This window comes from Rhodohalobacter sp. SW132 (genome assembly GCF_003390325.1).
In the GTDB taxonomy this organism is placed as follows: Bacteria; Bacteroidota; Rhodothermia; order Balneolales; family Balneolaceae; genus SW132.
In genome coordinates this window covers 115,344-230,686 of record NZ_QUOK01000005.1, presented here as the reverse complement: position 1 = coordinate 230,686, position 115,343 = coordinate 115,344, and the positions used below count along the sequence as shown (strand labels likewise).

General features: G+C 45.4%; 83 protein-coding genes and 1 pseudogene (2 of these 84 cut by a window edge). 39 read left to right on the top strand and 45 right to left on the bottom strand.

Translation table 11 applies throughout. From position 1 onward, the window contains the following. On the top strand, positions 1–348 hold the 3' end of the coding sequence (gene thrC / locus DYD21_RS11595; protein ID WP_116036812.1) for a threonine synthase. The gene continues 963 nt to the left of window position 1, outside the view; the window shows 348 of its 1,311 coding nt (coding positions 964–1,311); its start codon lies off the left edge, out of view; it ends in the stop codon at positions 346–348. A gap of 19 nt (positions 349–367) precedes the next feature. On the opposite strand, the gene arsS is transcribed toward thrC, so the two are convergent. Both arsS and DYD21_RS11585 read right to left on the bottom strand, forming a co-directional pair. Beyond that, the gene (gene arsS / locus DYD21_RS11590; RefSeq protein WP_116036810.1) at positions 368–1,411 is read right to left on the bottom strand and encodes an arsenosugar biosynthesis radical SAM (seleno)protein ArsS; all 1,044 of its coding nucleotides are present in this window, start codon (positions 1,409–1,411) and stop codon (positions 368–370) included. 179 nt (positions 1,412–1,590) lie between these two features. Then, positions 1,591–1,926 (bottom strand): arsenosugar biosynthesis-associated peroxidase-like protein, encoded by a 336-nt coding sequence (locus DYD21_RS11585; RefSeq protein ID WP_116036807.1) that lies wholly within the window; start codon positions 1,924–1,926, stop codon positions 1,591–1,593. Positions 1,927–2,219: 293 nt separating this feature from the next. Between DYD21_RS11585 and DYD21_RS11580 the strand changes: the two genes are divergently transcribed. Further along, positions 2,220–3,782, top strand: coding sequence for an AbgT family transporter (locus tag DYD21_RS11580; RefSeq protein ID WP_116037134.1), 1,563 nt, complete (start codon positions 2,220–2,222; stop codon positions 3,780–3,782). Between the two features lie 242 nt (positions 3,783–4,024). Next, the gene (locus DYD21_RS11575; protein ID WP_116036804.1) at positions 4,025–5,161 is read left to right on the top strand and encodes a Gfo/Idh/MocA family protein; all 1,137 of its coding nucleotides are present in this window, start codon (positions 4,025–4,027) and stop codon (positions 5,159–5,161) included. On the opposite strand, the gene DYD21_RS20900 is transcribed toward DYD21_RS11575, so the two are convergent. The 10 genes from DYD21_RS20900 to ilvB form a co-directional block, all read right to left on the bottom strand. Continuing rightward, entirely contained in the window at positions 5,131–5,346 is a 216-nt protein-coding gene (locus tag DYD21_RS20900) for a hypothetical protein (RefSeq protein WP_147303568.1), read from the bottom strand. The two genes, DYD21_RS11575 and DYD21_RS20900, sit on opposite strands and share 31 nt — an antisense overlap. 507 nt (positions 5,347–5,853) lie before the next feature. Further along, the gene (locus tag DYD21_RS11570; RefSeq protein ID WP_158551599.1) at positions 5,854–8,484 is read right to left on the bottom strand and encodes a T9SS type A sorting domain-containing protein; all 2,631 of its coding nucleotides are present in this window, start codon (positions 8,482–8,484) and stop codon (positions 5,854–5,856) included. Positions 8,485–9,209: 725 nt separating this feature from the next. Next, positions 9,210–10,307, bottom strand: coding sequence for a 3-isopropylmalate dehydrogenase (gene leuB, locus DYD21_RS11565; protein WP_116036799.1), 1,098 nt, complete (start codon positions 10,305–10,307; stop codon positions 9,210–9,212). A gap of 362 nt (positions 10,308–10,669) precedes the next feature. After that, positions 10,670–11,251 carry a 3-isopropylmalate dehydratase gene (locus DYD21_RS11560; RefSeq protein ID WP_116036797.1) on the bottom strand — a complete coding sequence of 194 codons (582 nt, stop codon included), beginning with the start codon at positions 11,249–11,251 and terminating at the stop codon, positions 10,670–10,672. A gap of 255 nt (positions 11,252–11,506) precedes the next feature. After that, positions 11,507–12,820 (bottom strand): 3-isopropylmalate dehydratase large subunit, encoded by a 1,314-nt coding sequence (locus DYD21_RS11555; protein ID WP_116036794.1) that lies wholly within the window; start codon positions 12,818–12,820, stop codon positions 11,507–11,509. Positions 12,821–13,026: 206 nt separating this feature from the next. Next, positions 13,027–14,220: a 2-isopropylmalate synthase gene (locus DYD21_RS11550; RefSeq protein ID WP_116036792.1), complete on the bottom strand. Its 1,194-nt coding sequence runs from the start codon at positions 14,218–14,220 to the stop codon at positions 13,027–13,029. Between the two features lie 106 nt (positions 14,221–14,326). Then, positions 14,327–15,940 (bottom strand): citramalate synthase, encoded by a 1,614-nt coding sequence (cimA, locus tag DYD21_RS11545; protein WP_116036790.1) that lies wholly within the window; start codon positions 15,938–15,940, stop codon positions 14,327–14,329. 199 nt (positions 15,941–16,139) lie between these two features. After that, the gene (ilvC, locus tag DYD21_RS11540; protein WP_116036787.1) at positions 16,140–17,177 is read right to left on the bottom strand and encodes a ketol-acid reductoisomerase; all 1,038 of its coding nucleotides are present in this window, start codon (positions 17,175–17,177) and stop codon (positions 16,140–16,142) included. A 252-nt stretch (positions 17,178–17,429) separates the two neighbouring features. Beyond that, entirely contained in the window at positions 17,430–17,951 is a 522-nt protein-coding gene (gene ilvN / locus DYD21_RS11530) for an acetolactate synthase small subunit (RefSeq protein ID WP_116036782.1), read from the bottom strand. Further along, positions 17,948–19,723, bottom strand: coding sequence for a biosynthetic-type acetolactate synthase large subunit (gene ilvB / locus DYD21_RS11525; protein WP_116037132.1), 1,776 nt, complete (start codon positions 19,721–19,723; stop codon positions 17,948–17,950). Before ilvB ends, ilvN begins: the two co-directional genes overlap by 4 nt. Before the next feature lie 452 nt (positions 19,724–20,175). Here ilvB and ilvD point away from each other — a divergent pair, with 452 nt between their 5' ends. Then, a complete protein-coding gene (gene ilvD, locus DYD21_RS11520) occupies positions 20,176–21,855 on the top strand; it encodes a dihydroxy-acid dehydratase (protein ID WP_116036780.1) in 1,680 nt (559 codons plus the stop codon). Positions 21,856–22,329: 474 nt separating this feature from the next. Here ilvD and DYD21_RS11515 read toward each other — a convergent pair whose 3' ends face one another. The 14 genes and pseudogenes from DYD21_RS11515 to DYD21_RS11460 form a co-directional block, all read right to left on the bottom strand. Continuing rightward, on the bottom strand, positions 22,330–26,985 hold the full coding sequence (locus DYD21_RS11515) for a cache domain-containing protein (protein ID WP_116036777.1): 4,656 nt from the start codon (positions 26,983–26,985) through the stop codon (positions 22,330–22,332). A gap of 53 nt (positions 26,986–27,038) precedes the next feature. Next, positions 27,039–28,115, bottom strand: a complete 1,077-nt coding sequence (locus DYD21_RS11510; RefSeq protein ID WP_116036774.1) for a DUF2235 domain-containing protein — start codon at positions 28,113–28,115, stop codon at positions 27,039–27,041. Between the two features lie 491 nt (positions 28,116–28,606). Then, a pseudogene (locus DYD21_RS21320) lies at positions 28,607–29,491 on the bottom strand (glycoside hydrolase family 5 protein). Further along, positions 29,485–29,700 carry a hypothetical protein gene (locus tag DYD21_RS21205; protein WP_199535518.1) on the bottom strand — a complete coding sequence of 72 codons (216 nt, stop codon included), beginning with the start codon at positions 29,698–29,700 and terminating at the stop codon, positions 29,485–29,487. The pseudogene DYD21_RS21320 and the gene DYD21_RS21205 overlap by 7 nt, the downstream one beginning before the upstream one ends. A 145-nt stretch (positions 29,701–29,845) precedes the next feature. Then, entirely contained in the window at positions 29,846–30,280 is a 435-nt protein-coding gene (locus DYD21_RS11500) for a hypothetical protein (RefSeq protein WP_116036771.1), read from the bottom strand. A gap of 832 nt (positions 30,281–31,112) precedes the next feature. Further along, complete coding sequence (locus DYD21_RS21065) at positions 31,113–31,283, bottom strand: hypothetical protein (RefSeq protein WP_158551596.1); 171 nt, start codon at positions 31,281–31,283, stop codon at positions 31,113–31,115. A 645-nt stretch (positions 31,284–31,928) separates the two neighbouring features. Further along, positions 31,929–32,522 carry a DUF3267 domain-containing protein gene (locus tag DYD21_RS11495; protein ID WP_147303567.1) on the bottom strand — a complete coding sequence of 198 codons (594 nt, stop codon included), beginning with the start codon at positions 32,520–32,522 and terminating at the stop codon, positions 31,929–31,931. Positions 32,523–32,565: 43 nt separating this feature from the next. After that, positions 32,566–32,802 carry a Blp family class II bacteriocin gene (locus DYD21_RS11490; protein ID WP_116036766.1) on the bottom strand — a complete coding sequence of 79 codons (237 nt, stop codon included), beginning with the start codon at positions 32,800–32,802 and terminating at the stop codon, positions 32,566–32,568. Between the two features lie 7 nt (positions 32,803–32,809). Next, complete coding sequence (locus DYD21_RS11485) at positions 32,810–32,998, bottom strand: hypothetical protein (protein WP_147303566.1); 189 nt, start codon at positions 32,996–32,998, stop codon at positions 32,810–32,812. 141 nt (positions 32,999–33,139) lie between these two features. Further along, a complete protein-coding gene (locus DYD21_RS11480) occupies positions 33,140–33,385 on the bottom strand; it encodes a hypothetical protein (RefSeq protein ID WP_147303565.1) in 246 nt (81 codons plus the stop codon). Between the two features lie 17 nt (positions 33,386–33,402). Beyond that, positions 33,403–35,595, bottom strand: coding sequence for a peptidase domain-containing ABC transporter (locus tag DYD21_RS11475; protein ID WP_116036758.1), 2,193 nt, complete (start codon positions 35,593–35,595; stop codon positions 33,403–33,405). Beyond that, positions 35,592–36,800 carry an HlyD family secretion protein gene (locus DYD21_RS11470; protein ID WP_116036756.1) on the bottom strand — a complete coding sequence of 403 codons (1,209 nt, stop codon included), beginning with the start codon at positions 36,798–36,800 and terminating at the stop codon, positions 35,592–35,594. The genes DYD21_RS11475 and DYD21_RS11470 overlap by 4 nt, the downstream gene beginning before the upstream one ends. Positions 36,801–37,014: 214 nt before the next feature. Continuing rightward, complete coding sequence (locus DYD21_RS11465) at positions 37,015–37,764, bottom strand: alpha/beta hydrolase (RefSeq protein WP_199535517.1); 750 nt, start codon at positions 37,762–37,764, stop codon at positions 37,015–37,017. A gap of 229 nt (positions 37,765–37,993) precedes the next feature. Further along, positions 37,994–40,072, bottom strand: a complete 2,079-nt coding sequence (locus DYD21_RS11460) for a thioredoxin domain-containing protein (RefSeq protein ID WP_116036753.1) — start codon at positions 40,070–40,072, stop codon at positions 37,994–37,996. 399 nt (positions 40,073–40,471) lie between these two features. On the opposite strand from DYD21_RS11460, the gene DYD21_RS11455 reads away from it, so the two are divergent. Further along, positions 40,472–40,765 carry a hypothetical protein gene (locus DYD21_RS11455; protein ID WP_116036750.1) on the top strand — a complete coding sequence of 98 codons (294 nt, stop codon included), beginning with the start codon at positions 40,472–40,474 and terminating at the stop codon, positions 40,763–40,765. Between the two features lie 300 nt (positions 40,766–41,065). Here the strand turns inward: DYD21_RS11455 and DYD21_RS11450 are convergent, their stop codons facing one another. The 6 genes from DYD21_RS11450 to DYD21_RS11425 all read right to left on the bottom strand — a co-directional run bounded on the left by DYD21_RS11450 (position 41,066) and on the right by DYD21_RS11425 (position 52,966). Next, on the bottom strand, positions 41,066–42,379 hold the full coding sequence (locus DYD21_RS11450) for a M20/M25/M40 family metallo-hydrolase (protein ID WP_116036747.1): 1,314 nt from the start codon (positions 42,377–42,379) through the stop codon (positions 41,066–41,068). A gap of 63 nt (positions 42,380–42,442) precedes the next feature. Further along, positions 42,443–45,100 carry a M14 family metallopeptidase gene (locus DYD21_RS11445; RefSeq protein WP_116036745.1) on the bottom strand — a complete coding sequence of 886 codons (2,658 nt, stop codon included), beginning with the start codon at positions 45,098–45,100 and terminating at the stop codon, positions 42,443–42,445. 70 nt (positions 45,101–45,170) lie between these two features. Continuing rightward, entirely contained in the window at positions 45,171–46,472 is a 1,302-nt protein-coding gene (locus tag DYD21_RS11440; protein ID WP_158551593.1) for a RagB/SusD family nutrient uptake outer membrane protein, read from the bottom strand. Positions 46,473–46,507: 35 nt separating this feature from the next. Beyond that, positions 46,508–49,330, bottom strand: coding sequence for a TonB-dependent receptor domain-containing protein (locus DYD21_RS11435; RefSeq protein ID WP_158551590.1), 2,823 nt, complete (start codon positions 49,328–49,330; stop codon positions 46,508–46,510). Positions 49,331–50,058: 728 nt separating this feature from the next. Next, entirely contained in the window at positions 50,059–50,496 is a 438-nt protein-coding gene (locus tag DYD21_RS11430; RefSeq protein WP_116037127.1) for a methylglyoxal synthase, read from the bottom strand. Positions 50,497–51,115: 619 nt separating this feature from the next. Next, complete coding sequence (locus tag DYD21_RS11425; protein WP_116036736.1) at positions 51,116–52,966, bottom strand: adenylate/guanylate cyclase domain-containing protein; 1,851 nt, start codon at positions 52,964–52,966, stop codon at positions 51,116–51,118. Positions 52,967–53,081: 115 nt separating this feature from the next. Between DYD21_RS11425 and ndk the strand changes: the two genes are divergently transcribed. Together ndk and DYD21_RS11415 are read left to right on the top strand one after the other, a co-directional pair. Then, on the top strand, positions 53,082–53,513 hold the full coding sequence (gene ndk / locus DYD21_RS11420) for a nucleoside-diphosphate kinase (protein WP_116036734.1): 432 nt from the start codon (positions 53,082–53,084) through the stop codon (positions 53,511–53,513). 106 nt (positions 53,514–53,619) lie between these two features. Beyond that, positions 53,620–54,873 carry an exo-beta-N-acetylmuramidase NamZ domain-containing protein gene (locus DYD21_RS11415; RefSeq protein WP_116036732.1) on the top strand — a complete coding sequence of 418 codons (1,254 nt, stop codon included), beginning with the start codon at positions 53,620–53,622 and terminating at the stop codon, positions 54,871–54,873. A 359-nt stretch (positions 54,874–55,232) separates the two neighbouring features. On the opposite strand, the gene rlmB is transcribed toward DYD21_RS11415, so the two are convergent. Beyond that, complete coding sequence (rlmB, locus tag DYD21_RS11410) at positions 55,233–55,976, bottom strand: 23S rRNA (guanosine(2251)-2'-O)-methyltransferase RlmB (protein WP_116036729.1); 744 nt, start codon at positions 55,974–55,976, stop codon at positions 55,233–55,235. 109 nt (positions 55,977–56,085) lie between these two features. On the opposite strand from rlmB, the gene DYD21_RS11405 reads away from it, so the two are divergent. The 23 genes from DYD21_RS11405 (at position 56,086) to DYD21_RS11295 (ending at position 82,168) form a co-directional block, all read left to right on the top strand. Continuing rightward, positions 56,086–56,433, top strand: coding sequence for a hypothetical protein (locus DYD21_RS11405; RefSeq protein ID WP_116036727.1), 348 nt, complete (start codon positions 56,086–56,088; stop codon positions 56,431–56,433). A gap of 212 nt (positions 56,434–56,645) precedes the next feature. Further along, entirely contained in the window at positions 56,646–57,485 is an 840-nt protein-coding gene (locus DYD21_RS11400) for a glycerophosphodiester phosphodiesterase family protein (RefSeq protein WP_116036725.1), read from the top strand. A 118-nt stretch (positions 57,486–57,603) separates the two neighbouring features. Further along, the gene (locus DYD21_RS11395; protein WP_116036722.1) at positions 57,604–59,247 is read left to right on the top strand and encodes a CTP synthase; all 1,644 of its coding nucleotides are present in this window, start codon (positions 57,604–57,606) and stop codon (positions 59,245–59,247) included. Beyond that, on the top strand, positions 59,244–59,723 hold the full coding sequence (locus tag DYD21_RS11390; RefSeq protein WP_158551587.1) for an NUDIX domain-containing protein: 480 nt from the start codon (positions 59,244–59,246) through the stop codon (positions 59,721–59,723). Before DYD21_RS11395 ends, DYD21_RS11390 begins: the two co-directional genes overlap by 4 nt. A 504-nt stretch (positions 59,724–60,227) precedes the next feature. Beyond that, positions 60,228–61,904: an amidohydrolase gene (locus DYD21_RS11385; protein WP_116036717.1), complete on the top strand. Its 1,677-nt coding sequence runs from the start codon at positions 60,228–60,230 to the stop codon at positions 61,902–61,904. Next, complete coding sequence (locus DYD21_RS11380; RefSeq protein WP_116036715.1) at positions 61,901–63,592, top strand: NAD+ synthase; 1,692 nt, start codon at positions 61,901–61,903, stop codon at positions 63,590–63,592. Before DYD21_RS11385 ends, DYD21_RS11380 begins: the two co-directional genes overlap by 4 nt. A gap of 93 nt (positions 63,593–63,685) precedes the next feature. Beyond that, positions 63,686–65,686 (top strand): LysM peptidoglycan-binding domain-containing protein, encoded by a 2,001-nt coding sequence (locus DYD21_RS11375; protein WP_116036712.1) that lies wholly within the window; start codon positions 63,686–63,688, stop codon positions 65,684–65,686. A 6-nt stretch (positions 65,687–65,692) separates the two neighbouring features. Next, positions 65,693–67,336, top strand: coding sequence for a S41 family peptidase (locus tag DYD21_RS11370; protein ID WP_116036710.1), 1,644 nt, complete (start codon positions 65,693–65,695; stop codon positions 67,334–67,336). A 7-nt stretch (positions 67,337–67,343) separates the two neighbouring features. After that, complete coding sequence (locus DYD21_RS11365) at positions 67,344–68,180, top strand: PHP domain-containing protein (protein WP_116036707.1); 837 nt, start codon at positions 67,344–67,346, stop codon at positions 68,178–68,180. A 6-nt stretch (positions 68,181–68,186) separates the two neighbouring features. Beyond that, positions 68,187–68,642 (top strand): 6,7-dimethyl-8-ribityllumazine synthase, encoded by a 456-nt coding sequence (gene ribH / locus DYD21_RS11360; RefSeq protein WP_116036705.1) that lies wholly within the window; start codon positions 68,187–68,189, stop codon positions 68,640–68,642. Positions 68,643–68,710: 68 nt separating this feature from the next. After that, entirely contained in the window at positions 68,711–69,541 is an 831-nt protein-coding gene (locus DYD21_RS11355) for an isoprenyl transferase (protein ID WP_116036703.1), read from the top strand. Between the two features lie 21 nt (positions 69,542–69,562). Beyond that, entirely contained in the window at positions 69,563–72,088 is a 2,526-nt protein-coding gene (bamA, locus tag DYD21_RS11350; protein WP_233505527.1) for an outer membrane protein assembly factor BamA, read from the top strand. A gap of 3 nt (positions 72,089–72,091) precedes the next feature. Continuing rightward, positions 72,092–72,631, top strand: a complete 540-nt coding sequence (locus tag DYD21_RS11345; protein ID WP_116036701.1) for an OmpH family outer membrane protein — start codon at positions 72,092–72,094, stop codon at positions 72,629–72,631. 47 nt (positions 72,632–72,678) lie between these two features. Beyond that, positions 72,679–73,200: an OmpH family outer membrane protein gene (locus DYD21_RS11340; protein ID WP_116036698.1), complete on the top strand. Its 522-nt coding sequence runs from the start codon at positions 72,679–72,681 to the stop codon at positions 73,198–73,200. 18 nt (positions 73,201–73,218) lie between these two features. Beyond that, positions 73,219–73,767 (top strand): OmpH family outer membrane protein, encoded by a 549-nt coding sequence (locus tag DYD21_RS11335; protein ID WP_116036696.1) that lies wholly within the window; start codon positions 73,219–73,221, stop codon positions 73,765–73,767. Positions 73,768–74,031: 264 nt separating this feature from the next. Beyond that, complete coding sequence (locus DYD21_RS11330) at positions 74,032–74,511, top strand: hypothetical protein (RefSeq protein WP_158551584.1); 480 nt, start codon at positions 74,032–74,034, stop codon at positions 74,509–74,511. 411 nt (positions 74,512–74,922) lie between these two features. After that, a complete protein-coding gene (locus tag DYD21_RS11325) occupies positions 74,923–76,131 on the top strand; it encodes a 6-bladed beta-propeller (protein ID WP_116036691.1) in 1,209 nt (402 codons plus the stop codon). A 226-nt stretch (positions 76,132–76,357) separates the two neighbouring features. Then, positions 76,358–76,885 (top strand): 6-bladed beta-propeller, encoded by a 528-nt coding sequence (locus tag DYD21_RS11320; RefSeq protein ID WP_116036689.1) that lies wholly within the window; start codon positions 76,358–76,360, stop codon positions 76,883–76,885. A 14-nt stretch (positions 76,886–76,899) separates the two neighbouring features. Then, a complete protein-coding gene (locus DYD21_RS11315; protein ID WP_147303564.1) occupies positions 76,900–77,439 on the top strand; it encodes a hypothetical protein in 540 nt (179 codons plus the stop codon). 343 nt (positions 77,440–77,782) lie between these two features. After that, positions 77,783–78,886, top strand: coding sequence for a DUF4837 family protein (locus DYD21_RS11310; protein WP_116036682.1), 1,104 nt, complete (start codon positions 77,783–77,785; stop codon positions 78,884–78,886). A gap of 360 nt (positions 78,887–79,246) precedes the next feature. Then, positions 79,247–79,618 carry a BlaI/MecI/CopY family transcriptional regulator gene (locus tag DYD21_RS11305; protein WP_116036680.1) on the top strand — a complete coding sequence of 124 codons (372 nt, stop codon included), beginning with the start codon at positions 79,247–79,249 and terminating at the stop codon, positions 79,616–79,618. Then, positions 79,615–81,009, top strand: a complete 1,395-nt coding sequence (locus DYD21_RS11300) for a M56 family metallopeptidase (protein ID WP_116036677.1) — start codon at positions 79,615–79,617, stop codon at positions 81,007–81,009. The genes DYD21_RS11305 and DYD21_RS11300 overlap by 4 nt, the downstream gene beginning before the upstream one ends. A 67-nt stretch (positions 81,010–81,076) precedes the next feature. After that, on the top strand, positions 81,077–82,168 hold the full coding sequence (locus tag DYD21_RS11295; protein WP_116036675.1) for a 6-bladed beta-propeller: 1,092 nt from the start codon (positions 81,077–81,079) through the stop codon (positions 82,166–82,168). A gap of 1 nt (position 82,169) precedes the next feature. On the opposite strand, the gene DYD21_RS11290 is transcribed toward DYD21_RS11295, so the two are convergent. After that, the gene (locus tag DYD21_RS11290) at positions 82,170–83,282 is read right to left on the bottom strand and encodes a VWA domain-containing protein (RefSeq protein WP_116036672.1); all 1,113 of its coding nucleotides are present in this window, start codon (positions 83,280–83,282) and stop codon (positions 82,170–82,172) included. Between the two features lie 543 nt (positions 83,283–83,825). Between DYD21_RS11290 and DYD21_RS11280 the strand changes: the two genes are divergently transcribed. Both DYD21_RS11280 and DYD21_RS11275 read left to right on the top strand, forming a co-directional pair. Beyond that, positions 83,826–84,386 carry a ribonuclease HII gene (locus tag DYD21_RS11280; protein WP_116037122.1) on the top strand — a complete coding sequence of 187 codons (561 nt, stop codon included), beginning with the start codon at positions 83,826–83,828 and terminating at the stop codon, positions 84,384–84,386. Positions 84,387–84,658: 272 nt separating this feature from the next. Further along, on the top strand, positions 84,659–85,090 hold the full coding sequence (locus DYD21_RS11275; protein ID WP_116036666.1) for a VOC family protein: 432 nt from the start codon (positions 84,659–84,661) through the stop codon (positions 85,088–85,090). 169 nt (positions 85,091–85,259) lie between these two features. Here DYD21_RS11275 and DYD21_RS11270 read toward each other — a convergent pair whose 3' ends face one another. The 4 genes from DYD21_RS11270 to DYD21_RS11255 are packed head-to-tail and all read right to left on the bottom strand — an operon-like array spanning position 85,260 to position 89,515. Continuing rightward, positions 85,260–86,699 (bottom strand): OstA-like protein, encoded by a 1,440-nt coding sequence (locus tag DYD21_RS11270; protein ID WP_158551581.1) that lies wholly within the window; start codon positions 86,697–86,699, stop codon positions 85,260–85,262. Continuing rightward, positions 86,689–87,243: an LPS export ABC transporter periplasmic protein LptC gene (gene lptC, locus DYD21_RS11265; RefSeq protein WP_158551579.1), complete on the bottom strand. Its 555-nt coding sequence runs from the start codon at positions 87,241–87,243 to the stop codon at positions 86,689–86,691. The genes DYD21_RS11270 and lptC overlap by 11 nt, the downstream gene beginning before the upstream one ends. After that, the gene (upp, locus tag DYD21_RS11260) at positions 87,230–87,865 is read right to left on the bottom strand and encodes a uracil phosphoribosyltransferase (protein WP_116036658.1); all 636 of its coding nucleotides are present in this window, start codon (positions 87,863–87,865) and stop codon (positions 87,230–87,232) included. The genes lptC and upp overlap by 14 nt, the downstream gene beginning before the upstream one ends. Before the next feature lie 21 nt (positions 87,866–87,886). Next, on the bottom strand, positions 87,887–89,515 hold the full coding sequence (locus DYD21_RS11255; RefSeq protein ID WP_116036655.1) for a sodium:alanine symporter family protein: 1,629 nt from the start codon (positions 89,513–89,515) through the stop codon (positions 87,887–87,889). 140 nt (positions 89,516–89,655) lie between these two features. On the opposite strand from DYD21_RS11255, the gene DYD21_RS11250 reads away from it, so the two are divergent. The 3 genes from DYD21_RS11250 to DYD21_RS11240 all read left to right on the top strand — a co-directional run bounded on the left by DYD21_RS11250 (position 89,656) and on the right by DYD21_RS11240 (position 93,721). Continuing rightward, positions 89,656–89,994 carry an HU family DNA-binding protein gene (locus DYD21_RS11250; RefSeq protein WP_280842367.1) on the top strand — a complete coding sequence of 113 codons (339 nt, stop codon included), beginning with the start codon at positions 89,656–89,658 and terminating at the stop codon, positions 89,992–89,994. A 158-nt stretch (positions 89,995–90,152) separates the two neighbouring features. After that, complete coding sequence (locus DYD21_RS11245; protein WP_116036650.1) at positions 90,153–92,195, top strand: DUF5110 domain-containing protein; 2,043 nt, start codon at positions 90,153–90,155, stop codon at positions 92,193–92,195. A gap of 149 nt (positions 92,196–92,344) precedes the next feature. Beyond that, on the top strand, positions 92,345–93,721 hold the full coding sequence (locus DYD21_RS11240; RefSeq protein ID WP_116036648.1) for an FAD-binding oxidoreductase: 1,377 nt from the start codon (positions 92,345–92,347) through the stop codon (positions 93,719–93,721). Between the two features lie 140 nt (positions 93,722–93,861). Here the strand turns inward: DYD21_RS11240 and DYD21_RS11235 are convergent, their stop codons facing one another. Then, positions 93,862–97,443 (bottom strand): tetratricopeptide repeat protein, encoded by a 3,582-nt coding sequence (locus DYD21_RS11235; RefSeq protein ID WP_116036645.1) that lies wholly within the window; start codon positions 97,441–97,443, stop codon positions 93,862–93,864. A 114-nt stretch (positions 97,444–97,557) separates the two neighbouring features. Between DYD21_RS11235 and DYD21_RS11230 the strand changes: the two genes are divergently transcribed. From DYD21_RS11230 to DYD21_RS11215, 4 genes are all read left to right on the top strand, one after another. Beyond that, entirely contained in the window at positions 97,558–98,649 is a 1,092-nt protein-coding gene (locus DYD21_RS11230; protein WP_147303563.1) for a hypothetical protein, read from the top strand. A 269-nt stretch (positions 98,650–98,918) separates the two neighbouring features. Beyond that, positions 98,919–99,839 (top strand): hypothetical protein, encoded by a 921-nt coding sequence (locus DYD21_RS11225; protein WP_116036639.1) that lies wholly within the window; start codon positions 98,919–98,921, stop codon positions 99,837–99,839. 16 nt (positions 99,840–99,855) lie between these two features. Continuing rightward, positions 99,856–101,325: a multicopper oxidase family protein gene (locus DYD21_RS11220; RefSeq protein ID WP_158551576.1), complete on the top strand. Its 1,470-nt coding sequence runs from the start codon at positions 99,856–99,858 to the stop codon at positions 101,323–101,325. Positions 101,326–101,447: 122 nt separating this feature from the next. Continuing rightward, a complete protein-coding gene (locus tag DYD21_RS11215) occupies positions 101,448–101,966 on the top strand; it encodes an ester cyclase (RefSeq protein WP_116036633.1) in 519 nt (172 codons plus the stop codon). 294 nt (positions 101,967–102,260) lie between these two features. On the opposite strand, the gene DYD21_RS11210 is transcribed toward DYD21_RS11215, so the two are convergent. The 6 genes in view from DYD21_RS11210 to DYD21_RS11185 are tightly spaced (at most 21 nt apart) and all read right to left on the bottom strand, a layout consistent with a single transcriptional unit that may run on beyond the window. After that, positions 102,261–105,617, bottom strand: a complete 3,357-nt coding sequence (locus DYD21_RS11210) for a PD40 domain-containing protein (protein WP_116036630.1) — start codon at positions 105,615–105,617, stop codon at positions 102,261–102,263. A gap of 16 nt (positions 105,618–105,633) precedes the next feature. After that, positions 105,634–107,778 (bottom strand): ribonuclease R, encoded by a 2,145-nt coding sequence (gene rnr, locus DYD21_RS11205; protein ID WP_116036628.1) that lies wholly within the window; start codon positions 107,776–107,778, stop codon positions 105,634–105,636. A gap of 21 nt (positions 107,779–107,799) precedes the next feature. Continuing rightward, complete coding sequence (locus DYD21_RS11200) at positions 107,800–112,482, bottom strand: hypothetical protein (RefSeq protein WP_116036625.1); 4,683 nt, start codon at positions 112,480–112,482, stop codon at positions 107,800–107,802. Between the two features lie 12 nt (positions 112,483–112,494). After that, the gene (gene aroB / locus DYD21_RS11195) at positions 112,495–113,595 is read right to left on the bottom strand and encodes a 3-dehydroquinate synthase (protein ID WP_116036623.1); all 1,101 of its coding nucleotides are present in this window, start codon (positions 113,593–113,595) and stop codon (positions 112,495–112,497) included. After that, positions 113,573–114,136 carry a shikimate kinase gene (locus DYD21_RS11190; protein ID WP_116036620.1) on the bottom strand — a complete coding sequence of 188 codons (564 nt, stop codon included), beginning with the start codon at positions 114,134–114,136 and terminating at the stop codon, positions 113,573–113,575. The genes aroB and DYD21_RS11190 overlap by 23 nt, the downstream gene beginning before the upstream one ends. Further along, positions 114,133–115,343 carry the 3' portion of an NFACT RNA binding domain-containing protein gene (locus DYD21_RS11185; RefSeq protein ID WP_158551573.1) on the bottom strand. Its footprint extends 238 nt past the window's final position, so only the last 1,211 of its 1,449 coding nucleotides appear in the window; the start codon falls outside the window, past its right edge; it ends in the stop codon at positions 114,133–114,135. The genes DYD21_RS11190 and DYD21_RS11185 overlap by 4 nt, the downstream gene beginning before the upstream one ends.

Genomic DNA, 115,343 nt, shown 5'->3' with positions numbered 1-115,343 from the left:
GACGAACGGATCAGAAAACACATTTTTGGAACTGCGTACTCGGATGAACAGACCCGTAAAAAGATCGGGGACCTGTATCAGGAATTTGGATATATCGCTGATCCCCATACAGCGGTCGGAGTGCTTGCGCTGGATCAGTACCGGGAACAGTCCGGTGATGACTCACCTGCCATTGTGCTTTCCACGGCACATCCGTCAAAATTTGCGGATGTGGTTGAAGAGGTAATCGGGCGCGAAGTGGAAATTCCGGAACGCCTGAAAAAAGCGAAAGAAAAAGAAGAGAAATCGATTCCGATGGATGCCGGTTACGATTCACTGAAAGAGTTTCTCACCGAACAGTACGGATAAGCCTGCAACGGGCGAAGTCTTACGCCGTTGCCCCGCCGCAGCTGCTGCCCATCCCTGCCGTGCAGCCGTAACAATGCTGGTTTACGATAATTTCGCGGTTGTTAAGGTTCTCCTCATCCCAGTTTTTAATATGATCGGGCGCGCCGTGGTTGGTTTTCAGCTCCAGCATCTGGTTAAAATCGCAGTCATAAAGCGATCCGTCCCACCCGATTGAAATGGTATTGCGGCACATTACGCCCAGTGCTGCGCCCGGATTGAAAGAGGTGATCAGTTTTTCCATGTACTCTTCGAGATTACCGCTTTCAACGAGAAAATTGAGATAGCGGCTGATCGGCAGGTTTGTAATCGTATAAAGATCATTAAATACAATACCGTATTCATCCCCGAGTCTCTTTTTGTAATCTTTTTCAAGAGAAGCCTGGTCAGGCGGAAGAAAGGCGCCAACGGGATTATAAACAAGATTCAGAGAAAGATTCTCATCACGCCCATATCCAAGATCATTCAGCAGCTTCAGTACCTTCATCGACTTGTCATAGGTGCCCTCACCCCGCTGGTTATCCGTTCGGCGTTTGCTGTAGAAAGGAAGCGAGCAGGTGATCTCCACGCTTCTGTCGGCCATAAACTGCGGCAGGTCTTCAAACTTTCGGGTATCGAGGATCGTCAGGTTTGAACGTACGATGATGTGTTTGCCAAGTTTCGAAACCTCATCCACAAACCAGCGGAAATGCGGATTCATCTCAGGAGCGCCGCCGGTCAGATCTACGGTTTCGATATCTGATTCTTTCAATGCATCGAGACAAAGCCGGAGCGTTTCGCGGGTCATAATCTCTTTACGGTCCGGACCGGCATCCACGTGGCAGTGTTTACAGGTCATATTACACATGTACCCAAGATTGATCTGGAAAATTTCAATCCCGGTAGGTTTGAGAGGGAAGAGATCAATCTCCTTCAGCTTCTCTTCAAACTTTTCAAACTCCTTCACTTTTTCTGTGTGGCTGTTGATGACCTCAATCTGGCGATCCGGATGAGACAATGCGTGCTGCTGTGCGATGAGTGACTTCATTCTATAACTGAAAGGTGAAAAGTGAAAAGTGAAAAATTTATCAAAAGCTTAATTTATGGGTGAGATCTTAGTAAAGATTTATAGACATGAGAGCTGATTACTTTTTTGGAAAATCTCAGACCTTTCATCACTAACCTATCTCCAATCTAAATTCTCACATCTCATATCTATAATCTCTTCTACATACTCAGCTTATCCACTTTATTCATCATCTGAACACCGTGAACCAGCGATGCTCCGCCGCGGATGGCGGTTGCAACGTGTACTGCTTCCATCATCTGCTCTTCAGAAAATCCTTTTTCGAGGCTCTCCTCGGTGTAGGCGTCAATGCAGTACGGGCACTGAACGGCGTGGGCTACAGCAAGCGCAATCAGCGATTTTTCCTTGGCAGAGAGAGCGCTGTCAGAAAAAACAGCTCCGTAATAGTCGAAAAATTTATCAGCAAGATCTTTCTGAAACTCGCCGACATCGCCAAATTTTTTGAGGTCTTCAGGGTTGTAGTAGGTTTTATCCATCGATAGATTCGTTTGATTAGTGTAAAAATTAAAAAATCGGCACCGGCTAATTTGATCAGCAGGCAGGTGGTGTTGTTAACATAAATACAATGATACGAACAATGATTCCTAACAAAAGGATAAAATTAATGAAAACCATCTGATGGTTATCAGGCTGCACAAAAATTAAATTATCCAAAAATGTTGCATCGAAATGTGAATCTCTTATTTTCCCTCAATCAGAAAATAATGCTCTAACTTTATTATCCTTAAACGTGGCTGAAGAAAATAACGAACCTGCTGAAGATAATGAGATCCCCGAATCGGAAGGTCGCGGAACCCTGTTTGACAAATTTTTAAATGTAATCGAAACGGCAGGAAATAAACTCCCCGATCCGGCTATGCTTTTCTTTTGGCTGATGATCATTGTATGGGTCACGTCCGCCATACTCGCCCAGTTTGCCTTTACTGAGATCGATCCGAGAACAGGGGAAGAACTTGTGGTCCAAAATCAGCTCACCGGTGACAGCCTGGCTGATTTCCTGGCAAATATGATTCAGACCTTCGTACTCTTTGCACCGCTCGGGATTGTTCTGGTGGCGATGCTCGGTGTTGGAGTTGCCGAACACTCCGGCTGGATTGATGCCGGCCTGAAAAAACTACTCAATTTTACGCCGGCTTCTTTTTTAACCCCCATGCTGATCTTCATTGCCATCATTAGTCACACAGCCGCTGATGCCGGATACGTGCTGGTGATTCCGCTGGGAGGTGTGATTTTTTACGCAGCCGGGAGGCATCCCCTTGCCGGTATTGCTGCAGCCTTTGCAGGGGTGAGCGGGGGGTTTTCAGCCAACTTTATCCCGTCGGCTATTGATCCGCTGCTTTCCAGTATTACACTTGAAGCCGCTCGAATTGTTGACCCGGCAATGACCATCAACCCAATCAATAACTGGTACTTCACTTCAGCGTCCTGTATCCTGATTGTATTGGTTGGCTGGTACATCACCGATAAAATTGTGGAGCCCCGTCTTGAAGGAATTGAAGTGGATGGAGATGAGGATGAAATGCCTCAAATGGAAACCGTAACTCCGCAGGAAAGTAAAGCTTTTTGGTGGGGATTTACCGCAATGATTCTCGGTATTGTAGGTTTGATCATCTGGGCCTGGCCAGAAAGTTCAGGGCTTCGTGATCCTGACTGGCAAAATCCTGAAGTGAGCTCACTTTTCTCTCCGAATGCAGCCCTCATGCAGGCGATTGTACCGCTGATTTTTGTTTTGCTGCTGATTCCGGGAGTGGTGTACGGATATGTATCGGGCAAATACGATAGCTCGAAAGATATGATCAATAACATGACGAAGTCGATGGAGAGTATGGGCTATTACATTGTGATGGCGTTCTTCTGTGCACTCTTTATTGATGCGTTCAACCAGTCGAACGTAGGGTTGCTGATTGCCGTAAAAGGCGCAAATTTTCTGGAAGCACTTGCGCTGCCGGGACAGGTTACAATCGTGGGAATCATCTTCCTAAGCGCATTCGTGAACCTGTTGGTTGGCTCAGCTTCAGCAAAATGGCTGTTAATCGCACCCATTTTCGTACCGATGCTGATGCAGCTCGGGATCAGTCCCGATCTCACTCAGGCGGCATATCGTGTGGGTGATTCCGTATCAAACATCATCACACCGCTACTTCCGTACTTCCCGCTGGTAGTGGTATTTTGTCAGCGTTACGTGAAAAACACCGGGATCGGAACTCTGATCTCAATGATGATTCCCTATTCCATCATTTTTGCCATCACATGGACCATCTTTCTGCTCGTTTACTGGTGGATCGGAATCCCGCTCAGTTTTGAAGCACCGTATGTTTATCCGGCACCGTAGTAGATAGATTGGAGATACGAGATATGAGATGTGAGAGCCTGAACTGCAATGCGGGCTCTCCCATTTTTTTGAAGCCTGAATCGCCGTGGCGAATGTAAACAAACGTATTTCGGGATCGTCTGCATGAGGGTTGGTAAATTCAGATTTTTGGTAAGCGAAATAAGCTGGATACCCGCCCTCAGTTTTTGTTTTTAGATGATCAACAGATTTCTGTAAATCTCAAATAGACAGGAGATACTGCCATGACTCAAAAACCCGATATCCATATCACACGCAGGAAAGCGCTGCGTCACCTCGCAACCGGAGCTGCAGCCGTAGCGATCTCACCGCTGGCAATAAGCTCGTTAACATCTGCCGGCAGACATCGATCAAACATCAATTCCGTTACGCTGGCACTGGTAGGCGGAGCTCATATTCATGCACCCAATTTTGCCAACCGGATGGCGGAATCACCCATTGTGACCACCAAATATGTGTGGGATCCCAGCCGGGAAGTAGCCGAGGAGCGTCGCGACGTGACGGGCGGTGAAATTGCGGATGACCCATCAGTGATATTTCAGGACCCTGAGGTGGATGGCGTGGTGATCTGCTCACAAACCAATCTTCACGCAGAACTGGTGCCACAGGCTGCCGAAGCGGGAAAGCATTTGTTTGTGGAAAAACCTGTGGGTCTGAATGGCGATGAAGCAAAAGCGATTGCGGATGAGGTTAACCGGGCGGGGGTGATTTTCCAGACCGGCTATTTTATGCGGAGCAGCGGGGTGAATCAAAAAATAAAATCCCTCTTGCAGGATAGCGCGCTGGGTGATATCACCAGGTTACGGCTCAGTAATGTCCACAGCGGCGCGATCGGGGGATGGTTTGATACGGACTGGTACTGGATGACCGACACCGAACAGGCCGGTGTAGGCGCGTTTGGCGACTTGGGGTCTCACGTGATGGATCTGCTCCTCTGGTTTATGGAAAATGACTCGCCAAAAGCGTGTACCGGTTATGTGAACGAGGTTCTGGAGCGATATCCTACCAGTGATGAATATGGAGAGGGAATGGTAACGTTTGAATCGGGCGCGGTTGCCACCATTGCCGGCGGATGGGTGGATCACGCCAATCCAAATCAAATAGAGATCTCCGGTACGGAAGGTCATCTGCGGGTAACGAATGGCGAACTCTTTTTACGAATTCCGGATAGAGACATCGATGCATCTGAACCCCGGACCGATCTCCCGGAGGACCACAAACACCCGCTGGAGCTCTTTTTTGATGTAGTGGCCGGCGAGGAAAATCTGCCATTAATCACCGCAGACGAAGCCGCTGAAGTCAACCGCGTGATCACCGAAATCTACAACGCTCACGTACAGGGCGGCTGGGTGCAGTTGTAATATCCTTCACCGGTTGAGGCGATGAGTTTCCGGGCATTCAATTGGTTTTGGTTTGAACTGTTGGAGGGGCATGCTTGCGCAAGCTGTTGAGTTTCGCACTGCGTTCGAAGTTGAATTGTGGAAAGGGTATCTTTGTCGGACGATTGTTTCTTTCGTCCGATGAGTTGAAGTGATTGGTATTCCATTCAGAATTTGACCGGTTAGGCAAAACACGCAGTATAGAAAAAGGCGATTGTGAAAGTGTCCTTTAGATCATACAAGCCACAGAAAAATCCCGGAGGGATTAAACACGAATAGCCCACCCGATGGGTCGGGTTCTTCGACTGTGTGAAACTCGGGGAGAGAATTTGGGGACATAGATATGTCAACCCCGGAGTGGGTTGAACAAGATGGATAAATTCCGATACTGGAGAATTCAACCTGCTGTCGGGGTTGAGGTTTAGGCTGTGCGTTCAATTCCCCCAGCTACGCTGAGGGCTATTCACTTTGTACTCCTTCATTTTGGTGTTGTGCAATAAAAATTGATGAATGTGCCCGGTAGTTCATGCAGGCCCCGGCCGGTATGTCACGTGTTTTGAAAAGGGGATAGGGGTCACATGAACTCGTCGGACGAGGGTTTTTAGTACCAGATAAAAAAAGCCACGCGTTCAAACGTGGCTTTCTCTTGCTCAATTAGGAATAGATTTCTGAGATTATTTAATTAAAGTCATCTTTCTGCTTTGAGTGAAAGATTGTCCGCTGCCCAGGGTCGCTTCGAGACGATACAGGTATACTCCGGAAGAGAGCCGGGAAGCGTCAAAGTTGACCGAGTGTGATCCACTGCTCATGCGATTATCCACAATTGTAGCAACTTCGCGGCCCGCCATGTCATATACCCGAAGCTGAACATCTGCGGCATCCTCCAAAGCAAAATGGATGGTAGTCGCCGGGTTAAACGGATTGGGATAGTTTTGATCAAGCTGGAATTGTTTCGGCTCTTCAGCGATTGGTTCATCAATGGAGACATCCACGATTTGGAGATCCCAGTTACTGATCGTGTGTGCCGATTTGTTACCGGCCTGTGTGAACATGCCCGTCGTCCAAAGTTTATCATCCAGATGACTAATTTTTAAAACGGTACCTGGTGAATGGCCGAAAACTGTTATTCCATCTCCCAGCGGGTTCCACCCTTCATCTTGTGAAAAGGATGCGATGGAATTTACACCTTTCTGCCCGTTTATACTTTCAAAACTACCTGCGACATAGAGAGTTTCGTCAGCGTTTACAAGGCTTGTGATAGTCGTATTATCCGAGAGGTCTGCATTTTGAAAGTCAGACCAGGTTTCATTAACCGGATCCCACGCAGCAATACCGGATAGATTCGCCGATGCGCCCTGGTTTGTAAATTCTCCGGCAGCGATGAGTTCATCTTTATAGCGCGTGAGGTAGAAAATATTACCATCAAGCCCGTTTCCTAAGGGGCTCCATTCCTGATCGGTCTCAGACCAGGCGGCAACACCTGTGGCATCAATCGGGTTATCATCCGACCCAACAGATTGAAAACTTCCACCGATAAAGACCGTATCTCCCTCTTTATAAATGGCTCGAACTAAATCGTTGTTGGCTGTCCCGTTTCCCACATCAAACCAGTCACTCCCGTTCCAGTAGGCGACACTATTTACCTGCATGCCTGTAGCTTCCGTAAATTCACCAACTGCATAGATATTGCCGTCGAATTCAGCCAAATCCCAGATATACGGGGTACTAATTATATCGCTTGTGATCCCTGATCCGAGGCGAGACCACTCCTGACCGTTCCATCGGGCGATGCCGTTGGCGGGTTGAGGAAGGGAACCAGCGTGTTCAAACTGTCCGCCGACATACAGGTTTCCGTCATGAACCAGGAGGGATGAACCTGCAGGGCTATAGCCGCCTTCCTCAACGGTAAGTCCGCCATCGAGATCGTGCCATGTTTCACCATCCCAGCGGGCAATGCCTGAAACCTCAATTCCACCGATTTCATCAATAAATCCGGTGACATATAAATCACCCTGGTACCAGGCAACGTCAAAAATCATGGATCCATTATCAATACTTGCCAGAGACAAAGTAACATCCTGGCTTCCTACCCGCTGCCACTCTGACCCGTTGAACATTGAAAAGTTGGGAGAAGAGATACCGTTTGCACTTTCGAATACTCCGCCAGCATATAACGTGCCGTCTGAGTTGTGCACAACCGATGTAACTGCACCATCTATTCCATTACCGATCGGTTGCCACTGACCATCGTTTAAAGTTGCAACACCGCGAATTTCGTTGATTCCGATATTTTGAAACTCACCGCCAATGACCAGTTCACCATTGTGCATGCTCATACGTATTGCGGGTTCATCCGGCGAACTTTGTCCGGGGCTTTTCCAGTTTCGATCCTGTAGATCTTCAGACAAGTCGTATACGCCAATATACCGTAGTGTTGTACCGTCACCCCGTTCATCAAACCGTCCGGCTGCATAGATAAGATCATCGTCAATCAATATGTCGGTAACGAAATTGTTAAAACCATCCCCCAACGGCTCCCAGTCTGATCCATCCCACATAGCGATGCGGTTCAGGCCATTGTTACTAAAATCTCCGCCGGCAATGATGTTGCTGCCGTCCGTAGTAAGAGTTTGTACCACGGAATTCAATTCCATTCCAGACAGACTGCTCCAGCTTTCTGAATTTTCACTCCAGCGTGAGATATAGGGTGAAGCTACCTGGTCGCCATTTGAATGTTCAAAATCACCACCAACGTAGAGAGTATTGTTTACAGCCAATAATGCCCATACGTTACCATCTGTTCCCCCGTCGAGCGGAGACCAGGATTCGCCATCCCATTTCGCAATGTGGTTTAGCTCAGTTACCTCACCGTCTACGGTTACGGATGAAAAGGCTCCGCCAATAAAAAGGTTACCATCAATAAATGCAATATCGAAGACCGGTCCGTCAAACTCACCGGGAAAAGTGCTATAAGATTCGCCATCCCATTTTACCAGTCCAGTTGCTGAAACTACTTGAGTTCCATCGGATGCGGCTTCAATATCACCGGCAATGTATAAGTCACCCTGATATTCTTTTACCTTAAATACTATTTCCTGAATGTAGGCTTCGCCGAATTCCCCCGACCAGCGCTCATTTTCTTCTGCGAATTGAGAATCGAAAGAGGTGGTTGAAGGGGATGTGTTTTTCTTTAAAACCCGGTTCAGATCCTCACCGGACTTTTGTTGTAGTTGATTGACCTGGTTCATCAGGCCGCTATCTGTGGAGTGGTTTTGCTCTCCATTGTTGTGTTGCGAAAATGCCATTACAGCTGTAGATAACAGAACTGAAAACGACAATATGAAAACATACGCACATTTGTTTATCGTATCGAACATCATATGATTTTTGTTTTTGATTCAGTTTAAGGCCTGCACTAACCATTAGAAAATTTTAATACAGGAGTTTTGTATAGTATGCGTACCTGAGTATTCGCAGCTATCAAAAAAATCTAAAAAATAGGGGATAGGGTCACATGAACTCGTCCGACGAAGGGCAGATCCTCATCGGATGATTGTTTTTTTCATCCGATGAATTTCCGAGCAAGAATTGGTTTGGAGTTGAACTGTTGAGGGGCATGCTGCGCATGCTGTTGAGTTTCGCACTGCGTGTGAAGTTGAATTGGTGAGTCGAAGTGATTGGTAATTTCTTCAGGTCCACAGAAAAATCCCGGAGGGGTCAAGCACGAATAGCCCACCCGATGGGTCGGGTTCTTCAACTGTGTGAAGCTCTGGGACAGAAATTGCGGGCGCAGATGGGTCAACCCCGGAGTGGGTTGAACAAGAAGGATAAATTCCGATGCTGGAGAATTCAACCCGCTGTCGGGGTTGAGGTTTAGGCTGTGCGTTCAATTCCCCCCAGCAACACTGAGAGCTATTCACGTTGTACTCCTTCGGAGTGGTGTTGTGCAATAAAATTGATACACATGAACTCGTCCGAAGAAAAGAGCCGCAAAGCGATCCCTTCGGGGCTATCGTCGGACGAGGTTTTTTTATCGGATAATCGCTTTTTTCTTTAACTCACCTAATACGTTTGCTCCCATTTCATCTGTGCCGATCAGCGTCTCTTCTTCTGATCCGGTGTAGATATCTCCCGATCGGAAACCGGCTGCCAATACGCGGTCTATCGCGTCTTCAATTTCAGATGCGGCCTCCGTGAGGTCCAGGGAGTAGCGGCAGAGCATCGCGGCTGAGGCGATTGCGGCCAGTGGGTTGGCTTTGTTTTCTCCGGCAATATCGGGTGCGGAGCCGTGAACCGGTTCGTAGAGTCCGTTTTTGTCGCCGATACTCGCCGATGGCAGCATCCCGATTGAGCCGGTCAGCATTGAGGCTTCATCGCTTAAAATATCGCCGAAAAGATTTCCGGTCAGGATTACGTCAAACTGACCGGGATTACGGACCAACTGCATGGCACAGTTGTCTACCAGCATATGGCTGAGTTCAATCTCTTTATAATCCGGCGCCATTTCCGATACCGTTTTTCTCCAGAGGCGGGAGGTGTCCAGGATATTTGATTTATCCACAGAACAGACACGTCCGTTTCGTTTTGCAGCGGCTTCAAACGCATGTTTTGCCACTCTCTGAATTTCTGATTTGGAGTAGACCATCGAGTCGGTGGCAACCACATCACCATCAACTTCTTTGGTGTGACGCGGCCGGCCGAAATAGATGCCTCCGGTGAGCTCACGGACGATCAGAATATCGGTTCCTTCCAGTATTTCCGGCTTCAGGGAAGATGATCCCATCAGCGCGGGATAGATCTTAATCGGACGCAGATTGGTGTAGGTGCCGAGTGTTTTGCGAAGTTTAAGCAGTGCTGCTTCCGGACGGTGCTGTTTGGGGAGATCATCGTACTGAGGGCCTCCCACCGCACCCAGAAGTACAGCATCTGCCTCGAGACACGCATCGAGTGTTTCATCCGTAACAGGCTCGCCAAACTCATCGTAACTGCATCCGCCAAAAAGGAAGCTTTCTGTTTCAATCTCAATACCGTGAGCTTCACATGCTCTCTTCAAAACCTCCACTGCTACCGATGTAACTTCTGTTCCAATTCCATCACCGGGGAGTACTGCTATTTTTTTTGTGGTCATTTTATGAGTTAAGTAACTATTTGAAATTTTGGAATATATAATCCCCTCTTCAGAGGGGACAGGCGCAAGCTCAATCCGCCATTGGCGGATATTGAGCCAAGCGAGGGGTGTGTTTGCCGTTTGAAGTTCCTATTCTCGACCGACACATCCCTGATCAATCGCTAGACGCTCTTGATCTGTCCCCTCTCGAGCCACACTTGGTCCCGATTATTTCGGGGAGGGGATTTAAGGGTTGTTCAATCGGAGTTCAGAGACTGAAATGAGGGATTCGTCTATTTCATAACTTATTTAACACCCCTCTCAGTCTCCCCTTTTTAGGGGAGAGTTTTGTCGCCACTGAAAAAACTCCAAACTAACTTCTGTCAGCTGTTCACTGATTCCACCATCCCCGTCTCCCGGGCGTAGGCAAAAATTCCGCCGGCACTGACGATATCAGCCACGCTGCCAAGCGGCCGGATTTTATACTCTTCATTCTGAGTCAGGTTTTTAACCACTTGCTTCTCCTGGTCGATCTCCAGCTCGTCGTGTGTATGAACTTTCTGGCTGAGATCTTCGAGGCTTTCGTAAGGAATCACAAAGCCGCCGTCCACTGAGTTGCGGTAAAAGATCCGTGCATAAGTGGGCGCGATGATCGCTTTTACCCCCGCAATTTCAAGGCATGCCGGTGCGTGTTCGCGGGATGATCCGCACCCGAAATTCGGGCCGCCGACGATAATGTTGAATTCACTTTCAGTAGCATCCTCTTTGGTTAGAGGAATGTTCCCCTGCGGTAACCCGGACTCATCATCAGGAACTCCTGAAAGCGCATATTTGCCGTAGAGCTTTCGCTCCTCAGGATCTTCCAGGCTATACACAAGATGTGCCGCCGGGATGATTTGATCAGTATCAATATTCTTACCGAGAACAAAAGCTTTACCTTTGATGGTGGTTGTTTTTTGTGGCATTGGGTTTAATGTGTGGTTTTAAAAATTGTTAAAGAGTATCCCTCTTCTGCCGCAGGCATCCCTTTGGGGGAAGGGGGATGATAAAACACGTCCAGTGTTTTATCCGGGGGATGTTCAATAGGGATATGAATAAATTTCAAATTTCAATCTTTGTCAAAGCTCCGTGAACACCCCTCACGAAATCATCTGAACGATGATTTCCATCTCCCCTCAAGGGGAGACTTTTTCTCACATCTATCATCTCACATCTCACATCTATATAACCGTCTCCTGGATAAATACCCTCGGATCGGTAATTGTCCCCGTAACTGCAGATGCAGCAACGGTGTAAGGCGAAGCCAAATAAACCGATGCGGCTTTTGATCCCATTCGCCCGGGATAATTCCGGTTGGTTGTGGAGATACAGATTTCATCTTCGTTCAGTCGTCCAAATGTGTCCGACGGTCCGCCAAGACACGCTGCACACGACGCACGGCCGATTTTGCATCCGGCATTTTTGAAGATATCTATCAGCGTTTCGCCCATAATGGTTTCCGTTTCAAGCCCTTTGGCGATCTCGGTAGTAGCCGGAACGATGTAGGTGTCGATTTTGAGTGTCTTACCTTTGATGATTTCCGCCGCGGCCCGGAAATCTGAAAGCTTCCCGCCGGTGCATGACCCGATGTAGGCGCGTGTCAATTCGGTGCCTTCGAGTTCTTCAGCGGTGGCTTTGTTGTCCGGGCTGTGCGGTTTGGCAACCATCGGCACAATATCATTCAGGTTATAAAAATGTTCACTGTGATATTCGGCATCGGGATCACTTTTAAACTCCTCAAACGGATGATCGGTACGCGCTTTCACATATTCCCGGGTGATTTTATCCGTCTCTACAACACCATTTTTTCCACCGGCTTCAATCGCCATATTGGTCAGTGTCATGCGGTCTTCCATCGTAAACGCTTTGATGCCGCTTCCGGCAAATTCCATGGTTCGGTAGGTAGCGCCATCCACCCCGATATCCCCGATAATTTTCAGGATGATATCTTTTGCCATCAGGTAGGGAGGAAGTTTGCTGCCTTCAAATACAAACCGCATCGTTTCTGGGACTTTTACCCATAATTTTCCTGTGCCCATGATAAACGCAGCGTCGGTATTCCCGATTCCGGTGGCAAACTGGCCAAACGCACCTGCAGTACAGGTATGGGAATCAGTACCGAAGAGTACTTCGCCCGGACGTGTAAATCCTTCCTCAGGGAGAGCTACGTGACAAACTCCTTTATAGCGATCAGTTCCCACATCATAATAGTGGGGAAGATCCTGGTCGGCAGCAAATGCGCGCAGAATATCGACGTTTCGGTTGGCATATTTATCTTTTGTGAAAATGTAGTGATCGGGGATAATCACAAGCTTCTCTTTATCCCAGACCCTGGCATTTTCGCCAAATTCCCGCTGAAAGATCTGGATCGCCGGCGGGCCGCATACATCGTGCGTCATCAGCACATCCACATCCACCCAGACACTCTCGCCGGGTGATACTTTACTGTTTCCGCTCTTTTTTGCCAGGATCTTTTCAGTTAATGTCATTCCCATGGTTTGGTATTGGTTTTGTAGTGGTTTGATGATATTAATTTAAAATGTGTTTGAATACTCCCCCTTAAAAAAGGGGGATTTAGGGGGATGTTAATTACTGCAAGGAGTTATCTTTGAGGATTCGGTTTACATCAAAGCTTCGTAAACACCCCTCTGTGTCTCCCCTTATTAGGGGAGAGTAACTACTCACTCCGCGAAAAAAAACATCACCCACCAGAAGCCATTTTTTGTGGTTCCGGATTTGGCTGATTTCTCATCATCGACATGATGGATGTCAGATCGTGATCTTTCACAATCTTCTTCTCATCGGCGAGACGAGTTACGCTTTTGTACGCTGAGTTCAATTCGTCTTTGCTGAGTTTATAACCCATATCTTCGAGTTTTTTCCCGAGTGCAAATCGTCCGGAGTGTTTTCCGATAACGATTTTATTACAGGTGAGACCCACTGATTCGGGTGTCATAATTTCGTAGCAAAGCGGATTTTTCAATACGCCATGCTGATGGATACCCGCTTCATGCGCAAACGCGTTATCGCCCACGATCGCTTTGTTTGGCTGAACACCTTTGCCGGTGATTTCAGCAAGAAGCTGACTGGCCGGATAGATCTCGCGGGTGTTCACACCGGTAGTAAAGTCCATGTTGTTTTTTCGCGTTTCAATCGCCATCACAATCTCCTCGAGTGATGCATTTCCGGCCCGTTCACCAATCCCGTTAATGGTGCATTCCACCTGCTCTGCCCCGTTTTGCACGGCAAAAAGTGAATTTGCAACGGCAAGTCCCAGGTCGTTATGGCAGTGCACGCTGAGTACGGCATCGCTGATGTTGGGCACGTTTTCACGGATTCCCTTGATCAGCTCGCCAAATTCCCAGGGGAGGGCGTAGCCAACGGTATCCGGCACGTTGATGGTGGTGGCTCCGGCACTAATTGCGGCCTCGAACACCCGGTATAAAAATTCAGGATCGCTGCGGGAAGCGTCTTCCGCAGAAAATTCCACATCATCACAATAGGAGCGGGCCTTTTCAACTGCGTGAATGGTCGATTCTACCACCTCATCCCGCGACTTGCACAACTTATATTTCATGTGAATATCAGAAGTGGCGATAAAGGTGTGAATTCTCGGTTTGGCCGCTTTCTCCACAGCTTTAGCAGCTGTTTCAATATCCAAATCGGTGGTTCGGCAGAGGCCTGCCACGCTGCTTTCGGTGATTATCTCCGCGATTTTTTTCACGGTTTGAAAATCCCCTTCCGAAGCGATCGGGAAACCGGCCTCGATAATATCTACGCCAAGCTTCTCGAGCTGACGGGCAAGCCGGAGTTTTTCACTCTCGTTCATGCTGTATCCGGGCGACTGTTCGCCGTCGCGAAGGGTGGTGTCGAAAATTTTAATTTGATTACTCATGGTATAAAAAGTTTTGTTCTGATTGATTTTTTGCCTTGGTCGGTGGTGGTTTTTTTATTCAGCCGAACCGGCTAGCAAATCAACCAGAAAAATTATGGAGTGCGGTTTAATGGACCTGTACTTCATCGCGAACCTCCTTCTCCTTTGAATTTTGATTTTTATGATGCATCAAATAGTAGTTCATGCTGTCGGCGAGTGCCTGCCAGCTTGCGTCCACAATATTTTTGGATACTCCGACGGTGCCCCACGATTCCCGGTTCTTCCCGGAATCGATCAATACCCTGACACGGGCACCGGTGCCGTCTTTTTCGTTTAATACCCTCACTTTGTAATCTTTCAGCACGATTTCGGCAATATCCGGGTAAAATTTGCAAAGAGCTTTCCTCAATGCTTTATCGAGCGCGTGAACAGGGCCGTTCCCCTCGGCGGCACTGTGTTCAAGCTGTCCGTTAACATTTACCCGGATAGTTGCCTCAGATCGTGAATTTCCTGAAGAGTCCCGGTCCATAATTACCCTGAATCCTTCAAGGTCAAAGAGGTCGGTAAACGGTTCGCTCATCTTCTTCACCAGAAGTTCGAACGACGCTTCTGCTGCCTCAAACTGAAATCCTTCATTCTCCAGCTCTTTCAGCCGTTCGACAATTTGCGGCACATTATTGGTCTCCCGGTCGATCTCGATCCCGAGTTCATCCGATTTGTAGAGCACATTGCTTTTTCCTGAAAGATCAGATACCAGAACGCGGCGTTTATTACCGACTGCTTCCGGTTTGATGTGTTCATAGGTCGCCTCATTTTTCATGATGGCACTCACATGAACGCCCCCTTTATGGGCAAAAGCACTTCGTCCGGTGTAGGGCATTTTATAATCAGGAGCCACATTGGCCACCTCACTGACAAAACCCGAGATGGAAGAAAGTTTTTCCAGGCTGCTCTCCGGTACACAGCTATAGTTCTGTTTGATCTGAAGGTTGGGAATCACCGAGCAGAGATTGGCATTACCGCACCGTTCTCCGTATCCGTTGATGGTTCCCTGCACATGTTCACACCCGGCAGCTACGGCTGCAAGACTGTTTGCAACGGCAAGTTCACTGTCGTTATGTGCGTGTATACCAAGTTTACCCTTCACCTGTTTTCGTACAGCAGAGATAATCTCCGATACCTCGTGAGTCATGGTTCCGCCATTTGTATCACACAAAACCAGAACATCCGCACCGGCAGCTTCAGCTTCTTTCAGGGTTTTTACGGCATACTCCGGATCGTCTTTGTACCCGTCGAAAAAATGTTCCGCATCGTACACTACCTCTTTTCCGTTTTTCTTCAGGTAGGCAACGGAATCTTTAATGATGGCAAGGTTATCTTCGGCTGAAATCTTCAATGCCTGTGTTACATGAAGAAGCCACGATTTACCAAAAATGGAAACCACATCCGTCTCAGCCTCCAGTAAAAACTGAATATTTTTATCCTCTTCCGGTTTCGATCCTGCCCGGCAGGTGCTCCCAAAGGCTACAATTTTAGCGTTATTAAACGTTTTATTTTTAACAAGCTGAAAAAACTCGAGATCTTTAGGGTTTGAACCCGGCCATCCGCCCTCAATAAAACTCACGCCGAACTGATCAAGCCGTTCTGCGATGCGGACCTTATCAGCAGCAGAAAGGCACACCTTCTCTCCCTGAGTGCCGTCCCGCAACGTTGTATCGAATATCTGGATGGTTTTGGACATGAGTAATGGTTGTTGTGGTATTCAAATTTGGTTTTATAAATCCCCTCTTAAGAGGGGAAAAGTGAGTGTTAAAGGCGAAGCCTGTTAACACGATCGAGGGGTGTGTTTCCCTTTGAAGTTTTAAAACCTTAACAGGACACATCCCTGATCAATCGCTGGACGCTCTTGATCTGTCCCCTCTCAAGAGGGGATGATCTTATCACTCAGCGGGCTCCGCTTCTTTTTTCGATTTCGATTTTTTTCCGTCATCAATCCAGTTCATCATTGAGCGCAGCTCTTTTCCTACTTTTTCGATTTGATGGGCGCCAAGGCCTGATCGCATCTCAGTCAGTTTTGGAAGACCATCGCTGTTCTCCTTCATCCACTCTTTGGCGAATTCGCCTTTCTGGACTTCTTCAAGAATTTTCTTCATTCGTTTTTTGGTATCAGCATCAATCACACGGTCACCGCGGCTCAATCCGCCGTATTCTGCCGTATCACTTACTGAGTAGTACATCCGTTCAATTCCACCCTCATACATCAGGTCCACAATCAGTTTCAGCTCATGGAGGCATTCGAAATAGGCAATTTCCGGCTGATATCCTGCTTCAACAAGCGTTTCAAATCCGGCCTTTACCAGTTCTGATGCGCCGCCGCACAATACGGCCTGCTCACCAAAGAGATCGGTTTCGGTCTCTTCCTTAAATGTGGTCTCCAGTACACCAGCACGCGTTCCGCCGATCGCTTTGGCATAAGCAAGAGCTGTCTCTTTGGTTTTGCCGCTGTGATCCTGGTAAATAGCATAAAGGCACGGCACACCCGATTCCTGTGTAAACACGCGCCGTACAAGATGGCCCGGGCCTTTTGGAGCGACCATAAACACATCAACATTTTTTGGTGGTACAATCCCGTCGAAGTGGATGTTAAATCCGTGAGCAAAAGCCAGCGCGTTGCCCTCTTCAAGGTTCGGCTCGATATCCGATTTAAAAACATCCGCCTGGAACTGATCAGGAATCAATACCATAATGATATCCCCTTTTTTAGCTGCATCGGCTGTTTCAGTAACTTCCAATCCTGCATCCTTTGCTTCCTGCCAGGATGAGCTGCTTTTGCGCAGCCCAACAACAACATCCACTCCGCTATCTTTAAGATTTAGTGCATGAGCATGACCCTGGCTGCCATAACCGATTACGGCTACAGTCTTACCATTCAATTCATCGAGGTTAGCATCGGTGTTGTAAAAAACTTTAGCTTTCATTGAGTTTGTTTGGTTGAGTTGGTTTGTTATTAAATTTTGTTGCTAAAAAGTCCCCCTTGGAAGGGGGATGAGCAGACGCGTCCAGCGGATGCTCTGGGGGATGTTCTTTGAGGGGATACCTTTGTGTTAAGTTTATAATTTGTATCAAAGTCCTGTGAACACCCCTCCCTCCGCAAGCGGAGGATTCCCCTCCCCGGGGAAAAACGCCCGGGACGCAAGCGCAGGGGAGAGTTTTAAAATCAATCATCCTCATCACGCACTCCCTTTAAATTCTCGTTTGGTTGCAACGGTGCCGGTTCGGGCTACCGAGGAGATACCGTGCGGACGAAGCACTTCAATCAGAGCATCGATCTTATCGCGGATCCCGGTTACTTCAAGGGAGATCCGGGTTGGGCTCAGGTCAATCACCTTGGCTTTAAAAGCCTGGGCAACCAGCATGATCTCCGTGCGGTTTTCGGAGGTGCTCGCCACTTTGATAAGCGCAAGTTCCCGTTCAATAAATTTCTTATTTGTGAGGTTGGTCACTTTCAGCACATCTACCACATTGTGGAGAAGTTTGGTGATCTGCTCCACAACCTCTTCACTTCCCGTGGTTGTAAGCGTAATTCGAGCCATGCCGGGATCGGCTTCCGAAGCAAATGTGATGCTGTCGATCTCAAATCCCTTTCCGCTGAAAATTCCGATGATCCTCGAAAACGTGTTCAAATTGTGCTTTACTAAAACAGAAAGCGTGTTTTTTGTACCTGATGCAGATATGATTGAATTCGTGCTCATCGCTGGGCTTCCTCGTCTGATTCAACCATTTCATTGAGAGCAGCACCGGATGGAACCATCGGGTAGCAATTTTCTGTCTCTACCACGCGGAAATCCATCAATACAGGTCCGTCATCAATTTTCATCGCTTTTTCGAGTACGTCGCGCATTTCGGCGGGGGTGGTTGCACGCATCCCGACAGCACCGTAGGCTTCAGCCATTTTCAAAAAGTCGGGATTGTTGTGGCCGAACACGGAGTAGCTGGTTCGGTTTTTGTAGAAGAGCTGCTGCCACTGGCGAACCATGCCGAGGCAGTTGTTATTCATCAGGGCGATCTTAACAGGGATTTTGTACTCCACAGCGGTCATTAATTCATAAGATGACATCTGGAACCCGCCGTCGCCCGTGATACAGACTACGTCACGATCCGGACAAGCAATGGTGGCGCCGATGGCCGCCGGAAATCCGTATCCCATCGTTCCGAGTCCGCCAGAAGAGATCCAGGAGCGGGGATGGTTATATTTATAATGTTGTGCCGCCCACATCTGGTGCTGTCCCACATCGGTCACCACAATGGCGTTACCGTTTGTGATTTCCGAGATCATTTGAACCATATGCTGCGGGTAGATCTTATCCTCGGCTTTTGGCACCTTAAGCGGATGATCTTTTTGCCAGGTGTGAATCTGATCCCACCATTCATCAATTTGAGGAGCTTTTATCATCTTGTCGAGCACCGGAAGAACATGTTTTACATCACCCACTATCGGAACTTCAGTAGGCACATTTTTTCCAATACTGGACGGATCGATATCAATATGAATCTTTCTTGAATTTTGTGAAAAACCATCCAATCGGCCCGTTACGCGGTCATCAAACCGGGCGCCTACACAGAGAAGAACATCGCAGTCGGTCATCGCCATGTTGGCGTACCAGGTTCCGTGCATGCCCAGCATTCCGAGAGATTGCGGCTTGGTTTCCGGGAAACCGCCAAGTCCCATAAGTGTGGTGGTGACCGGAATGTTGTGCCGTTCTGCCATCTCTGTGAGTTCTTCCCATGCCTCACCGAGAATGACGCCTCCTCCTGCATAAATCAAAGGCTTTTTCGCTTCACTGAGCATTTTTGCGGCCTTTGCTATCTGGGAGTGATGTCCATGTGTGTTCGGCTTATAACTTGGTATCTGAACCTGCTTGGTGCCTGTAAACGTACCCTGAGTGTTGAGCATATCCTTCGGGAGATCCACAAGAACCGGACCGGGCCTGCCGCTGGTGGCAATATGAAACGCTTCACGCAAACTGTGTTCCAGCTCATTTACGTCCCGCACCAGGTAGCTGTGCTTGGTGATGGGGCGGGTAATCCCTACAATATCCGCCTCCTGAAACGCATCATTCCCAATCACGCCGGTTGGAACCTGTCCGGTAAGAACCACAAGCGGAATGGAGTCCATCGCTGCAGTTGCAATTCCGGTTACGGTATTCGTACCGCCGGGGCCCGATGTAGCCAGTACCACACCCGGTTTGCCCGTTGCGCGGGAATAGCCGTCAGCGGCGTGCGTTCCCGCCTGTTCGTGACGAATCAGGTAGTGATTAATATCGTGGCAGTCAAAAAGCTGATCATAAATCGGGAGCACCGCGCCTCCGGGGTAGCCGAAGATGGTGTCTACACCGAGATCGGTGAGCGTTTTGATGAGGATTTCAGCACCGTTAAACGTTGCGCCGTCCGGTTTGCCGGAAGGCACGGATTCGAGAAACGAGGCTTTGGTTGAATCTTGTGAGTTTTGTTTGGCAGGTTTCATTGGCATAGGGATATACGTTTCCTGCCGGAGGTCAAAATTTAAGATGTGTTGAGGAATCTAAATTCTAATCTCCGGCTGTAAGTTTAGCTCAGAATTAGAATTAGAATATTAATAATTAGAATAGATAGAATAGACAGACCCAAAATTAGGTTGTTATCTAATGAATCAATGGATACAACAGGTAAGGCGTTAAGGCTACCCAAAAAAACTTCTCCAGCTCCGCCTGTGCGGATGTTTTGAAGCGTTGTATGTGTGTTTGTGGTAGACAAAGTGTATCAATGATTAAATTCTACTAACAGTATATGCGTATAGGATTTTGGTGTCAAGAAAAATATTCATTTATTATTGCGACAGTTCATATTAATGTATAGGCAGCATTTAAAAGCGCTTTCATTAAAAATTCATAAAAGTCATAAGGCTAATAAAAACAATACTAAAGAAGGAAGAATTGCATGTCGGTAAAATTAAACAAATTTAGTGCCCGGTTAACCGAATCGAAGTCTCAGGTCGGCTCCAAAGCGATGTTATACGCCACCGGTTTGAGCGAGGATGACCTGAAAAAGCCCCAGGTCGGGGTGGCATCCACAGGCTGGGACGGTAATCCCTGCAATATGCATTTGAACGATTTGGCAGCCGTGGCAAAAAAGAGTGTATGGGAAAATGAACTTGTTGGTTTCATGTTTCACTCTATCGGTGTGAGCGACGGAATTTCGATGGGAACGCAGGGGATGAAGTTTTCCCTCCCTTCCCGGGATATCATCGCAGACTCCATCGAAACGGTGATGAATGCCCAGTGGTATGATGCCAACATCTCCGTGGTGGGTTGTGATAAAAATATGCCGGGTGCGATTATGGCGATGGGCCGCGTGAACCGTCCTTCCATAATGATCTACGGCGGAACGATCCGTCCGGGCAATCTCAATGGCGAAAAGCTCGATATTGTCTCGGCATTTGAATCGTACGGAAAATATCTGTCGGAAGAGTTTACCGAAGAGCAGATGAACAAAGTTCTGAAACACGCCTGTCCCGGCGCGGGAGCTTGCGGCGGAATGTACACCGCCAATACGATGGCATCAGCTATTGAAACACTGGGGATGAGTCTGCCTTTCAGTTCCTCCATTCCGGCAACTCACAAAGAGAAGATTAAAGAGTGTGAACGGGCCGGCGCGGCGATCCGGCTGCTGCTTGAAGAGGATATCAAACCGAGAGATATCATCACGCGGACTTCCCTGGAGAATGCGGTAACGATGATTATCGCGCTTGGCGGTTCTACAAACGCCGTGATGCACATGCTGGCCATGGCACACGCGGCCGATGTGCCATTTTCAATTGATGACTTCCAGGAAGTGAGTAATCGCACCCCGTTTATTGCCGATCTGAAACCGAGCGGTAAATATGTGATGGAGGATCTCTATAACGCGGGAGGCGTTCCTGCAGTGCAAAAACTTCTGCTGAAAGAAGGCTTGCTCGATGGTAGCTGCATGACCGTTACCGGCAAGACGCTGGAAGAGAATGTTGCCGAATTGCCCGGACTGCTGGAGGAGCAGAAAGTAATTCACCCGGTATCGGAGCCGATCAAGAAAACCGGGCACCTGCAGATTCTTTACGGAAACCTGGCAGAAAAAGGATCCGTGGCAAAAATTACCGGGAAAGAGGGGACGAAATTTTCCGGTACGGCCAAAGTGTATAACTCGGAAGAGGAGAGCCTGGTTGGAATTCAGAACGGCGAAGTTGAGGAAGGGGATGTGGTGATTATCCGCTATGAGGGTCCGAAAGGCGGACCGGGGATGCGCGAAATGCTATCCATCACCGCGGCAATTATGGGAGCGGGGCTTGGCAACGAAGTGGCGCTGATTACCGATGGACGGTTCTCGGGCGGAACGCACGGATTTGTAATCGGCCACGTAACCCCTGAAGCGCAGACGGGCGGACTGATCGGCCTCGTTGAAAACGGCGATACCATCACCATCGATGCGGACGACCAGACTATTAACGTAGACCTGACCGACGAAGTGATCGAAAAACGCCGCAAAAACTGGCAAGCCCCAACACCCGCCTTCACAACTGGCGTGCTGCGGAAATATGCAAAAACCGTTTCAACCGCGAGCGAGGGTTGTGTGACGGATTTGTAGCAGGAAGGGAAAAGTGAAAGGTGAGAAGGGGAAAAAGTTCTGTAAAATATAGATTATACCATATTTCCTTTCACAAAACAGAAGGCAATGTGTAGCAACATTTATAGCCAGATTATTCCAGCAATTCGTCCCCGAACACTTGGAACAAAGGGAACAGTATTTTCTTGAGTTAGCACGTGAGTGATCATTATAAGATTTCTATGGTCTTAATAACAGGAGAACGCAATTCCATTTTATTGAATGAACAGGTTAACATTTCGGCAATGTCGGCCAGGGGAGGTAGGAACTTGGATTATAATAAGCGCCGAGTGGGGAATTGGACTATATAGATACCATTAGAACAACAACGCCTTCAACATCGGGTACAGGTAGTCAACGAAGACGCTTAGCAGCACGAGGAAAAAGACGACAACCAAGATCGGTTTGAACTTTTTTGATGTTCAACAAATGAAAACGAGCATGTCTTCATTTCTGTTATTTTTCCAGGTTTTTAAGTTCCGTTTTGCCGGTGACGCTGCCAATCTTTGAGAGGAGATTAATTATGGCTCCGACGCCTACACCGATGGTGCCAAGGAAGGCGATAGTATTACCCATAAATTCCCGCTGTGACCAAAACAGGAATAATGCTATAATGAGCAGTGCAATCACAAGCGGGGCGCGAATCATCTCCCATTTGCTGGGAATACCGGCCCGTTCCCAGCTGTGTAGCTGATCTTCAGAAACAGTATTCTTTACAAAATCGGAAAAGCTAGAATTATCCAGTCTTAATTCAGGACTTTTTCTTATCAGTCCACGGGCAAACAGACGTGAGATCGCTTGATGAGATTTAGGGTTGATTACCGCACCTCTTGAAAGCTGTGCGGCTACTAGTCGTTCTCCATCGGAAAGAATAGCCCAGCGGGCTCTATAGTATGCTTCGCCCCCTTCTCTCACAAGGTCGATGATCTCTTGTTTGGTTAGAGAATGCCAGTCGGGCCTGTACGTCAATTGCTCGCCGATTTCCTGCAGCCGCTGATGATGTCCGCACTCTTGAATCAGCATTTGTCTGACTCTATGGATCGTTTTTTTATCATGGATAACTTCCCGCCTGGCTTCCATTTCCCATTTGGCTAAAAGCTTGATCGAATCCTTTTTAAAATACTTTGTGGATAATAAGCCTGGTTTTGCAGGATTTTGTTTAGTCAGCTTCTCGGAACTCGTTTTTTTCTTTGCTATCGCTTGCTTAATAGTCTCAGTTTCTTGACGTATTATTTCCTGCCGGTTTTTAAATTGGTCGGCCATACCTTGTTGTTCCCGGGTTAAGGTAATCGCCGGGTTGGCCAGAGTTTGAAGCTCTTCACTTAACCACTTGCTTCTGGATGCCAGCTTAGCCAGTAATTTATTCAATTTCGCCGTTTTTTCTTCAGAAGAATCCTCCTTAAGAGTTTTATTCAAATCAATAATTAACTTATCCATGTCATCCGCAATTTTTTGAATGATACGAAGCCGCAGCTGAGTTTTAAACGGCTCTTCAGATACTAAATCCGAGAGTAAAATCTTAGAAAAGCGGCCAAGTACCCGATCCCATCGATGTTTCAGCGTCTCTTTTTTCTCCTCTGCCATGTTAGCCGTCAGAAGGCATTCATCCGGGTTCCGACTGGTTATCAATAGTACGGGTAGGGAGTGATTATCCGTCATATTTTTCTCAAGAAGTTCAAGCAGGAAGAGGTTTCGCTCATTTTCGTCTATCCTGTGATCAAAATAATCAAGGCACAAAACCTTTGTTTCATCAGGGAGCGGTTTGTTCAGGAGTTTCCTGATATCGCCTGGCTTGTCAACATCCCTATTCAAATCGATGAAGTGAATCTCAGGGCTGCGTTTACGAAGCGGTTCCCGGGAAATTGACCGTGTGCCAACAAGGATTGTTGATCTCCATGTTTCGCCGGGTTTGGGTATCACATTTTCAAGCGTAAGCGGCTTTGAATGTTCGAGGTGGACAAAAAATACCCAGCGGCTGACGCGATAAACAATCAGGCATAACAATCCTAATACAGTTAACAGGATGGCGATTCGCAAAGGATTCAACCAGCTCCTGGCAATTGGGAGCTCAGAGGTGAGGAGCTCCGGGGTTACGCCCGATAGCTGCAGCAAATGGTCGTGATGATCAGAGGCCCAGCTCCGATCGGCCTGCTGAGAAGAAAGCTGACGCATCCTGATGGAGGCATCGGTCAGGAATGGGATATGATTTCCAAGTAAACCGTGCATGTGATCATGAAGATCTGTTTCAGGATCATTATCGTGATTTGGTATGGTCAATAGCGGCTGTAAATTAGTTCTAAATATGAGGTTCTCGTAAGCCAAATCGTAATTGTGGACAGAAAAAGCCGGAAAATGGGCCATTAGCTCCCACCAGTTATCTATTTCCCAGGTGGACTTCATCAGTGCTCCTACCCGGTCATACCTGTTTTGAAGTGATTCCGATAGTTCAAGCTGATGATATTTTACAAGGTGCTCGCTATGATCATGAAAGGTGAACCGGTAGGTTAGGTAACCGGGTAGTAGCCCCAGAACCAAAAGGCCCGATACCATGGCAGCCGTGTAGACCCCACGCGGCGACAAATTCGACCATCGCTTGATGGGTTCCTGAAGCTTTTTCCGACTCAGCCAAAGGTAGATAATCATCAGTGAAATGGCGATCGCCAGGATTTCATTTAGTGTCGTTTCCAAACCATTCTGGAATGTAAGCCAACCTATCAGCAGAATAGAAGATGCAAACAGCGCCCATCCCAGAATGCTTTTATAGTCGTTGGAATCAGACGAGGTGCCTTGTGATAAAATCATTAGCCCAAGGCCAAGGTAGAGAACCGGGATCACCAGTATGGCAGGGTGGATGTGGAGGTGCTCCTCAGTGAGGGCCTGGATCATGAAAAGAAGTATAAATGGGAGGGAGTATATAGTAAAGATTGTGTACTTTTCCAGATGATCCAGATCGGGCCACAGCCAGTCCATACGTGATGACGGCAGCCGTTCCCGGATAAAGATCAGGAACAGGATCAAAAGTACCCATAATCCAAAAAGAGCACCTCCTTCAAACCAGGCCTCAAACCGGACGGTATCAATCAGGGACAGGTCTTTAAATAAAATCAGGTAAAGTGGGCGTCCGTTCAGTGGCCGTATAACAATCAGCTTGTTTTGTCCCTCGTAGTGCAGCTCAAGTTCACTACAAGAACGTGCAGCAAGAACAGATCTCAGAAGGTCTTCGTTACTGGTTTCCTCGGCAAAGTTCTCGTCCAGAATGCGTTCCGGACGGATATGAAACTGCGTTAGGGCATTAGCATCAACAATGGCAAATCCAACTCCTGTTGGAAGAACCGGTTTAGAGAGAGAGGCAAGTTCTGTGGTAATGGCTGCAATACCGCTATTTACTTCATTTGTACTGTCCGCGTATTCCCAGGGAATCGAGATTGCCGCAAGATTTTCACCGGTTGTCCAGGAGCGGATTGATTCAACATAATATGGATGATTACCGGTTTTCATGCCCGTCGTTTTCTCACAGGGGGTCGAATTCGGATTCGTATGAAATCTTTGATCCCAGCCGCGACCTTGATGTATGGCACGGAAGTATTCCCGCTGTGCTACCGAAATACGAGGCGTGTTGTTGGCACGGGGTGTCCATTTAGCAATTTGTTGACCGGCGGAATCGGCCCAGAACACCATGTGGTAAAAAGGATAGGTGCCGGATGAGTCGAAGCGCATATTATTTTTCATGCTAATAGAATCGAACTCAGTGCTGTATAAGCGAATAGTATCGAACTCAGTCCTGTATAAGCGAACAGAATCGAACTCAGTGCTGTCCAAGCGAAGAGAATCAAACTCATTGCTGTCCATGCGAATAGAATCAAACTTAGTGCTGTATAAGCGAACGAAATCGAACTCAGTGCTGTCCAGGCGAATAGAATCGAACTCAGTGCTGTCCAGACGAATAGAATCTATAAGAATGATAGTAGAGTCGCTGAGTTGTTCATTCAAACTTTTGGTTTTCTTTTCGAGCTCTTCTATTGCTGCCTGCAGCTCCTGGTCGATGTTTAGAGCCAACTGGTTAGCCGTTTTTTCCAACTGGGTATGTACATTCTTTTTAAATGGCGAAAAGTGAACCACATCGGCCAGCCACAATCCGGCCAGGCCAGAACCGAAAATCAGCGCAATAACCAGGTAAAAAAGATTTCCCACTCTGAGACGTTCTTTTGGTCCCATGGTGAAAATTCTTACGAACGGGACAATCAGAAATCCAGCTATGAGAAGGAAACCAAGGAACATTGCCATATTTGGATCCAGGGCCAAGCTTTGCTGACGGTATTCCGATTGAGGAACTAATCCGCCAAGTATCCATTTTGTATATTCGGAGTCTAAAACAGTGGAATCCTGCATTTCGCTAAGATGAACGCGAATTGGCAGCAGGTAAAAACGGTACTCCTGACCTGCAATGGATGTCTGTAGAATATCGCTTTTCCCGATTCCGCCTGTTCCCAGGCCTTGTTTGAATTGCAGCGTATCCAGGGCGGCAAGTTCATGGATACGAACACCCGTGCGTTCCGTTTCCCAAATGAAAATGGCCCCTTTCTCGTTGGCCAGAAAAATAGTCTCCATATATTCAGATGACAATGTTGGCCGGAGTGATTCAAAACTGTATGCAGCACGAAGGGTATGAACGGTATCTACAGTATCTGAATTGACCTCAATTTTATGTTGTTTACTGAGTGTATGCCAAAGCTCTAAGGAGTTTGCCGTAAGATCAGTTTTGAAAGCTGTTCTGCCGGCGGTAAGCTGGTCGAATTTTTCCTTTTGCGAAGCCATCGTTGTATCAATACTCAGATGTGGGATCAGGTCCGCACTGGCTAGTAGATCTTTTATAAACTTATTTTTTTTGGATGTGTCTTCTGTAAGGCTTGTAAGATTTTTCATCAAACGGCCAATATTATTTACACGCCCTTCCACTCCCTGCCCGATGCGGGACAATTCACGCAAATTTCGGTTATCCAAACTCTCCGCATTGGAAATCGTGCGGAGGTAAATAGTTCCACCAATCAGCAGTACCAGGATAATCATCACGCTGGCGGTTTTAGTGATTCTGCTGCTGATGGATCGCTTCATAACGCGTTTAGTTTTGGTGGAAAGTGGACTTCACCAGTCATTAATCAGGCAGTTTATGCTCTTTCATCTGATGTACGATTCAGGTATTTAGCCAGTTCGGGCGGACAATCTTCGGAGTCTTTATCCCATCGGTCAAGTGCACTTTTGTGAACCTTCTGAGTGGGATCCGGAACTTGTTCAATTATTCCCTCTTCCCGAATGATCTTTTCAGATATCCCGATCACCCGGTTATGGGGCTTCAAAACCCGGTAAATTCCTTTTCTTGATTCGATGATTTCTCCCTTGCAGTTAGGGTTAAGAGGGTGGCGATTTTCGACAGAGTGATCAAACACCAGGCCTGCCTCTTGTGCCTTTTGGACCATCCATTCAAGGGAGAAGTCGGTCAGCGAATAATCGGTATAACCGCCGCCAACATTACTATGTACTCCCGGAAACCACATCTGCTCCACAGATTGCCCCTCTTTAGGTTTAAATTGCCACAATGTGGGTTTAAAAGGAGATCTTTGTTCGTTTATCGCAAGAGCATGAAAGGCATTTTTCACAGAACCACTGAGTTCTGTGTCATGAAACTGGTGTTTGCGTTTGGTGAGATTCCGAAGACCCGACAGCGGGATGCCGAGGGAGCCAACCGTATCCCATACGCCGATAAAATGGATTGGTGTTTCCTGATCACCGTTTACAGAATATTTATGCCGGAACATTGTGGGAATTTCGGCATTCGGGCTATCATCGGACCTGTACATGTATGTGGCGTTCATGTATCGCTCAACTTCTTCCCGCTTCAGAATACCGCACTTACGGATCATTCCCGCGATACTGCGTGCTGTAAATGCTCCGCGGCTGAATCCAAAAAGAAATAGCTGGTCATCCGGCTCGTAATTGGCTACAAGAAATCGATAGATATCGAAAATGTTGTCATCTACTCCTCTGCCGAAGGCGCCTCCTGTGAACCGGTCGAGAGAGTTACCCGTGCCAACTCCCTGGCTGTAGTACACTATCTGTTGAATATCGTCTTTCCGTTTTGCAATCCTGTAGGCAATACGGACGACATTGGTTGGGCATGGAATTCCGTTTGACGATTGATCGGCACTATTCCAGGTCCCGTCGCAACATAATATTATTCGTTTCATCGTATTCTCTCCCTCTTTATTGTGGGTTGCAGGTTCTCTGTAATTTTAAGAGGACTTTATTACAAAAGAATACCTTACGAGTCGACTTGAGTATAACTGGTCAAAATCTCTGTTTTGCAAAGCCTTCTTACAGCCCTCACTGAGATTATAATATATATTTTACTAAAATACATTATAACAGGAATCTATTCTTTTATGACGGAATGTGTTTTTTAATATTTTCAGATTTAACTTGTTTATAACCTTTGCAATTACCCTGTACCTAATGATATACATTGCATGGTGATAAAATAGGTTCATAGCTGGATAATGTTTTGGGCCAAATAGGGGGAGAGATCCGTAGTGTCCGTTTAATTGTCAAAGATTCCCAATTGGTTATGGGATTGGGTGTTTAATTCCGTGAGTGAACCAACGGATAACAGCTCGATATGCATAACACGGCTCACTACTATAACGATGAGATCTTGTCGGCAGGCAGGCGGATTTATTTGTCAATATTTCTGAATTGAATCCAGCTCCGGGCTCCCGGGTATCAGTGCCCTGAGCAGGTAGTCTCGCCATTGTTGGGCATTACGGTCATACACGCCAAAACCTGCCCCGAATTCCCAGTAGGCCCAGCTGAAATCCCTGAGTTCTGCCGCTTCACGGATATAGGCGGTCCATAGTTCTTTCGAATCATCATCGGCTGTTAAATACGCACCAAACTCACCCAAATGGACAGGCCGTTCATGCTCGTTTGCCCATTCCAAAACATTGTCAAAATCTTCGTCAACTTCACTTTTCTCTTCATGGGTTCCGGACCATTCAGTACCAATCCATTCATGGGCTTCCGGGCCTGTCTATTCCGCATCCTGGTGTGTAAACTGGAAAGGATTATAATAATGAACGGTAGTAATCATCTGACGGTCATCTTCAGGCATTTCCAGGTATTGCAATCCATCAAAGCCACCCCAGTTGGCGGTTCCCGCTACTATAACCCGGTGTGTGTTGGTGTGCCGGATGACTTCGATGACCTCATAGAGGTACATATTCCAAAGGTCGGGGGTCAGATTTTCGTGAGGCTCATTCAGTACTTCAAACACAACTTCTTCGGGATACTCCTTATAGTGTGAGGCTATCTGCTTCCAAAGTCCTGATAACCTGTTTCGATGAGCACGGGGGGTTTCCATCAACTCATTATAATGATGAATATTAATCATCACAGCCAGACCGCGATCAAGTGACCAGCCGATGACCTCATCCACACGTTCAAATTTTTTTTTATTAATTTTATACGGCTCGCTTGGTGCAGCATAAGCATTCCACCGGATGGGTATGCGGACAGATTCAAAACCGGCATCTTTAATACATTGAATAAACTCCTCCTCAATCACCATTCCCCTTCTTCAGGAGCCTCCAGTGCGTTGCCCAAATTGATTCCTTTTCCCAACACTTTGTTCATTTCAAAAGCGTCCATAAAATGTTTCTGGTCCGGGACGTCTTCTACTTTAGTTTCTGTCTCAGAATCAACAGAATTTGAAGAACAGGTAATGGCAGCGGCCATTATTATACAGCTGGTCAACAGCAAAAGTTTGGAAAATTTCATAACGGAATATTCTAAAAAAAATGGTTAATGCCGTTTATTTCAATATTATACAGTTTTTGATTAATTGAAATTTAGATTTTACTGGTAAATATTTAGGTAGAGACTTTTCCCCGAAGAGAAAAAAAGAAATTTGACAGGCTAAACATCATCTGACGTGGGAAATCTCGGTCAGATATTGTGTGTAGAGTGAAGTTGCCTGTTTAAGTTCAATCTGTTCCATATCGAGCATGATTTCCAGTCCCTCCAGTTTTGCATCGCAGCCGCGGACCTGTGAGATTTTGGATGTCAGATCGGTGGATTTCAGCAATCCATTGCTGATAACTGCTGACATGGAAAGAAGGGTAGCGAGCAGACAGATAACCTGCCAAACCGGGACTCCGAAAGAAAAAAGTCCGCTGGCAGTATCAATAAAACCACTTCCGCCAAAACCGGGTCCGGCCGTTAAAGCCGCAGCCAGAGTTCCGGCCACGATTGAGATCATGATGTAGCGGGATTGCTTTGGCTCATTCTGATTAAGATAATCAGCAACCTCGCGGCGTTTTGTTTTAATCCTTTTTAAAAGTGTATCTGTATCCTTCATGGTTACCCCCTCTCCTTAATTTTCTTAAAATATGCATCACGTTGAATAGCGATACGCTATTCAACCTATTCGAAATGTGTTTCAGCGTATATCTGAAAAATGGTAACAATAAATAATGAAGTGGTCAACAATTGCATTATTAAGTGTTTACGAGTGATGAGTAGAAATCGATAAAGCTCTAACTGTTAAGTGATTGTGCTACGAATTCCACTCACCATTATTTTTTCACTTTCGGGATGATTGTTGCACAGGAAACAGGTAAGGGGCTAACCGGATGGAGTAACTATTCCATGGTTAAAAAAAAGGATGTGAAAAACTGGAACTAAGAGAGGCTCAATTGTAGTAAATCCACTCAACCCGGGCAGAACTATCGGGTGGAACAATCAGATTCTAAGCTATTGCTTTTTCGGATCACGAAGAAAGAGGGGGTAAGCTGTTTATTTTGTGATTTATTAGGAGGCATTCTCAGTATTAATTGCCTCAGTTACTAGGAACTCAAGTTAAAATAAACTGCTTGATCACAGGCCAATTCCTGGTCACGAGGGTAAATATGAAAATTGTAATCGTGAGTATGACTAAATCCCTGAGATCTGTTTTTTTGGCATTTTTCATGATAATTCTATTTAAGAACTTTGTTATGAAGTAAATTACTTTAAAACTTAAACGCCATTTTTATAATATTTATCGTATAGAAAAAATACGATTAAAAGCACGAAGTAAATAGCAGTGCTTTCAATAATTTTATATGTAAAATCATCCCTTGTAATTAAATAATAAATAGAATATATAATGTATATAGTAGTAACAATAAAGTATTTTGATTTTATTATTTTCATACATTGAGATAATCGATTGTATGTTTTAATGTGCAATCGCTTATAAAATAATGAACGGATATATTACAGGTCTTCACAGCTCCCTCCACACCCAGCTGATCGCCAATAAATGCCAGTTCGGCCGAAGATGTGTTGGGTGTAGAGCTAAGCTCAAATATAAAATTCACAGCACCAAGAGTTTATCATTTATGTTCACCTGATGAGTGAAGATAAGAATTACGATAACTGCATGATAATTAATAGGCTTACAATCCTTACATTAAAATAACTCACGAATCTAATCACAAGTAAAGCGGTAATACCATAAAGTATGCCGTCGATAAAATAGTTATAGTAAAAAAAAGATTAGCTGTATATCTCTTGTACTTATTTAGTGAGTTCTCAGGGTCATTTTTGTCAACTGATTTTTGTAAAATAACTCCAATAGCTAATGAAGTAAAAATAATTATAATGTAAATATTTATGTATTGATAATCTGGTGGGTAAAGCATGGTTTATTAGTGTAATTAAGTTAATAGAAAAACTATTCTTCATAGTGCTTTGTAATACCCTAAGTAGCAGTCGTCCCATAATCTAATGTGAGAGATTAAAACTTTTTGTCAGCGAAAAGATGGGTATCAAAAAAGGCTTTAGGTGATTTTTTTGGAGAAATTCTCAGTATTTATTGCCTCAGTTACAAGAAACTCAGACTATAAATAAACTGCTTGATCGCTGGCCAATTCCTGACCACAATTGTAAATATGAAAATTGTAATCGCAAGTATGGCAATCTCCCTAAAATCTGGTTTTTCGGCATTTTTTAAGATTTTTGGTCTAAAGAACCTCAAAACCAATCCTATCAGAAAGGTCTTTTAACTTCTGGTCAGATGGTAATCCTTTTGTTCTTGCAATTAAGAGAAGGTCTCCGCTTGCGCTAATTGTAAATAATGCTCCAAAAGCCGTTAGACTAAGGCTTCCCATGTACAAACCAAGTGTGACCGGGGTAATTCCTAAAATTATCAGGGGCATGACTGCTCCAATTCTGAAACCCAGAACACTAATCGGTTCTAAGATGTGGACATAAGGTATTCCATGTTCGTTGTTAAAACCGAATTTAACTCCATGGAATTTTGACGGTAAATAAAGAGAGAAAAACACTGCATGTATAGCTTCATGAATCAAAATGCCTAATATCGAAACCGCAACAAATGCTGTGCCAACCAATACCATCCTAAACAGGAATGAAAAGAATGAAGCATCAAGTAATTGACTTAAAATTGTTATTTCTTCTCTTAAATCACTTCCATGAATTAATAGATATGGCAGAAAGACAATAAAAATCAAAATTAGTAGAATTCGGATGCTCATTTTTGGTATTTCGTCGATATCTATATCAACTGTAGAATTTGTCTTTGCTATTTTTTCCATAATCAAGTATCCCGGTGCAACGCTGTCGCTGCACCGGTTAAATTTAATCAGTTAATAAATATTCAACTCCTTTATATAAGAGGTATGTGCCTGCGACGCCAACAATTATTGCAGCGCCTGTTCCGCCAACTAATAGTGCAGCAGCTTTCCACCCAAAAAGAGGTGCAACTGGTTTTGCTCCACCATTTATGGATTTTAACTCATTATCATCTAAAAGTGAAAGATTGTTATTAGGATTATTCGCTTTTATATTATTGGGTAGTTTTATTGCAGTATTCATGATTATTTTATTTAGAGTTATCGTCACTATTATTATTAATTACTGCTAAAGTAATACCAGATGAAGCTGCTGTAACAGCCCCAAAATACCCAGCTACAGCTTTTGCAGAATATGTTACACCAAATATTACTACTGGCACAAAACCTCCATTAGTTCTCTTGAGATTTTCATGATTTAGATATTTTATATTTCTCATAATCATTACTATTTAATTAATGTTTATATAATATCAACCAAAAGTTGATTTCTATGAAAAAAATATAATTTCCCACTGCACCTATAAATACAGTGAGTATAAATTTTTGAATTTTCTTCCGCCGGATACTTTTTTTAGCTCCTAATTTACCATTTCAGATTTAAAACCAATGGTGACCCGGCCGGGTATTTCATAAACGTAACTGCGTTGCCTCCTGTCGTATCGTATAGGGCAGTTGAGTTCAGATCTCAATTCATCTAAAAAGATATAGAGCCAGCGTTCTGAAATATTCAGCTTTTCCGCCAGCTCTTTAGGTGTGCCGGTAGATTTGCGGCGTATTAGCGTGTCCATTCGTTCTATTCTGTTGATGTAGTTATATAGCGCCATAGGTCTGTATTCTGAGATTAGATATTGAGGATTTTGCCTTTCAAATCACCATTTAGGAATGGGAATTGGTTTTTCCACAGCTTCAGATAAAGTGTGCCTTGATTGATAAGCTCCTGGTGACTTCCCTCTTCAATAAGCTCCCCGTTTTCAAGTACACAGATCTTATCCGCCATAAAAACCGTGCTTAATCGGTGGGCAATCAGGATGACGGTTTTGTTCTCTTCACGCAGGTAGTTAATCGTCTGTTGAACGTACTGCTCAGAGGCCGAATCAAGTGATGAAGTTGCTTCATCAAGAATAAGGATTTCGGGATCTTTGTAGAGCGCTCTCGCAATGGCTATACGCTGTTTCTGGCCACCGGAAAGAGAGGCTCCATTTTCACCAAGGTAGGTTTCAAACCCGTTGGGTAACTCTTCAATAAAGGTGAGGATTCCAAGTCTTTTACAGATGGTAATGATCTTTTCCATATCCGGTTCAAACCTGCCTACGGCAATATTATCAATCACATTTCCTGCAAAAAGATCAATTTTTTGCGGAACGACTGAGATGATATCTCTAAGGCTCTGTGTATCGATATGAGCTATATTCAGATCTCCGATGACGATCTGACCGGAATCGATCGGGTACATTTTTTGGAGGATGTTAACCAGTGTGGTTTTTCCGGATCCGCTTTCACCCACAAATGCAGTCACTTTTCCTTTAGGAATCACCAGGTTCAATCCTGTAAAAACATCAACTCTTGAGCCATATCTGAAGTGAATATCCCGGAAAGTAATATCCCCGATGAAATCCTTTTTTAACTCAACTTTTTGACCCTGCTCTTCTTTCTCAAGATCCATAATCTCAAACAGACGGTCGGCAGCTATCATCGCATCCTGAATGACTTTGTTCATGCCAACTAAATCACTCACCGGACCGGTAAAATAACCGATGACGGCGTAGAAGGAGAGAAGTTCACCCGGGGTGATGTCTCCCTCAAGAACAAAGATTGCACCGACCCATAACAGAATGATTGTAAAAACCCTCGATGAAAACTGGGATGCGTTACCCGAAAAAACCGAATTTAATCCTGATCTGTAGACGGTCTTCAGCAACCGTACAAATCGGGTTTCAGTTTTCATGTTGGCAAAATTCTCAAGGCCGAACTGCTTAATGGTGCGTACTGAATTGAGGGATTCAACCAGCTGAGATTCAAGGTCAGCAGCATTTTCCATCAACTCTCTCTGAGTTTTCTTGTTTAGCTGATTGGTAATAAAATAGATCAGCGTATAAACCGGTATGATCGCCAGCATCACGAGCCCGAGTTTCCAGTAGTAGGTAAACATCAACCCGAATGAAAAAAGCACAATAAAGATACTGACGATGATATTTATCGCTACATCATTTATGAAGGTTCTGATTTTTACGGCATCATTTATCCGGGAGATAATCTCTCCAACCCGCATCGTATCAAAAAAGCGCTGGGGCAATTTAAGAAGATGTTTGTAGTATCCCAGTATGAGCCGCGCATCGATCAATTGACCGGTTTTGAGAGTGAAAACGGTTTTTGCCACTCCAATAAATATTTGCAGCAAAACCAATGCAATCATTCCTACACCCAGGAGGTTCAGCAGATTGCGATTGCCGTCTAAAAGGACATGATCCACGATGAGTTGAACGTAGATGGCGGTAGAGAGTCCGATGAGGGTAAACACCGCCGCACCGACAGTTGCCTGGAGCAGAACAGTTCGGTGAGGCTTGAGTAGGAACCAAAGCCTGCTTAAAATGGAATGCTTTTCATTCCTGGCTACAAAGGATTCATCCGGCATGATTAAAACCAGGACACCGGTCCACTGTTTCCTGAACTCATCGTAAGGCACTCTGTGGAGCTTTCCGTCCATCGGATCCATCACTTCAATAAATTTGTCGGTGGCATTATAGATAACCACAAAGTGATGAAGAACCTCTTTTACAACCACATGGGCTATGGTTGGTGTGGGTATCTCAAACAAACTCTCAAACTCACCTTTCACCCCTTTTGCAGAAAAGCCAAGAGCCTCAGCGGCTTCAATCATTCCAAGAATGTTGGTTCCTTTTTTGTCGGTTGAGGCGTACTGACGAATTTTTGAAATGGGCATCTCAAGACCAAAGTGAGCTGCAACGGAGGCAAGGCATGCGGCTCCGCAATCGGTGATATCGTGCTGTTTTACACCTATTTTTCTCTTGTTCATGATGACTGATTTATATGAGTTAGCCGGGAATTATTATCCTGTGTAGCAGACCAGGACGGATTGAGCCAATCGTCCATATTATCATATAACAGCTGAAACAGGCTTCTTCGATTGATTACAAACCGGGCCTGGAAGGTCATTCCTTTTTTTATTTCACCCTTAAAACCATTTGACAATTCAAGATAGGTTTGGTCGATCGAACAGCGAACTTTGAACATCGGGGTATTTTCGCTTACGAGTATATCCGTTGAAATGCTTTCAATCTTTCCGGTAGCCGTGCCCCATTGATTGTGGTCATAAGCATCAATTTGAAATCGTACGGGTAATCCTGGTCTGAGAAGACCGATTTCATTTGGCAGGACGTAAACTTCGGCTATCAAAGTTGTATCAGGCGATATCTCTCCGATCGCCTGGTTCACAAATACAAAACTGTTCTCTAACAAACCGTTTGTATTTTGAAGGGTGCCGGTCACGGGCGAGTGTATGACATACCGGCGTTTTTCATTGGAAAGCTGATTGAATGTAGCTTCAATCTCATCACGCTCTTTCTGAAACGTGTCTTTCTCCCGGTTCCATCTGTTGAACTGTTGCTCTGTGAGCAGCTTCAATTTGTTCTCTTCAAATTGAAGCTGATGCTGCCGTTCCTCAAGAGAGAGCAGGCTGATGGCATCCCGATTGTACAAATTAGTCTCACGTTCAAGCAGCCTTTTTTGCTGGTCTATAAGCTGCTGCTGATTTTCAAGTTGCTGACGGAATTCCAAGGTTTCTTGTTTAAACCGCACGGTTTTCAAGTCATCTATTGGTACAGATTGGATCGAGACGGATTTCGTTAGCGTATTTAAATCTTGAATAAAATTAGATAGCTGCTCAAAACGCGATCTGTTAAAACGCAGTTGCTGCTGGATGTCCGCATCATCGAGCTTGAGGAGAATATCTCCCTTTTGCACGCGGCTGTTTTCTTTTGCTTGAAGGGATGTGATCTGGGCCGACACCGGGGAGGCGATCTGAATAACTTCCGTAACCGGCCGGACCATCCCCTGGCTTCGAACACCAACATCCGTGTAGATAAATGGCAGGAGAGCAAACATCCCGATAAGCGAAAGTACAATCGTGGAGTAGATGACCCTGGAGCGTACCGAATGGATTGAAAAATTGTGTTCTTGTGAATTTTCAATAATCTCTTTTGGAAACAGTTCTTTGTTCATCGTATCTCCCAAAATTTGTAGTTTTATTTTCTCTTGTGCGCCAATCTCTTGAATACCAACACTCTTTACATATGATCAGGATTTGATAAATTCCTTACACTTTTCCTGAAAATTTTAATAATGGGGGAGAGAAAAGGGAAAAGTGAGAAGTGAAAGTGCTTAGTTAAGTTACTGTATTATTATGGGATAGAGAGGGGACAGGGGTGAGTCCGAACTAAACTTTTTTCAAGATCCTCTCAACAACCCCGCCAATCAGCTCCAAATCCTCATCCCTCGAAAGCCGGTGTTCTCCGTCCGGGACAAGAATTAGTTTGCAGTTCTCTTTGCCAATCAGGCGGTATAGTTTTTGTGATTTTTTCCAGGGAACATCCGCATCTTTTTTGCCATGGATGAGGAAAACGGGGATATCCAGGTTGATGGATGGTTTGTGTAAAAGGAGATGATTTTTGCCGCTGTCAAGCAGCTTTTTTGTGATGATAACCGGTTCGTCCCTGTACGCACTGGACTGGGCGATGAATCCCTGTTTGTCCATTAATTGCCGCTGCTCTTCCGTCATGCGGTGGTGCCAGATATCTTCAGTGAAATCGGGGGAGGAGGCGATGCCCACCAATCCGCGGATTTTATCCGGACGCTTCAGTGCTGCCAGCAGGGCGATCCAGCCGCCCATCGAAGAGCCGACCGCAACCACTGGCGCTTCTGCAAGTTCATCCAGTACGAGGAGGGTATCATTCAGCCAGTCGGTAAAGGTGCCATCTTCGAACTTCCCATCTGACTGGCCATGGCCCCGGTAATCAAACCGGACGTACGCCTGACCGCGCTCCCGGCACATCGCCTCAAGATAAGTGGCCTTGGTTCCCTCCATGTTGGAGAAAAAACCGGGCATAAATATCACTGCAGGTGATTTTCCTTCCAGTTTCTTTGCGGCGATGGAGAGTCCGTCAGGAGATTTCAGGGTGGTTTTCAAGATGTCTGGTGGTTTTTAGGAATTCAGGTATATAGATGCGATCGTTTTTTGGGCCACAAACATAAGAGGCCGCATAGTTTTCATGAAGTGTAATCTATTTTTATCAGTTCACTCCATTTACAAACCCGGCGACTTTGCGCCCACGCGGTAAAAAAAGAGTTAGGCAATATCTTTATTAAAGTAACCTATTTAGTCTCTCAGAAAGATGCATTTACGGCTTTCAATCATATCACCCAAAATCATCAAGCAAATTTTGCAGATCCTCTGCAGTGTGAACGGGCTGTTCACAGGCAAAATTCCGGCAGACGTAAATCGCAATCTTTTCATCACCGGGAAATGATTGTAGGAAAGGGGAGAGCTGTTCAGTCTTCTCTGAATTCTGCGGCGTTTTTAAAATCAGGGAGTGTTTCCACCGGTCCGCTTTATGCATCACACCGATCACCCGGTTGAATTCTTCGGAATCACGGCTGCCGGAGATCACAACCTCAACCGGCTGATTCTCTTTTACCAGCTGGGTGGTAAGCGCAGATGTGTAACCTGCCGGATTATCCTCTATCACTTTCGAAAATGCGCTGAAGATCTGTTCTGAAGCTGAATCGTAATCCATGTTTCCGGTAAGCCTGGCGAGGCGAAATGTGTTCAGGGCGGCGATGGAGTTGGAGGAGGGGAGAGCTCCGTCATAAATCTCTTTCTGGCGGCCCAGCAGGGTTTCTCCTGATTCTGAAGTGAAGAAATATCCGCCATACTCGGTATCCAGAAACTGTTCGCTGAATTTGTCCTGAAGCCAGATCGCTTTTTCCAAATAGTGAGGATCATACGTGGTTTGATGAAGCTCTATCAATCCCCAGATGACCGAACAGTAATCATCGGCCATTCCTTCGATCGCTGCATCCCCATCTCGAAATCGGTGGAGAAGCGCCCCGCTTTTACCGGTCATTTTTTCGCTGATAAACTTTTCAATCCCGATGGCGGCTTCTGTGAACTCTGTATCCTCAAAAATTGCTCCGGCCGCAGCCAGAGCGGCCATCAGAAGCCCGTTCCAGTCGGTGAGGATTTTGTCATCCAGCAGCGGGTAGACGCGCGTCTCGCGGGAATCATGCAGCAGGTTCCGGCATTGTTGCATTCTTTTTTCCAGGTCGGCGGGATTCTCTCCGCGTTTTTCAGCGATCGTTTCCAGGGGTTCGTTCAGGTGGGGGATGTTCTTGCCGGTAAACTGACCGGTCGCCTCATCCCTGAAATTACCTTTCTCCCGGATGTTGTAAATTTCACAAAACGTTTCTGCATCGTGATCCATGAGTTGATCCAGTATTTCATCCTTCTCCCATACGTAAAACTTTCCCTCTTCGCCCTCACTGTCGGCATCTTCGGCTGAATAATAACCACCCTCCGGGGATTTCATTTTTCGATTCAGGTAGCGGAAAATATCGTAACAGGTCTCTTTGTAGAGCGGATTTTCGGTGTTGCGCCACGCTTCGGCATAGGTGAGAAGCAGCATCGCCTGATCATAGAGCATCTTCTCAAAATGGGGTAGCAGCCACTCTGCATCGGTTGAATAGCGATGGAAACCGCCTCCGATATGATCCCATATTCCGCCCAGGCGCATCTGTGTCAGCGTTTTTTCCACCATTTCAAGGGCTTCTGTATCATTATGAAAATCGGCATATCGGAGCAGAAAGAGCAAATTGTGGGGAGATGGAAATTTGGGCTGAGATCCAAATCCGCCATGAGCTTCATCAAACCGTCCTTTCAGAAGGTGTACGGCTTTATCTGTGATTCCATCCGACAAATTCCCCTTTGAAGAGCCGAGATCCAGAGATTTCGAGAATCCATTCTTAATTTTAGATACGGAATCCATCACCCGTTCTCTCTTTTCCATCCAGATTTTGCTGATCTGCGGGACGAAGTCAATCATCCCCTGCATTCTTTGGTTGGATTGTTTTGGGATGTAGGTGGCGGCGAAGAAAGGCTCTTTGTCCGGGGTCATGATGATGGTAAGAGGCCATCCGCCCTGGCCGGTCAGCATCTGGCAGACGGTCATGTAGGTATTGTCGATATCGGGACGCTCCTCACGATCCACTTTGATGTTCACAAAGGCGTCGTTCATTAGTTCGGCCACCTGTTCATCTTCGAAACTTTCGTGCTCCATCACGTGGCACCAGTGGCAGGTGGCGTATCCAATCGATAAAAAAACGGGACAGTCGCGCCGTTTTGCTTCTTCAAAGGCTTCATCTCCCCAGGGAAACCAATCCACAGGATTATTGGCGTGCTGAAGAAGGTAGGGGGATTTTTCTTTTGAGAGGCGGTTCATGATCTTCTCGGGTTTGCCCAAATATTTTAATGTTTGATTTTGTACTCCTCAATAAATTGGTAGAAATGGTATCGGAATGCAAAAAAAAGTGTAAGGAATTCTAAGTTTTTAGATCATAGAAGTATCATATCAGTGGTGAGCTGTCTCATGTGATTCATTGTAAATCCCTGAATTAGCTTGACCTTCTATCAATAATTGATTGGTGATAGAATTGTTATTTGAATTTTATAAGCAGGTTCATAAAGATTCTCAAACAATGAAAAAATATTTTGTCGATTTTGAAGAATAGTCAGATTATTTTTTGCAGATTTCATTAAAATCTACAAAATTAGTGTAAGGAAATTCTGTTTTTTGGATCATACCTTTAGTCTTGTCTTTGAATCCAGAATGAGAGCAGTCATGAAAAACCCGCTAAAGTATTTTATTCTCATATTCCTGTTTCTTCCCTTTGTTTTTGCGGTCTCTCCGGAAATTACGTACCCGGATCGTTTATTGGACGCACTCACTGATTTAGCTGACACTTTCAGCCAGATTCTTTCTGGAAATAGTTACTCTGAAATAGGTTATATGCTGGAAAGCACTGCTTCAAATATCTCTGGGAGCCTTGATGATGAGAGCCCCATCCGTGCACTGCTTTCCAAACTGATTGAGCTTGTAGAAAAAATCTGGGAGATCCTCCGAAACCGGTTTTGATTGAGATCGGTAGATGTCAGAATTAATCTCTGTTAAAAAAATCTTTTCATTAATCTGAATCGCTCTTCAATCGAGTTCCATAATCCACCAAATAACGTTCATACGGTTTATCTGTTAATGCGATATGTTTCGGAAATCCACTAAGATGGACATAAAAGTGTAGCAAATGGATACAGTTCTGAACCCTCGATAAAAAAATCATTTAGTAAAAATTACTAATTCGTTGATTTTGAGAGATTAACTAAAGGTATACCCTTGGATGTTGTCTCTGAGTGGTTCAATAATAAACTGGAATGAAATTTATTCAGATAAACCTGCCTGAGAGATTAGTATTAAAAATGCTCTTTGTATGCCTATATAGCCATCATCGTTATACCACCACTCGTCAAGTGAGTGAGCCCCACTACTACTTCCGCCGCCACCGAGCGTCATAGATGGAATGCCCAAAGATATGGGTACATTTGAATCCGTTGATGATCGCCTGAGTTCTGGTTCGTAACCGAAATATTGAGAAGCAGCAATAGCTTTTTGAATAAAAGGTGTATCGGGTGAGATTTCCCCAGAAGGTCGGTCTCCAATCATATCCATATCAACCGTGAGGTTACGGCCTTCTGTTTTTATTTCATTTGCTTCACGTATACCTTTGTCTACCGCTTCGTGCAAAAGCTGATCAATTTGCTGAAGTTGTTGTTGACTTTCAGACCTCATGTCAACCTCCATCCAGTTGGAAAACGGGACCGAATTGACTGAAGTACCGCCGCCAATTCTGCCGACATTGTAACTTGTTCTTGGTCCTTCTTTAACAAACTCGGAAGCTGCTTCCTCAAAGTGGTAAATTGCTCTTCCGAGCGCATGGGCTGGATTTGCGGTTCCAAAAGCGCCCCAGGAGTGTCCTCCCGGTCCCTCAAAAGTTACACGGTACCGGTGTGAACCAAGTGCCTTATTAACGATTCTTTGATCGTTGCTTCCATCGATAGATATAAAAGAATCAATTTGAGGTCCTCCTTCCCTGAATAAGTGTTTCACTCCTCTCAGATCTCCTAAACCCTCTTCACCCACCGTTCCTACAAACCAGATATCTGCTTCTGTCTGAATTTCAACTTCTTGCAACGCTTTTAGAATGGTTAGCACAGTGGTCAATCCTCTGGCGTCATCTGTAATGCCGGGCGCATAGAGTGTATCATTTCTGACTTCAACAGTCACATCTGTATCCTCAGGAAAAACGGTATCCAGATGAGCAGAGATTACGATAGTCTTTTCTCCCGTAGTTCCGGGCCTTTTACCAATAACATTACCCTCTTCATCAATAGAGACATCGGTTAGTCCATATGCCATCATCATTTCAAGGTATTTTTCAGCACGAACATCTTCCATGAAAGGCGGTGCAGGGATCTCATTGATCAATATTTGATTCTGGACCGTCTGCTCATCAAATTCTTCAATAAAAGTGAAGGCTTGTTGTATAGTAGCCTTCCCCACCAAAGATTCAATTTCATTTGTGTATTGGCTATCCAACTCAAATTCCTCATAGTTTTGCTGTGCTGTTGCAGAAATAACCAAGCAAGAAAGAATAGCGAAAAGAAAACCAATCAGTTTGTAATATTTTGAACTCATTGTGAAAATATCGTTGTTAAGATTTAAGTAATGTAACTGGTAAATGCTAAGCGTTTTTTCCGTTTAGTCCGCGCTTTCCGCTGGTGTCTCAACTGTTGCTGATTCATATATTGAATTAAAAATGTATTTAAATGTGGCCCTGGGTTGTGCCCTCAACTGTGGCCTGATACCCAATAAAATTACGGATCCCTCTCCAAGACCTACTCTTAAAGCAGCTGGTTTACCGGCAAGGTAGTTATCCTCTCCTAAGGCCCACCCGCTCATTAAAATATCTTCTTCTGCAAAATGTGCAAATACTTCAACATCAGGTTCAGCTCCACGGCGATCTTCTGCTTCGGCGGGTTCAATAATTGTAAATGATCTGCTTTGACTCCCCCTTCTGGTTACAAAAAATGCGCCATGTTCATCCTGCATGCCATAAGCGATGGGGTGAGTATTGTCTGAGGTTAATTTGACGATAGATCCCGGGATAAAAAAATCATCACGAGCAACATTCAGAAGATGGTTACGGACTGGCAATCCAAAATTATTGATTAAGAAATCAGTGGCGCCATCCCAACCTAATATTGTTCCTCCACCTTCTGCATACCTCTTCAGGTTTATTGCGCCCTCTAAACCCAATCCACCCACGTATTGTTCAGGCATAGATCCCGGGTCATTCCCTGAAAGTATTGAGCCGGGCTCTTGTGCCGGTAGAATAATAATATCATATTCAGACAAATCATTAGTGCGTACGTCTTGGTCTCTGAGAGTTGTGTAACTGAATCCATAATTATCAAATACCCAACGGGTCCATCCCTCATCGATATTTGCCGTCCATGATTGATACATTGCAATATTTGGCGTATTCAGTTCCTTTTTTTCCACATTTGGTGTTTGACCTAACCCTGTCATCGATAATCCAAGATCACTGGCATGATTTTGCATAGCAGTTTCAGAACTGTTGCCATTACTTTCAATGATAAAAGAACCTGCCTGATAGGTAGAACCTTGATAAGTAAAGTCTTCAGCGGTTCGATAGATCGTGTGATCGTTTATCAAACTATTAACAACTTTAGCAGACATATTGGAGTTTGACGGTATCAAAAATCCATATGAGCTGTTTCCATCAAGATTTGCTTCAAAAGGATCGATTTGTTCCACAACTTCACTATCCACATCTATAGATTCTTCAATACGAACAACAGTTACACCCATCTGCAGGGGCAGTGTCCAGCCTGCCATATCATAAGGTGGTTCGGGAGGGCCATCAGGGTATAGACGCCTGTCTGGATACGATTGAGGCTCCATTAAATCGATCAGGTGGGGTCTGAAAGCCTGAGATGTATAAATAATGTAGCTTCCTTCGGGTAATGATTCACCGTTATAAGAAGTTGAAGCGGTTGTTTTACTTATTTCGATTCCTCCTCTTTTTAAAACTTTCAGCATCTCGATCGCTTCGGGAGCATCCCATTGATCCGGGGGTATGATATAAGCGTATGGCGACTGACTTTGTCCAAGTTCAATCGCATTTCGCCCCATCAGGTAAATATTATAGAGCCAGTCGTACTTTCGTTTGGCGGCTATATCCATCACACCAAGAGAAGCTGTTGTGTGATATTCTACCATTTCACCAAGGGAAGTCCAGCCACCCTCCCAGGGATCGGGATAAAAAATGCTGGGTTCTTTCATTGGAATCACATTGCTGCCTCGAACGATTGTATCTGGTATATCTTCTTCATCCCAATACTTGGGCACTGGTGAGCGGTGGGTAGATTCTGTTAAAATTCCAACCATGTTATGAAAATACGGGACAGTTCGCATTCCTCCGTTCCACCACATATTAAATGTAATCCCTTGTATAATTCCGGGTTTATCTTCTGAAGCAAACCTGTTTGCCATGTGTTCGCCAACAAGATTAGTGCCTCTGACAGCTAAAGCAGGGATATTTGGATTCACCGGGTCATCAAAAGGTGGAATAAACATTCTTGGGGGCATCTCACCCATCTGGTGATGATTCAGTACGATCTGTGGATACCAGCTCTCGTATAGAACCTTAGCTACAGCCTGAGATTCATTCTGCAAAAGCATATACCAATCGCGGTTGTTATCATGACCAATGTACTCATGATAGACAACGGGCGGAGATGTAAGTTCAAACTCTGTATCCCTCTGTTCTCTATACCAGTCTACCACGATTTCATGACCGTCCGGATTCATCATTGGCATGTTCAGAAGTATAACTTCGTCAAGCATTTCAAGGGTCTCTTCAGATTGATCTGTTGCCATATGATATACAAAAGCCGGATTATGTTGCCCATGTGCCAGCTCGGGGGAATGGAGTCCGCTATCGATCCAGACTACAGCTTTTCCTTCTCGTGCTAACTCTTTAGCTTCATCATTATCGAGATCTTTTGCGAGTGCAAGACTTTTGCTTATATCACGATAGTGATCCAGGTTAGCTAAATTTTCGGGACTTGAAATCGTCAAAAGCCAAAGTGTATTGTTGTGATGCGTGCTTCCTATCTCTTCCATAATAATCCTGTCGCTGGCAGCTGAAACAGCTTTGTAATACTCTTCCAGTTGTACGTAATCCGCCAGTTTGTAATCAGTTCCAGGATCGAAGCCGATGATGTCTGCCGGTTCAGGTATGTTCTGGGCTGAAAGGCTAGATGCAGCCAGGTACAAAATCGACAATAGCAGCAGAATCCGGGCTCTAAGATTTGTATGTGTTATAGTCATGGTGGTTTAAAATAGATTGTTAGTTAAAACATCAGTTGTTTAAAAAAAGGGATGTCACACAATAAATTTTTTAAATATTTGGATTCGTATCCAGTTCTGATTCAGGTATAGGGAAGCACAGACTTCTATCACTGCTCAGTGGTAACTCTCCTCCTTGAGCCTCCAATGGGTGAAGTTCCCCCGGTGTATTATTCTCGTCCCATAACCTCAAATCACCCAGGCGTCTTGCTTCGAGCCAAAGTTCAATACCTCGTTCTCTTTTCAGGTAGGTCCACGCTTCAGTTTCGTTAGCAGCAACCCATTCATCAACACCTACATCATTTCGCAAGCTATTGATTAGTGTCATAGCGTCTGCCCAGTTTCCAGAAGATAATTCAGCTTCTGCTTCGATTAGTACCATTTCTCTACCGGATGATAATTTTATTGGATCATCGGGGCTGTCATATTTCAGTTGAAAATACCAGGGCACATTTCCAAGGTTTCCAACAGCAGCGTCTCCTACTGGTCTGTCCGGGTCAAATCCCCAGGGAGTTCGTGGGTCATTGAATTCTTCAAAGTATTCTTCATAGTACGTTTGCCAAACGGTATGTGCTCTGTATGGGTTGTCAGCTGAGGATTCAAAAATTCTGTTGTGTTGATCCTGTTCGACCTGGTTATATGGCATCTCGAAGACAAACTCGAATGGAATCTGTTCAGCATCTGCCACGGCACCTGGAAAGTCACCCAAATATCTTCTTACAGATGCCCTGCCAGCAAGAGCGGCAAGTTCAATATCGGGGTCGCCCACAGCCTGTGCAGATGAAATTGCATTCGTAAAAGCTTCATCAGCGTGATTTAAAAAAGCCTGGTAATTTTCTGGTTCACCACCGTCAATTACAGCACGGCAGAAATTTTCTCCCAATAGCCTATTTGCATAGCCCTGCCATAAATAAGCTTGGGCAACAAGCTCTGAACTGTTGAACTCTTCTTGTTCCATAGTTTCTTGTAAGCGTTCTATAGCGTGACTGGCAGTCCACCGTGAACGTTGAGAAAAATCCCAATAGGTATCGGTTTCATCATCGGGCAGCAAACCGACCTGTGCTCTTGGAGATATACCATAAGAGAAGGTAGATCCTGAGGGGTGAATTTCCCGGGTTACTGCTGCACTTCTAAAACCTACCCAGTTGAGTGCATCCGATAGATCTCTGGCAATACCATTTACGATGGCTTGCCGTGCACCGGGTTCATTCAGGAATTCATCCTGAACAGGGCCGGGGTTCGTAACCTCAAAATCACAGGCTGTTAAAATGGTAATAAAACAGACCAATAGTCCAACACTGATTATGCGGTTCCAATACCAATTAAATTTAGGTTTAGGCTGTATTTTTTTCATTGTATTACCGTATAAATTAAATTTGATTGACTTCATTAAAATGTAACCCTTAAAGTTCCAGTCAGTGATGCTGCCGGAGGGATATGCTCAAAAATCTGACGTGTGGCATCACCAGCACCTCTCCACGTAATCTCAGGATCAAAAATTGGGAATTCAGAGTTTTTCCAAGTCCATAAATTTCTTCCTGTAACAGTAAACGTAGATGATCCGTGAGGCCCCAGGTCAATAGGCAGTGGGATTCTGAGTGATAGTTCACGAAGCTTGAAGAAGTCTGCCGGATAAATAAACCAATCAGACCTTACGTTGGTGGGGATACATCGTGATCTGTCAAGTGCAGTTAACTGATCTGATTGCCCGGCATTAATGAGGTCGAATGCGTCGAAACAGGTGGGGAACTGAACACCGCGGGCGAGAGTATTGAGAGATGCACCATCATAGATGTAGTGCCCACCCTGATATTCTCCTCTTGCGCTAAGAGTGATTCCGTAAGGCAGATCAAATGAAGTGCTTATGCCAATAATATGCGTAGGTTCGTTTGGCCCGTAATGGTAATTTTCTTCTAAATTAGGCTCACCAATTTCATTAGGATTTGTAATTCTATCACCCCTGATAACAGGCACAGGCTGACCTTCAACAATCCAGCCATGATTTCCATCCAGGCTGAAGTTAGCAGCCTCTCCTAAATCAAGTACTTTGCTTTGGTTAGTCGCTAAATTTAAACCGACATTCCATCCAAAGTTGCTTCGTTCGACAATTTTACCATTAATAGTCAGCTCAATACCCTGATTTTCCAATTCGCCAATATTTTCAAGCTGGCTTGATAAAAATCCCTGAGAAGGTATTTGCCGTACATTGAATAGTGCATCTGTAGTGTTTTGGTAGTAGTATGTAAAATCAATATTTAACCGGTCATTGAATGTAGAAAGATCTATTCCAAATTCAGTTTCCTTGGTTCTTTCAGGGCCTAAATCGGGATTCCCAACATTTGCTGCCCGGTATGCAACACGTTCACCCCACCCAACAGGAGACCAGGTACGGACAGCGTCAAATGCTCCCGGGGCGCGGCCAGCATGTCCATATGCGGCTCTAAGGCGGAGTGTACCAAGACTGTTGTCCCAAAAGCTTTCATCAGACAGAACGTAGGAAAAACTCACCTTGGGATAAGGCTGAAGTCCTAAATCTTCACCAAATGCACTGTTTCCATCGACTCTTAATCCCAGAGTCAAAAAGTATCTGTCTTTGAAGTCGATAACCGACTGGCCGAAAAAGCCGCCAGTGATGATCCGAATCCGGTCTTCAAAACTCAGTGTTCGAGCACCGCTTGTGAGCGTCGGTTCACCAGGTCCGGGAAACTCTTCGGCATGCCCGGTAACGGATGCTTCACGAGTCTGAACGGTTTCACCACCCCAAGCAAAATTAAATCGTAAATCTGGATTTATTCTCCAATTATAAGTACCGGTATAGTCTAAAGTGAGTGTAGTGTAATTCCATCGTTGGTTGGAGCGGATTCCTTGTGTAGCTCCTGGAAATCCAACAGGTCTTTGCTGAAACAGGTCGCTATCAGCATAATCATAACCAACAGTAAAATCATGGTCCAAATTAGAAGCCTGTTGGTAATTCAAAGTGCCTCCAACCATAAACCGATTGTTATTTGTCTGGATATCGTAATCCAGAAATTGATCTATATCCTCTATTCGGCTCGAACCGATATAGTTTTGATCCTGTCTGTAGGCATTTAGAGTTAAACCCTGGGCATTATTACCAGATGCAGTATTTATAATGGCATGCCGTGTATACGCGCTATTTACTCTAAGGTAAAGATTCTCGGCTAACTGTGATCTGAAGTTTGCCCTGAGTGCATATTTATCCTCAGTGTCGTTTGGTAAAACACCCTCACTATCTGAAAAATTACCTGAGACATAGTATTGAACTCTGTCATCTCCGCCCCTCACCGACATAGAATATCTCTGTGAATGCCCGGTTCTCAGCCAGGGATCTAAAAAAATATATGGCACTTCATCAGTTCCAAAAGGTCTCATGAAATTAGCACCCTGTTCAACTTCTGCATGCCAGATAGGCCGGTCAATATTGGAACCCATTTTAGTAAATATTTGAATCACACCTGCAGCAGCTTCAGAACCGTATAGAGTAGTAGCAGCAGCTCCTTTAATGATTTCAACATTTTCAATATCTGCAGGAATAATGTCATTGATTGGGGTGGATTGTACATTCGCTCCTCGTCCGGCAAATCCTACTGGAGGAACATTGTTAGGATATGGTTCACTACGCAATCGAATACCGTCTATGTAAATCAAAGGCTGATTACTCATACTCACACTGACATTACCTCTGATCCGTATTTGACCACCTGCACCTGAAGAGCCGGCAGTTTGCATGATATTTACCCCAGCGACCTGTCCCTGAATCATACTTTCTACATTACTGGTACTTCCGATCAAGTTTTCAGCCTGAATTCTACCAACAGAACTGCCAATTTCGCGTTGCCTGGTCATACCTGCTTGCCCAGTTACCACAACCTGATCTAAACCAATCATATCAGATTGCAACTCAAAGTCCAGCTGTAATACTTCGTCAGCAGATAACTCTACAGTCTGCTCTGATGCGCGGTAACCAATGAAATTTGCAATAACAGTATATGTGCCCGGTTCAATGTTTTCAATCGTGTACTCACCATCCATGTCAGTAGCTGTTCCACGTTGTAATTCTTCGATTATAACATTTGCAGCGGGTAAGCTTTCACCAGTTTGCCTATCGATTACTTGCCCGGTTAGTGTGGCATTTTGTGCGAATGCTGTTGTATTGAAAGTGGTGTTTAAGAAGAATAGTGTCAAAAACACGAAACACCAATTAAGGTAAGTGTAGCTTTTCTTCATATTGAGCAATTTTAGATTTGATTAACAAAATTAAATATCAAGCAACGACAGGCTAATCAAATCATTAAAATTGACAATTTCAACAAATAAATTAATTCAAAATTGAAAATTTTAATTAATTAAATATAAATAAATTCTTTTTTACCTAAATAAATTAATTTCTAATCAAAAGGGAAGCCCTTTTCTTTGAATGTTTATTAATATTTTTAAAATTAAAGCTAAATTAATTAAATAATTTAGCTTTAATTAGTGATATGATTTATCTATTAAATACTAAGACGAGTAAAAAAAATTATTTCTGGAGATAATTGTCAAAAAGAAAGGCACAGTCTTGAGTATTAGGATGAAGAAATGGGCTGCTGGAATTAATATTTAGGTATAAATTAAAATGACCTGCAGTTAACGATAGCTAAAGTTTAGAATTGATTCTCTAAATACATTCTCATAAAAGTAGTTTTCAACATAGTTTTTTAAATATTCTGAGACTGTTCAAAACGAAGATGTCTCATCAATTACGTCATGTTTGACTCCAATTCGGTATCTCTTGACTGTTAGGTAAGGGATTTTTCCGTTGGCCGACTGCTCTCCTAAAAAAATGAGTGAATCCATTTTCCCTGCGGCTTGTTCCCGCAACAGTAAGTACTCATTGGTGTCTGTTCAAATCCGTGACAATTGTATTAATGTAGAGTTATCTATTTATTCTCATTGCTGAGCCTATCCCCATAATCCACCAAATAACGTTCATACGGTTCATCCATCAGTGGGGAAGTGATTAAAAAGTCAGCCGAGGAGCGGTCACAGGCAAGCGGAATGTTATAGACGATTGCCATTCGGAGCAGGGCTTTTACATCAACATCGTGCGGCTGTGCCTGGAGAGGATCCCAGAAAAATATCAGCAGATCCAGCTTTCCCTCAGCGATTGCCGCCCCGATCTGAAGGTCACCCCCGAGCGGACCACTTTTAAACCGGTGAACCGGGAGCCCGATTTTCTCCTGTATCAAACCGCCGGTAGTACCGGTACCAAACAGCTCATGTTTTTTCAGGATGTCACTGTTGTACTCGGCCCAGTCGAGCAGATCAAGTTTTCGATAATCGTGCGCTATCAGACCAATCCGTTTTTTGGACTCCATAGTTGAGGTATGTGAACCAATACTGGGGTGCGATTTTGATGGTTTGATGTTGTTCTGCATAAAGACTGTATTGATTTTTAAAAATTTAGGAGCTCTCTGTTTGCACAACCTGATACCGCCGATTAATAAATATATATAACTACATTAAGGTCTGTTTCGTGACATTTCACGTTTCAAAGTACTATGTGATGAAACGTGTGTTTCTATTGTATCAGCTTAGCACAGGTGTAGAAAGAGAATAGAGATAATTTACTTTATGCAAAAGCATTTTGTTGAATAGGGGAGGGAAATAAGATTGTTATCTCAAGACCTCAGTTCGATTCTTGAATTATGGAGAAAAAAGTCCCCCTTAGAGAGGCTGTGAGGAAATTGTTTTCCAAATAAATGTACTTAAATAAATTAAGATTTCTTTCATTTTCTCAGCTCCCAGGCTTTCTGACCCACCCCCGTCCCCTCCCTATCGCGCCCTAACGGGACTTGATAGGGAGGGGAGCTTCAATACAAGCTTACACGCCTAAAAAAATAAATAATGCCAACGAATGAGAGTGTAAATTCTCACAGCCTCTTTAGGGGAGACTTGATACTGAATAAATGAAATAGATTGTTATCTCATGGCAAGTTAGATAACCAGTTTCATGGCAGGTTTTTGCAGATTAAGCCGCCGGATCGGGTGGAGTTTATCACCAAACCCTTTAATTTTTGATTCTGAACCGCTGATGTCGCAGTAAATATCATCCTGCATTAAAAATCGCTGCAGATCTTTATGGGCGAGAGTGGTGTCGGATATCACAAGTTCATCGCTGTCTGCTTTTTCAACAAGGCGAGCGGCAAAGTTCACGGTATTGCCAAAGTAATCAATCCTGTTGTTCAGAGTTACTGCATAACAGTTTCCGCAGTGCAGTCCTCCCTTCAGTTTGATTTGATTCTCCGCATTCTCCGCAGAACTGAAGTATTTTTGGGCTTTTCTGTATGCCCGAACGGCTCCATCCGGTTTCCGGAAAACGGCCATGATAGCATCCCCGATGGTTTTAACAACGGCCCCGCGCTCTTCACGAATGATCTGCCGCAAAACCTCAAAATGATCCATCACCCGGCTGATCGCCTCTTCATCACCGCCTTTGGTATAAATCGATGCGGAATCGATGAGATCTGTGAAGAGAACACTTAGTTCCGTGCACTTCATTTTCAGAGAGGGACGGAGCTGCTCTTTTGGAAAACAGTCGCGAAACAGTTGCTGAGATGTAACTTCTGCAGCCGAAACGCCATATGCGGCCCAATTTGTGTCCTCCACAGAAACAAGCAGCGGATTGTCAGTCCGGTTCTTGATGATCATATCGGAACGGGGATTGAGAGGAGTATAATCATCTTCTCCTTCCCCTTTTTCGAGCGTCATGGTGACGTTATCCAGACCGTTGATGTCAGCTTTTACATGCATATCCCGGTCGAGAGTATCTGTTCGGACACGGAAATCGCCTTTGGGAAGGTTTAGTTGTACAAAATGTTTTGTGCCCGGCTGAATGTATTGCTGCAGCAGCACGTGGTCGCGATCGTGAGGGCCGGAAACACAGTAGGTATCTTCACTCAGCTTTCGGATCAGCGGATGACATTTAAAAACGAGCTGAGTTGAATTATTCAGGTCAAAATGCACGGTGTCACCGCAATGCCTGCAGTAGTGAGAGCTGCTTATTTCATCCAGTTTTCGCGAAATTTTTAACGTACGCCTGCACGTTGGACAGATCTGCCGCCACTCCATGTTCATGATGTTTAGCAGAACCGCCTGGTACCCGGTTTCCAGCACACGATGCAGGGGAAATGCCCACATTTTAGCCAATTGAATCGGGTTGATAACTTTCAGATCCTGCTCGTCACCGAACCGAAGGTGTTCGATGATCCGGCGAGAAAGTTCCGGCTCTTTACTGGCGGCGGTAAGATGATCCAAAAGCGTACTCCATTTACCCGGATTACGGGTTTTCCAAAACGGCCGGTTTCCTTCGGGAAATCTGTGGCCGACGATAGAATCATCATACTTCTGAATGATTTTTTTTAACTTTCGCCGGAAATGTGCCGAAAAATGACGTTTTGTACGCACTGAGCCCATAAACCCGCGTGCCACACCTTCAAAATGAATTGTGATGGCCGTACCTTTTTCGCGGCTGCTGCGAAGCGGGTTCAGCTCTATTTTAATATGCAGATTTTCGTACGGTCCGCGCTGGTATTCCCGCTTAATTTTTAGAAAGTGAGGGGCTTGCCACTGATACGGCTCTTCCTTCCAGATATCGGCACGGCGAAGATTGTTATATTCGAGTTGGGCAAAGTGACGGGGTAGATCGTGTGAGATGACGGCTTCCTGAACCGGATGCTGCCCCATATCTTTAAAAAAGCGATTGGAATCCGATATATATGGCCATAGCTGCGGCGGGGTTCCCGCCGAATTAATTTGCCAACTGTAGGAAAATGGGTAACTCTTCATCAAAAAGTTTTTAAAAACGCATTGTCGAGTTTCTACACGTGATATCGTATCTTGACGATTCTATATCTAAAAGAGTATTTCAACATTAATTTGTTACAAAAAAACTATAAAAAACATGGCAGTAGAACGAACACTCACGATATTAAAACCGGATTGCGTACGTAAAAACCTGATCGGTACTGTTACCGCACAGATCCAGGAAGCCGGCTTTTCCATTAAAGCATTGAAATTGACCCGCCTAACCAAAGAGACAGCCGGCGGATTTTATGCCGTACACAAAGAGCGTCCATTTTTCGGTGAGCTTGTAGAGTTTATGAGCAGCGGACCATGCGTTCCCATGATCCTTGAAAAAGAGAACGCTATCGAAGATTTCAGAGCCCTGATTGGTGCTACAAATCCGGCAGAAGCGGAAGAGGGAACCATTCGTGCACAGTTTGCCGACAGTGTTGGAGAAAATATTGTTCACGGATCAGATTCTGTGGAAAATGGTAAAATTGAAGGGGCCTATTTCTTTGCCGAATCAGAAGTTGTTGCTAATAACAGCTAATTTTTCTTTGTGGGAATATGTACCAGAGGCCGGTTTGAATTAATCCCGGCCTCTATTTTTTCATACATGGAATTTGCACTATCAAAAACTTCATCCATCACTTTTCATGATCACTTCTACTGTGCGGACTGCGATATCAATACTAATTTTTGGACTTATATTTTCAGCTATTGCGTGCGATTCAGGCGATTTGAATAGCCCTTCCGAAAGAACAGCAGTTGTTACAGGCGCAGAGCGATTGATTACCTACCATCTGGATGAGATCCAGGAGAAACGCGTGGGACTGGTGATGAATCCCACAGCTGTTGTAGATGGTGTTCACATGCTTGATACGCTCCTTGCCCGTGGTGTGAACATCACAGCGCTGTATGCCCCCGAGCACGGATTTCGAGGTGAAGCGGGCGCTGGCGAAAGAATAGAAGATGGGGCAGATCAGCAAACCGGCCTTCCCGTTTATTCACTGTATGGACAGACGCGAAAACCGACTCCTGAAATGCTCCGGGATGTGGATCTGCTGCTGTTTGATATGCAGGATGTGGGGGCAAGATTTTATACCTATCACGCAACGATGGGATTGGTGATTGAAGCTGCCGCAGATGCCGGGCTGCCTGTCTGGATTCTCGACCGGCCAAATCCGCTGGGTGGTGAATATATCAGCGGATGGATACGTGAGGATGAGTTTACCTCGTTTGTCGGCCCGTATGCCATGCCGGTGGCACATGGCATGACTCTTGGCGAGCTCGCAAAAATGATGGTTGGGAAACAATGGCTGGATACAGAGTCCGATCCTAAGATTCGCATTATTGAAATGGAAGGGTGGAGCCGGGAAATGCTCTGGCCAGACACCGGGCTTCCCTGGATTGCGCCATCGCCAAATCTGCCAACGTTCGAGCACGCCTATGTTTACCTGGGCACATGCTTAATAGAGGGCACAACTATGTCGGAAGGACGGGGAACGGAAGATCCGTTTTTACTGATCGGATCACCATCAACCCGGCTTGACGAGGAAAACTTTGAACGTATGAATCAATCAATCAGCGGTGGAAGAGTGAGCCCGGCTGTGTTTACCCCGGAGTCGATACCGGGAGTGGCCCCATCTCCAAAACATGAAGGCGAAGAATCATATGGAATTCGTGTACATGTAGATGATTACACAGCATACGAACCATTCGAAAATGGCTTGATTATAATAGCTGAACTTATGCAGCATTCACCAGAAGCTGAGACAAATAACTTTCTCTATAGGCTTGCAGGTACAAGAAAAATCGACCAGGTAATCAGTGGAGAGGCTTCACCGCAGGATGCGGATTTTGAACTGGATGAATTCAAAGAGGCGCGTAAGAACTATTTAATTTATTAATATATGATTAAATTTCAATATCTAACGATTTGGAACAAAATAGATTTTTACCTGTTTGTATGGTTAAATGTTGTCTTTTTGCTGATGGAAATAGAGTCTAATATTACAAAGTAAAAGTTAAGAGATTCACCAGAGACACATTTACACCCAGGAAAAAGAAATCTAACCAACTAATTAAAAAATAAAATCATGAGTTTAAAGAAGATTCTTGCAGGATACGGATTATGGAAGTTGAGCGGTGGCTGTTTCGGGATATTGGTAATTATTGGAATAATCGTCGCACTTATTATGTTGTAAACAGGCTCTGTCGCATACCTTAATTGATGAATGCGGAGATTATACTGCTGATAGAATAAAATTTATATTCCGTCCAGCTTTTGGCGCCTCCATTCGTAACAAACAAGGGCAGCACTGACGGATGCATTCAGCGATTCAACATCGTTGTGCATGGGAAGTGAAAGCAGAAAATCGCAATGTTCGCCCGTTTTTTTTCTCATTCCCCGTCCCTCATTTCCAATTACAAAAGCCATGGGTACGTCGTATTTCTGGTTCCAAATCGTGGTTTCAGCGTTTTGATCGAGGCCGGCAATCCAGAATTTATTCTCCTTTAAAGTCAGGATGGCCTGGTTAAGGTTTACCGCCCGTACAATTGGAATTCGTCCGGCGGTTCCTGCACTGGTCTTCATTACTGTGGCGTTTACCGGCGCCTGGCGATGCTTCGGCACAATTACGGCTGTGATTCCGGCAGCAGCAGCAGTGCGTAAAATTGCGCCAAAATTGTGAGGATCTTCAATTTCATCAAGGCAGAGAACAGCCGTTTGCGGGGTGGGGGTAATATCAATCAGCCAATCTTCAAACTCGATGTAGGTGATCTCAGAAATAGCGGCTACCACGCCCTGGTGGTTCACATCCCCAACCAGGTCGAAAAGTTTTGAGGGCGGAACACGAGTAACGGGAATTTTATGGTCCGATGCCCGGTTAAAAATAGAGTGTACGTTGTTACCCGACAAATTATCACGTACATAAATTTTATCTACACTCGATGGATCGTTCGTGAGAAGCTCATCGATTGGTTTGATACCGTATGCATATTTGTTAGGCATTTATAATAATTGTGCTTGCAGTTTGCATGTTGTCAGTCAAATGATATTATATAGAAAATGTTTTTTTGTTGTCTGTGGATAAAACCTAATCTCTAAGATTATCACCACTATGAAGAATAACCCTAAAGAAAAGAAATCCGGCAACCAATATCTCGGGTTTACCGGTAAAAGCCAGCAGAAATCAACTGTTCAGCAAAAAAAGTTTCTATTCTTTCTGAATGGTGACGCCGGAGTCATTACCGCAGGTATCATTCAGATTGTAGCAGGACTTAGCATCGTTGGCGTAACGATCTTAGGTCTTTTAACTCCATTATGGCTTTCCGCTGTTTTAAGCCTCATTGGAAGTATATCAAGTATGTTCGGTGTCTACCTTATATTTCACTCCATTGCTGCAAATGGTAATTTTGATACCTTGATTAATCAATCCATTAAACGCGTTATTCGGGACCAGAATTAGAAGCGCTTTTTATGGTTGATGCTGTGTGGAATCTGGCTTCCAGGGCTATCAGATTGTTAGTAGTTACTGGATGAGTCATTCATGAACCATAAAATGAAAGGGTCTGGAACGACCCGTTTTGTATAAAAGTCTACCCATGACTCAGCAGATTATTTTCATTCAATTTCTAATCTCGCATCAAGAGTGTGCCCGCCCGTAGTTCAAATTCAGAGATGCATACCCTGAAATCTGGCGGAGGAATTCGAACCGTAAAAAATAGGGTTCAGCCGGTTGGCGGTTTCAAAACAAGAGCTGGCTTTTTTGTAATTGCTCACCGCGGAGCCAGTTTCGATTTTCCTGAAAATACCATGCCTGCCTTTGAAAATGCATTCAGAATGAAAGCAGATATGATCGAACTTGATGTATTGCTCTCACGGGATGGAATCCCGGTGGTGATGCATGATGAAACGCTTGATCGAACTACGAACGGCAGAGGAAATGTACAGCATTTTCTGTACAGAGAACTTCAGGAATTGAATGCGGGAAACTGGTTTGGTCCGGAGTTTAGTGACGTTACCATCCCATCACTCCAGTCGGTTTTAAGCTGGGCAAAAGGTAAGATTGCGCTCAACATCGAGATTAAAGGAGAAAAGAGAGGTCATGTTTCAAAAACGAGTATTGAGCCGGCGGTTATTGAACTCGTCAGGCAGTTCGAAATGGAGAATCACATTGTGATTTCCAGTTTCAGCCGGAACGCAATTAAACGTGTCAAAGAAATCTCAGACGACATCTCAACCGCTATTCTGAATAGTGAATACAGCTATGGAACACGGCTTGTATATCGTATGATGAGTCGTTTGGATGCTGATGGACTCAATATGCTTTCGCGTCAGATGAAGCGTCCGCTGATGAAGAAGCTATCTCAACATAACGTGCCGGTTTGGATTTATACTATAAATTCAGAAGCTGAGATGCGAACCGTGATTCGAAAAGGGGCAACCGGAATCTTTTCTGACCGACCCGATCTGTTACGAAAAGTGGCCTCAGAAGAGTTGTCGGCCTTAGATTCCTAAGAATGAATTAGCTTTGCAGAGTATGGATAGAAAAAGTTTATTCTTTATTGTGATTTGGTTTGAACGGGAAGAGGGAGCCTGCTATTTTTAATTTTCCATCAACCAAGGTAAAACTCACATGCCCACGAAATATATTCTCGTTACCGGAGGGGTAACATCATCACTCGGCAAAGGAATAATTTGTGCTTCCCTGGGGCGTCTTCTTGTTGCCAGGGGTTTAAATGTTACCGTCCAAAAACTTGATCCATACATTAACGTGGATCCCGGGACGATGAACCCCTATGAACATGGTGAGGTTTACGTGACCGATGATGGCGCTGAGACCGATCTGGATCTGGGCCATTATGAACGATTCCTGGATATAAAAACGTCCCAGCAGAATAACGTAACCACCGGCCGTATCTATTACGATGTTATTACAAAAGAGCGCCGCGGTGTTTACCTGGGAAAGACAGTACAGGTGATTCCTCATATTACAGACGAGATCAAATCACATGTCATAAACCTGGGCGAATCGGGGAATTACGATATTGTGATTGTTGAGATTGGCGGTACTGTGGGTGATATTGAAAGTTTGCCTTACATTGAGGCAATGCGCCAGCTGAAATATGAAGTGGGCCGCGAAAATACATTGTCGATACACCTGACACTTGTGCCCTATCTTGCCGCAGCACGTGAACTGAAAACAAAGCCGACGCAACACTCCGTCAAAACACTGTCTGAAAGTGGTTTGAGTCCCGATATTCTGGTTTGTCGTTCGGAACATTCACTCGATACATCCATCCGGGGGAAAATTGCCCAGTTCTGCAATGTGGATATTGAAGATGTAATCGCTTCACTTGATGCTGAGAGCATCTATGAAGTACCGCTTCTGATGCAAAAAGAGGGGCTTGATAAGCGGGTAATCCAAAAGCTGAACCTCACTACTTCAGAACCCGACCTTGAGCGGTGGATTAGTTTTGTGGATAAAATCAAGTATCCGTCAGCAAACGTGAAGATTGCGCTTGTAGGAAAATATGTTGAGCATCACGACTCCTATAAATCGATTGTTGAAGCGTTGATTCACGGAGGCGCCGCGAACGATGCAAAAGTAAACATCAAATGGGTTCAGTCCGAAACACTAAACGCTCAGAATATTGAGAAATACCTTGGGGACGTTTCAGGAATTCTTGTTGCCCCGGGGTTTGGTGATCGCGGAGTAGAAGGAAAATTCCGTGCTGTGAAGTATGCGCGGGAAAACGAGATTCCATTTTTTGGAATCTGCCTTGGCATGCAATCAGCCGTAGTGGAATTCGCCCGGAATGTAGCCGGAATGGAAGGTGCGAACAGCACAGAATTCGTTAAGGATACTGAATTTCCTGTGATTGACCTGATGCTTGAACAGAAGAATGTGAAAGATAAAGGCGGAACCATGCGCCTTGGCAAATATGCCTGTTCACTGAAGAAAGGAACAAAAGCAGCTCTTGCATACGGCATAGATTCTGTTGACGAACGGCACCGTCACCGGTATGAGCTTAACAACGCACTCAGAGAAGACCTTCAGAGTGCTGGTCTGGTCGTTTCAGGAGTTAACCCGGAGAAAGATCTGGTGGAGATTGTAGAACTCGCCGATCATCCCTGGTTTGTGGGAGTTCAGTTTCACCCGGAACTTCGCAGTACTGTTTACAATCCTCATCCGCTGTTTATCTCATTTGTGGCCGCAAGTATTGCAGCAAGGGCAAAACGTGAAGAGGAACCGGTAGCTGAATCAACCGCAGAGTGAGCGGTAAAAGAAAACTCCAAAACCGAATTCGCAACCGGGCCTGCTGCCTGGTTGCTGACGATGATAAGCTGCTGCTTGTAAAACAAAGAGTGCCCACCAGAGATTATCCTGTTTGGATGCCACCCGGCGGGGAAGTTTTATTTGGAGAATCAGCCCGTGACGGGGCCGTGAGAGAAACGTTTGAGGAAACCGGTATCGTAGCTGAAGTGAAGCATCTCGCTGCTATTCATGAATTTATCGAACCTCCTTTTCATGCGGTTGAATTCTATTTCCTGGCTCAAAAAACGGGAGGGGAACTGGTAACCGGCAGGGATCCGGAACTGGGGCAACACAATCAACGAATTCTTGACTGTGGTTTTATTCCGTTTGAGGAACTGGGGGAATTATCTGTATTTCCGCATTTTTTGAGAGATGATCTCAAAGAGGTCTTAAAATCTACGTTCTCTGAGGGAACGGCCTTCTATTTTACGGGATGATTTGGATAAAAAATAGCACTGATGTTGCTCAGTAATTGCATCAACCCGTACTCTTTAGATTAGAGGCTGTGAAAATTTACACTCTCATTCGTTGGCATTATTTTTTTTAAGGCGTCAAAGCTTGTATTGAAGCTCCCCTCCCTATCAAGTCCCGTTAGGGCGCGATAGGGAGGGGACGGGGGTGGGTAAGAAAGTCTGGAACTGTGAAAATGGCAGAAATCTTACTTTATTTACGTGCATTTTCTTTGGAAACAATTTTCTCACAGCCTCTCGATAGAGGATCCATACAGGAATGAGGCTTGCTTACTTTTCATACAGACAGACGACCTGGTTCGGAGTCAGGTAAGACGATTCTGGTGATGATCTTTCTCGCGGCAGGCTCTTATGAAACAGCATCATTCACTTAATTTCTCAATTTAAAACACAGATGATTAGATCACAGATCTCCACAAATCATTTCTTATATTCAGCTTTTCAATCAAAACAGCATCAGATTTTACACGCATGATTTTACGATACCTGGTATTTATTCTCCCCCTTCTCCTTATCGCCGGATGTTCATCAGGTCCGCAGGATGGAACAGTTATTCATAATATAAACGGCTACACGATTGCAGGTAATGAACTTGTGCAGTTTGAAGCGATCGCTTTTTCAGGGGATGAAATTGTAGCCATCGGCACATCATCTGTCATCACAGAAGATTATGAGAATTTTGAACAAATTGATGGTGAGGGCAGAACTCTTCTTCCCGGTCTCATTGACGCGCATGCTCACGTAATGGGGCTCGGTTTCCAGGAGATGGATGTGGATGTTTCCGGCCTGCGCAGCCTGGAAGAAACACAGGAGAAACTGCGGGAATATGCCGAAGAAAATCCCGATCTGGAATGGATTCGAGGCCGCGGGTGGAACCAGGAATTGTGGGAGGAGAACGAATTCCCAACCGCCGCAGATATAGATGAAGTCATCGCTGACCGTCCGGTCTGGCTCACACGGGTTGACGGACATGCCGGATGGGCAAATACCCGTGCGATGGAAATTGCCGGTATCAGCCGTGAAACACCGGATGTTCAGGGGGGACGTATTATTCGTGATGCCAGGGGAGATGCAACCGGGATTTTTGTGGATGCGACCATGCGGAATATATCTGCCAATTTGCCGGAAAGAACTGAAGAGGATAACCGGCAGGCATTAACTCTCGCACTTGAAACGATGGCAGAGCACGGACTCACATCCGTTCACGATGCGAGAACGGATGTGTTTACCTGGGAGATGTATAAAGATTTTGCAGATAACGGGGAACTGAAAACACGTATCTATGCTATGATTGCCGGAATGGGCGAACCGTTTGATGTTCTTTCAGCAGACGGCCCGGTTGAAGAGTATGCCGATCATAAACTTTCGCTGAGGAGTGTGAAAATATCATCCGACGGGGCGCTCGGGAGCCGGGGAGCGGCTATGATTGAAGAGTACAGCGATGAACCCGAGAATCATGGATTATTGTTCTACGACCAGGAAGAAATGAACGAGATGCTGCTCCGCGGTGCCGAAAACGGATTTCAGATGAATATTCATGCAATCGGAGATGCTGCCAACCGCCAGGTGCTCGACGGATTTCAATATGTGAATGAGCAGCTTGGCGATCAGGCTGATATGCGTCACCGTATCGAACACGCACAGGTTGTGGCACCGGAGGATATACCGCGGTTTACCGAACTGAATCTTGTGGCCTCCATGCAGCCGACACACGCCACGAGCGATATGAATATGGCGGAAAACAGGGTCGGCTCGGATCGAATTGAAGGTGCATATGCCTGGCAGACATTTTTGAACCAGGGGACAGTGATCGCCGGCGGTTCGGATTTTCCCGTGGAAAACGTAAACCCTTTTTATGGGCTTTATTCCGCTGTTACACGTAAAGATCACGATGGCAGACCACCTGAAGGCTGGTACAGCGAACAGGCAATGAGCCGCGTTGAAGCACTCCGGGCATTTACCGTGGATGCCGCATACGCCGCGCATCAGGAAGATGTGATCGGATCGCTGGAGCAAGGTAAAAAAGCCGATTTCATCCTCATCGACCGGGATTTCTTTGAAGTGGATGCATCTGAAATCTGGCAGACTGAAGTTCTTGAAACCTGGATGGGTGGCGAGCGTGTTTTCAGCCGGGGAGACCATCAATGAAAATTCGCCTGCACCAGTTAAATCCAACGATCGGTGATCTGGAAGGAAACAAAAAACTCATCCTGAAGGCGTATGCCAAAGCTGCAGATGATGGAATAGATCTGCTTATACTTCCCGAGATGGTCACCACCGGTTACCCGGTTCAGGATCTGCTTGAGCGGCCAGTATTTCGGGATTCGGTCTACAGTCTTAATCGCGAATTGATAGAGACAACAAAGGAATTTCGCACTGGACTGCTGTTCGGTTCGATGACGCCAAACCTGTCTGGACTGGGCCGCAAGATGTATAATTCTGCGATTCTTGCAGCTGAAGGCGAGAAAAAAGGTGTGGTTCATAAATCACTTTTGCCGACTTATGATGTATTTGATGATCTCCGGTATTTTGAACCGAACCGCTCATTTGATTGTCTTGAGCTGAACGGAGTGAAACTGGGCGTTACGATTTGCGAAGATATCTGGTACAATGAAAATGAGGTGCAATATCACACCTATGAGATCGATCCAGCCCGGAGGCTTCGGGACGCCGGTGCAGAGCTGATTATCAATATATCTGCGTCGCCATTTACGCAAACCAAGCATGAAAACCGTCTGCATATGCTGGGCAAGCACGCAAAAGAACTGAATTGTCCGGTTCTTTATTGCAACCAGGTGGGTTCCCACACGGAAATTGTGTTTGAAGGGGACTCCATGGCGCTCAACCCGGATGGTAAGCCCGTGGTTTCGACCGTGGCATTTGAAGAATCATACGCTGATGTTGAGTTCACCGGGGGAGAATCACTACGTGGTGTAGATAAAGGAGGGTACCCCAAAACGCCGGAGGAACGTTTTTTCAAAGCGATAAAATTGGGGCTCGGCGATTATCTTTCTAAAACCGGAGTGACTGACAAGGTGTTGCTTGGGTTAAGCGGCGGTATCGATTCGGCCCTGGTGGCCGTTCTGGCTGCAGAAACAGTTGGGCCGGAGAATGTAACGGCGATCACGATGCCGGGTGAATTTTCCAGTGAAGGGAGTGTAAGCGATTCACAAAAACTGGCGGATGCGCTCGGGTTTTCGCTGTATGAGATTCCCATTAACACAATATACGATCAGTTCAACGGCCAGCTTCAGCCGCTTTTTAAAAATGAACCATTTGGTGTTGCGGAGGAAAATCTGCAGAGCCGAATTCGCGGTACGCTGCTGATGACCTATTCCAATAAATTCAACGCTTTTCTTCTGGCCACCGGAAATAAATCGGAATATGCGGTTGGGTATGCTACCCTTTACGGAGATATGAACGGCGCCATCGCACCGATCGGTGATCTGTACAAAACGGAAATTTATAAACTGGCGGAGTGGCTGAATCGATCTTATTACAAACGGGAAGTGATTCCTCAGGAGATTATTACAAAACCGCCAAGTGCAGAACTAAGGCCGGATCAGAAAGACAGCGATTCTTTACCCGATTACGATACACTTGATTCCATTCTTTATCAGTATATTGAACTGCAGCGCAGCGTGGGTGAAATATCGGACTCCGGTATCGATCCCGGAACCGTAAAAAAAATAATATCCATTATTGATCGCCAGGAGTTTAAAAGATTTCAGGCTGCGCCGATAATTAAGTTAACCTCAAAAGCGTTCGGTACCGGACGCCGTCGACCGTTGGTACAGCAATGGACTTCACAGGAGATGGATAAAGGTGAAAAATAATCGTAAATATATTTTTGCGTTTTCCACTGATAGTAAAGATAATTGAGAAGAAAAAAATAATCACTGACCCGAAAACGATATAAATCAACGTCTATGAAATCATTCACTTTGCTCTCCCTGTTCATCCTTTGGGGAGCCCTCGTTCATGCCCAGCAATCATCTGACACAGGGGAAGCCGAAAGCAACGTTCCTAAAAAGCTGATCCCATATACCAATCCGCTTCTCAATATAGGAGAAGACCGGGTGCCTGTGGAAGAAACCCGCGAACTGGGAGAGCTTGAAAAAGAGACAATGCAGAGAATATCTGATGTCTATCGAATTCATGTACTGGCTATTGATGCACAGATTCAGGGTGATCTGGTACAGGCTGAAAGACATATAAACGATGCTTTTGCGTCCATTCAGTCGTTGATGGATGACTATCCTGAGGTTCAAAACAACCAGCGGTTTGCAGCGCTCTACAGAAGCGTGATGGCCGAATACAGGGAGTTTTACGCGATTTCTGAACCGATGAACGACGTTGAAGGAGATATTTTTGCGATCCAGGATGAACTCTTCTCTGAAAAAGATGAGTGGATTGCAGAAGGATATAACCTTCCGGATAACCTTACCTTTAACCGAACGGAAGTGCCGCTTGTACAAAATCAGCACGTAAACCGGCACCTGATGTACTACACGCTGCGTCGGCCCGAAGTTATGGAGCGGTGGCTTGAGCGTTCGGAGTACTATTTCCCGATGATGCTAGAAATTTTTGAAGAGGAGGGAGCGCCCAAAGAGCTCATTCACCTCTCGATGATTGAAAGCGGCCTGGTGCCAACCGCACGAAGCTGGGCATCAGCAGTTGGCCTGTGGCAGTTCATCCGCGCTACCGGTGCGATGTACGGCCTGGAAGTGAACTGGTGGATTGATGAACGCCGTGATCCGGTAAAATCAACCCGTGCTGCGGCGCGCCACCTGAATGATCTGTATGATATTTGGGGTGACTGGCACCTGGCCCTGGCTGGATACAATATCAGCCCGAGAGGGTTACGCCGCGCGATACGTGCAGGCGGTAATGTTGAAGATTACTGGGTAGCATTTCCTTACCTGCCCCGCGAAACCCGCGGATACGTGCCCGGTTTTATTGCTGCGACAATGGTTGCCATGAACCCGGAAGAGTTCGGTTTTCAGAGCAGCTACGGAGGAGAACGGTACCGGTATGATGTAGTGGATGTAGACGGCCTGATGCCGCTTGATGCACTGGCCAATGCCGCCGGAATCACCACAAACGAATTGAAAAGTTACAACCCGGAATTACTTCGCTGGGCAACACCTCCCGGCGATTCATACCCGCTGAAACTTCCGGTGGGAACCAGGGACGAATTTTTAATTGCCTACCAGGAGATCCCAAAAGAAGAGCGTGCGCAGGAAATTGCCATGCATACAGTAAGCAGGGGAGAAACCCTTGGGTTCATCGCTCAGCGATACGGCACATCCGTTCGCTCACTTTATGAAACCAATGAAGGGCTTAGTAATGTAATCCACCCGGGACAGCGAATTGTTGTACCCATCGCACCGGGGTCCATGGAGCAGATTTCTTCTGACAGGCCGTCAAATCAGCCCGGAGCTACAGCATCGGCATCCCGAACGCAAAGCAATCAAAACCAGGTGCAGGCTCCGCCAAACACAACTTCTGTAACCTACACCGTAAAAAGCGGGGATACGATTGGCCATATTGCAGAGTGGTACGATGTGAGGGCCTGGCAGCTGCGGGCATGGAACGGAATTTCAAATACGATTCGGGTTGGTCAGCAGTTAACAGTTCACGTACCCAGCAACAGGCAGGCGTACTACCGGCAGGTTGATGATCTTGCATTCTCCAAAAAACAGGAGCTCGAGCGCCGACAACGATCCGGAGAAGATATTTTTGCTCTCCGGTTTGATGAGGCCTCTTCATCAGGCAACGGTTCGGTAAATTATACCGTAAGGCGTAATGAAACGCTGGGCGGTATTGCCAGGCGTCATGGCGTATCTGTTGCTGCTATACAGCAGGAGAATAATCTGAACGGAACAACTATTTATGCCGGTCAGACTCTGACCATACCAACGAATTAAAAACGAATGTTCAAAAAACGATCCGGTCTACTCTGGGCTCTGTTAATCACAATCTTTTTGATCTCTTCGCTGGCTTTTGTCCGGCAGGGAGATCTTTACTTTCAGATAAAAAAACAGCTCACCATTTTTGGTGATGTTTATAAAGAAGTAGCCACTATGTATGTGGAAGAGGTGAGCCCGGAACGGATCATGAGAAGCGGAGTGAATGCTATGCTTCGTGAACTTGACCCTTATACGGTATTCATTGATGAGGGTGAACAGCAGCAGATGGAAATAATCTCCCAGGGAACCTATGGCGGAATTGGTCTGGATGCTGGTTTCAGAGGCGATCAGATAGTCGTCATCGCACCGCTTGAAGGGTATCCTGCCGAAAGAGCCGGAATTCGTTCGGGAGATGTGATCCTTTCCATTAATGAAGTAGCGGTGGAAGGCATGAACCCCGATGAGGTGCAGCAGCTTACCATTGGCGATGCTGGCACGGAGGTTTCACTAACAATTCGCCGGTCGGGCATCGAAGAGCCGATCAGGTTTGATTTGGTGCGGGAACGGATTGAGGTGAAAAACATTGAATATTCCGGACTGATTGAAGGGCATGAAAATCTTGCATACCTGCAGCTCACGCGGTTTGGTCAGCGCTCCGCCGAAGAAATCCGGGAAAAATTACTTGGATTTAAAGACCAGGGCAGCCTGGACGGCCTGATTCTTGATCTGAGAAATAATCCGGGTGGCTTGCTGAATGAAGCCGTTGAAATCGTGGATAAATTTGTTGAACCCGGAGTTACGGTAGTAGAAACGAAGGGCCGGATGGCCAATCAGAACACAGTTTTTGTTACGGATGAGCCGGCAGTATTTGAAGATCTTCCTATTGTTGTTTTAATGAACCGGGGCAGTGCCAGTGCATCGGAGGTTGTGGCGGGTGCGCTGCAGGATCTCGATCGCGCCGTAGTGGTGGGTCAGACAAGCTTCGGTAAAGGCCTGGTGCAGACTGTGCGTCCGCTTTCCTACAATACCTCGCTGAAAATAACAATTTCACAATACTACATCCCGAGCGGCAGAAGTATCCAGTCGGTCGATTATGCAGGTGAAAATGGTATCGAAGGCCGCCAGATCCCGGATTCGCTGCGGCGGGCATTTACGACCAAAAATGGCCGAACGGTTTACGACGGTCTCGGAATCGAACCGGATATAAAAGTTGACGAGGGTGAAGATTCCCGGGCAAGGGTCGCACTGTTGCAGAACAATAAATTCTTTTTCTTTACCGCTGATTATATAGCTGAACATGGAGAAGATGAAGAACCAGAAGACGCATATGAGAAGTTTTTGGACTACCTGGAGCGCGAGAATTTCAGCTATCAGCTGAGTGCCGATCAGCATTTGGAACAGCTTCTGGCCAGTAGTGAGCAATTTCATGATGAAGCTGAATCTGCACATTTAATTCGCGCACTTGAGCGCTCTGTTGAAAGGAAAAAAGATGAGGATCTCAGAAATAACCGGGAATTTATCGAACAAAAACTAACCGAAGAGTGGGCAGCTCAAACGGGTTCAGCCGAACTCAGAGCCCAAAACAGGCTGCGAACCGATCGGTCCGTTCAGGAAGCGATCCGGCTGATCGGAGACATTGAAGGATATCACGCAATTTTAAACCCGTAGATTTTTTTTGGGAAAAGCCGATCTTCATATTCATACGAATGCTTCAGACGGAGCATGTACACCTCAGGAAATACTTGATAAAGCAGTAGAGAAAGGTCTGAAAACCATATCCATAACCGATCACGACTCGATTAAAGGATATAAAAAAGCGAGAGAACTGAACGGCGGAAGAATAGAACTGCTGCCCGGGGTAGAGATGTCTGTTCAATGGAAGGATAAAGAGGTTCATCTTTTAGGGTATTGTTTTGACCCCGATGATGAAGAAGTAAATCTTATGATGCTTCGTCAAAGCCGCGCTCGAAGGAAACGGATGGCAAAAATAGTGGATCATCTGCAGCATAAAGGGATCGACATCGACCTCGATGAAGTAAAAGCAGAGGCGGGTTTTAGCAATATTGGCCGGCCGCATGCCGCATCTGTCCTGTTGAATAAAGGTGTAGTGGGATCGGTGAATGAGGCATTTATCCGGTATCTTTCATCGGAAAAACTTGGCTCTATTGGTACGGAGTATTGCACGCTTGGAGAAGCGATACGCTGTATGAAAAAAGCAGGCGGCGTACTATCGCTTGCCCACCCGGGTCCGCTCTACTCACAAAATGAAATTGATGAATTGATGGAGCAGGGAATCGACGGTATTGAATGCATTCATCCCAGCCACCCTTACCCGGTTCAAAAAAACTTTTCAAAGATTGCGAAAAAAAATAATTTTTTGGTTACCGGCGGAAGTGATTATCATGGGTCGCGGCGCTCTGATTACGATCCCTATTTTGGGATTGTAACACTGGGCGAGAAACATGTAGAAGCATTAAAACGGTTATCGCAGCAGCGATCAAAAATAAATTAGTTCAATATGGATTGGAAAAAGAAACGAATTGCAGTTGTAGCAGCCAAATGGAACTCGTTTGTTACGGATGATATGCTGGAAGGAGCCGTTGCCGCACTCAAAGGAAAAGGAATACCTGATAATCAAATTTTTACATACCGCTGCCCCGGTTCTTATGAGCTTCCCCTTGCCTGTAAAATGTGCATTGACGAATTAAATGTGGACGGTGTGGTGGCCATTGGCGCAGTTATAAAAGGAGGAACCCCACATTTTCATTATGTATGTGATGCTGTAAATAAAGGGATTGCAGAGTTAAATATACGATATGGGCTTCCTGTTTCGTTCGGAGTGCTTACAACGGACAACGTGGAACAGGCGATGGAACGTGCAGGAATTGATAAAGGGAACAAAGGTGCGGAAGCTGCGCTTGCAGTATGTGATATGCTGGAGCTGAGCCATTCGGTAAAGAATTCTAATTCTTAAATACCGCTTGAAAAATGGCTATATTAGCTCTAATATGTATAGCTTGAATAAAATATCAATAGACCTCTTTGAAAGCATTAACTCTTACAAATAACGCTCAGACAGAGTCTGATAAAAAGCTGCAGGAGGAGATTGCGAAGTCGGGAAAAATCCCGACACATATCGCAATTATTATGGATGGTAACGGGCGCTGGGCACAAACGAAAGGAAATATCCGGATCTTCGGCCATAAAGCCGGGGTGGATTCTGTACGGGATATTACAGAGTCGTGTGCTCAGCTTGGCGTAAAACATCTTACTCTCTATGCTTTTTCTACAGAAAACTGGGATCGGCCAACTGTGGAAGTTAACGGCTTGATGAAAATTCTGGTTAAGTCTCTCAAAAACGAAGCGAAACGGCTTAACGAGAATAATATTAAGTTTGTGACCATTGGCCAAATCGAACGATTGCCTGAGAAGTGCCAACGCCAGATTAGTGAGGTAACGGAACTTACCAAAGATAACGACAGGCTGCAGCTTTGCCTGGCACTTAGTTATTCCGGGCGATGGGACATCACTGAAGCGGTTAAACGACTTTCAGAGCAGGTTAAAGAAGGCAAGCTTGAACCACAGGATATTGACGATTCGATGATTAGCTCCCACCTGTCAACCGGAGAAGTTCCCGATCCCGATCTGATCATCCGCACAAGTGGTGAATTTCGAATCAGTAATTTTCTTCTGTGGCAGCTCGCCTACTCTGAGCTGTATATCACAGAAACGTACTGGCCCGATTTCAGAAGAGCTGAACTTTACGAGGCAATAAAATCCTATCAACAACGTGATCGTAGATACGGGAAGGTGAAGAACAACGGATACTCCAAATCTGCATCTGCGTCTGTATTAAAGGAAATCATATCATAACCGCTGAAAGTAGTATAAAAGGTGACACATATTAAGCATCTCTGTTTTAGTATCGCGATAATTTTTATTACACTCGGATCAATTCAAATCAGCTACGGGCAGGATTCTAATCGAATTCAAATCGAAAACCCCGAAAACCTGATGCCCCGGGAGTACGAGATCCGGGAGGTTTCCGTAACGGGACTTGTAACCGGACGGGAGAGTTACCTGATTAGCAGCAGCGGACTCAGAGTCGGAGAAACCATAACCATCCCCGGTGATGACATCTCTAACGCAATTAAGCAGATCTACCGGACCAGTCTCTTTTCCGATGTACAGATTTTTTATGAACGGCTTTCGGGTGATGGCGTAAACATACAGATTGCCGTTGAAGAACAACCCCGGCTTGGCCAATACGAAATCGAAGGGGTAAGGCGCTCTCACAGAAGAGATTTGCGCGAACGAATTAACCTGGTTTCAGGGCTTGCCGTTACCAACTCTGTTCGATCGCAGGCACTCAATACCATCAAACGATATTATGCCCAGGAAGGATATTGGGGCACTCAAGTAGAGATTGTTGAGCAGCCGAATGAAGCAAATCCTAACCGCGTGGACCTGATTTTTAACGTGGACCGCGGAGAGCGAACAAAAGTTCGCGAAATAAATTTCGAAGGGAACGAACATTTTAGCGACCGGCGCCTGAGAAAAAGCTTCGGTACCATCAAACAAGATCGCTGGTGGAGAATTTTCAAACGCCATGTGTATACCGAAGAGGAATTTGAAGAAGGAATTGCCAATCTGAAGCAATTTTACCGTGATAACGGTTTTCGGGATATCCGGGTCTTAAGTGATTCTGTTTATATTGATGACTGGCGCAGCAAAGAGGGAGTTCATTTTGATATTACGGTATCAGAAGGCCCGCAATACAAAGTCCGAAATATTTCCTGGGATGGGAATACTGTTTACAGCGATGAGCAGCTTACCCAGGCACTTGGATTTCAAAGGGGTGATATTTTTAACGCAACAAAATTTGACCAAAACCTGAATTTCCGTCAGGATGATGCCGATGTTTCGAGCCTCTATCAGAATATTGGATACCTCTTTTTTAACGTTAGTGAAGATATTCGTGTAGTAGGGGAAGATTCTCTCGATATCCATTTTGAAATTGTTGAGAATGAGATCGCTACCATTCGAAATGTAACGTTTACGGGAAATACTAAAACCCACGATGATGTGGTTCGCAGAAATTTACGAACGGTTCCCGGCAACACATACAGCCGCTCAGCTATTGTTAGAACCATCCGTGAACTTGGTCAGCTTGGATATTTTACCCCTGAAGGAATCACTCCTGATGTGCGGCCGAATCCGGAAGAGCGTACCGTAGATATTGAATTTGGTCTGGATGAAACCCAGGGATCTGATAACTTTGAATTTTCAGGTGGTTTTGGCGGACGGCAGATCGGTGTGATCCTGGCAGCACGGGTTAATTTCAATAACTTTTCCGTTCAGCGGATGTTTGAGCCCGGCGGATGGGATCCCATTCCTACCGGCGACGGCCAGCGCCTTTCACTCGGAGTGCAGGTAACAGGAAGCGGATTTCAGAGCTACAACTTTAGTTTTACAGAGCCATGGCTCAGAGGACGTCCAACGTCACTTGGAGTTTCACTGTCCTACGATCTTCTGAATTACGGCAGGCAACGAAACCGGTTTTTCAGCCCGGTACAACAAGGTTCCACTGCGAACCAGCGTAATGAGCTGATTTCAGCAAGTGTGAGCCTGGGCCGGCGCCTGCAATGGCCGGATGATTTCTTTTCCCAGCGAACCGTTCTAACGTATAATCATTTTAACGTTGCCGGTTTCGGACAGATATTTGATGACGGAAGAGCTGACCTCTTGACCGTTCGTCAAGAACTGGAGAGAAATTCTACGGATAACCCAATTTCGCCCAGTACAGGATCTAAATTTAATATTTCCGGCGAGATCGCTCTGCCTATTCCAAGTTTTGCTCAGTTTTATAAGCTGAAAACATCTTATCAGCATCATGCTACGATTGTTGGCCGGCTGGTACTCTCATCCACCGTGGATTACGGTTACATGGGATACTTCACAGAATCAAACCGGAGTAATTTCCAGCGGTTTTTCCTTGGAGGTACAGAGCTTCAGCAGCGACAAAGCTTTACCAACGACAACATTAACATGCGTGGTTTCCCCGGCGGTATTGGCGGCCAAATTTCACCGCTGGATGATTTCAGAAACCAAATTGGTGGCCGGGCATTTAGCAAATACTCACTTGAACTGCGGTATCCTGCCGTCCGCTCGGAGCAGCTGCAGCTGATTCCATACGCTTTCGTGGATGCGGGAAATACGTTTGATGGAATGACCTCGTTTGATCCATTCAACGTAAAACGAGCAGCCGGCTTTGGAGCACGGATCTTCCTGCCGATTCTCGGTCTTGTTGACCTGAGTTACGGTTACAGGCTTGATGGAACAGATCCGCACTCACAAAACCAATCGGGTCTGCAAGCGGGTGAATGGGAGTTTCTCTTCAATATCGGTGCACCATTTTAGGGTATGAAACGTTTACCAATTATTCTCTTACTGATTTGTGCACTCTCTGTCGCCGACACCAAAGCTCAGGATCAGAAAATCGGGTTTATTGACACCGACGTGATTCTTCAAAATATGCCGGAATACTCGGGTATTGAACAGCGGTTAAATCTTTTGAGTGAAGGGTGGAGAGATGATATACAGGAAATAGAAGAAGAAATTGAGCAGCTGGCGGATGATTTCGAAGCACGTGAAATTTTGTTTACAGAAGATGTTCGACAGCAGCGGTTAAATGAAATTGAAAATTTGAGACAGCAGCGTGATCGACTGGTTGAGGAGAAATTTGGTCCCCGGGGCGAATACTTCACAACCCAGGAAACACTTTTGGAACCCATTCAGCGGCAGATATTTGAGGCCCTTGATGAGGTTGCCCGAAGACAAAACTTCGATTTTGTTTTTGATCGTGCACAGGAAACACGCTTCCTGTTTGTACGTGAAGAGTGGAACCTGACTGAAGATGTGATGTTAGAGATGGGTATGGATCCGGCTGCTATAAGAAATTGATCTTTAAAAACGTTAACTTCGGCGCTTAAAATTAATTACTACCTAAAATGAAAAAACTACAGCTTTTAATAATATTCCTTTTCATTCCTCTGCTTGCAAGTGCGCAGCTCAGTGTTGGGGTGATGAATCCGGACCAGGTACTGGACTCACTGCCAGAAACTTCTGAAATCGAATCAACGCTTCAGCAATTCGTTCAGGAACGCGAACAGCGTTTTCAGGCGCGTTACCAGGAGTGGATTGAGGAGCTGACCGCATATACCGAACAAGCAGAAGCAGGCAATTTTACTGAAGCTCAGCAACAAGCTGAAGAAGAACGCCTCTCGGAAATGGAAGAAGAACTTTCCGGACTGCAGAATCGGATTCAAAATCAGATCCGTCAGCGCCAAAACGAACTTTTTTCACCTCTCTTAAATCGGGTGGAAGCCGCCATGGAAACTGTAGCGCGTGACATGGGCCTCGAATACGTGCTTAACAGGCAGTCAGGTACCGGCGAACCGATCGTTTACTATATGTCCGACAGAGGAGTAGACATCACAGAAAGAGTCATTGAATATCTTACACAAAACTAATATCGAAGGATACGCATTATGAAATTAGCAAAAATCATTCTTTTTACATCTCTTATCGCACTTACCGGTTTGATGACAGCTCCTGCCACGGTGCAGGCCCAGGACATGAAAATCGGTTTTGTGGATCCGCGTGCCGTACTGGATCGTATGCCGGAAATGAGAGCTGTTCAGCAGCGATTGCAAAACTTTTTTGAACGCAAACAGTCGGAACTCACACAAAAAGAGCGGGAATTGCAGACCGAAATCGAACTCTATCAGCAAAAAGTTGGAGTGATTTCTGAGCAGGCTCGCCAGAACGAAGAGGAAAGGCTGGGTGAACTCGATGCTGAATTCCGGCAGATGCAGAACCAGGCTGAGCAGGAACTTCAACAGCAGCGGGCACAACTGATGTCGCCGCTCCTGAACCAGATTCAAGAGGCGATCAACAATGTTGCTTCATCAAAAGGAATCGACTACGTACTCAATACCACCACATCCGGAGGGGACGTGATTATTTTGTACGTTTCTGAAGAAGTTCAGAGTGAGTACGATATCACCGATGCAGTGATGGCAGACCTGGGAATCTGATTCCGGGTTCATACAATTGATTAATTTTTAAGAAGGCGTTTATCTCGGGATAGACGCCTTTTTTTGTTTGCAGAGGATTGTACGCATCCCAATAGCCTTTTCTATTTGCAAATAGATCTATGTTTATTATATAGAGTAAGGGTAGTCAATGAAGGATATCTCGTTTGAGGTAGTACTCTTCAAGAAAAACGTTCAACTTCAATCGTATTTTAGTATATGAACGGATCAGGTCAAGGTATTCAGCTGATACTACTCATTCTTATCATGGGACTATTTTCAGCAGAAATTCAGGCTCAGGATTATGTGAAAGTCTTGTATGAAGGTGCGGAACTGCATCATAAACCGGATGATGGATCAGAAGAAAGGATACCGGTACTGCAGGGTGATATATTTGAAATAACGGATTATGATACTGAATGGGTGGCCGTCTCACTTTTCTCAGGCGAGACCCGGTATTTAAAGCATACGAGCCTCGAATTTATGTATAACCAGTATGCTGAAATTGATCTTCCTGTGATAGATCCGGAAATGTGTGTAAAAATTGAAGAGACCAGAAAAAACAGCGAAGAAAAAGCCTACTCAACCTGGCCCGATCACCTGGATAAAAGAATTCAGAAAGAGAAGTACCTCTTTGATAAAAACGTGATGAAGATATTCCGGGAGGCGGGGATATCTGCCATTTATCCATCCGCGTTAATGCAATGTGCAAATGATTCAATTGCACCCCAAATAATTGAATTCTGATACTTAAAAAAAACGGGTAACCGGTTTAATACTTCTCATTGCCAATGGCTGAACTGAAAACCAGGTGTTTCCGTCTCATTCATACTCCCTGTGCATCTTCAGGATATCGAAAACCTGGCGCTCATTGCGCCCACCGAAGGAATTGAGACAGATTCTGTTGAGCTTATCCGGGAGATGTTTTCTGTTTTTTTACCAGGAAATATCACCTTTTCTCATTTCTCCCCTGTTCACTTTTGAACGAACTGAAAACACTTCGGGATTTCTTCGTGGCTCCAAAACAGTACTTCTTCAGGCTGAAACATTCATCCCGGAAACTATCAGAAGAATACTATCCGAAAATTCTTAAATAAAGTTGAAATAGTATTATAAAAGTAGTAAATAGACGGCAGGTTAAAAATTAAAACTGCTATTATGATAAAAACGAATAAAAGTCTGCTAATCGGTCTGATCTCAACTGTCTGCATCTTCACATCATGTAGCTCAGACGAAGAAACTTTCGCTGATGTGCCTCCCCATATCCTGGAAATGGAGAATGTCACAATCTATTCCTCCGCTGATATCTCTTCTGCAGATACGTTGAGACTTACACGCGAACAGGTTTTTGGCGATACAGATGATGAACCGATTGCCTCCTATGGCTCCGTACGATCCGACCGGTTTGGCAGGGTATATATTGGGGATAGACAACGACACTCCGTTCATATTTTTGAAGAGGATGGCCAGTACATGGGGCGTATCGGTCGGGAGGGGAGCGGACCGGGAGAATTCCAGTGGGTCGGGGGTATGGAGATTTACAAAAACCACCTCTATGTTAATGATCCAAATGGTCGCAGAATAAATTTATTTGAACTGGGTTCAGATGGACAATCTTTACCGGTATTTGATTCTGCAATAATAATAGGGAGTGACAGCTGGGAGAATTTACCGGAACCCAATTTTATGAATCCAGGATTTCATTCAATTAGCAGTGAAGGATCTTTGATATTATCCTCACGTTCTTCTCCGCTATTATACCGGGAAAATCCTGATGAGACCGGAGTGAGGAAGTACTACCGCTGGAACGGAGACCATCAGGCACAACCTGAAAAGTTTTTTGAAATTTCTGAACCGGAACACATTGTTACTGAATGGTTCACTATTCCCCCGCCTTTTGCAAACAGGCAAATCATGACAATGTCAGACAATGACATGATTTATCTGGCTGATTCTTCAGAATTTTTGATCCAAACTTTTAGCTCAGCGGGTGAGTATCAGTCCGCAGTTTATTATCCATTCGAAAAGCGAAATTTAACCCGGAATGATGCTCTAAACAGCGTTGACAATCATGAACAACTTCAGGATGCAGTTCAATCCATGCAGCTACCCAATACCTGGCCGGCACTGCAACAAATGTATACCGACAACACTGGCCGCATCTGGATTTCGGTTTATGCAAAGGATAAAGAAATAAACGAATGGTGGGTCCTGGAAGAGTCGGGTGATTTAAGGGCCCGGTTTGAACTGCCAAATGGAACGGCGATAGCCACTATTCGGGATGATTACCTCTTCACACGTGAAACAGATCCTGATACCGGTTTGCAGCAGGTGGTGAGATACAGTATTGAGGTAGAGGATTCATAGCCAGGTAATCTTTCAACCTGAGTTCGATTTAAAAATGTCAAAAACAGTCCAAAAAGGGTGTCATCTCGCACTCGATGCGTGATCTCCAGTCCTTAACAAGGCAGGAGATGCCGGATCGGAGTCCGGCATGACATAATTGTTGACGAATTAACTTAACGAACGCCCTTTTTGGACTGTTTTTGTTGATATAGGATAAATTTAAGAATCGAACTCAGGTTTTCAGGTTATGAATACACAAAAATTCATACAACTTTCAGTTTTCCTGATATTTGTGATTCTGATTGGCTGTAGTGAGAAACAAGAGAGTTCTGCATCACCTGAACTCCCTGAACATCTAAAGGATATCGAAAACCTGACGCTCATTGCAGCCGCCGAAGGAGCTCTGCCCGATACGGTTGAGTTAATTCGTGAAACGGTATTTGAAAGTAATGATGAGGTGTTTATGAGGGGGTATATAAGCGAAATGGCTGTAGATGAAAATGACAGGGTTTTTATTGCAGCCACGATACCCGGAACGGTTGGCGTATATGTATTTGATGGTGACGGAGAATTTATTGACAAATTTATCCGTGAAGGAAGAGGGCCTGGAGAGTATGAGGCAATTTCATCCATGCAGATAGTGCAAGATACGCTGTACATTTTCGATGGCAGGCTTCAAAAAATGGGTCAATTTTCCACTCAGGAATTTTCTCACATCAGGGATATGCTTTTGCAAGGCAATTTTAATAATTCGGGAGATACTCTCATGGCGTAATGAGAGGCCGCAATTTGATCGCTACACATACGAATCAATACATCCTTCATAAACAGCATTTTTCAGCATACAGACAGGAAGGAGATCCACTCGAAGCCTTCTACCCGTTATCAAAAAATGGAGAAATAGTTTCAGCTCCTCTTCTTGTTGTGGATCGGTTTCCTTTCTATTTCCCGATTGAAACAGATCGACTTGAACTCCCTTTTCCCATGCCGTTTACTCGGAGTTCACTGGTTTCCTTTTCAAGAGATGGGCGTTTCTACACAAACTGGACCGACGATTTCCTGATCAGGATTTATGACAGTGAAGGGGAATTTGAAGAAGTATGGTATGAGTCAGTCACAAAGAGTGAACTGGATATGAATATTTTTGAACTTAGCAGATTTCGGGAACGGTCTCTCGCACAATATGAAATGCCCGAAACCTGGCCTGCAGTTCATACCATGGAGCTGGATGACGAGGATCGCCTGTGGGTGGCGACCATCACAGACAGTGACTTCCACCTATCAGTGGCGGGTTATCAGTCCGGAGGGACAGCTTCTGGCCCGGTTTGAAAAGGAAGGCAGAAGAACGTCGAGAAGCGTGATGAGCAAACCATTGAAAAAAATTAAAAACGGCTACTTCTATGAACTTGAGAGAGATATACCGCGAGGTATCGAGCGTATAGTTAAACACAGAGTAGAATTTATAAATCGAGATGAGAAGTAGCGGGAAATAAAGCAGAATTATTAATCATATCCGCGGAGATTACTACTATACTCGTGAATGTGATAGTGAGACGGTGTAGGAGACTGTGGTTTGGTATGGGGTTGAGATGAAGTGAAAAAGAATTTCGCTTTTTTAAATTCTTATCTCTACATTTGTAGAAGTTATTCTATAATTGTAGAGATTAAACGTATGACAAATTATATTCAATTCTGTTCATATACATTACTTTTGATACTTTTTGCTTCTGCCTGCAGCGGAGACTATCGAAAAAAAGCGATCGGACCGGTTGATGAAGTGATTGTGGTGATGGATTCCAGCCAGTGGGAAAGTGAAACGGCTGACGCCATTCGCGAAACATTTGGGCGGTACATACAGACTGTACCTCAACCCTGGGAACCCGCCTATACGCTTATCTTCAGAGATTTTGAAAGCAACCAGGAACTGGATGAACTGAAAAGGTTCAGAAATATAATTATTGCAGCACCGCTGAATGAGCAGACAAATACATCACAGCTTGTGGGTGGGATGCTCGGATCCGAAGTCCGGCAGCGAGTGGAACTGGGTGAGAGCTTTGCCTTTCCTCTGCAGGATCGGTGGGCGAGAGAACAGTGGACCCTGGTTTTGACCTCCACATCCGATGAACGTCTTGCCGAAAAAATCAGGAACAGCAGCGATGAACTGCTCTCACATCTGGAAGAGAGGGAGATCAACTATCGGACAGGAGAAATCTATAGAAGAGGTGAACAGGTTGCACTGGCCGATTCACTCTGGGAAAATCACGGATGGAGCGTGCGGATGCAGCACGATTACGTTCAGCTGTTCGACTCCACACAATCGGTAATGTTTCGCCGATATCTGCCCGACAACAACCGGTGGATGTGGGCCTGGTGGAAAGATAATGTGGAGCATGGTGATTTTATCAATCCGGAATGGATTAACAGCACCAGGGATTCTTTGATGCAATTTTTGGTGCAGGGAGAGCGGGATAGTTCTTACGTGGAAACGGACTACAGGGAGGCGGTAAAAACTCAGGAATTCAGTACAGGAAGTCGGCTCACTGGTTATGAAACAATGGGCATATGGCGAATGACAAATGATTTTATGGGCGGACCGTTTGTCCATTTCACCTATTACGATCCGGAAACGCGAAGGGTTTTTATGATAGAGTACGCACAGTTTGCACCCCGTGTAAATAAACGGCGATTCGTACGCCAGTTCCAGGCGATGGGCCGCACATTTGCCAGCGATTCAACATGGGGCAAATTTAATCCCGATTTTGCTGCCACTCAGTGAATCGTACCTCGGTTCGCCGAACCGAGAAGACCAGAAGTTGAATAAATACTCCCTCATTTCAAACCTCAACCCAGACCCCCGAACCGAGAAGACTGGAAGTTGTAAAAAATACACTTTCCTTTAAAACGTCATAGCGGATCCCGATCCGCGATCTTCCGTCTTCGCAATAAGCACTTATTTGTCACTGACGGAGCTTATAATTCCGAACCAATATGGAAGACACCACAGGACCAGAAGCGGGACAAAAGATAAAACCTCATGAACCAACATCCAGTAAAAGACCACAGAATCGAGAAATTTATTTTACTTTTTAATTCAATTACTCTACATTCGTAGAAAACACTCTAATGTTGTAGAAATATGAAACTATCCAAAACAGAAGAAGAATTGATGCAGCACCTCTGGAAGCTTCAAAAAGCATTTATGAAAGATCTCCTGGAGTGTTATCCTGAGCCGAAACCAGCCACCACGACGGTCGCAACCCTGTTGAAACGGATGCAGGATAAAGGTTTTGTAGATTATGAGCAGATGGGACGATCGCGACTGTACTTCCCGCTGGTAAAGAAAAGCGTCTACTTTTCGAAACATCTGAATGGCCTGATCCGAAAGTTTTTCGATGATTCCCCGTCGCAGTTTGCCTCCTTTTTTGCTTCGGAAACGGATCTGACCGATTCGGAGCTGGAAGAACTCAGAGAAATTGTAAACAAGGAACTGGAAAAACGTCAGTCATGATATTCTACCTCTTCAAATCAACTCTCTGCCTGGCGCTTCTTTTCGCGGTTTATCATCTCTACCTCGAGAAGGAGAACATGCCGCGTTTTAATCGCGGATATCTGCTCTTCTCCCTGCTTTTTTCGCTGATCATCCCGTTGCTGCCGGTTGGAATTGTGGATCAGATTTTATCTTTGGGTGCATCGGAATCATCCGGCGCGCAGAATCTTCAGGCGGTTGAACTGTCCGGGGATGAAGAGACTGTGGCGGTATCCGGAACTGAAAGTGGTTTGATCTCCACATCTATGATGATCAAAGCTGGAGTTTCAATGTACGTATTTGTCACTCTTCTTCTGCTGATTCGACTCACCTGCAAAGTGGAATCAATACTCCATAAAGTGCGGCGTCACGCCCGGTTCTACTACAAAGATTCCACCGTAGTGCTGCTGAAAGAGCAGACGGCACCTTTTAGTTTCCTGGGTTACATTTTTCTGAATGAGCGTGAATATAATAGCGGTAAGATAAGCCGGGAAGTCCTGATTCACGAAAACGCTCATATCCGGCAACGCCATAGCTGGGATATTTTATTGATAGAGATCCTGAAATCATTATTCTGGTTCAATCCGCTCTATAGGTATTTCAAACGGTCGTTACAGCTTAATCACGAATTCCTGGCAGACCGGGCGGTTTTGCAGAAGACTGACCGGGTGAAATCATACCAGAAAATGCTGCTGAAGACACTTGTAGGTCAGCAGCCGGCGCACCTGGCCAGTTCTTTCAATTACTCCCAAATCAAAAAGAGAATGCTGATGATGAATCGGCAAACATCATTTCAGCGATCGGTTTTGAAAATGAGCAGTGCCCTGCCGCTTTTGTTATCTGCTGCGATGCTCTTCGGAACGGACATATCCGCGCTGCAGAATTATGGTAAAGTGATCGGGATTGAAATTTCAGATTCAGAAAATATTCTGCTTAATAATGAAGAGATTCACATCTCAAAGCTGAGTGAACAGCTGACTGAGTTTGAGGATCTCCCAAATCGAACGATCGCGCTCAGGGTTCATAAAAACGCATACTTTGGAATTGTGCTGGATGTTCAGGGCGTAATGAGAGAGCATCGTCTTTTTCGATTCAGATATATATCGATTGACGAAGAATCTCCGAAATATGAGGAGATGGTAAAATCTAAAATCGGGGCGCTTACAGATGGGATAGCGACTGTTATCGAGGAATATATGAGTTTGTCACTCACAGAACAGAGAGAGGAGGCGGAGCGCTATTATGCAAATATTGTTCATGAGCACAAGTTGCTGGAAGAGAAACTGGAGACAATACGGGCAAGTCACCATTTTGAAGTTTCTTCACCTCCGGCATTACCGCCGAGCCCGGAACAGAGAGCCGGGAATGAGTAGGCTATGTCAGGTGATCTTTTCGGAGTGGACTGTAATTCGATGTTTATTTCCATCAATTTTACTCGCATTGAGCTTTGTTTTTTGGACAGGATGTACTTCCGAAGAAACAGAAGAATTAGGTCCGGATATTGTGACTCTGGATGAGTACCGGACTTTTATCAGCCACGAGGAGAATCTGATCACGGTTCCTAATTTTATCAGGTTTGATAACTCTTCAAATCTGTTTGTGTATGATGCAGCAAATGGCAGCGTATTGATGTTGAATCCCGCAGGTGAAATCGTGAGAGAATTCGGAAGGGTGGGACGCGGTCCGGGAGAAATTCAATGGGTCAGCCATATTCATTTGACCGAAAACTACCTCTACATTGTGGATACGGGTCAATTCTTAATCCATCGTTATTTGAAGGATGGTGAATACGACTCTGTGTTCAATTATGGCGAGATCGGCTACATTCCATCGGTTCCGTCGCCACCGGTTACAACATCTCAAATTATCGTGCCGACTCTGACAAATCAGCCGCACATCACCGCTGATGATGAGGTGTTGCTCTCACCGGTTCAAGCCGGAGCGTCTGCTGAATCTGTCTATCGCCTGTATGACTGGTCGGGTGAATTCAAAGCTGATGTTGGGGAAATTCCGGAAGGTTCAGCATTTACGCTGGATAACGAGGAAATTCGGAATGATATCCTGAACGGTGAGATCCCCGGATTTTACCGCGCAAATGTTTTTCCGGTGAGTAATCCGTCAAATCCGGATCAGCTGAAGCTTGTCTACGCTTCGCTTCCCAGGATAGCGCAATACCGAATGAACGGAGAAAAACTGTGGGAAACGGATCTTTCAAAGATTCCAGAATTCGAGAAAATGACAGATCACTTTTTTCAAACGATGGAGCGGATGCAGCGGGCTGATATCCGTTCGAGAATCGGGCTGGATTACTTTAATGCCGGTGTAATGGGGCCGGATGGGGACCTATTTCTTGCGTCCGAACATGAAATGATTCAGATTTACCGGTTCAATGGAGAGGGAGAATTAACTCACACCTATCGGCTCGATTCTGATCAGGAGATAGAGTTAAAACCGATATTTGATATCGATTTCTCAAACCGGGAAATCTACATCGTTACGGAGCTGGGAGACCTTCGGGCGTACCCATTTTGACTCATCTCACATTTTTCCGCCTGTTTCGGATGTAATCTTCAAAGATGTAGCCGCCAAGCTCATTGAGTGAAGAATAGTACGCACGGCCTTTGTTTGCATCGGTGAGTTCACGCACAAAATTTTGCAGGTAAGGATCCCGGGCAATCATAAACGTTGTGATGTCAATCTGTTTACGCCGGCAAACCACAGCTTCATCCAGAACCTTATTGACAATTTTACGATCAAGACCAAAGCTGTTTTTATACAAGCGGCCGTTCTCGATCATACAGGATGGTTTTCCATCCGTAATCATAAAAATCTGTTTGTTGGAAAACTTTTTCCGCTGCAGAATACTGCGGGCAACACGAAGCGCCTGGAGCGTATTGGTGTGATAGGGTCCAACTTTAAGATAGGGAAGATCTTTTACGGCAATTTCCCAGGCTTCATTTCCGAATGCGACAATGTCGAGCGAGTCGCTGGAAAAATTACGCATGATCATCTCGGAGAGGGCCATTGCCACTTTTTTTGCCGGTGTGATGCGGTCCTCGCCATACAAAATCATGGAGTGGCTCAGGTCGATTAGCAATACTGTTGAGGCGGAGGTGTGATGATCGGTATCATACACTTCGAGATCCGACTCACGCAGCTGAAACTGATCCAGTGAGCTGTGCTGCAACATATTCATAAGCGTGCCAACGCTGTCAATATGGCCGATGTCATCGCCGGGTGCCCAGTTGCGGGTTTCGGGCTGACGCTCCAGACCACGTCCTGTATGCGGTGTTTTATGCTCCCCTTTTCCGCCTTTTTTTAGCTGACGAAAGATTTCATGAAGTGATTTCTCACGAATACTACGATCCGTTTTTGATGTGGGAACCATAATCGACTCCTCCTCATCAAACCGGATGTATCCGCGATCTTGCATCTCCTCAATAAAATCACCGATTCCATAGCCTTCCTCAAACTGATCTGTGACACCATACTCCTTGTCGATATCGTTCAGCCATCGCATCGCCTGGGATACATCTCCGCCGGAAATTGTAAGAAGCTCCTGGAACAGATCCCAGAGCGTATCAAACGGAGATTTTCCCGCCTGCCGGTTAAAACGTTCATCCCACTGCTGATATCGAAAGTGCATAAAATAGCCGGTTGAGTTTTCGGTTTGATGGTATAACTATTAAAACACAACAATCATTGCATTTCAGATATGGTATTTCTCAAGACCCGGAGCAGGAATCGGTATCGAAACCGATGAAGGGGACCATGTTTTGCACAGGGATATGTGAACAGAAATACCATATCTCGGTAGTGCCGAAGCGTGGAATTCTTAGATATGGTATTTCTCAGGATTTGGAGCCAGAACCGATATCGAAGTTGAAGATGGGGAATGTGTTCAGCATGGGGATGTGTGGACAGAAATACCATATCTCCGTAGTGTCGAAGCGTGGAACCCTTAGATATGGTATTTCTCAGGGTTCGGAGCCAGAACCGGTATCGATGTTGATAAAGGGGGAAGTGTTTAGCATGGGGATGCGAGAACAGAAATACCATATCTCCTTGCTAACTTTTCTTACCTTTTGGCTGACGTAAAGATTTTTATTTGAAACCAAATGTAAACGTGCAGAAAACCGACCGATATCAATTTGAGAAACAGCTTTGGAGTGAAGGGTACAGCCGCGTGATGGGGCTTGATGAGGTGGGCAGAGGCTGCCTCTGTGGTCCGGTAGTGGCCGCCGGCGTAATTCTGAATCCTGAATCTGAAGTAAATGAGTTGCTTAAGGATAGTAAGACGATCAAAAAAATCAACCGGGAAAAACTATCTGATTCTATTAAAAAGGAGGCCGGATTTTGGACCATACAGGCATGCTCTCCGCAAGAAATTGACCAACTGAACATTTTACACGCGTCGCTTCATGCGATGACCAAGTGCAGTGAAGCCGTTGGTGCCGATCCCGATTACCTGCTTGTTGATGGGAATAAAGCGCCTGTAACTCTGCTTCCGCACGCCTGTCTGGTAAAGGGAGATGACCGATCAGCATCCATAGCGGCAGCCTCGATTCTGGCAAAAGTATACCGCGATGAACTGATGGTTAATCTCCATGAAAAATATCCGTATTACGGATGGAATCGAAACGTGGGGTATCCAACAAAAGAACATTTCACCGGGCTGGAAGAGTATGGATATACCGAACACCATCGGAAAAGCTTTAAACTAAGAACGGATAAGAAATACAGCGGGTGATTTTCCTTCTCCTCCTCGGAGGAGACAGAGCAGAAAGCGTCTGCCAAAGGCATCCTTCACGGGGCAGCGTCTGCTCAGAGGTGGGTTCTTGCTGTGTGTTGGCTGAGGAAAATGATGGTGGTTGAACTCCGGGCACGTGGGGAGCCACTTCTTCGTCATTGCCCTGACTCTGATCTCTCTGGCCTGTGCCAGACACTTTTTTACATTGCGGAAGCAGACATATTTACTATCTTTTCTTCACACAAAAATTTATACCATCAAAATTTTAAACGATGAGCAAAGAGAAAAAGATTCCCCGGTTTCATCTTGCGTTTCCTGTTAAAGAATTGAAAGATACCCTGATTTTTTACAGGGATGTGCTTGGCTGTGAAACCGGCCGAAGTTCTGATAAGTGGATCGACTTTAACTTTTTTGGTCACCAGGTGGTTGCGCACGTGAGTCCGGATGATGCAGGAAAGTCGGCCAAAAATGAGGTGGACGGCCACGAGGTTCCGGCAAAGCATTTTGGTGTGATCCTGGAGTGGGATGAGTGGCACAAACTGGTTGAACGGTTGATTGAACACAACACCGAGTTCGTGATTGCCCCGTACATCCGCTTTGAGGGAGAGCCTGGTGAACAGGCGACCATGTTTTTCCTCGATCCCAGCGGAAATGCCCTGGAGTTTAAAGCGTTTCGGGATGAAAGCCAGATCTTTGCTGTCTGATTAATTTATTTTCAGAGAGTTGTAAGTGAAATGATATTGTAGATTCATCGGATGAGTTTTTTATAAAAACCGAGTCATGAAAGGTTCAAAGAATATTCATGGATGCCTCATCCGGTGAGGGCGCTTCTGCAGGAAGAGACTCATTTCACTTTTCACCTTTCACTTTTCCCTACTCTTCAACAATTTCTTCCTGATCCTCGAGGTATCGCACGTATCGGGGAGGCAGTTCAAACGGCCGGATATCCAGAATGGCGTTCAGCCGGGGAATGCGAATAGCGGGACGATCTGGTTTACGTTCGGGGCTCCATTGGAAATTTTCTAGCCGCCGTTCAGATACCTGCGGACCTTCGGGAATATAAGAACCATCGATATTTCGCTCTGCCTTAAAATTATCAAACTCACCATTCAGAAAAATCATCGTGGATGAACCAACAGCGATCAGCTCCATGAGCCCATCAGGTTCATCGTCTTCATCTTTCTGATGAAAAATGATTTCGGAGTTATCAAAAACGATGAGCCGCTCAAGTTCACCTTCATCAAAATAGGCGTGCAGAGTGTCACCGGTCATCTGGTTGAGGCGTCCGGTTGCTGAATCTTCCTGCACGACTATTGGCCTTGGAAAGGATTTTAAAAAACGAATATCCTCATTTTCAAGCGTGGCTTCGATGTATGGACCGGTGAGCTGAATATTTTTTTGCCAGAGGATGGGATTTCCCCTCAGAATAAACATCTCTTCTTCGTCCCGGTAGTTGGCCGTATCAGCGATAGCCGAAAATTTTGTTGACCAGATCCGTACCTGCTGATAGGCATCCATCATGGAGAGTGTATCCGTTTCGGTCAGCTCAATTTTTTTGGCGATTAGGTGAGTTGTATCCGTCTCCGATTCACTTATCTCCATCATCCAGGCGTCATCGCCGGTAAGCAGGCGATACCCTAACGAATCTGCGAAAAGGTAGTTTCCCTCGAAGGTGACTTTTTCCTCATAATCATCAGCAAAAACGCGTCCATGCAGTTCGTACAGATCTTTAGAGCGGTTCATAAAGAGCGAGTCAGCCTCCAGATACTGGGTTGTGTCGGCAAGCTGAACATCTCCGTGAAAAATGGCACTGTCCGGCCGCTGAAAATAGAGCCCCGATTCGGCAAGCAGCACACCGCGTTCATCTTCAAATCGAACAGGAGAAAGAAAAACGGCAAGGTCGAGCGGAGAAATCAGGTTTATGGCTTCACTAAAAACTGTATTTGCAGGGGATTCGATAATAACGCGGCCTCTGAACTGGCTGAAATCAGTAAATGTATCGTGATAAAGCGTATCTGCCCAGATAATATCTTCATCTGTTTCAATCTGAATATTGAATGCGTGTATCAGGTTTCGGTTGATGAACTGGTAGGCGCTATCGGCTTCCATCCGCATATCTTCGGTGCGTAAGATTACATTTCCAATCAGTTTTCGTACATTTTCACCGTCGACTATGGTACCTTCAGCACGGTTCGCATTTTCAATAAAAACCTGGCTTTGTGCTGAAACCTGCTGGATAAATCCGGTAAACGAGAAACAGAGCAGAGCTGTAAGACCCGTACGAAGCAGAAGTTTTTTCGGTTTAATCAACAATAAAGTGTCCTCTTGGTTCATCGATGATATAATCAGAAAGGTCTGTCCCACTTTCAAAACCACGGCCGGATATACTGTCTGATGGAGTGACGATAATTACAAAATCGGGTGAACTGATACGATCCGTGCGTTCAGACCATAGCAGGAAATCTGAATAGAGTTGTCTGTCTGCCGCGGTGTTGACCCGAACGGAGTCGAAAAGTTCAAATTCACTTTTAGCATCGTAGTAAACCGCCCGTTTGCTCCATGCTTCGGTTTCTACGGCACCGGTTGAGTCGTATAACTGAACGTAAACGGGCCCGCGAATATGAGTCTCTTTACGTTCCGGCATCTGGTAGCTGATGGCATGAGAGCCTTCAATTAAAATTCTGGCCCGGCCGTTGTTCATTAGTATCATCTCAACATCCCAGCTCTCGGTAGTGGTTGTAAGTGAATCATTAAGGGAAGATTGCACCTGGCGTGTATCAAAATCGGAAAGTTCACCACAAGCCGTGAATGTGAAAAAGGCGATGGCGAAGATGGGAACAAGGCTACGAAGTGCCAAAATACCGGTCTCCCGCATCCCCGAGCCCGGGGACGATAAATGCGTCTTCATTAAGTTTTTCATCCACTGCAGCGGTGATGATAGAAACATCGGGATATTTTTCGGTGATTCGTTTTAAACCTTCAGGGGCGCTGATCAAAGATGTAAACCGGATTTTTTTAGCTCCCTGTTTTTTGAGATATCCGATGGCATCATCTGCGCTTCCGCCGGTGGCTAACATCGGATCTACCAGCAGTACCAAACCTTCAGAAATCCCATCCGGCAGGTTTGAATAATAGTCAACGGGTTCGTGGGTGATTTCGTCTCTGTACATCCCTAAATGCCCAACTTTTGCATCCGGAATAAAATTCATAATTGCATCTACCAGTGTAAGACCTGCCCTCAGAATGGGAACAACAATCACATCAGTATCGATATGATACCCTTTTGTTTCTGTGATAGGCGTTTGAATGGATGTTTCACGCAGAGGGAGTTCCTTCAGGGAAGTGTAGGCAAGAATAGTCGCAATTCTTGCCATTGCCGTTCGAAATTCAACAATGTCTGTATCCTGATTTCTCAGGATCGACAGATCGCGCGCCACCACGGGATGATCAAGAACGGTTACATTTTCCTTGGTATACATATTATGAACGGACTTATGGTTTTAAATTTCCGTGTTTTCGAAATACTTACGGGTAATTTTCACAATTACACCTGAGAGTGCAAAAAGTGCAATGATGTTGAAAAATGCCATCAATCCAAGCATCACATCACCAAACGCCCATATTGTGGTAAGTGCCGTTATCGCACCTACAAAGTGCATTCCCACAAATGCCAGTCTGTACCATAAGATGGATTTAAATCCGAATAGATATTGAGCAGCCCTGTCGCCATAGTAGCTCCAGCTGATGGAGGTAGAAACCGCGAAAAGGAGAACTGCAATGGTTACGATGAATCCCCCGCCACCGGCAAGTGGTGCAAGGCCGATCTCAAAAGCCCGGGCAGTTAGCGGAGCCCCGTTTTCAACAACTCCGCCAAAAATTTGTGTGAGGATCTGGTCACTTTCATCAAAAGCAACGGGAGAAGTTCCAACATTTTCAATGCGTCCGTTAAAGAGTTCTGTCTGGTCGCGGTTGGTATACATAGTATCCACAGGGGCAGAATAACGGATCATTTCACCGTTTACGGGCACGCCGTCTTCAAAATAAAGAGTAGCGGGAGATTCTCCATCGAGCATCACATATTCAATGGAAGCATCTGACGGGTTCACTGTTGCGGTGTGATGCATATCCCAGGCGCCCGTAGTTACGATAACAAGACCTGTAATGGTACACACTACCAGTGTGTCAATAAATGGTTCCAGAAGCGCTACAACGCCTTCACGGACAGGCTGATCGGTTTTTGCTGCGGAGTGTGCAATGGGGGCTGAACCCTGGCCGGCTTCATTTGAAAAAAGACCGCGCTGGACACCGTAACTCAGGGTGAAGATAAAAGCACCGGATCCCACACCCAGAATTCCGGCCTGGGGATTAAAGGCACTTGTTACAATTTCTACAAATGAAGGGATGACAAGATTGTAATTCAGAATCAGGATAATCAATCCGGCCAGCACGTAGAGCGTAGCCATAAATGGAACGAGGCGCGAGGTAACATACCCGATTCGCTTAATTCCCCCCAGAATAACTGCTCCGACAAGACCTGCAGTGATAAAGCCGGTGAGAGCGCGGGGAATTTCAAAATCGCTATGCATTACATCCGCTACCGTATTAGCCTGAACGGCGTTTCCAGTGAGAAATGCACAAATTGCAGCCGCTATAGAAAATGCGACCGCCAGCCATTTCCAGTTTGGGCCCAATCCTTTTTCAATATAGTACATCGGACCACCGGATACGGTACCATCGGGGTTGGTTACACGGTATTCCTGGGCAAGGGTAACCTCTGTAAATTTAATTGCCATACCCAAAATAGCGGTTATCCACATCCAGAAAAGTGCACCGGGTCCTCCAAAATGGATAGCGAGTGCAACACCAGCAATATTACCGATACCCACCGTAGCTGACAACGCTGTACTGAGCGCCTGGAAGTGGTTTATGTCACCTTCATCATTCGGATCGTCGTAATGCCCGCTAACCACTTTCAAACCGTGGCTGAAGCGAGTGATTTGAATAAAACCGAGTCGGATTGTAATGAAAATACCAAAGGAGAGCAGAACAACCACCATAAAAGGGAGAGCTTCAGGTGTGTTCCAGATCAGATCTAATAGCCAAGAGATAACGTCGTCGAAGATGTCCATCAATAAAATATAAGGTTACGGTTTCTTCAGCCTCGAATGTATAAATAATATGAGTTACTTTTTAATAAAAATGGCAAACGAATGAACGATTTGCTTCGGAAAGTTCTTTTTTTATCAAACGATCACAATAAAGTTCTTAACTGATTATCGCAGAAAGAACTAAATGGATTAACAAGAAGAAAAACAAACATGTTATGACAAAGGCAGACATCGTTGACGTAATATCATCGTCCACAGGGCTCACTAAAGTTGAGACTGAAGCGGTTGTAAATGGATTTATTGACACCGTAATTGATGCAATGAAACGCGGCGAAACTATAGAACTTCGGGGTTTTGGTAGTTTTAAGGTGGTTAAAAGAGCACAGCGAGTGGCGCGAAATCCAAAAACCAATGAAGAAGTTATTGTGCCGGAACAATATGTCCCTACTCTCAAAATTTCTAAAGATTTTAAAAAGCAGGTTAATAAATCTAATTCATAGACTTTAAGTCTTTCAAACGAACTGATATCTTTTAATTGGGCTTTCAGGGGTTGATCTGCAAATCTCCAACAGATCTGCATCTCTTCTGGATCGTTGCAGTTTCACTAAGATTGTGATATTCTATCGGCGACCAGCAGTTGTTCGTCTACATATCAAAAATGAGAATTTTAGTCAGTTCGCTTCATTATTTATTAGCCTTCCTGCTAATCTCTTTGCTCAGTTCCTGCTCGCCATACCCGCAGGCTGATTTTTATGAGGTGGATGGAATTATATCTATTGTACCTGAATCCGGATCACAGTACCTGAACTGGCAGGAACAGTTTCATGTCAACAGCAGGGGGCTGATTTATCAACCTGAAGAGCCTGACAGTGCACAGAGTCTGAGATTTTCAGTTTATGTAACCAATCCCGGGAATTACTCATTGCATATTCTTGCCACGGGTTATGGTACATTGCAGGATCAGGGGGGAGGACCCGATATCACAATTACGGGCCCTGATAACTTTTTGGTTGATCGATTTACTGTTTCCTTACCACAAGATGAAGTACGTTTACAATGGATCCCCCGCAGAGATGGAAATAGCAGCAGCGACCTAAACTTTTCAAATCCCGGGTTGTATGAAATTCGTTTGCATCCCCGCGACCTGGAAGGACTACAGGTTCATAAAATTCACCTATCTCACAGTGATTACGTAAAACCCACTGGAACAGGACTTCCGCCATCTATCTCACCTGAAATAAACAGTGCCGATTTGTTTCGCGAACAGACGGTGATGCTTCCGCCTGACTGGTACTTTGGTTTTATGACTGGATATGCGGGAATGGATTTTACACCAGATGCAGTGAATACCCATTTGGGCACTTCGACAACGCTTCCGGATGCGGCCTGGTTTCAGAATCATGACTTTAATTCAGATCTCTCATCGATCAGGCAGAATTGGGATGAAGTTGTTTATGGAAAAAAACTTTCTTCTGATGAGTTTCCAACCAATGCCAGCAATGGCGGACTTTCGGAGATATTCAATCGAGGGTATCAGTATTTACTTTTAGACGGACCGGTCGAACTTTCCGATCTGAGTACATTACATGAGCTCGAACAGTCTGCGAACCCTGAAAGAGAGCGTAATCTCTATCTACGCCATCACTTTGTCGTAAATGATTCGCATCACCTGCAATATCCAGCCCCGGTTAGCAAGCCGACAACATTTAGCTGGGATTCAGCTCCTGAAATCGATCAAAATGGATATTATTCGCCTGGAGGCCTGAGTCAACTTCTTGAATCTGTTTCGGATCCAACTCTTAGCAGTTACAATACCCCATTTATTTCATACCCGGTTTCGCTGAAGGGCAGGGCTGATGAAGAGCTTTTTCTGAGAACCATACAGTTGTCAGCTTTTTTGCCTTCCATGCATTTTTTGGTTGATGATTTTTCGCACGACTCGTTTACTGAATCAGAAATAGAGATGATTCGGGAGAGTACCGATCTGCGTTCCAGGCTTTTTCCATACATTTACACACATGCCCATATCACAAGGCAGACAAGAAACAGTTTGATTGGTGGATTTCGGGATTACCCGGGACAATTCCGTTTTGGAGATGCATTTCTTGTTGCACCGGTTAGCGATCCGGGAGTTAGAGAACGGAGCGTTTATTTTCCGGATGATGGATTTTGGTATGATTATTACTCCGGCAGAGAATACCGGGCGGGTCAATCATGGGTGGTTGAGGCTCCATTGCGCCATATTCCTTTATTTGTTAAAGCCGGATCAATAATTTCGTACCGGCCAGAAGGGGGACCGATTCGGGACGGCAACAACGATCATTTGCAGGTGGAAATATACACCGGTAATGCGGGGACATTTCGGCTAACAGAAGATGATGGATTTACAAGAGATTATCGAAGAGCAATTGCAGCGAGAACCATGTTCCGGTATAACGAAGTTGCGGGGCAGCTTCGATTGACGATTGGTGCCGTGCAGCGTGAATACAGCGGAATGAACGAATACAGGTCGTACGAACTCCGTTTCATGCACACATCTTATCCTGAATCTGTGGAGCTAAATGGTGAATTGATGACTGAATCACACGAAGTTGATGAACAGGAAACGGCCTGGTTTTACGATCGGGAGAGTTCAATATTGATCCTGAACCTGCCGGATAGGTGGAAGCACGAGAGAACAGAGATAGCGATAACTCCGTAAGTAATTTTGGGCTTGGAGGGGTATCGTATCTGTTATAGTTACAGTATGTTCCCAATTTGTATCTTCACCTGAGCAGTTTTTTGCATGATCAGGTTTTTTTATTGTATTTAATATAAGTCTTAAAACCTGTACATAAATCTTTCTTTAGAATGGACAAATTTCAATTCGAAACCCTCGGAAAAGAACTTAACGGAACCATTACCAAACAAGGAGATTCCGGTTACCAAAAACTGAGAATCGGGTGGAACGGTTTTTTTGATAAATATCCAGCCGCTGTTGCCCTATGTAAAAATAGTGATGATGTGGCACGGTGTATCCGGTTTGTGAAAGAGCATGAACTGGAGTTTTCTGTCAGAAGCGGCGGCCACGATTATGCGGGGAAATCGATCTGCGATGGCGGACTGGTGATCGATCTTTCCGGGATGAATTCTATCGAAATTGATTCGGCTGAAAAGACCGCCATAGTGGGGCCCGGGGTGCGATGGGGCGCATTTGATGAAGCGGCGCAGAAGCACGGACTGGCAACTACCGGGGCTACGGTTTCAACTGTTGGCGTTGCCGGCTACACACTTGGCGGCGGAACCGGGTATCTTTCGCGCAAGCACGGCCTTGCACTGGATAACCTGCTGTCGGCCCGGATTATCACGGCTACCGGTGAATCCATTTTGACCAGTGAACATCACTATGAAGATCTCTTCTGGGCGATTCGTGGCGGCAGCGGTAACTTCGGAATTGTCACCTCTTTCGAGTTCAGCCTTCATGAGGTTGGGCCGGAGATTACGGCCGGACAGGTAGTCTTTCCATTCGATCAGGCCGGGGACGTACTCCGATTTTATCGCGGTTTTATGCAGGGCGCTCCGGAGGAGATCGCCTGCTACGCTTTCTTTTTAAATGCTCCTCCGATCGATGCATTTCCCAAATCCTATCATGGGAAACCGGTTCTCTCGCTGGTGATGGCTCATATAGGAGATTCCGAAACGGCTCAGGCAGAGCTCGCACCACTTCTCAATTTTGGCGATCCGATCTTGAACGTGGTTCAGCCGATGCCATATACCGCTGCACAAAAGATGTTTGATGAGGGAATGACGAGCGGAAACCGCTGGTATTCAAAAGCACATTATCTGGATGAGATCTCAGATGTGGCAATCGACACCATGCTGGAGCATACCAAAAAACTTCCCGGTGCATTCTCAGTCGCCTATTTCGAACCGATGGGCGGAGCCATAAACCGTATTGACCCGGAACTGACCGCCTTTCCGCACCGCGACTCGGCGTACACTCTGCACATTTTTGCCGGCTGGACCGACACTGAAGCAGATAATGAGCCAATGAACTGGGCAAAAGAGTTTCATATTGCCATGTCTCCACACGCCAGCGGCGGTGTGTATGTAAATCTGATGGGTCAGGATGAACAAAATCGTATTCCCGATGCCTACGGATCAAATTTTGACAGACTGAAAGAGATCAAAAAAGAGTGGGATCCGGAAAACCTGTTTCGCAGCAATCAGAATATTGAGCCAACGTAGCTCGGCTCGCCTGAGCCGAGTGGGAAAGATCCAGTCAACGGATTTTATCTTGTCTCAGGGCTGACGGTAAACGAGCTCCCACCCCTTTCACGAAGTTCATTTGTTTGCTTGGTTCATAAGAAGCGGGTCAGCGACCCGCTCTACATGTTCCAGCTCTTATTAATTTTGTTAATTAGCGCATCAAACCGTGAATCCTTCCGGACGGATTCCAGTACATCAGGGAAGTAGTAGCGGCACATCGGTGTGGTAAAGGCACCAAACTTTTCTACTTTTCCAAATTGGCTGTGTGCTTCTTCATAGTTATTTAACGCGGCCTCCACCAATCCTGCACAAAAATAGTCTTTATTGTCTTTTATCTTTTCGAGCAGATTGCGAGCCTCCTGATGTTTGCCATTCGCAACTTTTGCCAGGGCTAAGGTTGCATACGCTTCATTTTTAATGGGTGATCCGTTTGAGCTTTCAAGTTTCAAAGATTCATTGAGGGAAAATTCTGCTTCGGTATATTTTTCAAGGTGATAAAGACTCAATCCTTCCACAAAATGAGAAAGGCCAAATTCAGGCCGGATTTTTCTTGCACTCATCGATTCTTCCAGGGCTTCCCGGTATTTATGATTGGCCAGATATACTACAGCGAGAAACACCCTGGTGTAGGGTGAAAGCGGATCGAGCCTGGCTGCACGCTCTGCCGGCTCAAGACCACCGGCCGCATCTCCCATGATCATTCTCAGCCACCCGAGCCAGTTATACGCTTCCGAATAGCCGGGCTGTAGTTCAATGCACTTTTCCAGTGCCCTGGTTGCTTCCGGTCCGTTCTGATAGTATGAATGATATATCCCAAGTGAACAAAAAGTTTCTCCCAGTTCGGGATTTAACTCCAGGGCTTTTTGGATTGCTACCATGGGATCTCTCAACTCATCGTCATAAGAATAGTTGTACCATTTGATCAGCAAAAGAGCCTCTGCAAGGCCCGCCCATGCATTGGCATATTCGGGATCTTTCTTTACCGCATCGCGGAAAAGATTCAGAGACTTAAAAATACTCTGTTCTGTTCTCTGGCTTAGATATGATCTGCCTTGTGTGTATAAAAGATAAGCATCCAGGTTCTTAGTCGGCCGCTCATCTACGTGGCTCTTTTCAGTGGATGTCAGTTCATCGCGCAGGCTTCCTGTAATTTTCTCAGCCAGTTCACTCTGGATGTTGAAAAGATTTTCAGCAGTGAGTTCCCTGTCATAGGTTTCTGCCCATCGTATTTGTTCAGTGGTTGCATCAATCAGTTGTATAGTCAGCCGAATACGCCCAACAATTTGTTGAATGCCTCCTTTAATCACTGTTCCCACTCCTAATTTCAGGGCAATTTCCTCAATGGAAACTTCTTTAAAGCTTAAACGTCTGATTGAGTCACCTGAGATGATTGTGAGATCATCAACCCTCGACAGTTTCGTGATCAGGTCATTTTGAATTCCCTCGGCAAATGGCGACAGTTTATTCCTCTTCATATAGTCGGTGAATGGGAGAACAGCAATGGCTGTTTTATCGGGTTTCGAAATATTTTTGACTTCTATATTCTCTAATCCCCTGCTGTGATTCACGCTTTTCAGAATACCCTTAAACCGCGGACCTTTTTTCAGAGGGCCTAAAATATCCGTGTACAGATGATGGATGGAAAGTGTTTCCCAATCATCCCAATAATCTATCTGTTCAAAAAGACTAAGCGCTTTATCTTCATTTCCAAGAGATGCTTCAATCAGGCCCGTAGCAAAAAGATCACCTTTATCTTCAAGCTCTTTTTTTATTTTTTTTGCCTCATTAGTCTCTCCTATCATTTTATGGCAAAGCGCAAGTGTGGCAAGCGGGCCATTACCGGCCCATGGAACATTTCGATCTTGAAGTACCGCTTTTGCTTCTGAGTATCTTCCCAAATTGAACAATGCCATACCATGATGAATCGCCTGACCATCCCAGTCCGGCTGAATTTCAATTCCGCGTAAAGATTCAGACAGGGCTCTTTCAAGATAACCGTTGTAAAGGTATGATATTGAAAGATTGCTGAGAGCCTCCGGCGATAAAGGGTTCAGGTTTACTGCTTTTTTCGCACTTTCAAGAGCTTTTACAGGCTGGCCCAAAAGCTGGTAATTCCAGCTTAGCCAGTTGTGGGCTTCGGCGTAACTTGGTTGAAGTTCCACGGCACGTTTCAGTTCCCGGATAGCTGCTGATCCCTGGTGGCGGTTTGAATAGAGTAATCCGAGTGAGGCGTATGCTTCAGCAAGGTTTGGATCCAGTTCAAGCGCCCGGTTAATGGCCTCCTCTGCACGAGGCAGTGTTTTATCTTTATCTGCATGGCCGTAATCGTATTGAAGAGCCAGTGCATCTGCAAGGCCAACCCAGGCCAATGCATAATCAGGATCTTGTTCAACAGCGCTCCGGAAATATTCCACGGCCCGCTTCATTCCTTTACCGGTTCGCTGATCAAGCTGCCTGCGGCCGTATGTGTAGAGCCGATGAGCTTCAAGGTCGTCCGTAGGTGCCCATTCAGCAACGCGTTTTTTTTCACTTGGAGTAAGGCGGGCTTTCAGGCTGTCCGTAATTTTCAATGCCAGTTCACTTTGAATATCAAAAAAATGTTCAGCCGTAAACTCCCTGTCGTAGGTTTCAGCCCAGATGTGCTTGTCTTTTTCAACATCAATAAGCTGTATATTTAACCTCATTCTGCCGCTTCTGAACTGGATACTCCCTTCAACTATTGTTCCGGCACCGAGTTCTTCGGCAATCTGCGGTATCGGTTTTGTTGTTTCCCGGTACTGTAATACAGAAGTACGTGAAATGATATTTAGTGCTGAGACACCGGATAGCCTCGTAAGAAGATCATTGTGGAGTCCACCGGCAAAGTTCGATGTATCTTCTTGTTTGCCAAGCTCTTCAAAAGGCATTATGGCTACGGATTTAAAATCAAGCCGTTCTGTTTTATGATCACGATCGCTCTCCGGATGCCTCATTTTTATGGAAGCTTTGTCAAGGCCCTCCGTCAGCTCATTCATGGTCTCCTGGTGGTCGATGCCCAGTTCCTTCTGCAGTAGCTCCCCGTGCTGCCTCGCTATTCGAAGTGCTTCGGCCCTGTTTTCCGATGCTGCGTGTACTTCAATCATCCGTTTTACGACACGGGTATCATAAGGAAAAGCCTGGTTTTTTAACGTCCACCACCGCGCAGCTTCTTTGAGGTTACCGCGTTTTTCATCTTTTTCAGCAAGTGTTTCCAGTGCACTGCCGTAACGTTTCCGAAACCTTTCACGCTCTTGTTCAAGCCATTGATCAAGATCCGGTGAAGCTCCCGGTACATGTAATCCTTCAAGCAGGTCGCTGCGATAGAGCTCAACTGCTTTCAGCATGGTGCCTTTTTCGATCAGCTTTTCGAATTCAAGAGCATCACATGTTAATTTAGCGGTATCAACCCCCAATTCCTCTGTTCCCCTGGTAATAAGGATATCATCTCCCAGCGTGTTTCGGATATGATATAGCAGGTTGCTCAGGGAGTTCCGGGCACTCTTTTGTCCTTTCTCCGGCCACAATAACGGTAGAATACGATCCCTCCGCTGCATACCACGGGGGCGGTTCAAAATAAGATATGTAAGCAAAGCAAGACGTTTTGGCCCCGCAAGAAATGAGTGCTCAAGATTTCCATCTTCTCCTCTGAGTTCAGCCGGGCCAAGAATTTTAAGCTCAATCATAGTACAAAAAAAATTCCTCTTAGATCACAATCTAAGATATAAAACAGAGCGAACAAAGAGAGCCGCCGTATGTTTGAGTCGAATCCTGAATTCTGAACCAAAACAAGGCTAATCATGAACATTCTAAAATATTTTAATCAAACATTAATGATGCCATTTACAGGAGGGTTGATAGTAATGTTTATCTTTGCTGCCTGTAGTGAAAATTTGAGCACATCTCCTGATCCATCAATTTCTAACAATGAAGTACAATCTCAAGCCAGTTTGGCTTCCCAAATCAGTCCAAATAATGTTGTTGAACTAATTGCAAAACATGAGGGTGATGATTACATCTTTGAATTGTCAGCGGATGTGATTCCGTCGGGATGGACCACATTCAGGCTGATTAATGATTCACATTCGACACACTTTGCTTATATGGCCGGTGTACCACAGGCTGCTAAAGATAGTGCTGCTTCTGATAATACTGAATTACTTGATTACTGGATTCAGCATGTTACTAATCCTTTCCAATGGTTTATGGATGGTATTATTCCAGGGAAAGAGCCGGACGATGGCGACGCTCCTACAAAATATGCAGAAACACTCTTTCCAGCCTGGTTTGGAGACGTTTCACCTAGTGGCGGGCCGGGTTTTATTGGCGGCATGAGTTCCACTGAAACTACCGTCTATCTTGATGAAGGAGAGTATATCGTGGAATGTTACGTAAAAAATGGAGAGGGTGATTTCCATTCATATCTGGGTATGATTGAACTTCTAACTGTAACTGGCGAATCCTCGGTGGCAGAAGAACCGGTCGCCACTACCGAGTTAAACATTTCAACAGATGGTATTGAATTTGATCGCCATATCAGTGCAGGCGAACACATAGTTAAGGTCAATTTTGACGATCAGACCTTATATGATCACCTGCTCGGCCACGATGTCCACCTAATCCGAATGGATACGGGAACAAGTGTAGCAGAAGTTGGCAAATGGATGAACTGGATGGATCCGGACGGTCTCGTTTCGAGTAGCAGCGCTAATTCGCTTGGTCCTGCCACATTTCTTGGTGGAGTTCAAACGATGACCGAAGGCAGCCACGGATACTTCCACGTGGAACTTGAACCGGGACGTTACGCCTGGGTTTCTGAAATACCGAATCCACATTCGAACAAGATGCTGGAGGTGTTTAATGTGCCCGGCGGCCGGGCTCTTGGCAGATAAATTATTAATGTAAAGCTCCGGATGTATTCCGGAGCCATCTAAATCAGGATTACAACATGGAAATGAGATGAAGTGCCTATTGCATTGCTGTCCAATTATTTAAAACGACTATGAGTTAATAGAAATTGGTTTTTAACTAATCATAAAATTTTATAAATGCCATTTTACTACTTTTTATTCATTTTGAAATACATGAAATAAGTGTGAGAAATCAAATAAGTATTTACGGTAAATATTAATGATAAATAAACAAATAAATAGGGATAACTATGCTGCAGAAAATTAAACTACTCGCGATTTTTGTTGTCACATCCGGATTATTATACCAGTCGGTCCAGGCACAAATGCATTCTTCTGATACGGTTCATTCTGATCATTCCATTACGATTATTGCAGAAGATTACGCATACCAGGCCCCTAACCAAATTCCATCCGGCTGGACAACCATCCAGTTTGAAAATCATGGCAATGAAGACCACTTCCTGTTAGTGGCAAAAGTACCAGACGGTAAAAGCCTCGATGATTATGCAAGCCAGATTGTAATACCATTCAATGAAGTATGGTATGCATTGCGGGATGATGGTCTGGAACAGGAATTAGTTTTTGAGAAACTGATGCCAAATCTTCCCGAATGGTTTGCGGGAATTGAGTTTATGGGAGGAACCGGAATTGTTCCGGCCGGTGCGAGTACGCAGGTAACTCTGAATCTTAATCCCGGCACTCATATCCTTGAGTGCTATTATAAGAATGAAGAGGGTGAAATGCACTCCGTGGAAGGAATGCTGCGGGAATTGACAGTAACCGACAGTCAATCAGATGCGGCAGCTCCCGAAGCCGATATCAATATCACACTCTCAAACTTTGAAATGGATATTGTGGGTGATCTGAAACCCGGTAAACATACATTCTCTGTCCATTTGGTTGAAAACCCGGAACAGGGATTTGGCCACAATGTACACGTAGTTCGGGTTGATGATAACACCCAGGCAGAGGAGGTGTTACGCTGGATCAATTTTACGGAAATAGACGGGCTGAGAACACCAAGTCCATATACGTTTGCCGGTGGAATGCACCTTATGCCTGCCGGTGAAACAGCGTATTTTACCACGGAAATGGAAACAGGACGATACCTGTTTCTATCCGAATACACAGGGCATTTAGGAGTGGTGAAGGATGTTACGGTGGAGTAGCAGTACATTCAATTTATTGCAACCGATAACAATCAAAAATGCATCTGCCGCTGTGTTAATCCTTTCCGTGCTGATTTGGATGGTCAATACTTTGGGGTATTCACCCAATCAAGACATAGGCAGTTCTGAATTATCAGAGTCCAATGATATTGAAGAAAAAGTTATTGCCGGCCATCCTGTTTTGGAGAATCTCTCTTCTGAACCGGGAGTTGTGGAGGTAGAATTGACGGCTTCCAAAGAGCGAATTTCTCTGAAGCCGGGTGTAGAAACCGATGTCTACGCCTACAACGGCCGTGTGCCCGGCCCGCTGTTGGAAGCAACGGAAGGGGACAGTGTGATCATTCACTTTAAAAACGATCTGCCCGAAGATACTACCGTACACTGGCACGGCATTCACCTGCCTTTTGTGATGGACGGAAGCCCGTTCCATCCCGTTGAACCGGGCGAAACTTTCGCCTATAGCTTCAGAATTCATGAAGGAACGGCTGGAACCTACTGGTACCATCCGCATCCGCACCATCGCACCGCCTGGCAGGTGGGGATGGGACTGTACGGCGGCATCATCATCCGCGACCCCAATGATCCGCTTCCTGATTCGCTCACTGAGCATTTATTAATTCTATCCGACAACCGGTTTGATGAGGACGGGGAGATCGAGTTTGCTGAGCCCGGTTCCCGGCAGGAACGCGTGGACAATATGAATGGCCGTGAGGGAGATGTGCTTTTCGCAAATGATGAAATCATGCCGGAGCTTTCCATCCGCAGCGGGGAAACTCAGCGGTGGCGGATTGTAAATGCGTCCGGAGCCCGGATCTACCGGCTGGCACTTGAAGGGCATGCCTTTACCCACATCGGGAGTGATGGCGGATTGTTTGAGCACCCAAAAGAAGTGGATGAAATCATTCTCTCAAATGGTGAGAGGGCTGAACTACTTGTTCACGGAACCGACGATCCGGGAAGCAAGGTTACCCTTCAGGATTTGCCGTATGACCGCTACATGCCGATGTTTCGACCTTCGAACTGGGATGAAGCGAATGATCTTCTGACACTCCGGTATACGGATGATTCCCCTTTAGAAGAAACTTTCGAAGTACCGGAAACCCTTCGTGAAATCCCGGAACTGAATGTAGATGACGCAACAGAAACAAGGGTCATGAGGATGACCAACGGTAAGATCAACAGCAGAACGATGGACATGAAGCGCGTTGATGAAACAGCGGAACTTGGAGCTACCGAAATCTGGGACATCCAAAACCTGGTTGGAATGGACCACCCGTTCCACCTTCACGGCTTTCAGTTCCAGGTCATCGATCGAAACGGTGAATTGGTTTCGCAGCGAAAATGGGAGGATACTGTTAATGTGCCCGGTTTCGAATCGGCCCGCTTTATTGTAAGATACGACAACTATCCCGGTAAGTGGATGTTCCACTGCCACATCCTGGATCACGAAGACCAGGGGATGATGGGGGTGTTAGAAGTAAAATAAGCGACCTGTCAGTATGCAGAACGAAGTGAGGTTCCTGAAAGTGTCGCGAATTCTGAATTCGAACAGAGATGTAAGTCGAAGCGGGAACTTCGACTTACATCTTTTACATAAATAACAAGACCATGAAAGAACAAAAAACTACCTCACATCTTTTTAAAACAATTTACACACTCATTTTTGGCTTGGTATTTATTGCTTCATCATGCCAGCAGGCTGATCGTGAAACGGCTGCATCCCAGAACGAGGAACTTGCTATGCAGTATATTGAGGCCTATAATGAACAAGATCGTACTGCCCTGGAGGCAATTCTCACAGATCCATTTTTTACATCCGGAGAGGAAGTGACGCTCGATTCATTTTTAGACCTGATTGAAGGGTACTGGAGTACGTTTCCTGATATTACGCTCGAACCTACCCATATCGTGGGTGCTGACGAACATGTAACTATTCGTCTGGAATTCATAGCAACCGGTTCAGGAGAATTTCTTGGTCATGAAGCAGAGGGAAAAGAAATTAATGTATCGGAAATATTTCTTTTCGTTGTGAGAAATGGACAGCTTGCGGAATACTGGTACAATTGGGATGAGCTCGGATTTTGGATGCAACTTGGCGTTGTGGAGAGTCCGTATCCGCAGGAATAAGTCAAGGTATGATTAAGGGAAAGCGACTGAGGCCGGGCTTAGCCCAACTTCGTCTGAGCCGGAGTATAATGGAGCCGTATCGGATCTAAAAATGAGCGAGATCAGGAGGTTATACTGAACTTAATGCGGTATCTCCAAATCACAATCTTACAGTAGTTTCTGCTATATGTAAATTTATACTTGAGTTTGAATTCCGGGCGAATTCAAACCATCACCACAATTCAGGGTAAAATAAAAAAGCCATGCAGAATTGTTTCGTTCTGCATGGCTTGATTTTTTTAGGTATCGAATCTCTTAAAAATCGATTCCAATAGAGAAATAGTGGATTGGTGATCCATCAAATCCGTCCCGGAAGTAGGGCCAGCCGACATCGTATCGCAAGGGAAGGCCGAGAAGTATGGTTCGAAGGCCAAATCCGGCACCGATCAATATATCACCATCAATAACAGTGGAGGTTACATCACCTTGCTGAGGCGGGCCAACACGCTCCCTGCCGGTTGAACCGTCTATGACAAACTCACGTCTTTCAGCAACTCTGAAATCGAGGCTCGCATCTCTTTCAAAGAAAACAATCGGTTCATTGGTTTGCGCATCCGTGAAACGGGAGTAGGGAATATCGAAACCCCATGCAGCACCTGCATCCACAAATGCAACGCCCGTAATGTTATAGAGCGGAATCAAAGGAATCGGGCCGGGTAAAATAGCTGCAAAGAGCGGAAATCTGAATTCAGCATTGATGAGTGAAAATCGATCACCAAACGTGGTGTTGAATTCGTGACCCCGAAGCGGAGTCGCCGGCAGTGTGAAAAAGGTATCAGCCAGCCGTTCAAATGGAATTTCGGCATCACTCCATCGCTGATTGATCCAGCCAAGCATACCGCCCATAAAGAAGGTTTGCGAATCACGGCCGATGGAATAGGCACCGGATCCTCTGAAAGCGAATGAGGTTCGGTTGCCGAGATCAAAATAGCGCCGGTAATCTCCTAAAAGGGTTGCAAATTGGGGCGAATCAGCCATAAATGGAGGGCTTCCCGCCAGCTGCAGGGAATACCTGCTTCCGCCTCCGGGTGTAATTCCACCTGGCTGCGGTATCGTAAAGTCTCCGGTGTACGTAACCTGCGGATAGAGGAAGTAATTCGAGTCATTCTCGGCATTTTGTGTGCCTCTGAATCTTACCGAACTGAAATCTCTGTAAATTCCAATCCCTGAAATCCCGTAATCGATTCGCTGATAACGGTTCAGCGGGTATTGAAAATCAACCGACATGCTTAATGTTCTGAAGCGGAACAGCTCGCCGGTGAAATACTGATAATTTCGTGACTGGTGGCTGAAAGAGGCAAAGAAATTGGTTCTGTTCCTCAAATAACCATATCGAATTAGGTAATCACTGTTTCGAAGGTCAAAGGTGAGATCAGAACCAACGGCTATCTGATGGTCCCCAAACAGGTCGCTAAGTGTTACGAAAGCAAAGGCGGATGAACCGGTAAATGTATTCACCTGGCCGGCGGCATAACTGATATCCGGAGAAAACTGTAAGCGGTACTCCTTCGGGCGATAAAGTCCATCTTCGGTTACATTATCCTCCGGTTCGAAATTTCGCGGATCGTCTCTTAGTTCAAGTGTTGTATCGCGCACAACAGCTTCGCCAAACTGGTAGTTTCGGAAATCAACCCGATCCGTTCTGGTTTCTTCCCTTTCTTCATCCTCATCTCTTTCTCTTTGTGGCGGTTCAACTGTAGCTGGTAAGGCACGGCTAACGAGCTGATTGCCACTCGGAGAGTTTGCAATGAGTTCCCTCGCATGAGCTATAGCGGGTACACGTTCTGCATGAGATTGTTCGGCCCGCTGTTGAGCCCACGCATTGGGTGTGAGCTGTCGATCCATCCGCCGTGAAAAGGGGGAGCGAATCACGAAAATATCAGGCGCACCTTCATTAAGTGCATTAAATGCAAGCCGTGTACCATCTGCAGAAATAGATATCTGCATAACACCCGATTGCATATCTGTTAAAGGATATACTGACCGGCTGTCTAAATCATACTCATAAATATTTGGGATACCGTTCTGATCCGATACAAACACAAGCCGTCCATCGCGTGTAGCTGTTGGCTGACTTTCTGACCAGAGAGGTGTGTTGGTTAATCTCTCAATACGATTGGTATTGATGTTAACGGCGTATAAATCTGTTTCAAAGAAATCATCGCTGATTACAGCGGAGTATCCCGCAAGAAACGTATGCGGTGTTGTGTTACTGCCACGGTTTGATACAAAGTATACGGTTTCTGAGTCACTTCCCCAGGCCGGCTCCTTATCAGTGAAAACATCACCAGTCAGATTTTGAAAATCATCGGTTTCGAGATCGTATACAAAAATGCTTTGATAGGGACCGATGTTTCCGTCAAAGGCTATTTTGGTGCCGTCCGGTGACCATGATACGGAGTTTATAGCATCAAGACTTGGGAAACGGGTAGTTGTGGAGTTACCGCTCTCATAATCTACGATTGCTAAATTGTACTGCCCTTGTGATGCACTTGAAAGCGCAATTCTGGACCCATCCGGAGACCATGAAAGGTTTGGATTCATGATGTTCAGCTCTTCAAACATGGGGCTGTCTGACCCGCTGATCAACGTTTTAAGCCGGTTTCCGGTGTTTGCGTCAATAACAATCACATCAAAAACACCCCTGCGATTTGAAATCATGGCAATCCGATCGCCATTCGGGGAAATTGCGGGACTTGTGTTGTATGCTCTTCTCTGGTTACGTGATGTTAGCTGGGTAGCAGCTGCACGAAGCGATTGCCGCTCCGCTACTTCAGGGAAATAGCGTTGCCGATAAAACTCTTTCCAGCGGTCGGAAAGTTCCTCAATACCGATGCCAAGGGATTGTGTAATCGCCTGCTGAACATTTCGGGTAAGCTTAATTCGCTGTAGTATTTCAGTGATTTTTGGTCGTCCATACTGGTTTTCAATATAATACCAGAACGACTGGCCACCCCGATAAGCAAAGAATCCCTGAAGCCGCGGGATTGGCGGGAGGTAATTGTTTAATATTGCATCCCGCATAAACATATCGGTTTGTGTATCCCATCCCAGAGCCAGGTACTCAGCCAGACCCTCTTCAAACCAGAGAGGGAACCTGAGCTGAATATTATTTTGCATGATCGACTGAACGCTTCCGCCATAGTAAACATCGTTAATAAAGGCGTGCAGGAGCTCATGCTGTATGGTGCGCCTGAAATCGGCATAATCTCCCATAAATGGCTGGGTCATCCGGTTTTTGAACTTGTCGGTAACCCCGCCAATTCCCTGTGCATCTGTAGGCAGCTGCACAACATTGGTCTGCGAAAAGTCACTGTGTGAATCGTAAATAATAACCGGAATCCGGTCAGTGAGCTGTTCGCCAAAATCATTTTGCAATTGAATCAGGGATGATTCAACCGCCTCGGCAGTAAACTGGGCAAGGTGGTAATTTTTCGAATCGTAATAATAGATATCGAAATGTTCCGTCTCTATAAAGCGCCAGTCGAATCGTTCATACTGCACACGATTTTTTCCGAAATAGAAATACTGTGCGTATAAAGTCTCGATGAGCAGGCTCCCCAGAAACAGAGACATCAGGGGAATGAGGATCAGTTTTTTCAATGATGGCATATCTTGTAGCGTTTATTTAATAATCAGCAGGTATGAGATCAATTTGGCGTTTACCGAGATCTGTTCGCGTTACCTTGGCGTTTATTGAATCGCCCAGGCGATACTTCTTTCCTTTAGAACGGCCTGTAAGGCAATGTAATTGTGGATTAAAAACATAATAGTCATCACCAAGATCACTTACACGAATCATTCCTTCACAGTAAATATCATCTAAAACCACGTAAAGTCCGTTTTCGGTAACGCCACTAATGGTGCCCTTAAACGATTCCCCGAGCCTGTCAGACAGATATTCAACTTGTTTCAATTTCACAGAATCACGCTCAGCTTCCACGGCATAACGTTCTTTTTCACTGCAGTGTTCACCGTCTTCGATTAATTGATCATACGTGTATTCGGTTCCGCCGGAATTGTACCGCTTCAGCAGCCGGTGGACAATTACATCCGGATATCGGCGGATTGGGCTTGTGAAGTGTGCATAATCTTTAAAACCGAGGCCGAAATGCCCGATGTTTTTCGGACTGTATTCCGCTTTGGCCATAGAACGAAGCATCAGCCCGTTTATGATATTTTCAATAGATGTTCCCTCAACCTTTGAGAGAAGTTCATTGATTTTCGAAGCAGTTACTTTTCCATTCAGGTTCAGATCAATACCAAGCGGTTTGGCTGTCTCTTTGATATTCTGAAGCTTTTCAAGGTCCGGTTCGCCGTGCACACGATAGAGAAACGGGTGATTGTTTTTTGCTTTGTTTCCGCCTCTGAGCTGATCTACATGTTTTGCTACAGTTTTATTTGCCAGCAGCATGCACTCTTCAATAAGCTTGTGAGCAAAAATACGCTCTTTGACGATTACATCAATCGGCTTGCCGTTATCATCCAGAACGAAACGGGGTTCGGGTGTTTCAAATTTTATGGAACCTTCACGAAACCGTTTTTCGAGGAGAATATTTGCCAGTGTCTGCAGGGTTTTGAGTTGGTTTTCGAATGGATGTGAACGGTCACCATCCAATATATCCTGCACTTCAGAATAGGTGAATCGCTGCCGGGAGTGAATAACAGTCTCCTCAACGGAGTGATCCACAACTTTTCCGTTTGGTGCAATCTCCATGAAACAGCTGTAGGTGAGCTTATCCTCATTCGGACGAAGACTGCACACGCCGTTACTCAAACGCTCCGGGAGCATGGGGATCACCCGGTCAACCATATATACACTTGTTCCGCGTTGATACGCTTCCTCGTCGAGTACAGAGTTTCGCGGCATATAATGCGTTACATCGGCAATATGCACACCAAGATAGTAATTTCCATTATCGAGGACTTCAATGCTCAGACCGTCGTCAAAATCCTGGGCATCGGGCGGATCGATTGTCATGACCACTTCTTCGCGCATATCGCGTCTGCGGGCAATCTCTTTTTCAGGAATTGTATCGGGTATATCGTCTGCAAATGATTCCACTTCGGCCGGAAATTCCGCTTCAAACTGTTTCTCGGCCAAAATGGATAAGATGTTGGCTTCGTTCGACCCGGCATCACCCAGAACATGATTAATGCTTGCTTGCGGGTATCCGCGCACATCATCCCAGTTTACAAGGGAAAACGTAACTTTTTGACCGGGTTTTGCACCATTCAGATCTTCCGGAGTTACGAAAAAATCGACTCTCGAAGATTGCTGATCCGGCTTGATGATGTACGTGTTTTTTGCCTCTTCTGTGAGGGTTCCTACAAAAGTAGTACGGGCGCGTTTTACAATATCTTCAATCTTACCGATCGCTTTGCTGCTTTTCTTATGGTAGCCGGTAATTTTTACGGATACGGTATCTCCGTCTAAAGCGGTACTCATTTGCCTGCTTGGGATTTTAATATCCTGATCCCTTCCCTCTACCATCACATATCCGTCACCACGGCTGGTTACATCCAGAATCCCGGTGAGGGTATTGTCTTCTTTGACCACCACTTCATTCAAGCGTACCAGGTTTCCCTTGCTTACACGAAGGATATCGAGCTGCTTTAGCCGGTTCACGGCGGTTTTTAATTTTTTAGTTCCTTTTTTTGAGGTGAGGCTCAGTGCATCCACAAGAATTGGAATAGGAATGGATGCATCCGGGTACGATTCTAAAACTTTAACAATTTGCTTTTCTAATGAACTTAAGTTGTTTTTACTCATTCGTTGTTTATTTCTCTGTAATTAGTTTTGTGCCATTGAATCAGAATCATTCTCCTCAACCTCAGGTTCTTTTTCTTTTAATCCAAACAAATTTCTGAAAGAGTTTGAAATTCTGTTTCTCAGGCTTTGCCATGTATTAAATTGAAATTGTGCTTCAACTCCCATTCCGTTCATCTCCTGTGTCTGGCGTGCTTCGGTTTCAGCACGGTTTGAAAGTGTTGGATCCTGCCGGTGAAACGCCGTTACCGAAAAGATTCGATTGATACGATACGTCGCTCCAATATCTCCAACCTCTGTATCCCCGGTGATCTGACCTTCGCGCCGAAGCACAATTCTGTCATTGAACAACCGCAACGCAACCCCGAGATCGACCTCGTTAAATGCGTTGAGATTAAAATCCACATCAAACGTAATATCACTCCGTAAAAGCGAATTAATCTGGTTTGATAAAAGCGGACTGATAATCTGACTTGATACTAACGGGTTTACGAGTGCACTTGTTCCGGTAACATGGCCAAATTCAGGATTTTCGAGTTCATCGGTCGGTACAAAATTGCCGGTGAGCAAAATCCCAAAAGCCTGAAGCACTTTTTCATCCTCATTCTGGTTAATCCGGTTGATCTGTGCTGCAATGGTCGGATCCTGCGGGGCTTCAATTCCGGTGGGAATCTGAAAGTAAAAATCGTTCTCGATCTCACTGATGGTACCACCAATCTGCAAAATCAATTCAATTGGAACGCGCTGAAAACTTGTGCCGGTTGGCAGCAGGGTGGAGATGTCGGGCCGGGCACGGTAGGATGCGGTCACGTTCAGATTGGCGTCCACAAGATCACCCTGCCAGCTGATGGAGCCCCCGTCCTGAATGGTAAATCTGCGGGTAAAAATATCTCCACCCACAAATTGGTACTCCCCGCCAGAAATATTAAACCGTCCGAACATGCTCATATCCTGGTCGTCGAGAATCACCCGAATCTGACCGGTTCCGGTTGCCGTGAGGATGTCATTTGTTACCGGGTCAAAGATCAGCCGCACATTAACCGGATCGTCAGCGATAAACTGCAGATTCATGCTGAACAGCTCTACAAAGGTAAGGTCGATCTCTCCTTCCTCGCTTCCGCTGCCGGAATCACCACGGCCATTCCTTCTTTGCAGAGGAGTTAAATCTTCGAAGGATTCCACAAATTGGATAAACCTCCGGTCTTGTTCCAGCTCGGTTTCTTCCTGCAGCGGAATGGATATCTGGGAATTAGAACTGAGCCGAATGGGTGTTGTTGATCGAATGGATGGTGATTCATTGGTTCCTTCAAAAACGGCCGTGCCACTCCCATATAGATTGGCATAAAACGGTACATTCGGATCCTGCACATTATTCATAAACCGCAAGTTATCCAGTGCGAGCCGAAGGTCGAAAATGGTAATCGGGCTGAAATCATCGAGGTCAATCTGACCTGTAAGTAGACCTTCACCGCCTTCCATGTCATCCATGTAAACTTCATCGAAGAGAAGCCCGTCAGCGCGATTGAAAATAAGATTTCCTTCAAGCATGTAAGGAACATTTGTAAAGAACGGTCGCCCATAAACATCCTGAACATCAAAAGAAGCTTCGAAATCGTAATCATCGCGATTTCCCCTTATAAAACCGGTTCCGCTGGCACTGCCTTCCATTTCCAGAATCACATTAGGAACGATGAAGGTAACAATCCACATGTCGATTTCCCGAAGATCGGCATCAAAATAAAAAAGATCTTCGGTATCATCATCTGATTCATCAGGTGCTCTGAAATACCCCTCAAAGAAAAGATCATGACCAATCCCGTCATTTGCTTCGAGGTAATCGGCGTATCGGGCGGGATCTGTATAGAGATGTAGCTCTGTATCGAATCGGTTTGATTCAGAATTAAATCTGCTGCGCAGGGATACATCACCAATCACACGGTCATTAATTTTTCCGTCCAGAACTGTAATATCCCCCTGGATGGATGGAATCTGGGTGAGTGCCCGTGTCGTGAAATCGCCATCAACCACACCCTCAAACTGGATTCGGCCGCCAATAAGATCCGACACCCGGCCCAGACTGAAGTTACGAATGTTGTAATTTACTGAATCCTCCGGCGCATCGCTGAACGTGCCGTTTATCTCAAAATAATCTTCATCACTCTCAAGGTTGAATTCATTCAGAGTCAGAGATCCGTCCCGGTTGTAAATAATTTCCGGTGTTCCAAGCGCTTGCCATTGATAAGCCGATGATCCCGTAGTGAGGGTGTCAACAGTAGTTTCAAGGCGGTTTGGATACCATGTTGTTGTCGTTTCACTATAATATGTGAGGTTTTCCAGGGCGTTCTCAATTTCTTGACGCACGGTGAGAATACTGTCCCGTAAGCTCATGTTTAGTGACGCACCGCGGATACTGTACCGGTCGTCAATGCGCATCGAAGGACTGTTAAATTGAAAATCGAATACGGTGTTATTTCGCAGGCTCTCTCCGTGATTCACCATGGCAGTAAACGTTACGCCGATATTATTAAACACAGAGTTGCCAACATTCAGACTATCATCAAACACCGAGCCGTTCAGCGATAAAGCATCATTGGTGGAATTGATGTTGAGGTTAACCGTGGCTGTTGATTCAATCTCTCTGAGATCAGGAAAATAGGCGCGGAAAAGCTGAAGATCTTTTAGTGATGCCGAAAGAGAGAGGTCCATCGGACCAGTATGTTCGAATGAACGCTCTGCAGGTGCTACGGCAGGAAATTCGGGGATTAAATCATCAAAAAAGAGCTCGTCCTGAAAACGTTCAGTAAGGTAGTTTTGCCAGTAAGACGCGTTCTCCCGAATTAACCCCGGGTATATCGTGCCGCTGAGTTCGGCATCAAAAAATGAGCTTGTAAGCCGTAATGTGCGGCTTTCTCCGTCACCTTCGTTGATATCAGCGTAAAACTGATGGGGTCTCAGGGTGTCACCGTCGATGATGGATTCACTGACTTCCACACTGATTCTGCCAAACAAGTCATCCATTGAGGTGCCTTCTACATTTGCGGAAACTCGTCCGCTGAAAAGGGTTGATTCGTACGGCAGATCGGTTATGTATTGCGTGATATCCAGCTGCTGGACAACTGCTTCGGTGTTGAGCTGCTGTGAGTCTCCCAGCTGAAAATTTCCACTTGCGGAACCTTCCGTACGGTCATTTTGCAAAGCTATTGAGTATCGTCCCGATTGATCAGCCATATTCAGATTTGCAGTCAAAAGTGCAAAGGGATGATTCTTGATGCGGCTGTTGGAAAGATCCGCCTCGGCTTCAACTGTTGCAAAACGATCGGTGCCGGATCCGTTTGCTGTAATTCGTCCATTAAGGACGGTGGTATTTGCTGAATCTCTGAAAAAGGGAGAGATATCAAGTGAGTCGGCTCCAAGCTGCAAAGAATAGGTTAAAATATCTCTGAAATGAAGATCCCCTTCAAGCTCCGCCGAACCCAGATCGGTTTCGAGTGTCAGATCAGCCTCCACCTGGTTCAGCGTTCCGGACAGGCTGCCTCTGAGAGTAGGATATCCGTAGGGAGTCAGGTCTACATCATCCAGGCCGGCCTCCGCCAGAAACGGCTGGAGCTCATTTCCCGATAGAACGAGATTACTGATGGCCAAATCGGAATCAAGGTCCGATTCCATAAGATTTCGCAGCCTGCCATCAGCCAGCAGTGATGATTCACCAATTGTAACCTGGAGATTGTCAAGGTAAAGAGTTTCGAGATTGCCCTCTGCTGAACCCACAAATTCAACAGGCTGCCGGATTTCAGAAAGAGCCGGATTAAACCGGTGCAGCAGTACGGGCTCGACATAAAAATTCTGGATATCGAGAAGATATTCTGCCGATGCAAGTTGTTCGCGGAAATGTTCTGAAAAAAGATGAAGGGGAGAACCTTCGGCTGAAAGAGAAATGTTTATGTTTTCAGAATTGAATTCAAACCCGTTCAGCTCAAGATAGTGCGAATCATTGAAAAGCTGGCCGTTGAGAGAAAATTTCGGGAAATCAGGATCATTTGTTGATGCGCTCATGGAAGTGATATCCAGGAACTGCTGCTGATCATCAGAATCGAGGAAAAACTGAGCATTCAATTCAGATAATACAAACGGAGTAGAAAATCCTGTGCGATCAGGAAACTGAATCGACTCGTCTGCTGTAATCACGCCATTTGAAATAGTGATCTCGGGAGCATAAATTGAAAATTGATTGAAGAACTGGCTGGCTTCTCTGCGGCTGCTCCTCTCACTTTCGCCGGAATCCGGCGGACCTGTTGAAAATATGGAAGCGAGCTGCAATCCATCGTCTCCCATACTAAAAAGAGCGTTGGGTGAATCTAACTGGAGTGATGTGATTTCAATATTTCCCCTGATCAGCTCCCAAAGATCAACTGATACGTACATCTCATCTGCGCTGAACTGCTGATCATAAGGGTATTCCGGAGAATAGAAAACAACATTGTTAAACTGTGTACGAAATGGTATAAAACCGCGGATAGACTCTACCTCCGCGGTGCCGTCAAACTGCTGGTTAAAAGCATCTTCAAGCTGAACGCGCAGATGATCTTTACTAACAGGAAGCTGAATTGCAGCCAATAAAAAGCCCGCAAGAATTACCAGAAACAGGAGGAGATACCCGGCTGTTTTCAGCAAAAAATTCCATAAAATATAGATCCAGCGTAATATCAAGTGAGTGTTCGGTTAATCGAGTTCGTTAAAAACGGTGAGCCAGGCTTTCCTGATGAGCTCCTCGTTGTTAACTGTTTCAACGACGGGTTGTTGCCAGTTTTTTAGCAAAACAAACCGGAAATTTTCATCAACATTCTTTTTATCAAGTTTCATGGTTTTAAACATTGAATCCACGGGCAGCATTTCCGGTGAGATATCAAATGAATAAAGAGGTCTGAATTTTCGCAAAATTTCATCATTCAGGTCAGCTCCGAGAGAGTTCGACAGGTTTGTCGCGGCAAGCATCCCGAGGTAGACGGCTTCGCCGTGGCTCAGGGTTCCGTAATCGGCAACCTTCTCCATCGCATGGGCAAAGGTGTGACCGAAGTTCAGGTATGCTCGTTTTCCGCTTTCAAATTCATCCTCCTGCACAATGTCGGCTTTAATTCCGGCGCAGTCCAAAATCAGGTTTTCGAGGGAACTGTTCTCTTTTTTGTTTGATGCTGAACTTCTTTCGAGGAAAAATTCTGACCGATCAAATATTGAACGGTCACGTATTGCGCCGTATTTCAGGATTTCACTCAAGCCGTTGTTCCATTCACGATCCGGTAGTGTATCCAGAAAGGTGGTATCCGCGATTACTTCCACCGGCTGATAAAATGCACCAACCAGATTTTTGCCGGTTTCGTGGTTCACACCTGTTTTGCCGCCAATTGAACTGTCGACCATGGCAAGCAGGGTAGTTGGAACGTGAATAAGCGGAATTCCCCGCATGGTTGCAGATGCAACGAAACCGGAAAGATCACCCGTTACGCCTCCGCCAATTGCAAACAGCGGAGTGTTTCTCCGCACACCGGATTGCAGTAAAACGCCTGTTAACCGTTCCCATTGTTTAATGGATTTACTTTTTTCACCAGACGGAATGATTTCCTTTTTAAAAGATAATCCGGCAGATTCAAACGCCGTTTGGATTCGGTTATTGTGATTTTTCCAGACATTTTCATCAGCAAAAATAAAGCAGTCGGAAAACTGGTTTTTCTTTTTCAGAGCGGTCAGGTGTTTCTCAAAAATGGAGCGCCCGACAGTGAAATTGTAGGAGCCGGCCGACGAGCTAATGTCGATTGTATCCGTCATATATCTTTATTTTTTTAATAATCATTTCGGCAATTTCCGGCGGAGTTGCACTACCGGTATCAATGGTGATTTGAGCCTGTTTGTAGAATGGAAGTCTTTGTTCCAATAGTTGTGTGATCGTCCGATCCAGCTGATCTGTTTCTGAACCCGGTTGATTGCTTTTCAGCTTCGGACGATTTTTAGAACCTAATAGCCGCTCTAAAATTACGGATTTAGGCACATTTAGAAAAACAAGCCACCCATAAACTTTCAGGTGATCGACAACTCTTTGATTTTGCAGAGATCCGCCGCCAAGTGCCATCACACCGTTAAACTGCTGTGATTCACGAATGAGCAGTGTTCGTTCAAGGTTTCGGAACCACTCTTCGCCTTTTTCTTCAAAGATTTGCGGAATCTCCATGCCGGCTTCGCGGACGATTTGTGCGTCGAGATCGAGAAATGGTGCATCAAGTCGATCGGCCAGTTTCCGGCCCGCAGTTGATTTTCCGGATCCCATCATACCACACAAAAACAGCGGCTGTTTAAGCTGTGAGTTTTTCATGTATTTAGTTTTCTGGGTTGAACCATTTCTACTTCTTCGCGGTGAACACGAACGGTTCCGGCAGGGGCTCCTTTCGGTTTTGAAACATATTTTCGCTTCGTATAAATGACCGGTGCGAGTGAGCTTCCCCGCGCTTTTGAATTGTATGCCGCCGCTGCAGCAGCTTTCATCAATACATTGTGGGGAGGGTATTCTTTGTTGTTGTTCATCCGGATGACAACGTGCGATCCTCCAACTCCGCGGGCGTGCAGCCAGATGTCTTCTTTGTGTGCCCGGGTTGTGACCTCATCATTGCTTTTCGCACTTTTTCCAATCCAGATTTCATAATTTTGAACAATGGATTTTCGAAAGGGGAGGGATTCCGTTTTTTGATTTTGGGAAAGGACTCCAAGCCTGTTCAGTTGCTGCCGATGGTCATCAAGCCAGTCATCAAATTCATAAATTTTATCAATACCTCCGAAAGAGTCATAAATCGTCTCCAGCTCTTCGAGTTCGGATTTCATTTCCCGGAGTCTGCGTTTCGATTCCTCCACCCGGGTTTTTGCTTTTGTGGATCGTTCGTAATATTTCTGGGCATTTTCGGCAACGGAAAGATCCGGCTTTACCGGAATTTCCACAGGGTTGTTGTCCTCATAAAAATTTGAAACCGTCATGGATTCTGTATCATGCCCGATCGATTCGTGTGCATGCGCCATCAGAATATGACCGAACTGCTCATATCGGTCGGCCCTCTCGAGCGCTTTATCAGCTTTTTCGAGCTGTTGAATAGAACGGCGATTTTTTTTGATAGCATCTTCGATCCGGGGTTCAAGACTTTGAATACGTTTGCTCAGTCTGCGTTCACGAGATGTTTTGTAGTAGGTGTAACGAATAGCATCATTACAATTTTCAAATGTTTTCAGATCCTCCAATGGCAGATATGTCTGGTTGATCAGGCAGATATTGCCATCGTTAAGAACACGGAATTCCGGCTCATTCTTCATCTGCCGGGAGACTTTTTGTATAAACTCCCTCACTTTTTCAGGCGCTTGCTCATTCAGGTTGTTATGCTCTATCAGCGGGTTTATCAGGTGACGGGGAAATGTTGGGTCGGTTTTGGTAATAACCGTTCGGGTGTTCCATTCAGGCTGGATTTCGGCCATAGGGGATGGCTTCCTGGGTTTTGGTTTTTCTCGACCTTTCCAGGTATCAGGAGATTTGAATGATT

Bases quoted from the DNA above. Each gene is read 5' to 3' on its own strand.
- DYD21_RS11235 (WP_116036645.1), bottom strand. From the start codon at position 97,443: ATGATTGAGCTTAAAATTCTTGGCCCGGCTGAACTCAGAGGAGAAGAT.
- DYD21_RS11375 (WP_116036712.1), top strand. From the start codon at position 63,686: ATGAAATCATTCACTTTGCTCTCCCTGTTCATCCTTTGGGGAGCCCTC.
- DYD21_RS11215 (WP_116036633.1), top strand. From the start codon at position 101,448: ATGAAAGAACAAAAAACTACCTCACATCTTTTTAAAACAATTTACACA.
- DYD21_RS11510 (WP_116036774.1), bottom strand. From the start codon at position 28,115: ATGAAACGAATAATATTATGTTGCGACGGGACCTGGAATAGTGCCGAT.
- DYD21_RS11275 (WP_116036666.1), top strand. From the start codon at position 84,659: ATGAGCAAAGAGAAAAAGATTCCCCGGTTTCATCTTGCGTTTCCTGTT.
- rnr (WP_116036628.1), bottom strand. From the start codon at position 107,778: ATGAGTAAAAACAACTTAAGTTCATTAGAAAAGCAAATTGTTAAAGTT.
- DYD21_RS11335 (WP_116036696.1), top strand. From the start codon at position 73,219: ATGAAATTAGCAAAAATCATTCTTTTTACATCTCTTATCGCACTTACC.
- DYD21_RS11340 (WP_116036698.1), top strand. From the start codon at position 72,679: ATGAAAAAACTACAGCTTTTAATAATATTCCTTTTCATTCCTCTGCTT.
- ilvD (WP_116036780.1), top strand. From the start codon at position 20,176: ATGTCGGTAAAATTAAACAAATTTAGTGCCCGGTTAACCGAATCGAAG.
- DYD21_RS11470 (WP_116036756.1), bottom strand. From the start codon at position 36,800: ATGAACAAAGAACTGTTTCCAAAAGAGATTATTGAAAATTCACAAGAA.
- aroB (WP_116036623.1), bottom strand. From the start codon at position 113,595: ATGACGGATACAATCGACATTAGCTCGTCGGCCGGCTCCTACAATTTC.
- DYD21_RS11485 (WP_147303566.1), bottom strand. From the start codon at position 32,998: ATGAGAAATATAAAATATCTAAATCATGAAAATCTCAAGAGAACTAAT.
- ilvC (WP_116036787.1), bottom strand. From the start codon at position 17,177: ATGAAAGCTAAAGTTTTTTACAACACCGATGCTAACCTCGATGAATTG.
- DYD21_RS11245 (WP_116036650.1), top strand. From the start codon at position 90,153: ATGAGAATTTTAGTCAGTTCGCTTCATTATTTATTAGCCTTCCTGCTA.
- DYD21_RS11460 (WP_116036753.1), bottom strand. From the start codon at position 40,072: ATGAACCGCCTCTCAAAAGAAAAATCCCCCTACCTTCTTCAGCACGCC.
- DYD21_RS11490 (WP_116036766.1), bottom strand. From the start codon at position 32,802: ATGAATACTGCAATAAAACTACCCAATAATATAAAAGCGAATAATCCT.
- DYD21_RS11305 (WP_116036680.1), top strand. From the start codon at position 79,247: ATGAAACTATCCAAAACAGAAGAAGAATTGATGCAGCACCTCTGGAAG.
- rlmB (WP_116036729.1), bottom strand. From the start codon at position 55,976: ATGCCTAACAAATATGCATACGGTATCAAACCAATCGATGAGCTTCTC.
- DYD21_RS11210 (WP_116036630.1), bottom strand. From the start codon at position 105,617: ATGCCATCATTGAAAAAACTGATCCTCATTCCCCTGATGTCTCTGTTT.
- DYD21_RS11450 (WP_116036747.1), bottom strand. From the start codon at position 42,379: ATGAGTTCAAAATATTACAAACTGATTGGTTTTCTTTTCGCTATTCTT.
- DYD21_RS11280 (WP_116037122.1), top strand. From the start codon at position 83,826: ATGGGGCTTGATGAGGTGGGCAGAGGCTGCCTCTGTGGTCCGGTAGTG.
- DYD21_RS11415 (WP_116036732.1), top strand. From the start codon at position 53,620: ATGATCACTTCTACTGTGCGGACTGCGATATCAATACTAATTTTTGGA.
- DYD21_RS11560 (WP_116036797.1), bottom strand. From the start codon at position 11,251: ATGCCACAAAAAACAACCACCATCAAAGGTAAAGCTTTTGTTCTCGGT.
- DYD21_RS11400 (WP_116036725.1), top strand. From the start codon at position 56,646: ATGCATACCCTGAAATCTGGCGGAGGAATTCGAACCGTAAAAAATAGG.
- DYD21_RS11495 (WP_147303567.1), bottom strand. From the start codon at position 32,522: ATGGAAAAAATAGCAAAGACAAATTCTACAGTTGATATAGATATCGAC.
- DYD21_RS11370 (WP_116036710.1), top strand. From the start codon at position 65,693: ATGTTCAAAAAACGATCCGGTCTACTCTGGGCTCTGTTAATCACAATC.
- ilvB (WP_116037132.1), bottom strand. From the start codon at position 19,723: ATGAAACCTGCCAAACAAAACTCACAAGATTCAACCAAAGCCTCGTTT.
- DYD21_RS11395 (WP_116036722.1), top strand. From the start codon at position 57,604: ATGCCCACGAAATATATTCTCGTTACCGGAGGGGTAACATCATCACTC.
- DYD21_RS11240 (WP_116036648.1), top strand. From the start codon at position 92,345: ATGGACAAATTTCAATTCGAAACCCTCGGAAAAGAACTTAACGGAACC.
- DYD21_RS11550 (WP_116036792.1), bottom strand. From the start codon at position 14,220: ATGAGTAATCAAATTAAAATTTTCGACACCACCCTTCGCGACGGCGAA.
- DYD21_RS11475 (WP_116036758.1), bottom strand. From the start codon at position 35,595: ATGAACAAGAGAAAAATAGGTGTAAAACAGCACGATATCACCGATTGC.
- DYD21_RS11230 (WP_147303563.1), top strand. From the start codon at position 97,558: ATGAACATTCTAAAATATTTTAATCAAACATTAATGATGCCATTTACA.
- DYD21_RS11190 (WP_116036620.1), bottom strand. From the start codon at position 114,136: ATGAAAAACTCACAGCTTAAACAGCCGCTGTTTTTGTGTGGTATGATG.
- DYD21_RS11555 (WP_116036794.1), bottom strand. From the start codon at position 12,820: ATGGGAATGACATTAACTGAAAAGATCCTGGCAAAAAAGAGCGGAAAC.
- DYD21_RS11300 (WP_116036677.1), top strand. From the start codon at position 79,615: ATGATATTCTACCTCTTCAAATCAACTCTCTGCCTGGCGCTTCTTTTC.
- DYD21_RS20900 (WP_147303568.1), bottom strand. From the start codon at position 5,346: ATGGAATACCAATCACTTCAACTCATCGGACGAAAGAAACAATCGTCC.
- DYD21_RS11480 (WP_147303565.1), bottom strand. From the start codon at position 33,385: ATGGCGCTATATAACTACATCAACAGAATAGAACGAATGGACACGCTA.
- DYD21_RS11425 (WP_116036736.1), bottom strand. From the start codon at position 52,966: ATGAAGAGTTACCCATTTTCCTACAGTTGGCAAATTAATTCGGCGGGA.
- DYD21_RS11325 (WP_116036691.1), top strand. From the start codon at position 74,923: ATGATAAAAACGAATAAAAGTCTGCTAATCGGTCTGATCTCAACTGTC.
- DYD21_RS11575 (WP_116036804.1), top strand. From the start codon at position 4,025: ATGACTCAAAAACCCGATATCCATATCACACGCAGGAAAGCGCTGCGT.
- DYD21_RS11320 (WP_116036689.1), top strand. From the start codon at position 76,358: ATGAATACACAAAAATTCATACAACTTTCAGTTTTCCTGATATTTGTG.
- cimA (WP_116036790.1), bottom strand. From the start codon at position 15,940: ATGTCCAAAACCATCCAGATATTCGATACAACGTTGCGGGACGGCACT.
- DYD21_RS11255 (WP_116036655.1), bottom strand. From the start codon at position 89,515: ATGGACATCTTCGACGACGTTATCTCTTGGCTATTAGATCTGATCTGG.
- DYD21_RS11290 (WP_116036672.1), bottom strand. From the start codon at position 83,282: ATGCACTTTCGATATCAGCAGTGGGATGAACGTTTTAACCGGCAGGCG.
- DYD21_RS11515 (WP_116036777.1), bottom strand. From the start codon at position 26,985: ATGAAGCGATCCATCAGCAGCAGAATCACTAAAACCGCCAGCGTGATG.
- ilvN (WP_116036782.1), bottom strand. From the start codon at position 17,951: ATGAGCACGAATTCAATCATATCTGCATCAGGTACAAAAAACACGCTT.
- DYD21_RS11380 (WP_116036715.1), top strand. From the start codon at position 61,901: ATGAAAATTCGCCTGCACCAGTTAAATCCAACGATCGGTGATCTGGAA.
- DYD21_RS11455 (WP_116036750.1), top strand. From the start codon at position 40,472: ATGAAAAACCCGCTAAAGTATTTTATTCTCATATTCCTGTTTCTTCCC.
- DYD21_RS11440 (WP_158551593.1), bottom strand. From the start codon at position 46,472: ATGAAAAAAATACAGCCTAAACCTAAATTTAATTGGTATTGGAACCGC.
- ribH (WP_116036705.1), top strand. From the start codon at position 68,187: ATGGATTGGAAAAAGAAACGAATTGCAGTTGTAGCAGCCAAATGGAAC.
- DYD21_RS11225 (WP_116036639.1), top strand. From the start codon at position 98,919: ATGCTGCAGAAAATTAAACTACTCGCGATTTTTGTTGTCACATCCGGA.
- DYD21_RS11405 (WP_116036727.1), top strand. From the start codon at position 56,086: ATGAAGAATAACCCTAAAGAAAAGAAATCCGGCAACCAATATCTCGGG.
- leuB (WP_116036799.1), bottom strand. From the start codon at position 10,307: ATGACCACAAAAAAAATAGCAGTACTCCCCGGTGATGGAATTGGAACA.
- ndk (WP_116036734.1), top strand. From the start codon at position 53,082: ATGGCAGTAGAACGAACACTCACGATATTAAAACCGGATTGCGTACGT.
- DYD21_RS11570 (WP_158551599.1), bottom strand. From the start codon at position 8,484: ATGGCATTTTCGCAACACAACAATGGAGAGCAAAACCACTCCACAGAT.
- upp (WP_116036658.1), bottom strand. From the start codon at position 87,865: ATGTATACCAAGGAAAATGTAACCGTTCTTGATCATCCCGTGGTGGCG.
- arsS (WP_116036810.1), bottom strand. From the start codon at position 1,411: ATGAAGTCACTCATCGCACAGCAGCACGCATTGTCTCATCCGGATCGC.
- DYD21_RS11310 (WP_116036682.1), top strand. From the start codon at position 77,783: ATGACAAATTATATTCAATTCTGTTCATATACATTACTTTTGATACTT.
- DYD21_RS11445 (WP_116036745.1), bottom strand. From the start codon at position 45,100: ATGACTATAACACATACAAATCTTAGAGCCCGGATTCTGCTGCTATTG.
- DYD21_RS11345 (WP_116036701.1), top strand. From the start codon at position 72,092: ATGAAACGTTTACCAATTATTCTCTTACTGATTTGTGCACTCTCTGTC.
- DYD21_RS11585 (WP_116036807.1), bottom strand. From the start codon at position 1,926: ATGGATAAAACCTACTACAACCCTGAAGACCTCAAAAAATTTGGCGAT.
- DYD21_RS11385 (WP_116036717.1), top strand. From the start codon at position 60,228: ATGATTTTACGATACCTGGTATTTATTCTCCCCCTTCTCCTTATCGCC.
- DYD21_RS21205 (WP_199535518.1), bottom strand. From the start codon at position 29,700: ATGAAATTTTCCAAACTTTTGCTGTTGACCAGCTGTATAATAATGGCC.
- DYD21_RS11500 (WP_116036771.1), bottom strand. From the start codon at position 30,280: ATGAAGGATACAGATACACTTTTAAAAAGGATTAAAACAAAACGCCGC.
- DYD21_RS11430 (WP_116037127.1), bottom strand. From the start codon at position 50,496: ATGGAGTCCAAAAAACGGATTGGTCTGATAGCGCACGATTATCGAAAA.
- DYD21_RS11330 (WP_158551584.1), top strand. From the start codon at position 74,032: ATGGGACTATTTTCAGCAGAAATTCAGGCTCAGGATTATGTGAAAGTC.